The 115,343-nt window shown below is 52.2% G+C and carries 113 protein-coding genes, 1 tRNA gene and 2 pseudogenes (1 of these 116 running past the window's edge); 44 read left to right on the plus strand and 72 right to left on the minus strand.

Going from position 1 to position 115,343, the window contains the following annotated elements; translation table 11 throughout:
- Positions 1-586: 586 nt before the first annotated feature.
- Complete coding sequence (gene rarD, locus HA51_RS15415; RefSeq protein ID WP_084935505.1) at positions 587-1,474, minus strand: EamA family transporter RarD; 888 nt, start codon at positions 1,472-1,474, stop codon at positions 587-589.
- Positions 1,467-2,321 carry a LysR family transcriptional regulator gene (locus HA51_RS15420; protein ID WP_084935506.1) on the minus strand — a complete coding sequence of 285 codons (855 nt, stop codon included), beginning with the start codon at positions 2,319-2,321 and terminating at the stop codon, positions 1,467-1,469. The genes rarD and HA51_RS15420 overlap by 8 nt, the downstream gene beginning before the upstream one ends.
- A 96-nt stretch (positions 2,322-2,417) precedes the next feature.
- On the opposite strand from HA51_RS15420, the gene HA51_RS15425 reads away from it, so the two are divergent.
- The 5 genes from HA51_RS15425 (at position 2,418) to HA51_RS15445 (ending at position 7,808) form a co-directional block, all read left to right on the plus strand.
- The gene (locus HA51_RS15425) at positions 2,418-3,425 is read left to right on the plus strand and encodes a nitrilase family protein (protein ID WP_084935507.1); all 1,008 of its coding nucleotides are present in this window, start codon (positions 2,418-2,420) and stop codon (positions 3,423-3,425) included.
- Between the two features lie 59 nt (positions 3,426-3,484).
- On the plus strand, positions 3,485-4,363 hold the full coding sequence (locus HA51_RS15430; RefSeq protein WP_084935508.1) for a hypothetical protein: 879 nt from the start codon (positions 3,485-3,487) through the stop codon (positions 4,361-4,363).
- Positions 4,364-4,674: 311 nt separating this feature from the next.
- Entirely contained in the window at positions 4,675-5,928 is a 1,254-nt protein-coding gene (locus tag HA51_RS15435) for an MFS transporter (RefSeq protein WP_158087373.1), read from the plus strand.
- Positions 5,915-6,967, plus strand: coding sequence for an ureidoglycolate dehydrogenase (gene allD / locus HA51_RS15440; RefSeq protein ID WP_084935510.1), 1,053 nt, complete (start codon positions 5,915-5,917; stop codon positions 6,965-6,967). Before HA51_RS15435 ends, allD begins: the two co-directional genes overlap by 14 nt.
- Before the next feature lie 10 nt (positions 6,968-6,977).
- Entirely contained in the window at positions 6,978-7,808 is an 831-nt protein-coding gene (locus HA51_RS15445; protein ID WP_084935511.1) for a bifunctional allantoicase/(S)-ureidoglycine aminohydrolase, read from the plus strand.
- A 59-nt stretch (positions 7,809-7,867) separates the two neighbouring features.
- Here the strand turns inward: HA51_RS15445 and phoH are convergent, their stop codons facing one another.
- From phoH to putP, 5 genes are all read right to left on the minus strand, one after another.
- Positions 7,868-8,656 carry a phosphate starvation-inducible protein PhoH gene (phoH, locus tag HA51_RS15450; protein ID WP_084935512.1) on the minus strand — a complete coding sequence of 263 codons (789 nt, stop codon included), beginning with the start codon at positions 8,654-8,656 and terminating at the stop codon, positions 7,868-7,870.
- 575 nt (positions 8,657-9,231) lie between these two features.
- Positions 9,232-10,512: an iron uptake transporter deferrochelatase/peroxidase subunit gene (gene efeB, locus HA51_RS15455; protein ID WP_084935513.1), complete on the minus strand. Its 1,281-nt coding sequence runs from the start codon at positions 10,510-10,512 to the stop codon at positions 9,232-9,234.
- Positions 10,513-10,514: 2 nt separating this feature from the next.
- Positions 10,515-11,633 carry an iron uptake system protein EfeO gene (gene efeO / locus HA51_RS15460; protein ID WP_084935514.1) on the minus strand — a complete coding sequence of 373 codons (1,119 nt, stop codon included), beginning with the start codon at positions 11,631-11,633 and terminating at the stop codon, positions 10,515-10,517.
- Positions 11,634-11,687: 54 nt separating this feature from the next.
- Positions 11,688-12,521 (minus strand): iron uptake transporter permease EfeU, encoded by an 834-nt coding sequence (gene efeU / locus HA51_RS15465; protein ID WP_084935515.1) that lies wholly within the window; start codon positions 12,519-12,521, stop codon positions 11,688-11,690.
- 537 nt (positions 12,522-13,058) lie between these two features.
- Positions 13,059-14,543 carry a sodium/proline symporter PutP gene (gene putP, locus HA51_RS15470; RefSeq protein WP_084935516.1) on the minus strand — a complete coding sequence of 495 codons (1,485 nt, stop codon included), beginning with the start codon at positions 14,541-14,543 and terminating at the stop codon, positions 13,059-13,061.
- 443 nt (positions 14,544-14,986) lie between these two features.
- Between putP and putA the strand changes: the two genes are divergently transcribed.
- On the plus strand, positions 14,987-18,931 hold the full coding sequence (gene putA / locus HA51_RS15475; protein WP_084935517.1) for a trifunctional transcriptional regulator/proline dehydrogenase/L-glutamate gamma-semialdehyde dehydrogenase: 3,945 nt from the start codon (positions 14,987-14,989) through the stop codon (positions 18,929-18,931).
- 118 nt (positions 18,932-19,049) lie between these two features.
- Here putA and HA51_RS15480 read toward each other — a convergent pair whose 3' ends face one another.
- The 9 genes from HA51_RS15480 to HA51_RS15520 all read right to left on the minus strand — a co-directional run bounded on the left by HA51_RS15480 (position 19,050) and on the right by HA51_RS15520 (position 27,728).
- Complete coding sequence (locus HA51_RS15480) at positions 19,050-20,132, minus strand: acyltransferase family protein (protein ID WP_084935518.1); 1,083 nt, start codon at positions 20,130-20,132, stop codon at positions 19,050-19,052.
- Positions 20,133-20,545: 413 nt separating this feature from the next.
- Positions 20,546-21,634, minus strand: a complete 1,089-nt coding sequence (locus HA51_RS15485) for an acyltransferase family protein (RefSeq protein ID WP_084935519.1) — start codon at positions 21,632-21,634, stop codon at positions 20,546-20,548.
- A gap of 236 nt (positions 21,635-21,870) precedes the next feature.
- Positions 21,871-22,623, minus strand: coding sequence for an L-cystine ABC transporter ATP-binding protein TcyN (gene tcyN, locus HA51_RS15490; protein WP_084935520.1), 753 nt, complete (start codon positions 22,621-22,623; stop codon positions 21,871-21,873).
- Positions 22,620-23,288, minus strand: coding sequence for a cystine ABC transporter permease (gene tcyL / locus HA51_RS15495; RefSeq protein ID WP_084935521.1), 669 nt, complete (start codon positions 23,286-23,288; stop codon positions 22,620-22,622). The genes tcyN and tcyL overlap by 4 nt, the downstream gene beginning before the upstream one ends.
- Entirely contained in the window at positions 23,288-24,088 is an 801-nt protein-coding gene (gene tcyJ / locus HA51_RS15500; RefSeq protein WP_084935522.1) for a cystine ABC transporter substrate-binding protein, read from the minus strand. The genes tcyL and tcyJ overlap by 1 nt, the downstream gene beginning before the upstream one ends.
- A gap of 135 nt (positions 24,089-24,223) precedes the next feature.
- The gene (locus HA51_RS15505) at positions 24,224-25,210 is read right to left on the minus strand and encodes a D-cysteine desulfhydrase (protein ID WP_084935608.1); all 987 of its coding nucleotides are present in this window, start codon (positions 25,208-25,210) and stop codon (positions 24,224-24,226) included.
- Positions 25,211-25,341: 131 nt separating this feature from the next.
- Complete coding sequence (gene fliZ / locus HA51_RS15510) at positions 25,342-25,845, minus strand: flagella biosynthesis regulatory protein FliZ (RefSeq protein WP_084935523.1); 504 nt, start codon at positions 25,843-25,845, stop codon at positions 25,342-25,344.
- Between the two features lie 48 nt (positions 25,846-25,893).
- Positions 25,894-26,616 (minus strand): RNA polymerase sigma factor FliA, encoded by a 723-nt coding sequence (locus HA51_RS15515; RefSeq protein ID WP_084935524.1) that lies wholly within the window; start codon positions 26,614-26,616, stop codon positions 25,894-25,896.
- A 143-nt stretch (positions 26,617-26,759) separates the two neighbouring features.
- Positions 26,760-27,728 carry an HNH endonuclease signature motif containing protein gene (locus HA51_RS15520; protein ID WP_084935525.1) on the minus strand — a complete coding sequence of 323 codons (969 nt, stop codon included), beginning with the start codon at positions 27,726-27,728 and terminating at the stop codon, positions 26,760-26,762.
- A 384-nt stretch (positions 27,729-28,112) separates the two neighbouring features.
- On the opposite strand from HA51_RS15520, the gene HA51_RS15525 reads away from it, so the two are divergent.
- Together HA51_RS15525 and HA51_RS15530 are read left to right on the plus strand one after the other, a co-directional pair.
- Positions 28,113-28,532 carry a sugar 3,4-ketoisomerase gene (locus tag HA51_RS15525; RefSeq protein WP_084935526.1) on the plus strand — a complete coding sequence of 140 codons (420 nt, stop codon included), beginning with the start codon at positions 28,113-28,115 and terminating at the stop codon, positions 28,530-28,532.
- Between the two features lie 259 nt (positions 28,533-28,791).
- Entirely contained in the window at positions 28,792-29,898 is a 1,107-nt protein-coding gene (locus HA51_RS15530) for a DegT/DnrJ/EryC1/StrS family aminotransferase (protein ID WP_084935527.1), read from the plus strand.
- Positions 29,899-29,946: 48 nt separating this feature from the next.
- On the opposite strand, the gene HA51_RS15535 is transcribed toward HA51_RS15530, so the two are convergent.
- The 3 genes from HA51_RS15535 to HA51_RS15545 form a co-directional block, all read right to left on the minus strand.
- Positions 29,947-30,729 carry a glycosyltransferase family protein gene (locus HA51_RS15535; protein WP_084935528.1) on the minus strand — a complete coding sequence of 261 codons (783 nt, stop codon included), beginning with the start codon at positions 30,727-30,729 and terminating at the stop codon, positions 29,947-29,949.
- The gene (locus tag HA51_RS15540; protein ID WP_084935529.1) at positions 30,726-33,461 is read right to left on the minus strand and encodes a glycosyltransferase; all 2,736 of its coding nucleotides are present in this window, start codon (positions 33,459-33,461) and stop codon (positions 30,726-30,728) included. Before HA51_RS15540 ends, HA51_RS15535 begins: the two co-directional genes overlap by 4 nt.
- 202 nt (positions 33,462-33,663) lie before the next feature.
- Complete coding sequence (locus HA51_RS15545; protein ID WP_084935530.1) at positions 33,664-35,340, minus strand: FliC/FljB family flagellin; 1,677 nt, start codon at positions 35,338-35,340, stop codon at positions 33,664-33,666.
- Between the two features lie 335 nt (positions 35,341-35,675).
- Between HA51_RS15545 and fliD the strand changes: the two genes are divergently transcribed.
- Genes fliD through fliT form a run of 3 tightly spaced genes read left to right on the plus strand, consistent with a single transcriptional unit; the run spans position 35,676 to position 37,888 of the window.
- Complete coding sequence (gene fliD, locus HA51_RS15550; RefSeq protein ID WP_084935531.1) at positions 35,676-37,115, plus strand: flagellar filament capping protein FliD; 1,440 nt, start codon at positions 35,676-35,678, stop codon at positions 37,113-37,115.
- 9 nt (positions 37,116-37,124) lie between these two features.
- A complete protein-coding gene (gene fliS / locus HA51_RS15555) occupies positions 37,125-37,532 on the plus strand; it encodes a flagellar export chaperone FliS (RefSeq protein ID WP_084935532.1) in 408 nt (135 codons plus the stop codon).
- The gene (fliT, locus tag HA51_RS15560) at positions 37,532-37,888 is read left to right on the plus strand and encodes a flagella biosynthesis regulatory protein FliT (RefSeq protein ID WP_084935533.1); all 357 of its coding nucleotides are present in this window, start codon (positions 37,532-37,534) and stop codon (positions 37,886-37,888) included. The genes fliS and fliT overlap by 1 nt, the downstream gene beginning before the upstream one ends.
- A 55-nt stretch (positions 37,889-37,943) precedes the next feature.
- Here the strand turns inward: fliT and yedD are convergent, their stop codons facing one another.
- Positions 37,944-38,411, minus strand: coding sequence for a lipoprotein YedD (gene yedD / locus HA51_RS15565; RefSeq protein ID WP_084935534.1), 468 nt, complete (start codon positions 38,409-38,411; stop codon positions 37,944-37,946).
- Positions 38,412-38,559: 148 nt separating this feature from the next.
- On the opposite strand from yedD, the gene HA51_RS15570 reads away from it, so the two are divergent.
- Positions 38,560-38,883, plus strand: a complete 324-nt coding sequence (locus HA51_RS15570; protein WP_034824381.1) for a DUF6388 family protein — start codon at positions 38,560-38,562, stop codon at positions 38,881-38,883.
- A 320-nt stretch (positions 38,884-39,203) separates the two neighbouring features.
- Positions 39,204-39,443, plus strand: a complete 240-nt coding sequence (locus tag HA51_RS15575) for a DinI-like family protein (RefSeq protein ID WP_084935535.1) — start codon at positions 39,204-39,206, stop codon at positions 39,441-39,443.
- Between the two features lie 20 nt (positions 39,444-39,463).
- Here the strand turns inward: HA51_RS15575 and HA51_RS15580 are convergent, their stop codons facing one another.
- The 4 genes from HA51_RS15580 to HA51_RS15595 all read right to left on the minus strand — a co-directional run bounded on the left by HA51_RS15580 (position 39,464) and on the right by HA51_RS15595 (position 41,129).
- The gene (locus HA51_RS15580) at positions 39,464-39,730 is read right to left on the minus strand and encodes a hypothetical protein (RefSeq protein WP_084935536.1); all 267 of its coding nucleotides are present in this window, start codon (positions 39,728-39,730) and stop codon (positions 39,464-39,466) included.
- A gap of 131 nt (positions 39,731-39,861) precedes the next feature.
- Entirely contained in the window at positions 39,862-40,347 is a 486-nt protein-coding gene (locus HA51_RS15585; protein WP_084935537.1) for a hypothetical protein, read from the minus strand.
- 82 nt (positions 40,348-40,429) lie between these two features.
- Positions 40,430-40,759, minus strand: a complete 330-nt coding sequence (locus tag HA51_RS15590) for a hypothetical protein (protein WP_084935538.1) — start codon at positions 40,757-40,759, stop codon at positions 40,430-40,432.
- Positions 40,740-41,129, minus strand: a complete 390-nt coding sequence (locus HA51_RS15595) for a hypothetical protein (protein WP_084935539.1) — start codon at positions 41,127-41,129, stop codon at positions 40,740-40,742. The genes HA51_RS15590 and HA51_RS15595 overlap by 20 nt, the downstream gene beginning before the upstream one ends.
- 143 nt (positions 41,130-41,272) lie before the next feature.
- On the opposite strand from HA51_RS15595, the gene HA51_RS15600 reads away from it, so the two are divergent.
- Entirely contained in the window at positions 41,273-41,920 is a 648-nt protein-coding gene (locus tag HA51_RS15600; RefSeq protein WP_084935540.1) for a S24 family peptidase, read from the plus strand.
- A gap of 57 nt (positions 41,921-41,977) precedes the next feature.
- Here the strand turns inward: HA51_RS15600 and HA51_RS15605 are convergent, their stop codons facing one another.
- Positions 41,978-42,226: a hypothetical protein gene (locus tag HA51_RS15605; protein ID WP_084935541.1), complete on the minus strand. Its 249-nt coding sequence runs from the start codon at positions 42,224-42,226 to the stop codon at positions 41,978-41,980.
- A 246-nt stretch (positions 42,227-42,472) separates the two neighbouring features.
- Between HA51_RS15605 and HA51_RS15610 the strand changes: the two genes are divergently transcribed.
- Positions 42,473-43,684: a diguanylate phosphodiesterase gene (locus HA51_RS15610; RefSeq protein ID WP_084935542.1), complete on the plus strand. Its 1,212-nt coding sequence runs from the start codon at positions 42,473-42,475 to the stop codon at positions 43,682-43,684.
- 41 nt (positions 43,685-43,725) lie between these two features.
- Here HA51_RS15610 and HA51_RS15615 read toward each other — a convergent pair whose 3' ends face one another.
- The 3 genes from HA51_RS15615 to fliE form a co-directional block, all read right to left on the minus strand.
- Positions 43,726-43,908 (minus strand): hypothetical protein, encoded by a 183-nt coding sequence (locus tag HA51_RS15615; RefSeq protein ID WP_084935543.1) that lies wholly within the window; start codon positions 43,906-43,908, stop codon positions 43,726-43,728.
- 232 nt (positions 43,909-44,140) lie between these two features.
- Positions 44,141-44,848 carry a YnfC family lipoprotein gene (locus tag HA51_RS15620; RefSeq protein ID WP_084935544.1) on the minus strand — a complete coding sequence of 236 codons (708 nt, stop codon included), beginning with the start codon at positions 44,846-44,848 and terminating at the stop codon, positions 44,141-44,143.
- Between the two features lie 108 nt (positions 44,849-44,956).
- The gene (gene fliE / locus HA51_RS15625) at positions 44,957-45,268 is read right to left on the minus strand and encodes a flagellar hook-basal body complex protein FliE (RefSeq protein ID WP_084935545.1); all 312 of its coding nucleotides are present in this window, start codon (positions 45,266-45,268) and stop codon (positions 44,957-44,959) included.
- A 361-nt stretch (positions 45,269-45,629) separates the two neighbouring features.
- Here fliE and fliF point away from each other — a divergent pair, with 361 nt between their 5' ends.
- The 15 genes from fliF (at position 45,630) to HA51_RS15700 (ending at position 59,572) form a co-directional block, all read left to right on the plus strand.
- Entirely contained in the window at positions 45,630-47,354 is a 1,725-nt protein-coding gene (gene fliF / locus HA51_RS15630; RefSeq protein ID WP_084935546.1) for a flagellar basal-body MS-ring/collar protein FliF, read from the plus strand.
- On the plus strand, positions 47,351-48,343 hold the full coding sequence (fliG, locus tag HA51_RS15635; protein ID WP_084935547.1) for a flagellar motor switch protein FliG: 993 nt from the start codon (positions 47,351-47,353) through the stop codon (positions 48,341-48,343). Before fliF ends, fliG begins: the two co-directional genes overlap by 4 nt.
- Positions 48,336-49,040, plus strand: a complete 705-nt coding sequence (fliH, locus tag HA51_RS15640; protein WP_084935548.1) for a flagellar assembly protein FliH — start codon at positions 48,336-48,338, stop codon at positions 49,038-49,040. Before fliG ends, fliH begins: the two co-directional genes overlap by 8 nt.
- The gene (gene fliI, locus HA51_RS15645; RefSeq protein ID WP_084935549.1) at positions 49,040-50,404 is read left to right on the plus strand and encodes a flagellar protein export ATPase FliI; all 1,365 of its coding nucleotides are present in this window, start codon (positions 49,040-49,042) and stop codon (positions 50,402-50,404) included. Before fliH ends, fliI begins: the two co-directional genes overlap by 1 nt.
- Before the next feature lie 23 nt (positions 50,405-50,427).
- A complete protein-coding gene (gene fliJ / locus HA51_RS15650; protein ID WP_084935550.1) occupies positions 50,428-50,871 on the plus strand; it encodes a flagellar export protein FliJ in 444 nt (147 codons plus the stop codon).
- A complete protein-coding gene (locus tag HA51_RS15655; RefSeq protein ID WP_084935551.1) occupies positions 50,868-52,148 on the plus strand; it encodes a flagellar hook-length control protein FliK in 1,281 nt (426 codons plus the stop codon). The genes fliJ and HA51_RS15655 overlap by 4 nt, the downstream gene beginning before the upstream one ends.
- A gap of 130 nt (positions 52,149-52,278) precedes the next feature.
- A complete protein-coding gene (gene fliL, locus HA51_RS15660) occupies positions 52,279-52,764 on the plus strand; it encodes a flagellar basal body-associated protein FliL (RefSeq protein ID WP_084935552.1) in 486 nt (161 codons plus the stop codon).
- A gap of 4 nt (positions 52,765-52,768) precedes the next feature.
- Complete coding sequence (gene fliM, locus HA51_RS15665) at positions 52,769-53,776, plus strand: flagellar motor switch protein FliM (protein ID WP_084935553.1); 1,008 nt, start codon at positions 52,769-52,771, stop codon at positions 53,774-53,776.
- Entirely contained in the window at positions 53,769-54,176 is a 408-nt protein-coding gene (gene fliN / locus HA51_RS15670) for a flagellar motor switch protein FliN (protein ID WP_084935554.1), read from the plus strand. Before fliM ends, fliN begins: the two co-directional genes overlap by 8 nt.
- Positions 54,177-54,178: 2 nt before the next feature.
- Positions 54,179-54,574 carry a flagellar biosynthetic protein FliO gene (gene fliO / locus HA51_RS15675; protein WP_084935555.1) on the plus strand — a complete coding sequence of 132 codons (396 nt, stop codon included), beginning with the start codon at positions 54,179-54,181 and terminating at the stop codon, positions 54,572-54,574.
- Positions 54,574-55,305, plus strand: a complete 732-nt coding sequence (gene fliP / locus HA51_RS15680; RefSeq protein WP_084935609.1) for a flagellar type III secretion system pore protein FliP — start codon at positions 54,574-54,576, stop codon at positions 55,303-55,305. The genes fliO and fliP overlap by 1 nt, the downstream gene beginning before the upstream one ends.
- Positions 55,306-55,367: 62 nt before the next feature.
- Positions 55,368-55,637, plus strand: coding sequence for a flagellar biosynthesis protein FliQ (gene fliQ, locus HA51_RS15685; RefSeq protein WP_084935556.1), 270 nt, complete (start codon positions 55,368-55,370; stop codon positions 55,635-55,637).
- A complete protein-coding gene (gene fliR / locus HA51_RS15690) occupies positions 55,637-56,425 on the plus strand; it encodes a flagellar biosynthetic protein FliR (RefSeq protein ID WP_084935557.1) in 789 nt (262 codons plus the stop codon). Before fliQ ends, fliR begins: the two co-directional genes overlap by 1 nt.
- Before the next feature lie 628 nt (positions 56,426-57,053).
- Positions 57,054-57,689, plus strand: a complete 636-nt coding sequence (rcsA, locus tag HA51_RS15695; RefSeq protein ID WP_039327754.1) for a transcriptional regulator RcsA — start codon at positions 57,054-57,056, stop codon at positions 57,687-57,689.
- A gap of 176 nt (positions 57,690-57,865) precedes the next feature.
- A complete protein-coding gene (locus tag HA51_RS15700) occupies positions 57,866-59,572 on the plus strand; it encodes a methyl-accepting chemotaxis protein (protein ID WP_084935558.1) in 1,707 nt (568 codons plus the stop codon).
- Between the two features lie 134 nt (positions 59,573-59,706).
- On the opposite strand, the gene dsrB is transcribed toward HA51_RS15700, so the two are convergent.
- Together dsrB and HA51_RS15710 are read right to left on the minus strand one after the other, a co-directional pair.
- The gene (gene dsrB, locus HA51_RS15705) at positions 59,707-59,901 is read right to left on the minus strand and encodes a protein DsrB (protein WP_169718789.1); all 195 of its coding nucleotides are present in this window, start codon (positions 59,899-59,901) and stop codon (positions 59,707-59,709) included.
- A 67-nt stretch (positions 59,902-59,968) separates the two neighbouring features.
- Positions 59,969-60,127 carry a YqaE/Pmp3 family membrane protein gene (locus HA51_RS15710; protein ID WP_034824466.1) on the minus strand — a complete coding sequence of 53 codons (159 nt, stop codon included), beginning with the start codon at positions 60,125-60,127 and terminating at the stop codon, positions 59,969-59,971.
- A 316-nt stretch (positions 60,128-60,443) separates the two neighbouring features.
- Here HA51_RS15710 and yodD point away from each other — a divergent pair, with 316 nt between their 5' ends.
- The 3 genes from yodD to HA51_RS15725 all read left to right on the plus strand — a co-directional run bounded on the left by yodD (position 60,444) and on the right by HA51_RS15725 (position 63,079).
- Entirely contained in the window at positions 60,444-60,677 is a 234-nt protein-coding gene (gene yodD, locus HA51_RS15715; RefSeq protein WP_084935559.1) for a YodD family peroxide/acid resistance protein, read from the plus strand.
- 360 nt (positions 60,678-61,037) lie between these two features.
- Entirely contained in the window at positions 61,038-61,835 is a 798-nt protein-coding gene (locus HA51_RS15720; RefSeq protein WP_084935611.1) for a mannosyl-3-phosphoglycerate phosphatase-related protein, read from the plus strand.
- A 23-nt stretch (positions 61,836-61,858) separates the two neighbouring features.
- The gene (locus HA51_RS15725; RefSeq protein ID WP_084935560.1) at positions 61,859-63,079 is read left to right on the plus strand and encodes a glycosyltransferase family protein; all 1,221 of its coding nucleotides are present in this window, start codon (positions 61,859-61,861) and stop codon (positions 63,077-63,079) included.
- On the opposite strand, the gene dgcQ is transcribed toward HA51_RS15725, so the two are convergent.
- The 6 genes from dgcQ to HA51_RS15750 all read right to left on the minus strand — a co-directional run bounded on the left by dgcQ (position 63,076) and on the right by HA51_RS15750 (position 67,136).
- Complete coding sequence (gene dgcQ / locus HA51_RS15730; RefSeq protein ID WP_084935561.1) at positions 63,076-64,728, minus strand: cellulose biosynthesis regulator diguanylate cyclase DgcQ; 1,653 nt, start codon at positions 64,726-64,728, stop codon at positions 63,076-63,078. The genes HA51_RS15725 and dgcQ overlap by 4 nt on opposite strands.
- A 131-nt stretch (positions 64,729-64,859) precedes the next feature.
- Positions 64,860-65,039: a YodC family protein gene (locus tag HA51_RS15735; protein WP_084935562.1), complete on the minus strand. Its 180-nt coding sequence runs from the start codon at positions 65,037-65,039 to the stop codon at positions 64,860-64,862.
- Positions 65,040-65,219: 180 nt separating this feature from the next.
- A complete protein-coding gene (locus HA51_RS27710; protein WP_281253451.1) occupies positions 65,220-65,354 on the minus strand; it encodes a hypothetical protein in 135 nt (44 codons plus the stop codon).
- A gap of 36 nt (positions 65,355-65,390) precedes the next feature.
- Positions 65,391-66,302 carry a DUF808 domain-containing protein gene (locus HA51_RS15740; protein ID WP_084935563.1) on the minus strand — a complete coding sequence of 304 codons (912 nt, stop codon included), beginning with the start codon at positions 66,300-66,302 and terminating at the stop codon, positions 65,391-65,393.
- Positions 66,303-66,313: 11 nt separating this feature from the next.
- Positions 66,314-66,589 (minus strand): hypothetical protein, encoded by a 276-nt coding sequence (locus HA51_RS15745; RefSeq protein WP_084935564.1) that lies wholly within the window; start codon positions 66,587-66,589, stop codon positions 66,314-66,316.
- A gap of 70 nt (positions 66,590-66,659) precedes the next feature.
- Complete coding sequence (locus tag HA51_RS15750; protein WP_084935565.1) at positions 66,660-67,136, minus strand: very short patch repair endonuclease; 477 nt, start codon at positions 67,134-67,136, stop codon at positions 66,660-66,662.
- Positions 67,137-67,262: 126 nt separating this feature from the next.
- Here HA51_RS15750 and dcm point away from each other — a divergent pair, with 126 nt between their 5' ends.
- A complete protein-coding gene (gene dcm, locus HA51_RS15755; RefSeq protein WP_084935566.1) occupies positions 67,263-68,663 on the plus strand; it encodes a DNA (cytosine-5-)-methyltransferase in 1,401 nt (466 codons plus the stop codon).
- A 123-nt stretch (positions 68,664-68,786) separates the two neighbouring features.
- Positions 68,787-70,388: a methyl-accepting chemotaxis protein gene (locus HA51_RS15760; RefSeq protein WP_084935567.1), complete on the plus strand. Its 1,602-nt coding sequence runs from the start codon at positions 68,787-68,789 to the stop codon at positions 70,386-70,388.
- A 33-nt stretch (positions 70,389-70,421) separates the two neighbouring features.
- Here HA51_RS15760 and HA51_RS15765 read toward each other — a convergent pair whose 3' ends face one another.
- Positions 70,422-70,670: a hypothetical protein gene (locus HA51_RS15765; protein ID WP_084935568.1), complete on the minus strand. Its 249-nt coding sequence runs from the start codon at positions 70,668-70,670 to the stop codon at positions 70,422-70,424.
- 76 nt (positions 70,671-70,746) lie between these two features.
- Entirely contained in the window at positions 70,747-71,445 is a 699-nt protein-coding gene (locus tag HA51_RS15770) for a phosphohydrolase (RefSeq protein WP_084935569.1), read from the minus strand.
- Positions 71,446-72,037: 592 nt separating this feature from the next.
- Between HA51_RS15770 and HA51_RS15775 the strand changes: the two genes are divergently transcribed.
- The 4 genes from HA51_RS15775 (at position 72,038) to HA51_RS15790 (ending at position 74,948) form a co-directional block, all read left to right on the plus strand.
- Complete coding sequence (locus tag HA51_RS15775; RefSeq protein ID WP_084935570.1) at positions 72,038-72,718, plus strand: ASCH domain-containing protein; 681 nt, start codon at positions 72,038-72,040, stop codon at positions 72,716-72,718.
- Positions 72,719-72,890: 172 nt separating this feature from the next.
- On the plus strand, positions 72,891-73,658 hold the full coding sequence (gene mtfA / locus HA51_RS15780; protein WP_084935571.1) for a DgsA anti-repressor MtfA: 768 nt from the start codon (positions 72,891-72,893) through the stop codon (positions 73,656-73,658).
- A 104-nt stretch (positions 73,659-73,762) separates the two neighbouring features.
- Positions 73,763-73,838, plus strand: a tRNA-Asn gene (locus tag HA51_RS15785).
- Positions 73,839-74,126: 288 nt separating this feature from the next.
- Entirely contained in the window at positions 74,127-74,948 is an 822-nt protein-coding gene (locus tag HA51_RS15790) for a sugar phosphate isomerase/epimerase family protein (RefSeq protein ID WP_158087374.1), read from the plus strand.
- A gap of 27 nt (positions 74,949-74,975) precedes the next feature.
- Here the strand turns inward: HA51_RS15790 and HA51_RS15795 are convergent, their stop codons facing one another.
- The 12 genes from HA51_RS15795 to HA51_RS15845 form a co-directional block, all read right to left on the minus strand.
- Positions 74,976-75,893: a 2-hydroxyacid dehydrogenase gene (locus HA51_RS15795; protein WP_084935573.1), complete on the minus strand. Its 918-nt coding sequence runs from the start codon at positions 75,891-75,893 to the stop codon at positions 74,976-74,978.
- Between the two features lie 34 nt (positions 75,894-75,927).
- Positions 75,928-77,250, minus strand: coding sequence for an MFS transporter (locus tag HA51_RS15800; protein WP_084935574.1), 1,323 nt, complete (start codon positions 77,248-77,250; stop codon positions 75,928-75,930).
- Positions 77,251-77,404: 154 nt separating this feature from the next.
- Positions 77,405-78,250 (minus strand): sugar phosphate isomerase/epimerase family protein, encoded by an 846-nt coding sequence (locus tag HA51_RS15805; RefSeq protein ID WP_158087375.1) that lies wholly within the window; start codon positions 78,248-78,250, stop codon positions 77,405-77,407.
- A gap of 229 nt (positions 78,251-78,479) precedes the next feature.
- On the minus strand, positions 78,480-79,157 hold the full coding sequence (gene ybiX / locus HA51_RS15810; RefSeq protein WP_084935576.1) for a PKHD-type hydroxylase YbiX: 678 nt from the start codon (positions 79,155-79,157) through the stop codon (positions 78,480-78,482).
- Between the two features lie 49 nt (positions 79,158-79,206).
- Positions 79,207-81,486: a catecholate siderophore receptor Fiu gene (locus tag HA51_RS15815; protein ID WP_084935577.1), complete on the minus strand. Its 2,280-nt coding sequence runs from the start codon at positions 81,484-81,486 to the stop codon at positions 79,207-79,209.
- Between the two features lie 360 nt (positions 81,487-81,846).
- Positions 81,847-82,014: a hypothetical protein gene (locus tag HA51_RS27225; protein ID WP_169718790.1), complete on the minus strand. Its 168-nt coding sequence runs from the start codon at positions 82,012-82,014 to the stop codon at positions 81,847-81,849.
- 134 nt (positions 82,015-82,148) lie between these two features.
- Positions 82,149-83,561 (minus strand): EmmdR/YeeO family multidrug/toxin efflux MATE transporter, encoded by a 1,413-nt coding sequence (locus tag HA51_RS15820; RefSeq protein WP_084935578.1) that lies wholly within the window; start codon positions 83,559-83,561, stop codon positions 82,149-82,151.
- 120 nt (positions 83,562-83,681) lie between these two features.
- Positions 83,682-84,431, minus strand: coding sequence for an ABC transporter ATP-binding protein (locus HA51_RS15825; RefSeq protein WP_084935579.1), 750 nt, complete (start codon positions 84,429-84,431; stop codon positions 83,682-83,684).
- A complete protein-coding gene (locus tag HA51_RS15830; protein ID WP_084935580.1) occupies positions 84,424-85,299 on the minus strand; it encodes an ABC transporter ATP-binding protein in 876 nt (291 codons plus the stop codon). The genes HA51_RS15825 and HA51_RS15830 overlap by 8 nt, the downstream gene beginning before the upstream one ends.
- Positions 85,292-86,575 (minus strand): high-affinity branched-chain amino acid ABC transporter permease LivM, encoded by a 1,284-nt coding sequence (gene livM / locus HA51_RS15835; protein WP_084935581.1) that lies wholly within the window; start codon positions 86,573-86,575, stop codon positions 85,292-85,294. Before livM ends, HA51_RS15830 begins: the two co-directional genes overlap by 8 nt.
- Positions 86,576-86,585: 10 nt before the next feature.
- The gene (locus HA51_RS15840; RefSeq protein ID WP_084935582.1) at positions 86,586-87,500 is read right to left on the minus strand and encodes an ABC transporter permease subunit; all 915 of its coding nucleotides are present in this window, start codon (positions 87,498-87,500) and stop codon (positions 86,586-86,588) included.
- Between the two features lie 80 nt (positions 87,501-87,580).
- Positions 87,581-88,639, minus strand: coding sequence for a branched-chain amino acid ABC transporter substrate-binding protein (locus HA51_RS15845; RefSeq protein WP_211282956.1), 1,059 nt, complete (start codon positions 88,637-88,639; stop codon positions 87,581-87,583).
- A gap of 405 nt (positions 88,640-89,044) precedes the next feature.
- Between HA51_RS15845 and HA51_RS15850 the strand changes: the two genes are divergently transcribed.
- Positions 89,045-90,493, plus strand: coding sequence for an AMP nucleosidase (locus tag HA51_RS15850; RefSeq protein WP_084935584.1), 1,449 nt, complete (start codon positions 89,045-89,047; stop codon positions 90,491-90,493).
- Between the two features lie 48 nt (positions 90,494-90,541).
- On the opposite strand, the gene HA51_RS15855 is transcribed toward HA51_RS15850, so the two are convergent.
- Positions 90,542-91,177, minus strand: coding sequence for a hypothetical protein (locus HA51_RS15855; protein ID WP_245840228.1), 636 nt, complete (start codon positions 91,175-91,177; stop codon positions 90,542-90,544).
- 257 nt (positions 91,178-91,434) lie between these two features.
- Positions 91,435-92,733 carry an NCS2 family permease gene (locus HA51_RS15860; RefSeq protein WP_245840229.1) on the minus strand — a complete coding sequence of 433 codons (1,299 nt, stop codon included), beginning with the start codon at positions 92,731-92,733 and terminating at the stop codon, positions 91,435-91,437.
- A 227-nt stretch (positions 92,734-92,960) separates the two neighbouring features.
- On the opposite strand from HA51_RS15860, the gene HA51_RS27115 reads away from it, so the two are divergent.
- Both HA51_RS27115 and HA51_RS15865 read left to right on the plus strand, forming a co-directional pair.
- Positions 92,961-93,098 (plus strand): hypothetical protein, encoded by a 138-nt coding sequence (locus HA51_RS27115; protein WP_158087376.1) that lies wholly within the window; start codon positions 92,961-92,963, stop codon positions 93,096-93,098.
- Positions 93,099-93,150: 52 nt separating this feature from the next.
- Positions 93,151-93,897, plus strand: coding sequence for a response regulator (locus HA51_RS15865; RefSeq protein WP_084935586.1), 747 nt, complete (start codon positions 93,151-93,153; stop codon positions 93,895-93,897).
- On the opposite strand, the gene HA51_RS15870 is transcribed toward HA51_RS15865, so the two are convergent.
- From HA51_RS15870 to HA51_RS15895, 6 genes are all read right to left on the minus strand, one after another.
- Positions 93,834-94,886 (minus strand): carbohydrate kinase family protein, encoded by a 1,053-nt coding sequence (locus HA51_RS15870; RefSeq protein WP_084935587.1) that lies wholly within the window; start codon positions 94,884-94,886, stop codon positions 93,834-93,836. The genes HA51_RS15865 and HA51_RS15870 overlap by 64 nt on opposite strands.
- A 1-nt stretch (position 94,887) precedes the next feature.
- Positions 94,888-95,748: a ketose 1,6-bisphosphate aldolase gene (locus HA51_RS15875; protein ID WP_084935588.1), complete on the minus strand. Its 861-nt coding sequence runs from the start codon at positions 95,746-95,748 to the stop codon at positions 94,888-94,890.
- Positions 95,749-95,759: 11 nt separating this feature from the next.
- Positions 95,760-96,443, minus strand: coding sequence for a D-lyxose/D-mannose isomerase (locus HA51_RS15880; protein ID WP_084935589.1), 684 nt, complete (start codon positions 96,441-96,443; stop codon positions 95,760-95,762).
- Positions 96,444-96,493: 50 nt separating this feature from the next.
- Positions 96,494-97,432, minus strand: coding sequence for an ABC transporter substrate-binding protein (locus HA51_RS15885; protein WP_084935590.1), 939 nt, complete (start codon positions 97,430-97,432; stop codon positions 96,494-96,496).
- 195 nt (positions 97,433-97,627) lie between these two features.
- Entirely contained in the window at positions 97,628-98,611 is a 984-nt protein-coding gene (locus HA51_RS15890; RefSeq protein WP_084935591.1) for an ABC transporter permease subunit, read from the minus strand.
- A gap of 10 nt (positions 98,612-98,621) precedes the next feature.
- Positions 98,622-100,127, minus strand: a complete 1,506-nt coding sequence (locus HA51_RS15895) for a sugar ABC transporter ATP-binding protein (RefSeq protein ID WP_084935592.1) — start codon at positions 100,125-100,127, stop codon at positions 98,622-98,624.
- Between the two features lie 146 nt (positions 100,128-100,273).
- Here HA51_RS15895 and HA51_RS15900 point away from each other — a divergent pair, with 146 nt between their 5' ends.
- Positions 100,274-102,862 carry an ATP-binding protein gene (locus HA51_RS15900; RefSeq protein WP_084935593.1) on the plus strand — a complete coding sequence of 863 codons (2,589 nt, stop codon included), beginning with the start codon at positions 100,274-100,276 and terminating at the stop codon, positions 102,860-102,862.
- Here the strand turns inward: HA51_RS15900 and phnE (HA51_RS15905) are convergent.
- The 14 genes and pseudogenes from phnE (HA51_RS15905) to phnF all read right to left on the minus strand — a co-directional run bounded on the left by phnE (HA51_RS15905) (position 102,816) and on the right by phnF (position 114,567).
- Positions 102,816-103,700 carry a phosphonate ABC transporter, permease protein PhnE gene (gene phnE / locus HA51_RS15905; protein ID WP_084935594.1) on the minus strand — a complete coding sequence of 295 codons (885 nt, stop codon included), beginning with the start codon at positions 103,698-103,700 and terminating at the stop codon, positions 102,816-102,818. The two genes, HA51_RS15900 and phnE (HA51_RS15905), sit on opposite strands and share 47 nt — an antisense overlap.
- A complete protein-coding gene (phnE, locus tag HA51_RS15910; protein WP_084935595.1) occupies positions 103,697-104,560 on the minus strand; it encodes a phosphonate ABC transporter, permease protein PhnE in 864 nt (287 codons plus the stop codon). Before phnE (HA51_RS15910) ends, phnE (HA51_RS15905) begins: the two co-directional genes overlap by 4 nt.
- Before the next feature lie 304 nt (positions 104,561-104,864).
- A complete protein-coding gene (phnD, locus tag HA51_RS15915) occupies positions 104,865-105,791 on the minus strand; it encodes a phosphonate ABC transporter substrate-binding protein (protein WP_084935596.1) in 927 nt (308 codons plus the stop codon).
- Positions 105,792-105,816: 25 nt separating this feature from the next.
- Positions 105,817-106,647, minus strand: a complete 831-nt coding sequence (gene phnC, locus HA51_RS15920; protein ID WP_084935597.1) for a phosphonate ABC transporter ATP-binding protein — start codon at positions 106,645-106,647, stop codon at positions 105,817-105,819.
- Positions 106,648-106,726: 79 nt separating this feature from the next.
- The gene (gene phnP / locus HA51_RS15925; RefSeq protein WP_084935598.1) at positions 106,727-107,497 is read right to left on the minus strand and encodes a phosphonate metabolism protein PhnP; all 771 of its coding nucleotides are present in this window, start codon (positions 107,495-107,497) and stop codon (positions 106,727-106,729) included.
- A pseudogene (gene phnN, locus HA51_RS15930) lies at positions 107,494-108,029 on the minus strand (ribose 1,5-bisphosphokinase). The gene phnP and the pseudogene phnN overlap by 4 nt, the downstream one beginning before the upstream one ends.
- Positions 108,029-109,165 (minus strand): alpha-D-ribose 1-methylphosphonate 5-triphosphate diphosphatase, encoded by a 1,137-nt coding sequence (phnM, locus tag HA51_RS15935; RefSeq protein ID WP_084935599.1) that lies wholly within the window; start codon positions 109,163-109,165, stop codon positions 108,029-108,031. The pseudogene phnN and the gene phnM overlap by 1 nt, the downstream one beginning before the upstream one ends.
- Positions 109,162-109,866, minus strand: coding sequence for a phosphonate C-P lyase system protein PhnL (phnL, locus tag HA51_RS15940; protein WP_084935600.1), 705 nt, complete (start codon positions 109,864-109,866; stop codon positions 109,162-109,164). Before phnL ends, phnM begins: the two co-directional genes overlap by 4 nt.
- Positions 109,867-110,165: 299 nt before the next feature.
- Positions 110,166-110,927: a phosphonate C-P lyase system protein PhnK gene (gene phnK / locus HA51_RS15945; protein WP_084935601.1), complete on the minus strand. Its 762-nt coding sequence runs from the start codon at positions 110,925-110,927 to the stop codon at positions 110,166-110,168.
- Positions 110,917-111,765 carry an alpha-D-ribose 1-methylphosphonate 5-phosphate C-P-lyase PhnJ gene (locus HA51_RS15950; RefSeq protein WP_084935602.1) on the minus strand — a complete coding sequence of 283 codons (849 nt, stop codon included), beginning with the start codon at positions 111,763-111,765 and terminating at the stop codon, positions 110,917-110,919. The genes phnK and HA51_RS15950 overlap by 11 nt, the downstream gene beginning before the upstream one ends.
- On the minus strand, positions 111,758-112,834 hold the full coding sequence (locus tag HA51_RS15955) for a carbon-phosphorus lyase complex subunit (RefSeq protein ID WP_084935603.1): 1,077 nt from the start codon (positions 112,832-112,834) through the stop codon (positions 111,758-111,760). Before HA51_RS15955 ends, HA51_RS15950 begins: the two co-directional genes overlap by 8 nt.
- Positions 112,834-113,408: pseudogene (gene phnH, locus HA51_RS15960) on the minus strand (phosphonate C-P lyase system protein PhnH). The gene HA51_RS15955 and the pseudogene phnH overlap by 1 nt, the downstream one beginning before the upstream one ends.
- Positions 113,408-113,854, minus strand: coding sequence for a phosphonate C-P lyase system protein PhnG (gene phnG, locus HA51_RS15965; protein WP_084935604.1), 447 nt, complete (start codon positions 113,852-113,854; stop codon positions 113,408-113,410). The pseudogene phnH and the gene phnG overlap by 1 nt, the downstream one beginning before the upstream one ends.
- Positions 113,851-114,567, minus strand: coding sequence for a phosphonate metabolism transcriptional regulator PhnF (phnF, locus tag HA51_RS15970; protein WP_084935605.1), 717 nt, complete (start codon positions 114,565-114,567; stop codon positions 113,851-113,853). Before phnF ends, phnG begins: the two co-directional genes overlap by 4 nt.
- Before the next feature lie 311 nt (positions 114,568-114,878).
- Here phnF and HA51_RS15975 point away from each other — a divergent pair, with 311 nt between their 5' ends.
- Positions 114,879-115,343: the start of a putative bifunctional diguanylate cyclase/phosphodiesterase gene (locus HA51_RS15975; RefSeq protein ID WP_084935606.1), read on the plus strand. Its footprint extends 1,701 nt past the window's final position; only the first 465 of its 2,166 coding nucleotides appear in the window; it begins with the start codon at positions 114,879-114,881; its stop codon lies beyond the right edge, outside the window.

The following is a 115,343-nucleotide window of genomic DNA, read 5'->3' on the forward strand; positions in this document are numbered from 1 at the left end:
TCCGCCTGACGGACCGGTGCAGACGGGACTTTCCCTGTCCCGGCTGCACCTTTCGCCAGCATCCATGCTGGCTCTCCTGGCTTCCTCATTCCGTTCAGCGCTGCGAAATGCCATCCCCAGAGCGGCACCAGCCTGCTTACTAACATCTGTTTACGCTGTTGGAGAGGGCACGATGGTGAAGACTTTAGCGCTTTTACTGCTACAAAGCGCACTGTGTCTGAGGCCACAGCGCCTCTGATGCTGCAAGGGCTATTCGCAGCGCTGAGGCGGAGACGTTGTGCCAGGAGCCAGTCGCAGGGATGCGACAGGCAGTTCGGGTAGGCCAGGACGGCCGTACCCGAACGGTCCGACCGGCACGACGTTGCAGCCGAGGGCACCGCGAAGCGGCGCGAGGACGGCCCGGCAGCAGCAGAGGCGCTGGGGCCCGCACTCAATCGCGCACCCGGTAGCAGAGGTGATGTGGCACACACCAACATGCCCACCCGCGCATAATAAAAAGGCCGCCATTTTAAGAGAATGACAGCCTCATCTGAAGAGCCCCTTAACTGACAAGCATTAAGCCAGAAGATAGCCTTTTAAGTACCAATCAGGTGTGATATCTGCGACTGCGAATCACCCGTATTACGCCCTCAAGCACCAGCAGCATGACCGCACCCCAAATCGCCAGATAGGTTAATCTCTCATTGGCATGGATCGTTTCGCCCAACACCAACGCAATCAACAATAACAACACAGGCTCAACGTAGCCCAATAGCCCGAAAACGGTGAACGGCAGCAATTTACTGGCGCTGATGTAACTCATGAATGCCGCCGCGCTGTTGACGCCAAAAATGGCAATCACCCAATAAACGCTATCCGACATTTCCGGGCCATGTCCGAACACCGCGCCGCCCCACACACACCACAGTGCAAAGGGCATAGTTATTACCATATCGAACCAAAACCCACCGAGCGTGGCTGTTTGCAACCAACGGCGCAGAACGAAATAGCAAATAAAGCCTATCGCCACCGTCAGTGCTTCCCACGAAAAGCCTCCGACTTCATACACCTGATGAATGACGCCCGCTGCCGCCACCAATGTCGCGATGATCTTTAACGCTGACAGCCGCTCTTTGTAGATCACCCGACCAACCAGCACCATTAAGAGTGGCAAAAGGAAATAGCCCAGTGAAACATTGATTCCACGTCCATTCAGCGAGGCCCAAATAAACAGCCACTGTTGTAGCGCCATCAGACCACTGCTGATGATGATGCCCAGTAACAGCCAGGGTTTGGCGACAATGCGCTGGGCAATCTCACTCACCGCCCGCCACTCGCCGTTAAACAGCATAAAGACGGTCATCAAGGGGAATGCAATCAGTGAGCGCCAACCGAAAAGCTCATAGCCGTCCATCGTGGGCAGCAGAGAGGCCAAATAATATTGCACGGCAAATAAGACCGACGCCGTTAGAGATAATGAAATGCCCTTATACATCACTCACCAAACGTAAAAAGTTATCCCTGAGAGGGTCTTTAATCTGTGCATGCCAGGCAATCCCGGTTTGCCAGTGCGTATGTTCCCCCGCCAAATCCAGCAGCTTCACGCCTGCCGGAAGAATATGCACCACACTGGCGGGCAATAATGCCACCCCATCACCCGCCGCCACCAGCGCAAGCAATGTCTGGATATCATCTGCTGCGCCGACCGTGCGCGGTTTGAGGTGCTGACTACTGAGAAAACGCTGCGCCTGCGAGGTTAATCCCTCTCCACGAGAGGGTGAAAGCTGTAGCAGTTGCTGGCTCTCGATAAGCGCCGTTGCCGTTGCGCCAGTATTCGCCGCGACTGCCAGCACTAACTGTTCCTCACCCAGCACGCGTGTTTGCAGGGGTACGGGTACAGGCAAACGCACAAATCCGACCTGAAGTCGCCCCTCAATCAACTGCTGACACTGCTGCGCAGACGGCATGTCATTCAGAGTGACCTGCACATCAGGATACACACTGCGAAACGCGGCAACCCGCTCAGGTGCAAGACGAAAGGAGGAGATGCCAAAGCCTACGGTGAGTTTACCCGCATCGCCCTGCTGTAACGCCGTGATTGAAGCCAAAAGCTGGCTGTGGCGCGTCACAATATCCAGTGCGGCGGGCAGCAATTGTTCACCGGCGACCGTCAGCAGGGCGCCATGCCTGCCGCGCTGGAACAGCGTCACGCCAGCAAAATGCTCCAGCGTTTGGATCTGCTTGGTTAGCGCGGGTTGTGTCACGCACAAGGTGTCAGCGGCAGCATGATACGACCCGGTATGTGCCAGCGTGACGAAAGCACGCAGTAGCCTGATATCCATTCCATTCGGTTATCAAAATCAGAGAATGTGTGATTATACATCCTGGGTTCCTCTCTGGTGAAATCGCATTCAAGTTCCTCACTGAGACAAATCGAAATGGATAAAAACCTCCGCGTTGCCTGCGTGCAGTTTTGCCATCGCGCCGGCGACAAGCACTACAATCTCGCGATCATGGAGCAATTTATTGCCCAAGCTGCACGGGAACACACTCAGCTTTTGGCCTTTCCTGAAATGTGTATCACCGGCTACTGGCATGTTCCGGATCTGTCACGTGAAGAGATAGAAGCGCTAGCAGAACCCAGTGATAGCAGCCCTTCTCTCACCCGTATTGCGGCGTTAGCCGAAAAGCACCGGATGGCGATCGGTGCCGGATTCATTGAAAAACATCCAAACGGCCAGCTCTACAATGCCTATGCCGTGTGTATGCCGGATGGCCAACGGCATGTGCATCGCAAGATCCACGCGTTTGAGCATCCGGCGATTTCGCAAGGTAACGAATTCACCGTCTTTGATACCCCTTGGGGTGTGCGCGTTGGGATTCTGATTTGCTGGGATAATAATCTGACCGATAACGTGCGCATCACCGCACTACTCGGCGCGGACATTCTCATCGCCCCGCATCAGACCGGCGGTACGCATTCACGCAGTCCGTTTGGCATGAAGCCTATCCCAGTGAGCCTGTGGGAATACAGAGAACGCCATCCTGATGAGCTGGAAGCCGCACTGGCGGGTGACAGTGGCCGCGCCTGGTTGTTGCGTTGGCTACCCTCACGCGCGCACGATAATGGCCTTTTCATTCTGTTCAGTAACGGTGTCGGTCTGGACAACGGTGAGATCCGCACCGGCAACGCCATGGTGATTGACCCTTACGGTCGCATCCTCAATGAAACACTGTCGTTCAGAGATACGTTAGTGAGCGCCGTGTTAGACCTTTCCCTGCTTGCGATGTCTACCGGCCGGCGCTGGATTCATGGACGTCGACCAGAGCTTTATCACCTACTCTGTGAACCGCAGGGCTATGAACGAGATGCGCGCACGGCGCGATTTTCAGAAGAAACACCCTGTTTCGGATCACAGGATTTGAATAAAGACACTTTAGGATAAAAATATTATTCAGCGCGATGTAAACCTCCGTTCCCTTATTAGAGAAGGACGGGCAATACATGAAAGGATTCTTACGCACAGGCACTGTTATTCTCACTTTGAGTTTTCTTCCTTATGCTCAAGCTGTGATAACCATTCCTTTTAAACTGGATGAAAGTGCGCTGCCGATTATCGAGGTCAATATTAATGGTCGCGACGGTGAGTTTATGTTGGATAGTGGTTCTCAATTCGCTTTCCATTTCACTCAGGAATTTATTCGCCAGGTACCAAACTTAAAGTATCGAAAAGAAAAAGCACGTAGCACAGACCTCACCGGGCAGGTTTTTCTGAACGATCAATTCCTGTTCCACCATGTTTATGTCAATGGTATGAGTTTTGAAAATGTAGAAGGCGTCTCGCTCTCACCTTGGGGATTGACGCTGTTACCAGACGGGAAGCGCCCCGAGCAGATGGCCATCGGCTTGGGCCTGTTTCGGCAAAAGGTATTGATGATGGATTATCAACAACACACTTTTACCGTTGCCAATCAATTATCAGAATTAGATATTGACCAAAATGAATGGCTATCACTGCCCCTCACACTGACTGATGAAGGTATCGTGATTGAGATGGTGCAAGATAATAAGAGTTATAAGATGCTTTTAGATACCGGCGCGTCGTTATCCATGCTGTGGAGAAATAACGTTAATGGAACAGGTAATAGTATCAGCTGCAATAAAATCATAGCGGAATGGGATAATAACGACTGTGAAGCCACGCAGATTCATATTAAACACGCCTCACCAGGGAAATTTAATGTGAATGCATTAGTGATTAAGGGAGATTTTGACCATATGGAAGCCGATGGCGTGCTAGGAACCCCTTTCCTGCAACGCCATCAGGTCCTGATTGATTTTCCCCATCATCAGCTGATGGTTCGCTCGTTGGAACCACGCTGAATCGATCGTGATAGTATGACTTAGGAGATCGCTTAGCCGATCTCCTTTTCTTTCCCCCTTACTCTCATTCCCTCTCGTTTCCCCCTAATCCTCACATCTAATTTGTTAACCAGATCTCAATTCATGAAACATTAGTTTCTTTGTTGGTATTCGTCTCAACCCTTGATATATCAGAAAAAATGCATCTTTTTCATTGAAATGACGCTACTCCCCAGCACAGAAAGATCTTTATGTTAATTTTTTGTCAATGCATGATGACCCGACTGCAACTAAAGTTTCAATCACTGCACCAACATGCAACAGAGGGTTCAATGAAAAAGGAAGAGAACACGCAGCGAGCGTCCTCCTATTGGAAGCGACTCACCGCGTTACTGTGTCTGGGATGGGTCGTCATTTGGATTTATCGTTCCATGTTGACCCCGATTTATCCGCAGGTGATGCAAACCCTGGATCTGCATAGCAACCAACAGATCGGTATCATCGCCAGCATTTACTTCTTTGCTTATGTCCTGCTGCAAGTTCCGGCAGGCATGATTTCTGACAAGTTTGATAAGCGACTGATTTTATCGTTCGGCTTCCTGGTCTTCGCATTTGCCACCTTTTTGATGTCGGCTTCGCAAAATCTGGTGGTCATCTATATCGCGAGTGCGCTTGCGGGTTTGAGTGGCGCATTTTTTTACGGTGCTGCGTTCTCGCTTTCAGGTCAGGATATCCCTGCCAACAAGCGCAACGTCGCGACTGCGATCATTAACAGTGGATCGTCGGTTGGGATGGTCATTGGCCTGAGCGGTTCATCGTGGCTGGTGCTCAGCCAGTCGGTTGATTGGCAGCTGATGTTAAAAGGTGTCGCACTGATTATGGTGCTGACCTTTGCCCTGTATTATCTCTTTATTCGCCGTGACAACGCGGCCTCCACGCAGTCTGCGCCGCAAAATAACCTGACCGAAGGCAGTAGCGAAAACAGCTATTTCACCGTCAAAAAGCTGGCGGTTTACTTTGTGCTGTTTTGTAGCTGCTACGCCTATTTTCTGGTGGTCTCTTGGTTGCCCAACTTCCTGCAAACCGAGCGTCATTTCTCAGGCAGCAGTGCGGGTATGGTGGCCTCACTGGTGGGGCTGGCGTCCATTCCAGGTGCGCTGATCTTCAGCATGGTGGCGGATAAATATCGCCACTACAAATACCGGATTATGTTACTGCAACTGGTGCTAGCCGCCGTGATGTTGCTGATCTCCGCCCATGCACAAGATGCCTTTGTGATCATGCTGGGTCTGGTTGGCTACGGACTGCTGGGCAAACTGGCACTCGATCCGCTGCTGATTTCAACCATCTCCGACCTCTCTAACAAGAAGAAGCTGGCGACCTCTCTCAGTATCTACAACTTCTTCGGCATGTCGGCATCCTTCATCGCCCCTTGGCTCACCGGCAATATCGCCGATCGTACCGGTAGCACCTTAGACGCATTCAACTTAGCGGGCATCATCCTCGCCACAGGCGCTGTGGTGCTGGTTGTAGTGTTCATTTTTACCAGTCATAAACAAAACAGGAGCCAGTATGAATATCGATAAGGCCACGCTGCATATGCTTATCGCCAACAAACTCACTCTCGCCGGACTCTCGGCCGACTATGCCGCCGTGATGGCTGATGTCTTGGTGTTTGCTGAAGCGCGCGGCATTCACTCTCATGGCACCGTGCGAGTGGAGTACTACTCCGAACGTATTCAGAAAGGCGGTATCACACTGCACCCTGAGATTCGCGTGGAAACTACCGGCCCCTGCAGCGCCATCTTGCACGGTGATAATGGCCCCGGCATGGTGTTGTCGAAGCAGGCAATGGAAGTCGCCATCGATATGGCAAAAGAGAAAGGCATTGCGGTGGTTGGCATCAAGAACATGAGCCACAGCGGTGCCATATCCTATTACACCCAAATGGCCGCTGAAGCGGGCTTGATTGGCCTGGCGATGTGCCAGTCTGACCCTATGGTCGTACCGTTCGGCGGGGCAGACATCTATTACGGTACTAATCCCCTTTCCTTCTCTGCGCCGGGTCGCGACAACATCATGACGTTTGATATGGCCACGTCGGTGCAGGCTTGGGGAAAAATCCTCGACATGCGGTCACGTGATCAAGCCATGCCAGACAGCTGGGCAGTGGATGCCAGCGGTAAACCCACCACTAACCCACACGACGTGCGTGGCCTGTTGCCGATCGCCGGGCCAAAAGGCTACGGCCTGATGATGATGATCGACATCCTTTCAGGGGTGCTGCTCGGCCTGCCGTTTGGGCGCAGCGTCAGCTCCATGTATGCCGATCTCAGCAAAGGTCGCGAACTCGGGCAGCTACACATTGTTATCAATCCGGCTTTCTTTGGCGATCAACAGGCTTTCCTCGACAACGTGCAACAAGTGATGAGCGAGCTGAATCAGGTTCGTCCTGCAGAGGGCGTGGAAAAGGTGATGTATCCCGGTGAGATCGCAGACATTGAACAGGCGCGTACCGAGAAAGAAGGCATCGATATTGTCGATAGCATTTATGACTACCTGAAGTCCGAGCACGTCTGGATCAACTCTTACGATCACAAAGATCCGTTTGCTGAAAGCCATTAAGGAGAGAATCATGGAACACGGCAGCTATTACGCACCGCACGGCGGTCTTGATGGACAAAAGAGTCTGTTGACCGGACGTTCAGTGTTTACCGAGGCCTACGCCTTTATCCCCCGTGGCGTGATGTCAGATATTGTGACCAGCCAGTTACCCTTCTGGCAGCACACCCGTTTATGGGTATTGTCGCGCCCAATGAGCGGTTTCTCCGAAACCTTCTCGCATTACATTATGGAAGTAGGCCCGCAAGGTGGCAGCGACCGTCCAGAATCCGATCCCGCCGCGCAAAGTGCGTTGTTTGTTTTAGAAGGCCATCTGCGTTTAACGGTGGAAGGCACGCAGCATGATTTGGTGCCTGGCAGCTTCGTCTACATCCCTGCCGGTGCCCAGTGGCAAATCAAAAATACCCATAGTGAAGCCGCCCGCTTCAATTGGATCCGTAAAATCTGGCAATCACTGGAAGGGCTGGAAAAACCGCCGTTTATGATCGCCAATGAGCGCGATATCACGCCAACGGCGATGCCAGATACCGGCGGGCGCTGGGCCACCACCCGTTTTGTGGATGTGAATGATATGCGTCATGATATGCACATCACGATTGTGACTTTCCAACCTGGTGGCATCATTCCGTTTATGGAAACCCATGTGATGGAACATGGCTTGTATGTGTTGCAAGGCAAAGGCGTTTATAAACTTAACGAAGACTGGATAGAGGTAGAACCTGGCGATTATATGTGGCTACGCGCATTTTGCCCGCAAGCCTGCTATGCCGGTGGCGATGAGCCGTTCCGCTATCTGCTTTATAAAGATATGAACCGCCATGCTGATTTGCATCTGTTGAAGTGAAAAAAACCCGGCTGGCGCCGGGTTTTGCTTTGCTACATTCTCAATCTATTTCTCAAGGGTTAACTGTAAGCATGCAGCGTGCGCTGGCAGAGAGCCGAGCGTACGCAGTCTTCTTTGCCAAAACGTACCACACCAATCATCTCATCTTCTTCGAAGCGCGCCAGCGCATCGGCCAGACCAGATTTGGCATGAGACGGTAAGTCACACTGGGTGATATCACCGTTGACAATAACCGTGACGTTTTCGCCTAAGCGTGTCAGGAACATCTTCATCTGTGCCGCAGTGACGTTTTGTGCCTCATCAAGGATCACTACCGCATTCTCGAAGGTACGTCCGCGCATGTATGCGAAGGGCGCGATCTCTACCTTAGCGATTTCGGGTCGCAGGCAGTATTGCATAAAGGAAGCGCCAAGACGTTTAACCAGAACGTCGTATACCGGTCGGAAATACGGGGCGAATTTCTCGGAAATGTCTCCGGGGAGGAAACCGAGATCTTCATCCGCCTGCAGAACCGGGCGCGTCACAATAATCCTTTCGATGTCCTTATTGATCAGGGCCTCAGCCGCTTTGGCTGCGCTAATCCAGGTTTTACCGCAACCGGCTTCTCCGGTGGCGAATATCAGCTGTTTCGTTTCTATGGCATTAAGATAGTGCGCTTGAGCTTCATTTCTGGCTTCAATCGGACCCCGGTCGCGTGAATCACGCGCCATACCAATTGAATCCAACCCACCCATCTGCACCAGCGAAGTGACCGATTCTTCTTCGCGCTGACGATGACTGCGAGAATCACTACGAACGACTCTTCTTGCTTCACGACGCGCTTTGATCACTGCTTTCTGTCTTCCCATAGTGGCACCTTACAGTTGGTTTCATTTATCGCGGCGGATCACCCGCGGCGATGACTTGAACGCTTTAGAGGTTTCTGTGGCTTCCTTGTAAGCCGGGTCTGGCCATCGAGAATAGTGTGCAACAACGACGAAGCGCTGAAGCGCACCGGTAAAGATTTGGCGTTAATTGAGAAATGATAATTGAAAAGTGAAGAGGATACTTTGGAGGGAGGAAATCCCTCGCAGTGTACTGCGCTAGCTGAAGTGTATTTAACTGTCCGTGGAAGGACCGGGTCATGCGCGAACTCCAGTGGACTTAGCCACACAACTGACAACGCTTATGTTTAAAGTGCATCATATTTGCAGTGCATTGCAACAGTATTTTTACTTCGCGTTAAAGAAAAAGTTTTAAGCGAAGCATGAGATTTTGAGTCTTAAATTAAATTTTCGAGTTTCATCAAGGGGATGGATTATTGAGGCCTCGCTGAACTTTTTCGGAACATTCGGAAGGAAGCCCGGCCGCCGGAATGTGGAGGGTCAGTTGAAAACAACCCTTGTGCGCCCGGTTGGACGCGCAAGAGCTGTGCATTTATTAATCAGGCTTGCAGTAACGACTGGCCGAGATAATGATTTTCGTCTGGAATGCCAGGCAAAGCGAAAAAGTATCCGCCACCGATGGGACGAATATATTCTTCCAGCGCTTCGCCATTGAGACGCTTCTGTACGGTGATAAAGCCTTTGGTTAAATCATGTTGATAACAGACAAATAATAGCCCCATATCCAGCTGCCCTGCGCCGGTGATACCCGATGAATAGCTATAACCGCGTCGCAGCATGAGACTGCTGTCGGTTTCTGGGGTTCGCGGATTGGCCAAGCGAATATGCGCATCCAGCGCAATCACATCACCATCCGGGTCTTTGCTGTAATCTGGCACATCGCGTTCAATCTTCATGCCCAAAGGCGCACCGGAGAGTTTTTCACGACCGAAAATGGTTTGCTGCTCACCCAGTGGCGTGCGGTCCCACATTTCTACGTGAAAACGAATAATGCGCACGGCCTGATAGCTGCCCCCTAACGTCCAGGCAGGTTCCTGCTGGTTAGCCGTGACCCACAGCAGTTGATCCATCAATGTCGCATTGTGGGTATCCGGGTTGGCAGTCCCATCCTTGAAGCCCAGTAGATTGATCGGGGTTTCCTGTCCTTTACTGCGCGCAGCGTGGTCGGCAATGAAGCCATCGCGTCGCCAACGCACCGCCAGCAGATCTGGCGTGTGTTTGATGATGTCACGCAGTGCATGGATCACCGTGTCTTGGGTGTTGGCGCAAATCTGGATCAGCACATCACCATGACATTGTTCGGCATCGAGCGAGTCATTAGGGAAGCGCGTCATGCTTTGCAACTGCGCAGGTTTATGCGGGCTTAAACCATAGCGCGCATCAAACAGCGAGGTGCCAACGGATAACGTCATCGTTAAATTATCTGGCGCGATATCGGCTCCCAAAATCCCAGAATCCATCGGCGGCAACTGCGGATTTGGCACTGAGGGCGCCGGGCCACCTTTGGTGAGAAACGTGAAGCGAGCGGTCAGCAAACGGAACAAGCGCTCTAAATCTGTTTTATCGCTGGCTAAGACATCAAACGCCACCAGCATCATTGAAGCTTGCTGAGGGGTGATAATGCCTGCCTGGTGTGGACCGTAGAAAGGTTGCACCTGCTGGCGCGCATCGGGTGCCACTGTGCCGGGAGAAAAGCTGTCAGCCGCGGCTGCCGTATGGAACGGGCAGCCGCCACTCAGGGCGGCCGCGCCGCCCAACATGCCTAATCCCTGCAATAAACGACGACGCGACGGCTCTGCCGCGTCATTTTTATGGCTCATGATTAGTCGAGACCTAAAGTTCCGCGCAACAGAGAGAGATCTTCCGCCAGCGTAGTGATCGGCCCTTTCAATGCATTACGGTCAGCGGTGGTGAGCTTCTCGTAAGATTCGAAACCGTCTTTGGTGCGATATTTGCTGAGGATGTCATCCACTTTTTTGAAGTTGGCATCGACTTTCGCCAGCAGTTGCGGATTGGCTTTTTGCAACTGTGGACGCAACAGATCAACGATTTTCTGCGCACCATCGATGTTGGCCTGGAAGTCAGACAGGTCGGTACGGCTGTAACGATCTTCTTCACCCGAGATTTTGCTGGAGGCGACTTCTTCCACCAGACCTGCAGCACCACCCACCACTTTGGCCGGTGGGAAGGCCAGTTCGCTGATACGGGTTTGCAGATCCAATACATCTTGGTTCAGCTTAGTGGCGAACTCTTCCGCGCCTTTGGTGGTTTTATCCGCCCACAGGATTTTTTCAATGCGGTGGAAACCCGTGAACTTCGGATCATCAGCTTTTTTCTCGAAGTCATCTTCACGGGCGTCGATGCTGCCATCGAGGTCGGAGAAGAGTTCAGCAATAGGTTCGATACGCTCATAGTGTGCACGGGTTGGCGCATACAAGGCTTTGGCTTTCTCAAGGTCACCGGCTTTGACGGCATCAGTGAAGGCTTGAGTGCCGGCCACCAGCTCTTTGACTTCGCTCATGACGTAGGTTTTGTAATCAGTGATCGGGCCAGCCAGCTGCATGATGTCGGTTTTGCCTTTGGCAGCGGTTTTCGACTCACCAGTGACAACCAGTTTACCTTTCGGGTTGGTCAGCAAGCCGCAGGTCATGTCGTATTCGCCCGCTTCAAGGTTAGCGGTGAGTTTCTGGCTGAAGCCTGGCGCAATGTTTTCACGCTCTTCCACCACCATCACCCCTTTCAGGATTTCCCATTCCAGCGCTTTCTGGCTGTTGTTTTTGATGATGAACTGCGTTTTCCCTGCCTGCACGTTGAGTGACATCGGCTCGCACTGTTTGTCGGTGACGGTGACCGTTACCTGCGGGATGGATGCAGCAGAAGCGGCGCCAGAGAGGGCCAGCATTGAAACCAACAGCGCCTTACGGCGGAAGCGAATCGTCATAGTGATATCCCTGTTACATGGAAGAACAGGCGCGCAATCGCGCCTGATTTAATTTCAGCGTGTGGTGCGTGCGGCGTTGGCCGTCGGACGTGCCGGGAAGAAAAATAGCAGCAGTGCGGGGACCAGATAGATCAGCCATACCGCGACTTCACTGACACTTGGGGTTTCCTGATAGCCCAAGATACCTTCCAGCAGTGTGCCCACCACCGAATGTGTGGAGAGCGTGTTGCTGAGGTCAAAGGCCACGTCCTGGAAGTGGTTCCACAGCCCGGCTTCATGGAAGGCACGGATAGCACCTGCCGCCAAGCCAGCGGCGACGAACAGAATGAACAAGCTAGTCCAGCGGAAGAAGCTGGCAAGGTTCAGACGTATGCCGCCGTAGTAAAGCAGCATGCCTAAAACGATCGCGGTCACTAAGCCGAGCACCGCACCAATTGGTGGTGCATAACCCACATCTTGGGTGAAGGCCGCCAGCAGGAAGAACACCGATTCTAATCCCTCACGTGCCACGGCCAGAAAGACCATGATCACCAGCGGGAAGCCGCTGCCGCCCTGCTTTTGCAGCGCTTGATCTACAGAGCGTTCCAGCGTGGCTTTGATGTTGCGCGAGACTTTGCGCATCCAGAACACCATGGAGGTGAGGATGACCACTGCAACCACAGCGACAATGCCCTCAAACAGCTCTTGCTGTTTCTGCGGGAATTCGCCGGTGGTTTCGTTGATGAAAATGCCTAATGCCAAACAGAGTGCAGCCGCAATGAACACGCCAGCCCACATCGCGGGAAACCATTGGGTGCGCTGGGTGCGTTTCAGGTAGCTGGCAATCAGGCTGACGATGAGTGCTGCTTCAAGACCTTCACGCAGCATAATGAGAAACGGAACGAACATCACCAACCTCTTGATTGTTAAGGAGGGTAAACCTTAAGTAAAAATACGTAAAATGTGAACGATATTGATTATCATTACAGAGATAAAAAATACAAGTCACGTCATGAAATAATTTCTCATTTGCGGAGCGGGAGACGGATTCAATGAGATGAGGTGGTGGCGTTTCATGAGGTATGTGGGGTGTTCGGGGTGGCTTCAAGTTCCGTGCTCGGTCCACTAAAGGCCATTCCGATCGCGAAGGAATCTCGCATCCATGCAGATCGGCCGCGCCATCCATGGCGCGGACGCTTCGCTCTTCGGAATGGCCTTTAGTAGACTTTGGGCTATATCGTTGCTTTGAAAATATCGTTGTAGCATTCGCGATTTAATAAAAACTGCTTTTTGAGGTTGGTAACTCTTGGCGCACAGACTTCGCTTTTCGGAATGACCTTTAGTAGACGTTTGGCTACGTCGTTGCTTTGAATGAAGCGTTGGGGCATTGGCGATTTAATAAAAAGCCCGCCGTTTAACGGGCGGGCTTGATCTGTAAAAGACAGATTATTTGGTCTGGTACTCTGCTTCAGCCGCCGCGAAACGAGCTTGGGCTGCTTCTGATGGGCCGTTGCCAATCAGGCTGAACACCACAATCGCGATGCTGGCGAAGATGAAGCCAGGGATGATTTCATACAGCTCGACGTAACCATACTGTTTCCATAGCAGCACGGTCATTGCCCCAATCACCATACCGGCCAGCGCTCCGTTGCGTGTCATACGCTTCCAGCACACACCGAACAGGACAACCGGACCGAAGGCCGCACCAAAGCCCGCCCAGGCATAACTGACTAAGCCCAGCACACGGTTTTCCGGGTTGGCGGCCAGCGCGATAGCGATCAGCGCAATCACCAGCACCATCAAACGCCCAACCCAAACCAGCTCTTTCTGGCTGGCATTTTTACGCAGGAAGCCTTTATACAGGTCTTCGGTCAATGCACTTGAGCACACCAGCAGCTGACAGCTCAGGGTAGACATCACCGCAGCCAAGATGGCAGAGAGCAGAATGCCGGCAATCCAAGGGTTAAACAGGATTCGTGCCAGTTCGATAAACACGCGCTCACCGTTCTGACTTACGCCTGCCGCGAGTTCAGGATGGTTCTGGAAGAATGCAATACCGAAGAAGCCGACCGCTACAGCACCTGCCAGACACAGAATCATCCATGTCATCCCGATGCGACGTGCCGCGCGGATGGAACGGTGTGAATCTGCCGCCATGAAACGCGCCAGAATATGGGGCTGACCGAAATAACCCAAGCCCCAACCGAGCAGCGAAATCACCGCGACAAAGTTCAGCCCTTTCAGCATATCGAGGTTTTCAAGGCTCTTCGCTTCGATGACCGCCAGTGAATCATCCAAACCACCCACCGCGATAATCACAAAGACCGGGGTCAGAATCAGCGCAAAGATCATCAGGCTGGCCTGCACGGTGTCGGTCCAGCTCACAGCCAGGAAACCGCCCACCAAAGTATAAAGGATGGTGGCTGCCGCCCCCGCCCACAAGGCAGTCTGATAATCCATGCCAAAGGTGCTTTCGAACAGACGCGCACCCGCAACCACGCCAGATGCGCAATAGATGGTGAAGAAGATGAGAATAACCACAGCGGAGATGACACGCAGCAGTTTGCTTTTGTCTTCAAAACGGCTGGAGAAGAAATCCGGCAGGGTTAAAGCGTTGTCGTGATGTTCGGTCTGCACGCGCAGACGTCCCGCCACAATTTTCCAGTTCAGCCAGGCACCGATGGTCAGGCCGATGGCGATCCAGCTTTCAGAGATACCGGAAAGGAAAATCGCGCCGGGCAAACCCATCAGCAGCCAGCCACTCATATCCGATGCACCTGCTGAAAGTGCAGTCACTACGCTGCCTAAACTGCGGCCGCCCAGAATATAGTCATCAAAACTTTTGGTCGAACGATAGGCTACGAAACCGATCAACACCATCCCGAGGATGTAAATTACAAAGGTCACCAACATCGGTGTGCTTACACTCATACTCTCTCCACTTATTATGTAATCCATTAAGAGCAATCTTTTTCCTGCGCTATCGGAACGTGATAACTCAGGGCTTTACCGCATCCAGAGAAAGCGATTCCTCTTAAGGCGCGGTATCCTGCCGCAAAGGGGCGGCGCGCACAATGCATTTAACACAGCTGTCACATAGGTTTCACCTGACTTCGATTTTTTAATGCCAATAGGTTGCACTCACTCACACTTTCAGTTGCACCTTATTCAACATGAAAGTGTTCTCTTTGACCGAAGTTGCAACTTTGGCGAGCTTCTTGCAGCAAGTTCCGTGCCGTTTTTTCACAAGCCCGCTTTTAAGCGGTGATAAACGTGCAACTCAGGTCACATTTAACACGGTTGCACAAAGTTGCAACATGAGTGATAGTGCAGCCCACGCTGATGTCGATTCATATTTTTAGGAAGAGGAAATCATGGGAACCACCACCATGGGGGTGAAGCTGGATGAAGCCACCCGCGATCGCATTAAACTGGCGGCAGGAAAAATTGACCGCACGCCACACTGGCTGATCAAACAGGCGATTTTTAACTATCTTTCGCAGCTGGAAGCCGGTGAAGGGCTACCAGAAATTTCTGTGCAACTTGCTGATGCCGCCAGTGAAGAAGGCGCGCCAGACGAGTCATTCCAGCCTTTCCTCGACTTCGCCGAACATATTTTGCCGCAGTCGGTCACACGTTCGGCCATCACCGCCGCGTGGCGCCGCCCGGAAACCGATGCGGTGCCGATGCTACTAGAACAGGCACGTCTCCCTGCCCCATTGGCAGAGAAAACCCATCAGCTTGCTTATAGCCTTGCGGATAAGTTACGGCACCAAAAAGGTGCAACCGGACGCGCCGGGATGGTGCAAAGTCTGTTGCAGGAGTTCTCCCTCTCTTCTCAGGAAGGCGTGGCGCTGATGTGTCTGGCGGAAGCGCTGTTGCGTATACCTGATAAGCCAACCCGTGATGCGCTGATCCGCGATAAAATCAGCAACGGTAACTGGCAGTCACACCTGGGCCGCAGTCCATCAATGTTCGTTAACGCCGCTACCTGGGGCCTGCTGTTTACCGGTCGCTTGGTGTCTACCCATAACGAAGCCAATTTGTCGCGCTCGCTGAACCGCATTATCGGTAAGAGCGGTGAACCGCTGATCCGCAAAGGCGTGGATATGGCGATGCGCCTGATGGGCGAGCAGTTTGTTACCGGTGAAACCATCGCAGAAGCATTGGCTAACGCACGCAAGCTGGAGGAGAAAGGCTTCCGTTACTCTTATGACATGCTGGGTGAAGCCGCACTGACTGCCAGCGATGCTAAAGCCTATCTGCTCTCCTACCAGCAGGCGATTCATGCGATTGGCAAAGCCTCTAATGGTCGTGGCATTTATGAAGGCCCTGGCATCTCCATTAAGCTTTCAGCACTGCATCCGCGTTACAGCCGGGCGCAGTATGAGCGCGTGATGGAAGAGCTTTACCCTATTCTCAAATCACTCACCTTGCTGGCCCGCTCTTACGATATTGGTATCAACATCGATGCCGAAGAAGCGGACCGTCTGGAGCTGTCACTCGATCTGCTGGAGAAGCTGTGCTTCGAGCCGGAATTAGAAGGCTGGAACGGCATCGGCTTCGTGATTCAGGCGTATATGAAGCGCTGCCCATTTGTTATCGACTCACTGGTGGATTTAGCCCAGCGCAGCCGTCGCCGTCTGATGATCCGCTTGGTGAAAGGCGCGTACTGGGATAGCGAAATCAAGCGTGCGCAAGTCGAAGGTCTGGAAGGTTATCCGGTCTACACCCGCAAGGTTTATACCGATATCTCTTATCTGGCCTGTGCACGTAAGTTGCTGGCAGTGCCGAATCTGATTTATCCGCAGTTCGCCACCCACAATGCTCACACACTGGCAGCGATTTATCAGCTGGCGGGCAATAATTACTATCCGGGCCAGTATGAATTCCAGTGTCTGCACGGCATGGGTGAACCGTTATACGAGCAGGTGGTGGGCAAAGTCGCTGACGGCAAACTGAACCGTCCTTGCCGTATTTATGCACCAGTTGGCACACATGAGACCTTGCTGGCTTACCTTGTACGTCGCCTGTTGGAAAACGGCGCGAACACCTCATTCGTTAATCGCATCGCTGATAACACTCTGCCCCTTGATGAGCTGGTGGCCGATCCGGTTACGGCCGTCGAGAAGATGGGCGCGAGTGAAGGTGCCGTTGGGTTACCGCATCCAAAGATTCCGTTACCGCGCGAACTCTATGGCGAAAAGCGTGTGAACTCGGCAGGTCTGGATATGGCCAACGAACACCGTCTGGCTTCACTCTCCAGTGCCCTGCTCAACAGCGCCAGCCAGCCATGGATCGCACAACCTCTGGTGGAAGGTGCGCTGGGTGAAGGCGTCAGCCGTCCAGTGCTGAACCCGTCGGCGCCTGCCGATGTGGTGGGCAGCGTACGCGAAGCCAGTGAAGCAGAAGTCTCGGAGGCTCTGGATGCGGCGGTAAATGCCGGTCCGATCTGGTTCGCCACCCCGCCACAAGAGCGCGCTGCCATTCTGGAACGCGCTGCCGAGGCGATGGAAGGCCAGATGCAGCAGTTGATTGGCCTGCTGGTACGTGAAGCCGGCAAAACCTACAACAACGCCATTGCCGAAGTGCGCGAAGCAGTTGATTTCCTCTATTACTACGCCGGCATGGTGCGTGACGATTTCGATAATGAAACCCACCGTCCGCTGGGTCCCGTGGTGTGCATCAGCCCGTGGAACTTCCCGCTGGCGATTTTCGCGGGGCAGATCGCCGCTGCACTGGCGGCAGGTAACAGCGTGCTGGCGAAACCTGCTGAGCAGACTCCGCTGATTGCCGCACAGGCTGTGCAGATCATGCTGGATGCTGGCGTGCCTGCTGGCGTACTGCAACTGCTGCCAGGCCAGGGTGAAACCGTGGGTGCACAGCTGACCGGCGACGAACGTGTTCGTGGCGTGATGTTTACCGGTTCAACGGCGGTCGCCACGCTGCTGCAGCGCAATCTGGCGGGGCGTCTCGATCCGCAAGGCCGTCCAACCCCGCTGATCGCCGAGACTGGCGGGATGAACGCCATGATCGTTGACTCCTCAGCGTTAACTGAACAGGTGGTGATCGATATCGTCGCCTCGGCGTTTGACAGTGCTGGACAGCGTTGTTCAGCGTTGCGTCTGCTTTGCGTGCAAGACGATGTGGCAGATCACACGCTGAAGATGCTGCGTGGTGCCATGGCCGAATGCCGCATGGGTAATCCAGAGCGCCTGTCGACCGACATTGGTCCAGTCATCGATGCCGAAGCCAAGGACAACATTGACCGCCACATTCAGGCGATGCGTAACAAAGGTTTCACCGTTTATCAGGCGGCACAGGACAATCCACAAGACAGCAAAGAGTGGAACAGCGGCACCTTTATCAAACCTACGCTGATCGAGTTGGATCAGGTGAGCGATCTGGATAAAGAGGTGTTTGGTCCGGTATTGCACGTGGTGCGCTTCGCCCGTAACAGCCTGCCACAGCTGATCGATCAAATTAACGCCTCTGGTTATGGTCTGACGCTCGGTGTGCATACACGTATCGACGAAACCATCGCGCAGGTCACGGCGGGGGCAAAAGTCGGCAACCTGTATGTCAACCGCAACATGGTCGGCGCGGTGGTCGGCGTTCAGCCATTCGGTGGCGAAGGCTTGTCGGGGACAGGTCCAAAAGCGGGCGGTCCGCTCTATCTCTATCGTCTGCTGTCAAACCGCCCGGATGGTGCGTTACGCAAGACCTTTGATCGCCAGGACGCTGAACGACCTGTTGATAGCAGCGTTCGCACCGAGTTAATGAGCGCACATCAGGCGTTACAAACCTGGGCGCAAGATAAGCCAGATCTATTAGCGCTGTGCCAGCGTTACGATGAACTGGCGCAGGCCGGTACCGTACGCGTGTTGCCGGGACCCACCGGTGAGCGCAACACCTTTACCCTGCTACCGCGCGAGCATGTGCTGTGTATTGCAGATAATGAACAGGATGCATTAACGCAGTTAGCGGCGGTGACCAGCGTAGGCAGCTCGGCGCTGTGGCAGGATGATGAGTTGCACCGTGAGCTGCGAACCCGTTTGCCTGCAGCTGTGCAACCACGTGTGGTGCTGGTAAAAGATGTGCTGGCGGCAGACTTTGATGCAGTGATCTATCACGGTGATGCCGATCAGTTGCGTACGCTGTGCGAGCAGGTTGCAGCCCGTGATGGTGCGATTGTTTCGGTGCAGGGCTTTGCCCGTGGCGAGACGAACCTGCTGCTTGAACGCCTGCTAATCGAACGTTCGCTGAGTGTGAATACCGCCGCGGCGGGAGGGAATGCGAGTTTGATGACGATTGGTTGAAATGATTGAGGGCAACGAAGGACGTTGAGATGTCATTCGTTGCAAGATTGCGCAATAAATTGCGCCGCTACGGCCAGTGCAACGGTTTGTAGCGACGCGATTTATCGCGCTTTTTGCTTTACGCCACTGACTTGCTGCGCTTCAGACCGATTAAGGTCGGGAACACAAACAGCGACTGCCCCAATCCACGGTTGGTCAGAGACCATACCGCCACTGAACACAGCGAACAGATACCCACAATCGCGATAGGATAGAAACACGCCCACATCACCGAGAACCACGCATGTTCAAACAGATGATGGCGCTGAGCGAACAGAATCGCTGACATGCCAAAGAACTCAATGAAGATACGATGGATCACGTAAATCTGCAGTGTGTTACGCCCAATCCAGTTAAAGTACGTCATCTTGAAGTGCGCGTTAAGCCAGCGGCAAGCCGCCACGCTCACCAGCACCGCGATGATGCACAGGAACAGACTCTTATCCAAGCCGAAGATAATGTGGATGCCTGAGACGGCAGCCAGTAATGCCCATGGCAGGATGTTCTCGCGACGCCATTCGCTCAACCGCAACATCAATGGGCTCCAGAATGCCCCCAGCAGGAAGAACAGGAAATACTGCGCCACACTCTGCGGTCCCCAGTACGGAATGATCTTCTCAACGGCCAGATAGTTAAGCACCACCGCTACCACCAGTAACGCCACTTTCTGCTTGTGAAAAATCTTGGCGCACAGGAAATAGAGCGCTAAGCCGTACAGATACCACGAGGTACTCATCGCCATAAAGGTCAGCTTAAGGAATTCAAACAGCGAACCGGCATAAGCCGCATTCAGGTTCTGCGAAATACGCTGTCCGGTGATCTCAGTGGAAATGCCCACAATCGACCACCACTGAATAAAGCCCCAAAGAATATAGAGATAGAACAGATTAGTAATACGACTGGTAAACACCTGCTTCCACGGGCGATTCAGAATCCCGTTGGTTGCCAGTAAGCCAGAAACAAAGAAAAAGGCTGGCATACGCAGCGGCGATAAAACGGTATTAAAGTGCACCCATATTTCTGCTGGGATCCAACCCGCCGTCAAATATTTCACCGTTCCTTCAAATCCGGGTAATACGGTGTGATATAACACCACCAGCAATATACAGGCCCCCTTAAGGGTATTGACCCAAGCAATATCTTCTTTTCTGGCGTTGTTCATATGGTTTACTCCCGATGCTGTGTAGGTCTTAAAAGGAGAAGTATGAGGAAAAAAGCAATGAAGCATTTCTGGTTATTCAACGATTATTAAACACGCTTGCACGCACTGACTGTAGCGAAAGTCCTAAAAGTCTTTTCGTGGTCCTGATATAACAATACTTTACAGTCCCAGTCATTCTTCGAATACTAAGCAGACTAAGAATATTTGCCTTAAATTGAGGGGTTAACCTTCACAACGAGGATAATTCGATATGTCTTTTCAGGCGGGTAAATTGAGAACAATCCATCACGATAACAGCCAGATAATAATCAAACCTTTTTCAGATAATGATTAAATGTGGCAAATGGATAAGCGGGAATATTTCAGGTGTGCTAAGTGAAAATAATAAGGGCCAGTGAACTGGCCCTTATCAATTATTGCAATGGTGCGGATTTAGCTTCTAATGCCGGTTTGCGCAGAAGACGTGGATATAAGAATAAAACGCGCCCTGGACCGCGATTCAACAGTGTCCATACCAATAGCGAGACAGACACACACACCGCCACGCCAGTAACAGGCATCAGTAACGCCCACGCCCAACTGAACGCCGCATGACCAAACCAGCCGTAGTGCAGCGCAATCGCAATCGCGCTAAGCCCGAGCAGTTCGATAAAGATGCGGTGCAGCACATAAATTTGCAGCGTGTTACGACCAATCCAGTTAAGCCATGCCATGTTAAGCCGCTCATTAAGGAAACGGCACACCACAATACCAAACACGATGGTCAGCAGGCTGTAGAACGGATTTTTATAGATGCCACCCACATGATGCGCCACACCGATTAACGCGATAACAGCCAGCAGCAACCAGTGCTGACGTTTGAGCTGGCTTATCTCAATCAGAGACTGGCTAAAGAACACACCGAGCAGGAAGTAGAGATAATTCTGCGCCACGCTTGCGGGTCCCCAGCCGGGAATCAGGCTGAACTGCGCTGCATAGTTAGCCAGAATGGCCAGCAATACCAGTGCGATTTTCTGACGATGGAACAGCTTAGTGACCAGGAAGAACCCGGACAGCGCATAGAGGTACCACAGGCTGGTCATGGCGGTCATTAACAGCTTGATGAACTCAAAGGGTGAATCCGCATAAGCGGCATTCTTAGTACTGGAGAGACGTTCTCCCAGATGCGTCGAGATGTAGTGGATGCTCAGCCATTGAATCGCCCCCCACAGTAAATACAGGTAGACGATATTACTGAACTTCTTGGTGAACACCTCTTTCCAGCTCTTCTTGACGATTGAACTTGCCGCCAGCAACCCAGAGACAAAGAAGAATGCAGGCATACGCAGCGGTGAAAGATAGGTATTGAATGTCACCCACCAGTGGGCGGGAACGACACCGGCGGTGAGATGATGTATCGAAGGAGCGAAGGTGGTGATGATTGAGTGGTGCAACACCACCAGCAAGATACATGCACCTTTTAGCGTGTTGATCCAGAGGACCTCATTTCTGGCATTACTCATTGTTTTGTCCTGATTGCGCCATGAATTTGTAAAGAATTATTTATATTTACAAAGTTGTCTCAATCGGGCGGGTCTTAAAAATGATTTCACCAGTTGCCAAATGATTTTTAAATTAAATAAAAACCTTAATTTCAGTGAGTTATTGCACAGGAGTGAAAACATTTTCAGAAGAAACTGAGGAGGCATAAAGCAGGTAAAAAGAAGGAAACGCCGTCAGATCCAGACGGCGCTAGAGACTATTGATTAAGAAACTTGTCAAGAAATTGCCGAGTACGTGCCTGTTGCGGATTGCTGAACAGCGCTTTTGCGTCGCCCTGTTCCACAATACGGCCTTGATCCATAAAGATGGCGCGATCCGCAACGTCCCGTGCAAAGCTCATCTCATGGGTGACAATCACCATGGTGCGTTTCTCCTGCGCCAGTGCGCGGATGGTGTTAAGCACCTCGCCCACCAGCTCGGGGTCGAGCGCCGAAGTCGGCTCGTCAAACAGAATTACCTCGGGACGCATGGCCAGCGCACGGGCAATGGCGACACGCTGCTGCTGCCCCCCCGAAAGACGGCGCGGGAAGCTATCTTCCTTGCCGTGCAAACCCACTTTCTCCAGCAAACTGCGCGCACGCGCAACCGCTTCTGCCTTAGGTTCACCTTTCACGATCACCGGTCCCTCAATGATGTTCTCCAGCACTGAACGGTGCGGGAACAGATTGAAGTTTTGGAACACGAAACCGACCTGCTGGCGCAAACGCCTCACCTGCTCTTTTTGCTTGTGAAGGCCTATGCTGGCGTCAATGGTGATATTGCCCACCGTGACGCGGCCACTGTCGGGCACTTCCAGCAGATTAATGCTGCGTAGCAAAGTGGTCTTGCCTGATCCGCTCGGTCCAATAATCGCCACCACTTCGCCCGGCGCGACATCGAGATCGATACCGTGCAGTACCGTCTGACCATGAAACTGTTTTACCAACTGACGTACTTCAATCGCGCTCATTTCACCTCCCGATCCTGACGATTCACATGCGCCTCCAGGCGGTTTTGTAACGCCGACAGCACGGTAGCCATCACCCAGTAAATCAGCGATGCCGCCAGATACATGGTGAACACTTCCAGAGTACGCGAGGTGATGAGCTGTGCCTGGCGGAACAACTCTGGCACCTGAATGGTCGCGGCCAGTGAGGTGTCTTTGACCAGACTGATAAAGCTGTTACCGAGTGGCGGTAACGCCGTACGCGCAGCCTGCGGCAGAATGACACGGCGCAAGGTCTGCCACGGCGACATACCGATACTGGCTGCCGCTTCCCATTGACCACGCTCTATGGCGGCAATCGCACCACGCAGTGATTCGGAAGCATAAGCTGCCGTATTGAGGGAAAGGCCAATCATGGCGGACGGTATCGGATCCAGTTCAATACCAAACTGCGGCAGACCGTAGTAGATCATAAACAGTTGAGCAATCAGCGGTGTGCCACGAAAAATCGACACATAGATACGCGCCAGCCAGTTAATCGGCCAGAAGTGCGACAGGCGCATCAGTGCCAGCACGAAGCCAAGTACCAGGCCGAAGAACATCCCGCCGATACTGAGCTGCAGTGTGAACAGCGCGCCCTTGAGTAAAAATGGTGCTGAATCCAGCACCAGTTGTAAGCTTTCCTGCATTATTTAGTGACGTCCGCGCCGAACCATTTCTCAGACAGTTTGCTCAGCGAGCCATCTTTCTGCATGTCGGCAATCGCCGCATCAATGGCTTTCAGCAAATCGTCGTTGCCTTTACGCAGCGCAACGCCTGATTCCAGACGGGAGAACGCTGGGCCTGCAACGGCCATGGTATCGCCGGTTTTCTTCACCAGATCCAAAGCCGCTAATCGGTCAACCAGGATGGCATTAAGACGGCCTGAACGCAGATCCTGATATTTCGTTGGGTCATCATCATAAGTACGGATGTCCACGCCCTTGACATTGTCGCGCAGCCACTGCTCGTAGTTAGAACCAAGGCCTACCCCCACCTTCTTGCCAGACAGATCTTCCGGCTTGGTGATGGTGCCAGCATTTTTCTTCAGCGTCAGCGCCTGCACGCCAGAGATGGTGTAAGGCGTGGAGAAGTCATACTTCTTCTTACGCTCAGGTGAAATCGTCACCTGGTTAATCACCACATCAATACGTTTCGAGTCCAGCGCGGCCAGCATGCCATCCCATTTGGTCGGTTTGAGATCGGCTTTTACACCGAGATGCTTAGCCAGTTCCTGCGCAAATTCAACTTCGAAACCGGTGAGTTTGCCGCTTTCGTCCTGGAAACTGAACGGTGGATAAGTGCCTTCAAGACCTACGCGCAGCTCGCCTTTGCTTTTCACCTGCGCCAGCAGATCTTCTGCTGCGAAAGATTTGACGTTAACGCCCGCGACCAGCGCGACCGCCATCATGCCCATCACCAGTTGGCGACGAATTGGAGAGAAAGCCATGTTTACCCCATTTATTGTGATGTGTTGTGTGCTGTGGGGCAGCGAAACCAATGTTTGCCGCCCTTTCGTTATTGGCGTTATTGCGCACTTCAGCCTGCAATAACCGCCGGATTATAAACTTTTTTTGGTGCTGTCTCAGACCGAAGGATGATAAGCAAATAACGCTGGCGATCCACCGGTATGCACAAACAGCAGCGGACCTTCACGTCGGAAACGATTCTGCGCAATGCCATCGATCAGGCCCGCCATCGCTTTGCCGGTGTACACCGGGTCCAGCATGATGCCTTCAAGACGTGCCAGTAACTTGACCGCTTCCATCCCCTCTTCATTCGGTTCACCGTAGCGTGGCGCAAAATAGTCATCCCACAAGGTAATGGGCGCGTGCGCCTGAACTTCTAGCTGTTCAGCCAGTGCAGTACGAATACGCTCCACCACCGGCAGCTGTGCTTCGACCTTACGCGAAACGGTCACGCCAATCAGTTCGCTTTGCGGTAACAGATGTTCCAGCCCGACGGCTAAGCCCGCATGGGTTCCGGCGCTGCCAGAAGCCACCACCACGGCGGCAAAATCCACCACGCCTTCGCTCTGATGGGCAATTTCCTGGGCACATTCGACATAGCCCAACGCACCTAACGCGTTAGAACCCCCGACAGGCACCACATAAGGTCGGAAACCCTGCGCTTCGAGGCGTTCCGCCTGTTCGGCCAATTGCTGAGTCGGATTATGTAACGCCTCCACCATAACGACCTCAGCATCCATCAGGTCGAGCAGCAAACGGTTACCGTTGGAGAGATAGTTTTCAGAGGCGGTGCCAATTGGATTTTCCAGCAAGGCCACGCATTTCAATCCGAGACGTGCTGCAACGGCAGCGGTCTGGCGCACATGGTTTGACTGAATAGCCCCCGCCGTCAGCAGGACATCAGCCCCTTCACGCAGCGCATCGGCAGCGAGAAATTCGAGCTTGCGCAGCTTATTACCGCCTAAGGCGACAGGGGTGAAATCATCGCGCTTGATAAAAATATCGCGGCCAAGGTAGTCAGAAAGCCGTGGTAAATGCTCAAGCGGCGTCGGCGCACCGAGTAATTCGAGACGTGGGAACTGGTGCAAAAGGTGTAAGGACAATGCAGCCTCCATTCGGGCAATATGCAATTATCCATACAGTGTTGCAGAAGATGAGAAAAGTCGCACCCGGAATTCGACGTGTGCGGCCCTTGTTGTCGCTATGCTCAGCGACAACAAGGGTAGGATCACAATTAGCCCTGCTGCCAGCCTAAAAACTGGTCATATTTTCGCAGTGCGATGCGGTAATTATTGTTACCCGCGTCGGGCAAATCATTTTCCAGACACTCATGCCAGCTGTTGCCCCGTAATTTGTCTGCCGGGAAATTTTTCGCTTTCAGCATGTCGTCAAGACGACGCAGGCGAACCACATATTCACGAATCGTGCTGTGACTCATTTCGGTCTGTTCAAACAAATACTGCTTAAACGCCATGATATCGAAGTAATTTGGATGGGTATTACAAAAAATATCGCTACAGAAACGACATAACGCGGTTAATTCCGGCTGGAGTTTCATCCACACCTGATCGTCAATCATTTGGTCCATCCGAGCGATGGCCTCTTTATTAATGATCTGGCCGCGGAATACTAACGCCATGCGGTCTAGAACCTTGCCACAATGTGAACAGTTGCTTTGGCTGTGTTTGTAGTCTTTAAGATAGCGACTTAAAGGTCTGGCTTTGGCTTTGGCTCCCATTGCTGAGTCCCCGGTTTTATTATTTTTCGATCCCAGGAACTGATTCTGTCAGCGCGCCCCCGACAATCGGGCACGCAGGCGTTTTATCGCCTGACTGTGCAACTGGCTGACGCGGGATTCCCCCACTTCAAGCACTGCGCCAATCTCTTTCAGGTTCAGTTCTTCCTGGTAGTACAGTGTGAGCACTAATTTTTCACGATCGGGTAATGCCTCGATCGCTTCAATTACGCGGTCACGAAGGTTTCCTTCCATTAATTGATGAAGCGGGTTGGCTTCCTCATGCCCCTCCGTCACCAATTCCGCACTGTCCCCGTGTTCTTCTCGATATTCATCATAGGAGAAGAGTTGGCTGTTATTCGTATCGAGCAAAATTTGCCGATACTCTTCCAGCGAAACATTCAACTGTTCAGCCACTTCCTGCTCAGTAGCCGAGCGCCCCAACGCTTGTTCTACCTGATGCATGGCACCAGCCACTTCGCGCGCATTACGACGTACGCTACGAGGTGCCCAGTCGCGACTGCGCAGTTCATCCAGCATTGCGCCTCGGATACGCTGCACGGCATAAGTGGTAAAGGCAGTGCCTTGTAGCGCGTCATAACGCTCCACGGCATTCAATAATCCGATACCACCCGCTTGCAGCAGATCGTCAAGCTCAACGCTGGCTGGCAAACGCACCTGCAAGCGCAACGCTTCATGCCGCACCAGAGGAACGTAGCGCTGCCAGAGCGAATGTTTATCCATCACGCCATCGGGCGTATAGAGATCGTTCACGTTGACTACCCTGCGTTAATAAAGTTATCGGCATGATTATCCAATTCTGTAGGGGTTTTGATTGGCAGAATAGACAGGAAAAAGCGAGGTTATTTCAAATTTGTTATGGATGGCGGTGCAATGCACCGCCGTAAGCGCAGCGGCTAGCGAAGATTACGCAGCCGTTGCCGCGTGCCAGGCGGCACGGCATCCCACAGCACACAGGTCTTTCCTGCAAGCGTCTGATAAAAATCGCTTATCGGCGCTTCTGTTTCCAGTGCAGGATTAAATAAAACCTCCCCAGTTTCCGCGTCGATACTTATCATTTTATTGATGAACAGCCGCTGTAAGTCACTGCGCAGGAACAAACCATTATCGACACTGTTATCCGCCAGAAAACCTTCTTCATTTTCTTGCGTGTCGATGTAGCACGCTTCCACCCAAGGCCAGCTATGCCGTTCCGTGAGTTGTGTGCCGGTAATAATGCAAGCACCATAGCGGGCTTTCACCGCCGAACTGAACTCCGCCTGGCTGGCGCGCTGCAGCACTTTGGCTTTCACACGGCGCCCCACTTCCGTACCAGACATCACCGCCGTTGGCACTTTATGCTGCGGCGTACTCAGCACCACCAGGAACTGAATCTTGCGCGACAGCGGGAAGCAAGGATGAGCCTGGGAATCGAACAGCTGCCAATACTCATCCTCTTCCGTCTGGCGCATCAGCACCAGCTTGAAGCCCCGGCTGGTGAGTAGGTTCTGCGCCTCCGCCGAATTCGGGTCGAGCATGGCATAGACCTGAGTTTCCCCCACCACTTTCCAGCGCCCCTCTTTCTTTATTTCATCGTTACGACGGAAATAAAGGAAGGCCTGCTGATTTTTTAAATAGTGCTCAAAGCGACGCAGATAGTTTTTGCGCTCGTTATCTTCCGAAACGAACAGCAGATCCTCCAGCGGGCTGTTGATCTCTTCCTGCGCGAACACCGCGCGGATGACCAGATTGCGAAAGCTGGTCGACGGGCTCAGCAACCCGCGTGCGGTGAGTTCTTTCTCATCAGGATGCTGCTGCGCATAGCGTAACGCGATCTCTTCGAAAGTCAGCTGCTCACCCGGTAACAAGTCATAATTGAAGCGCATAGACACCCCAGAAATAAAAAAAGTCGTGCGAAAAAATTGGAATGATTCTGGGGGAAGTTATCGGCATTTTTGTGCCGGACTGTAACAGGCTGGTTACTTTTTTAGGGTTATAGGGTGCTGGGGGAAATCGGGATGCTGAGATGGTGGTGATTTGTATTAAGGCAGCGGCATTCCCTGTTAAACGTTTTCTACCATTAAGGTGTTCTTAACCAGTCAGCATGGGCACCGTGTAATCCTACAAAATGCGTGCTTGTAAGAGCGTAACGATAAGCCCCATAAAACGCTCGCTATTCAACAAATCGCTCTTAATCCGTATCCCTATAATTACAGAATGACATCGCATAATTAACACTACCATTTACCCATTTCGGGGGATAATCCCACATGGACATAAAATTAATTCGCTTACAAACACATGGTGATGAACGCGGCTCTCTGATTTCGTTGGAACATAACAGCAATATTCACTTTGATATCAAACGGGTGTACTACATGTTCAACACCCGTGACGATGTGCGCCGCGGATGTCATGCTCATCGACACCTAAAGCAGTTAGTTGTTGCTGTGCGCGGTTCATGCCGTTTTACTCTTGATAATGGACAAGAGCGTATTGAATTACTCCTTGATAACCCTGCACAAGGATTGTTGCTTGATTCGATGATCTGGCGTGAGATGCATGAGTTCAGTGAAGATTGCGTTTTAATGGTCCTCGCTGACCAAGTCTATGATGAAACTGACTATGTTCGCAGCTATAACGATTATATTGAAATTATGAAAAGAGAGTTTTGGAATGTAACTGCATGATTTCAATATCGAATATGGGGTTCATTCGAACTTGTTGTTGCATCACTAAAACTCCGCTTTATCATGATTTTGCGTATTACGCCTTACAAGGCATTAATAGAAATATATAATTCACCATACCATGTCTATTGCATAGAAATGGTTCGACTGTGGTGAAGCTTTCAGATTAAGTGGACGAAATAAGCGTTCTGGTGCTTTAAAAACACAAATAATTTCCACACTTAAATAAATTTTTCACTTAAACCAAGAAGAATGAACGATGAAAGTCGAGTTTCTAAATTTAAAGAAAGTAAACCAGCGCTATGAAGATGAGTTGATTCGAGCTTGCTCTGATGTCGTAAAATCTGGCTACTTCATTGATGGTGAGCAAGTCCACGCTTTTGAACAAGAATTCGCACAGTTCTGCGGTGTTCGCTATTGTATTGGAACGGGGAATGGGCTCGATGCACTAAGCTTAGTATTTCGTGCCTGGAAAGAAATGGGGAAGCTTCGTGAAGGTGATGAAGTTATTGTACCTGCAAATACTTTTATTGCTACCGTGCTGGCTATCAATGCAAATGGCCTAGTGCCTGTGATGGTGGAACCCGACGCCGCTACCTTTAACATCACTGCACAAACAGTCGTTCAAGCAATTACAACCCGCACGCGTGTGATACTGCCAGTACATCTCTATGGGCAAATGGCTCCAATGCAAGAACTCATTGAATTGGCTAATGCCCACAATTTACTAATTCTTGAAGATTCAGCTCAAGCTCACGGTGCTGAAATTGATGCGCAACCTGCTGGTAGCTGGGGACACGCAGCTGCTTTTAGTTTTTATCCCGGCAAGAATTTAGGTGCTTTAGGTGATGCCGGTGGAGTCACCACGAATGATGATGAGCTTGCAGCTCTCGTCTCGGCCATGCGTAATTACGGCTCATCAGAAAAATATCATCACCAGTATGCAGGTGTTAACAGTCGCCTCGACGAAATACAAGCTGCAATGCTGCGCGTTAAGCTGCGCTACTTAAAAGAAGAAACCACTCAGCGCCGAGTCATTATTGAACGTTACCTCCACACTATTAATAATCCTCTAATCAAACTACCTACAGCGGTCATTGAGGAAGCACATGTGTGGCATTTATTTGTCATTCAAACCGAACATAGAGACGCATTACAAAGCTGGCTGGCTAACCACAACATTAAAACATTAATTCATTATCCGATTGCGATTCATAAGCAGCCCGCCTTTCAGCACTTAAAACATCTACAACTCCCTGTCACTGAACAATTACATAAGAAAATCCTCTCTCTGCCCTTATCGGCAGCAATGACCTCAGAGGAAGTGGATTATGTAATATCCTGTTTGAATTCATTCCAGCCTTAATAAAACGCATTCAGACTATTCTGAATGCGTTTTACATTACATTGATTTTTAATCAGGCAACCAGGCTTTCGCCCACTCACTCACATTATCACCGGTTAACATCCAGTTTTTCAGCACCGCTAAACGTAGCTCATCACCCATCTTTTCACTGGCCTTTCTATCATCAAGGTGCATACGCAATGCATCACTCCAATCTTTGAAGCGGTTACGAACTAACGTCACGGGCAGGTCACCGCGATAGCAAGCCACATCACTTGCAATCACTGGATAACCACAAGCACCATATTCCAGTAGGCGCAGGTTACTCTTACAGTTGTTGAAAATATTTTCTTCCACTGGAGCCAAGGCAAGATCAAGATTTAATGAGGCCAATTTTTCCGGATAAAGGTTAATATCCGTTCCCATATGAAATTCATGCAAATAGGGTTTCATTTTGGCTGGGCACATACCAAGAAATACCCACTCAACCTCATCAGCGAAAGCTTTCACTACATCAAAAATCATTTCCAGGTCACCAGTATGACTGGATCCTCCGGCCCAACCAACTCGTGGTTTTCTTCCTTGCTTACGCGAGCTTTTCAGGTTGCCCCACCAGCGCTCAGGTAGGCGGTTATTCACTACGACAATATTAGGATGCATACCCTCAAATGCATTTCCTAATTCAGCCGTTGAGACCACGAAACGGTCAACGAAACTAAAACTTTTACGCAGCATTTTAAGAGTATCGCCTTTAAAGTTTTCGCGGTGGACGTTCTTTACCGGAACATTAGGCAAATAATCGTCCAACTCAAATACCTTATAGAGGTTGGTATACTTCTTAACATCACTCACCCACTCATGGAGCTTTCAGAAAACTGTCGCTGCAAAATCAGGCTATCAGCTTGATACTGATTTAGAACTGGCACACCTTGCCAGCCAGGAAGCATTTGCCCCCCAACTAAACCTGCTTCCTGCATCGCAGAGAAGGGTTCAAAAATTCGGTAAAAACCGCACCCGCTTAAGTCTGCTGCTGCTGGTATCACCACAGGTAATGGCTTCCAGTAAAGAGGTTGCCAGCTTCGTTGACTGTCCAGCGCAATGTCAAATGAATCACTGCTTACCGATAAATTGATGTTGTAAGCTGGATCATGGCTAAGTATTGGCATCCAGCGTTCAAATATAATTTTACGATCTTTTTCCAAGATTTTTATTTGTGCTTTCGGTTCTTGGTCTGAATTCTGAGCCACCACCTGTGCAAATGGCGTCCAGACGATCAAATGCCCAGTTTCACGAGCACGAAGACATAGATCAATATCAGCATGGGTCGTGAGTGAACTATCAAAGCCATTAATTTCGAGAAGCAGACTTTTCTTTACCAGCATAAACCTGCCTGAAACAGCGCTATAATTTTGCGTCAGTCGCAAACGAGCCATATGGGTCAAATGACTCTCATGTTTACCCTCAAAGGCGTGCATGGCAATATCCTGACTGCCCAAAACATATCCCGCATGCAGTACAATGCCTTGCTGATCAATCTGTTTTCCGCCAACTATTCCAACTTCAGGCCGCTGTCCATGGTTGAGGAGATCATTTAGCCATTCTGGCTTGGCGATGCTTAAATCATCCGCAATGAAAACGCAAAAGTCACCGTCACTCGATAAAATGCCCTGATTACACAATGACGCATAGTTGGCACTGCCATTTTCCTCACACCACTTAATTTCTTTATTAACCAGAATGCTAATTTGGTGTAGTTGATTCTTTTGCGATGTGGACAGTTGGTAATTAGTCGAAACAATTAATTGATATTGTTCATAACGCGTATTTTCAACAATACTCGCCAGCGTTTTCATCATCGCAACCGGTTCCAGCTCCGAGATGATGACAATCGACACCAATGGTTTTTCAGCATGCTGATAGTGGATATTAAAATACCTATCTTCATACTTCATTGCGACTGCATCATTGTAGCCGCGATTTGTTAGGTGCTGTAACAGTAATGGTTCGACCCGATGCATACGCTGCAAATATTCTTTGCTAATGAACATGGGTTCAGAAATATGCCCAATGGTATGGGCATGGTTACTCTCGATAAGCTTGAGAATTATTCCAAATTCTGCTCCAATACCAGATGTAGCATCAAATCCTCCGACTGCCATTATCAATTCACGGCGGAAGAACCAGTTTCTAGATTGCTCATCTGGATTGCTCAGTAATAAATCCAGATTGAATTCTGGACGGAATGATGCTCCGGTAACGTAATCACCCACATAATTTAATTCGTCTGCATATAATGCTAGTTCTTCACGGTACTTTGGTAAGTTAAATTGTAGACTTTTCTGCCCTGACTCCGTAAATTCAGTCCCCGAATCAACACACACCAGCCATTCGCATTCGCTTCTGTCAACGTGCGCATTCAGAGTATGAATGTATTCTGCCTCATCGGCAAAAATCACTATTTCATGTTCAGTATCGAAATGTTGATCACTGAATATCGTCAATGTGAAGTGAACGCCTTGAAGTAAGGCTGCATCAATAGAGTCAACTGTTTTGTTTATTAAATCAACCGAACCTTCAACGTGACGAACACATATGCTTATGCTTGGATTAATGTTGTTCTCATTATGGTGTGTATCGATCAAGTGTTTTTCAGTCGCAGATATCTTTCGTATCTTAACCCAATTTTTTAAAATGCTTTCCGTCAAACTGTTATGCAGATTACTATGGATATTTACAAACTGATATTCATTGGGTTCAACTAATGATGCAACCTGAACAAAGTCGCCGTTCAAATGACGTTCAGTAAACCAACCCGATTTTTTCAAAAACTCGCAAAGATAGGTCGCATTTTCAGAGGCTGAATGATCATTTTCTCGCGCAATTTGGCTGATCTGCAGGGCTGATAAACGGAATGACGCTGTTTTTTCTGTCAGGTAAGCTAAATCCCCTGATCGAAGCATCTTCAAATAGAGTGTGAGGTCGTCTACGAAATTAATGGTTTTGCCTTCAATTTCAAATAACGAACCTTCACTCGCCATTAATGCTTGCAGCAACTCATTTCGAAATAACACACAACAAGGCTCGCCGATAAAATTTTTAAGATGAATGCTTTGCCAGCGAATGACATCTTCACCCTTCATAACACTGTCATATTTTACAGCCTCACCTGATGCGAAGGCTTGAGGTAATATTTTTCCTAAAGGATCGATAAGATGTCGACGTGAAGTGGTAAGCGAGAGCGAAGGATTTTGTTCCATAACTGTTACCTGGCATGCAATATTGTCAGGTGCAATTAAGTCATCGTCATTGAGAAACTTGACATACTTCCCTTTGGCAGATGGCAAACTGGTTTCATAGTTGTGAATAGACCCATTTGACCGCCCAGTTCGAATATAGCTTACAGGAAAACGACCATCATTCAGATATTCAGCGGCTAGTGACTCAATATGTTCATCGGGACTATCATCGCCAATAATGATTTCACAATGAGGATAGGTTTGCGCAAGCGCGCTTTCAATACACTCCTTGAACCACATGGGTTTATATGCCGGAATAATAATACTGACGAGTGGATACTTTTCCATAACAGAGGCCTCGGGCTGATCTTGCTTTCGTGCTGTTAGCAAGGGAATGCATAGTTTTCGATACTCTTGACTATATGCTGTTGTGTCAAAAACAATTGCCGCATCATCCTCCTGAAATAGCGCTATTCCTTCCGTTTATTTTTATGATTGCAAAAAAAAACCCCGCCTAAGCGGGGTTTGGGAAACAACTTGTTTAAGTTGATTAGCCCTGTAGCAGAGACAGAACCTGCTGTGGAACCTGGTTAGCTTTAGCCAACACTGAGTTACCTGCCTGCTGGATGATCTGTGCTTTAGACATGTTTGAAACTTCAGTTGCGTAATCAGCATCCTGAATACGAGACTGTGCTTCAGACAGGTTAGTGGTGGTGTTGTTAAGGTTCGTCACCGCTGAATCCAGACGGTTCTGAATCGCACCTAAGGAGCTACGGAATTTATCTACAGAAGAGATTGCCGCATCCAGTGCTGCCAATGGATCAGCAGTCTGAGTACCTGTGCTGGTAGAAGAGGTAGTCAATTTACCCGCGCTGCTCACATACACTGATGCGCCTTCGGTCGCTGCGTATTTACCTGATGCACCAGCACCGTTAGAAGCAACAGTCACTGAACCAGTATCTTTGTCTACATTGTAGTTGACGGTGTAACCAGAAGTAGCAGTCATCACGCCATCACCATCAACGAAGGTAGCTGCAGAGGTGCCGCTTGCCAAGGTTGCAGTGTAATTCAGGGCTTCTTTGTTGAACTTGATGGTAGTTGAAGCATCCGCTTTAACGTTAGCCAGCAATGCATCTGAAGTCACGGTGTCTTTATAAGTCAGGCCGCTGTTAGCAGTTGCATCAAAGCTGTAAGTCTTGTCATCAAAGCTGATGCTACCTGCAGTGGTACCAGAAGATGCTGCAGTGAACAGGCTAGACATGGTTGCAGCAGTAGAGCCAGACACGTTGTTGGTAGTCAGTGCGCCGTTGCTGATATAGGCTGCTTTACCACCGATGGTGATGTTGCCAGTAGCATCAGTATCGAAGCTTACAGAACCGGTAGACGAAGTATAAGTACCAGATTTAGTCTGGCCAGCGTCAGCTTTCAGCGTTGCACCATAAGTGCCGGCATCGCCTGAAGCAACAGTCTTATCAATAGAGAAGTTGTTAGATGCTGCGTTATAGGTGTAAGTACCTGAAGCAGCAGAACCAGCACTGATGGTAACCTGATCGCCATCGCTTAATTTGCTGAATGCAGTGTCAGCAGTCAATTTGTCGAAGTTAGTGGTAACAGCATATGGGCCAGTACCAGAAACGTTTGCACCAGCAGCAGACAGGTCACTAATAGTGGCAGTTTTGTTGGTAATAGTACCAGCACCGTTCACGTTAAAACCGTTCAGACCCAGTGTAGATGAATCGATCTGCTTCAGGTCAATAGAGATAGTCTGACCATCGTTTGCGCCAACCTGAATTTTCAGGGAGCCGTCTTTAGACAATACGTTCACGCCGTTGAACTGAGTCTGACCAGATACGCGGTCAATTTCGTCCAGACGTGATTTGATTTCGTCCTGAATTGAGTCCAGGTCAGACTGGCTGTTGGTGCCGTTCTGAGACTGTACAGTCAGTTCACGAACACGCTGTAAGTTGTTGTTGATTTCAGACAGTGCGCCTTCAGTAGTCTGCGCTGCAGAGATACCGTCGTTGGCGTTACGAGCAGCCTGAGTCAAGCCGGTGATGTTAGACTGGAAGCGGTTGGCAATTGCCTGACCTGCTGCATCGTCTTTTGCGCTGTTGATACGCAGACCAGATGACAGACGCTCGATAGAGGTTGAGAGCGCTGACTGGTTTTTGTTGATGTTGTTCTGGGTGATCAGCGAGAGGCTGTTGGTGTTAATTACTTGAGCCATGGTTAAGTTCCTATTAATCAAGTCTTTGGTTAAGGTGTGGGCTTCAACCCGCCGGCTTCAGCGCCGTCAAAGTTGTTATCGTCTGCCTTCAAACAACCTTTAGATTTTTTTTAGTACCAGGCGAAAATTTTTCCCTTCAACCTGTCACGCTTATCTTTATCGCCCTCACCTCGCACATCTTTAGTGCAACTTGATCACTTTTCTAGCGCCAGAAATACCCTTCTCTATATGGCCTATTCGCTTTATTAGCCGCTGATAAATAATTCTAAACTTTATCTCAAATAAGCCGATAACCGCGGTATTCACTCTCTGTGTAGACAGGAAAAGGAAATAACATGGCGACTATTACTAACCTCGGTGTCGGTTCAGGCCTTAACTTAAGTGACATTCTTGACAGCTTATCCACTGCCGAAAAAGCATCCTTAACCCCCATATCCACGCAGCAGAGCGCCTATACCGCGAAGCTGAGTGCCTATGGCACACTCTCCAGTGCGTTGACGACCTTCCAAACCGCCAACACCGCGCTGAACAGTGCAGACCTGTTCTCTGCCACCACCGCAACCAGCAGTAGTAGCGCCTTCAGCGCCACCACATCTGGTACCGTTGTTGCCGGTAAGTACAACGTTGCAGTAACCCAGCTGGCGCAAGCGCAGACGCTGACTTCTGCGGTACAGACCAGTAACACCACTGCATTAGGTGACAGCTCAGCCACCAGCCGTACCCTGACCATCAAGCTCGCAGATGGCACCAGCAAAGATATCGCGCTGACCACTGACCAGACTTCATTGACAGGCATGCGTGATGCCATCAACGGTGCCAGTGCAGGTGTTAGCGCCAGCATCATTAAAGTCGCCGATGGTTCTTACCGCTTGTCTCTGACCTCATCCAAAACCGGTGAGGCCAACGCCGTTTCATCTATTAGCGTGAGTGGCGACGATACACTGAATAACATTGTTGGTTTTGATTCCACTAAAGTCGACGCTGACACCGGCGAAGGCAATCCAATGAGTGTTAGCGTGCAAGCACAAGATGCAGAGCTAACCGTCAACAATGTCAAAATCACCAACAGCAGCAACACCATCAGTGATGCGTTGGAAGGTATTACGCTCAACCTGAATGACACCACTACCGGCAACCAGACGCTGACTGTCGCGCAAGATACCTCTAAAGCGACTACAGCGATCTCTAACTTTGTTACGGCCTATAATTCTCTGCTGGATCAGTTCAGCTCGCTGACCAAATATACCGCGGTTGATGTCGGTTCTGATGCACAAGACACCAGCAATGGTGCATTGATTGGTGACAGCACGCTGCGAACCATCCAGACCCAGATAAAAAGCATGCTGACGAATTCTGCCAGCACCTCTACTTATAAAACCCTGGCGCAGATCGGTATCACTTCCGATCCCACGACCGGTGAATTGACGCTGGACTCTGACAAGCTCTCAACCGAGCTGACGAAAGATCCTGATGGTATCAAGCAGATGATTGTGGGTGACGGTAAAACTACCGGTATCACCACCACCTTAGCGACCAACCTCACCAGTTGGCTCTCTTCCACCGGGAGCATTCAGTCTGCGAAAGACGGCGTCAGTAAAACGCTGAACAATCTGACCGAGCAATACAACGACATGAGCACACGGATTGACAATATGATCGCGCGATACAAAGCGCAGTTTACCCAGCTCGATATCACCATGAGTTCACTGAACAACACCAGTTCTTATCTGACGCAACAGTTCGATACGTCAAGCAGCTCTAGCTCTTCTTCGTAAGGAGTAATCATGTACAGCGCAAACGGCACTCAAGCCTATGCAAAAATTGGGGTGGAAAGCTCGGTGATGAGCGCCAACCAACAGCAGCTGATTACGTTGTTGTTTGACGGCGCCATCAGCGCACTGATCCGCGCCCGCCTGTTTATGCAGGATGGCAATATTCAAGGAAAAGGTAATTCGATTTCCAAGGCCATTAATATCATCGAAGGCGGATTGAAGCAGGGTCTGGATGAGCAGTCAGGCGATGAGCTCACCGATAACCTGTTAGGGCTGTATACCTATATGGTCCGCCGTTTGATTCAGGCCAACCTGCGAAATGACGTAGAAGCCCTTGAAGAAGTAGAAGGTCTTCTGCGTAATATCGCTGATGCCTGGAAAGAAGTCGCACAACCTCAACACCTTCAGGACGCCGTTTAATGAATAACGCACCGCAACTGATCACCGTTTACCAACAGTTACTTGATCTCAGCCATGGAATGCTGCGCCTGGCCGCAGACGGCGAATGGGATGACCTGATTACAAAGGAGATGGATTACGTCAGTGCGGTGCAAACGTTGGCCCGAACAACGGAAGCTGCGCCTCCTTCCAGTCAGATGCAGGAGCAACTGCGCCCAGTCTTGCGCCATATCCTCGACAATGAGAGTGAAGTCAAACGTCTGTTGAAATTGCGTATGGACGAGCTGACGCTGCTGGTAGGTCAGTCTGCAAAACAGAAATCTGTAATGAGCGCCTATGGCAAGCAAGGCAATGTGTATTTGCCGCAGAGTTCATGATGGGTCTGAAGTGTGAATAGCGAAGGGTGAGCTCAATGCTCACCCTTTTTTTATCTTATTTTTGCGCGGGGACCGAAACCGGACGCATGATCTCCGGCTCGATATTCTGGATCACCGCCTCATTCGGGCGCTTTGCCACCTCTTCCAGCGCTTGCTGGCACTCGATGGTTGGGAGATCAATCTTACGCATGCGCAATCCGTCATAACGCAGCTCGCCGTTATTCAGCACAATCGGCATCACGCGCACCTGGCGCGTCACGTTGACCCATTGGTCGCCCAAGCGGGTTAATTTACCTGGCTTGGCAATCACGCGCTGCCACTGGCGGCAATCCAGCGTATCGCCCTCAGCGCCGATAATCAGGCTGCCAATCGCCTGGCTGCTGATCAGTTTGCTCTGTGGGCCAACCGTCTGCCAGTTGCCCTTTAGTTCCTGCGGCGCAGGGGTTTTTACCGCACCGTCATAACTGGTGATTTGCGCACATCCGCTCAGGCCGATCGCAGCCAGCAGCATCCACTTTTTCATTATTCATCCCTACACTCGCGTCAATGCCGGGTACGTTATAATTTTTCGCGTAAGTTACGCAAGGTATCTTGAATAAAACCCTGCGTTTCCTGACAACGCATCGTGCGCACGCTACACTAGCGCGCAAGTTAAAGAGCAGGAATCACCGATGAAAACCCCAGAAGAGTATTACGCACAGGCGCGTACCATGTTTTTTGCCGCCCACGCCGATTTTCAAGCCGCGTTAGATGAGCTGACAGAAAGCGATGCGCGTGCCGCCAACCTCTCATTGCGCCAACTGCGTGAATGGCATGCTGAACGTATTTACGCCGCGTTCCTGCGCCAAAAGAAACTGGATGGCATGCTGTTTTCCATTCAATTGGCTGAGCCTGACAAAGCCGTTGCAGCAGAAGCCATTGAAACCTATCTAAAATCTCATGCGGAAGCATTAGGAATGACGTGGGAAGAGTTCTGCATCAAAAACGAACTCTAAGCGAAGCGGTACTAATAAAGCATCTCAGATACACCTCCAACCGCACAAATTCCCAAGGAAAAAGTTGTACAACTTGGTCTAAGTTGTATAACTTAGTCGGGACGGCTTAGGTCGTAGATTGTCCTTGAACGAAGGTGCTGTTGCGCCGCCTCTGGAGGTGTTGCTGGATTTACCCTCCAGAGGTAGTATTTTTTCCTTCAACGTTGTTCCCTTCTCTTTGTCCCTGAGCAAAAAAACTCCTCCTGATAAGCCCTCGCAGCTTGCTACTGTTTTTATTTACAGTAATATGACGCACCCTGTTTGAACAATGGAATACCCTGATGTTTGTGGAGCTGATTTACGACAAGCGCAACGTGGCCGGTTTACCGGGTGCGCGCGAGATGATTTTGCAGGAGTTAGAGAAGCGCGTGCAGCGCGTGTTTCCTGACGCTGAGGTGCGTGTTAAGCCAATGGAGCGTAATGCGATTGATACCGATCTTAGTAAGAACGATAAAGCGACTGTCGCACGCATTGTTGAAGAGATGTTCGATGAAGCGGATATGTGGCTGGTGGCCGATTAAGCCACCCGCCCAGAAGGAACTTAGCTTTCCTGCTCACTGTGATTGATGGCGATTTCCAAATCCTGAATCGCCTGATCAATATCATCCAACAGCTGTCCCTGCTTGTTGATCAGCGTATCAAAACGCCCGGCATACTCTTTATCTTTATATTCCCCTGCATCAAAGGCTAACCAGTGACTGGACAGCGTCTCAGTATTGGTCTGCGCGTAGTGACGCATCTCTTTTAGCTGTGAGGTGACATCACGCAGGTAGTCAGTTTTGGTTTTGATTGCCTCTGTATCACTCATGCTATCTTCCTTTTCGCTAATTAAACCCGTTTAAATAACGTCTGAATGATTAAAGGTAGTTGAAAATAGCGAGGCCGCATTAAGAATAATCGGAAGTGTCAAAGACAGGCGACCCGCAGGCCGCCCGGTAATTACAGGTACTTCCTTGCCAGCGCAATCAGCTCATCCTTGGCGGCTGCGCCCAGTTGCACCACGCCCTGCTCAACAAAATTAAACGCCTGTGAGAAGTCTTTAACACTGGCACTAATGTCTTGCTGAACAGCAGAAGCGGGTTGCGATGCAGCATCTGTCGCAACAGCCGATGCTGCAGAGAGCTGCGGTGTAGCATTGGTTGCAGCAGCCGTTGCAACTGAGGATGGCAATGCAACATCCGCCTCGACAACCGGTACTGCAGTAGGCTGCGATGTAGCATCGGTTGCAGCAACAGGCTCAGCAGAGAACTGCGCTGCAGCATCCGCTGCTACAGCCGGTGAGGCATCAACCGGTGTGGCCACAGAGGTATCTGAGGTGCTAACAACAGGTGCCGCGACTTCATTAGCAAAACTCTCTGCCGGTGAAAGCGCAGTGGCATCCGGTGCTGAGGTGGTGGTTGATTCAGTGACAGTTTGATCGCTCATAATTTTCTCCTTCTGACTTAATAAAGACCGTAGTTGGCCGAGGCTTTCTACGATCCGCTCGGTAATACTCATCTTGGCCTCCTTAGCGCGTCGGTTCGGATGGCGCATCCTCTCCGACAACCTGCTTTACTTTGTCTGCTGTCTTATTCGCGGTGCGGTCCGGTAAGCCATCCAGTTTTTTTTGCAGCGCCACCAACTGGCTGGTCAGTTCGGCAACGCGCGCTTCTCGTCGATCCGAAATAGTGCGGTACTGCTGGCGAATATCCTCTACTCGACGATTGGCGCTGTTATTGACGAACACAAACATGATGGTCATCGCCACACACAGCAGCGACAGCACCAGCAGTAATCCGCCAAGCAGTAACTGGCGTCGATGGTTTTTGACGGAGAATTCAGTGTTTATCTGCACCATCGCGGCTCTCCTCAAGGGTGGAAATCAGTTGATTGATTTGACTGCGGAATTTGTCGCTGTGGTCAGATTCCGTGGTCGCCAGTAAAATGCCTAACGCGTTTTTAATCAGCCGCAAATCGGTTTCCAACGATGATATTCGCCGCAGGTTTTTATCATGCCGCTGGCGCAGATCGTCGTTCTCCTGGCGCATCAATGCATGGCTCTCCTTAAGAAGCATCACCTGCTCTTTGTAGCTGGTAATGATCTCTCCGCCAGCGCGATTGCTGGTGACGATGGCCGCGACGCCTGCCATTAAAGGCTTCCAAAACACCGCTGCCGCACCGCCGCCGAGAAGCAACGCACCGACACTGGTCACCAAACTACTTTCCATGCATCACCTCTCAACACTGGCAAGGAGTCAGCCCCAAAGCACGTTGACCACCCTTGCCAGTTACCTGGCCAACGCCATGATTTAAGTTTACTTTAATTAATGAATTTAAGTATACTTAAGTAAACCTGGCTGGAGTTGTCAAGATGATGAAAAAAGAATTTGTTGGTGAACGCATTCGCAGCCGTCGTAAAGCGCTGAAACTCACCCAGCAGGCGTTGGCGAGTGGCATTGGCGTTTCACATGTGGCTGTTTCGCAGTGGGAAAAGGAAGAAACGGTGCCTCGCGGTGAAAATCTTTTGCGCTTAGCAGAGTGGCTGCAATGTACTGCTGCATGGATCATTGATGGTGACGGTGAAGTATTTGCAGCGCCATCGAGCGTCAGTCATCTCACTACCCTGCCCCTGATAAGCCTGGCGCAAGCGGCGCTGTGGTTGCAGGAGCAACGCCTGTCCATACAGCAACACGCCACACGCTTTCTCTATAGTGACGTTCCACTCGGTGAACTGGCGCTCGCCGTCACGCTGGAAGATGACTCCATGCAGCCCGAGTATCGACCGAATGACACGATGATATTTGACCCTGCCGTCGCCCCCCAACCGGGTGATGTGGTCCTGGCTCGGGTCAATGGCATTGCGCAGGTGCGAATTTTTCGCCTGCTAGCACAATATCAAGACGAGGAAATTTTCTCGTTAAGGCCATTAAACGAAGATTTTCCTGCGGTGACATCGTCAGAGAACAGTCTGGAATTGATTGGAACTTTGATGGAGATGCGTCGATATCGTTCAAAATGATCACGCAAAAAACCCGCTTTATATAGCGGGTCAAGCAAAGCAAAACTACGTCAAATCTTACAATACGTCGGTCAGATGATCGACGACAACCCTCCCGTGCAGATCCGTTTGCGTAATACGATAACTGACGCAGTAAGAGCGGCGGGTACTGAGTTTATCAAACAGCGCAACGCTGCCTTTATGCTTGCCGTCTGCGCCAACAATTGACCATTCAGTCACATCTTCTTGACCGCGGTTGTTGAGTCTTAACACGCACTGCTCAACTAAACGATCGCTATCATCAATCTTCAAATAATCGCGTAACATCATGCTCACCTCTGGTTAACGAGGGCCACGATACGCCTTTAATTTATCCATTCAATCGAATATTTTTATCGTTAAGCGCATGTTGGTGCGATTCATTAACAATTCGACTTGACGCCGTTTACTAGCCGCTTCGGTTAACTTATTATTTTGAAAATAGTTTACGGCCAAGCACTGTATCTATGGACAGACCCCGGCGTAAGCCTGCTACTGTAGGCCCCACAATAACGATATGTCCGGACAATCTTCATGCTCACCACCATCATCTATCGCAGCCATCTCCACGATAGTGTCCCAATTAAAACGCTGGAAGACATGGTTGCGAAAGCGAATAACAAAAACCAGTCTTCGGATGTCACCGGTATACTGCTGTTCGACGGTCGACACTTTTTCCAGCTTTTGGAAGGCCCCCGTAAAACGGTACAAAGCATCTATGACCGTATTTGTGTAGATGCGCGTCACCATAACCTGGTGGAGTTGATGCACGACTTTGCGCCCACGCGCCGCTTCGGCAACTTGGGGATGGAGCTGTTTGATTTACGTGAGCATGACAAGGCCACAGTGTTGCAGGCCGTATTGGATAAAGGCACCTCGCGTTACCAATTGACTTACGATGATCGTGCGTTGCAGTTTCTGCGTACTTTCGTGATTGCGCGTGATAAAGAAAATTATTTTGAAATTCCCGCTGCCAATACCTGGGAGTTTATTGCTGATGAACCTGCGTCTACCTTGCAGGATGACATTATGGCCTCGTTGCAGGATTGTCATTTCGCTTTCCAACCCATCATCGACCCTTTTGCACGCCGCGTTGCATCCTATGAAGCACTGATTCGTACCCCCAATGGTGGTTCCCCGAGCGAATATTTCTCGGCCTTTGGCGGCGAAGCGATTTATCACGCCGATATCCAATCGAAGAAGCTCGCGTTTCAACTGGCAAGTGCACTGGGCATTGGCGATCACAGCCTGTCGATTAATTTACTTCCTATGTCACTGGTTACCGTACCGAATGCCGTCGAGTTTTTATTGGCAGAAATTGAAGCCAACGGTTTAGTGCCGGAGCAGGTGATTGTGGAAGTGACTGAGAATGAGATCATCTCCAAGGCTGACGAGTTCGCGGCGGAAGTAAGCAAACTTAAGGCAGCAGGAATTAGCCTGGCTCTGGATGATTTTGGTGCCGGTTTTGCTGGCCTGTCGCTGCTGTCCAAGTTTCAACCCGATAAAATCAAAATCGACCGTGAGATCATCAGCAACGTGCACAAAAGTGGCCCGAAGCAAGCCATCTTGCATGCCATCATCAAGTGCTGTTCTTCTTTGGAGATCGCTGTGATTGCTGAGGGGGTAGAACAAGCTGAAGAGTGGATGTGGCTTGAGGCTGCGGGTGTCAGTCAATTCCAGGGGTATTTGTTTGCCCGCCCACAGTTGAATGGCTTACCGGCGATAGCATGGCCAGAGATTAAATAAAATTTCAATAAAAACCGCCTAATCACAGGCGGTTTTTAAATTTAAAGCGGCGTATAGCCTGGTGGTAATAAGCGATCGCTGATGATTTGATAGTTCATCAGTTTGAATGAGCTTAAGGTAATGGGCACGGCAATGCAGGGACGATACCAACCATACTGCCTGATATAACGCCACACTTCCGGCGGATTATCATTATCTCTCACCCAGTAATACCCTTCTTTCATAAATACACGCTTCTAGTGGCCAGGATAACGTTCAGACTTCCATGAGTGTATTGCGAGATCTTTATCCTCGACTGCTTGCTTCATGAAAGCTTAACTCTGGCCAGCACTCTACCACACAGATGCTACACTTGATCAGTAAGTGTTTGTTTTATTTAGCGCTTCGCTTATTTCGCTCAAAGGTAACGAGCATAAAAAAAGCCGCTTACGCGACTTTTCTTCGAGCACACTGACGTCAATAATAGGTCACTTCAATGGTGCCATATTGCTTATCAGTTATCTTACCATCGGCATCCGTTGTCAGGGTGTCACAGTAGTAAGGCACATCTTTTTTATATTTACAGACGGTGCTGACGGTTTTGCTCAGGTTGTTTTTTTGCACCGTCGTAATCACATCGGATATTTTCTTCACGTCCGCATCATGAACCGCGCTGGCACGTGAAAGCGTCTCATCGCCCTTCATAATGCTTAATAGCGTCATATCACCCGCTTTATTGTAAGTCAGATGAAATTTCACATCAGAAGCGGGAGATGAGATTTGATCAACCCATCCCTGAGCGTTGTAGGCGATATCCACTGTCATTGTTGGCGTGACTTTCTTAATAACGGCGCACTGCTTATTGAGTGTCACCACCACATCCTGCCCGTTTTCCATGCCGGTTAGTTGCTCGCCTGAGCGTGACACTTCCGTGATTTCACCGGCCTTGTCGATAGATTTAACATGGGTCACACAGCCTTGCTGATCAAACGCAATATCGACGTCGAACAGCGGTGTGCCATCGGCAGTAAACAGGCGTTGATGGGTACTCTTGACGTTGCCAGGTATGGCTTCGAATTGATAGAGGTAAGCGTAGTTTTTCATTTGCGGGGAGAAATCCGCACTTTTATTATCACAGCCGGACAGCAAAGCCATTGCCATCGCCAGCAGCAGGGGATGCTTCACGTGAGAGTCCTCTTCCCGATATGATCCGCGTGTCAGGCCAGCATCATGCCGCTGTTGAAGAAAAAGATAAATCCTTTCCCACCTGACATCGCAACATCCGTGCAGTCACTACACCTGCATATTCATGATATCGGTATAAGCGGACACCAGTTTGTTACGCACCTGGACACCCATCTGCATTGAGATAGAAGACTTCTGCAGATCGACCATCACATCATTCAGCTGAATACCGGGTTTACCCATTTCAAAATCCTGTGCCTGAGCGCGCGCGGTGTTTTGCGTTTCGCTGATCTTATCCAGTGCTGCTTTCATGGTGGCACCGAAATCCACCTGATTGGATGACTCAGCCTGTTTGCCACTGGCTTGCAAAGACGTTAACTGCAGCTGCTGCAACACACCATCAATTGCCTGAATCGACATTGCCTGTACCTCATGGAAGAAGGGTTTACATTTTCACGCTGCAAAAGTTAACACACTGTCAATAGGACAAAGGCGCTAAATAAACGTAAAAACCCCGGCTTATCCAGCCATCGATGTGACCCAATCCATCAAATAATGCCCCCCATAAGATTGGAATTTTCATTTTTCATTTGGCCCCCAAAATAGTTCGCGCTGTAGCAAGGCGGCAAGTTCGCGAATCCCCAGGAGCTTACTCGAGTAAGTGACTGGGGTGAACGAACGCAGCCAACGCAGCTACAACGCGAAATATGATGGGGGAAGTCAGGGAGTCTGTTTTGTCACCACAACTTACCCGGTCAATTATGTCAGGCAGGAATCGGTCATGAATGCGAGTGCAGCCGCTACACAAGATACCGCAAAGAAAGGCTTCAATGACCTGCTTGGCCGCCTGCGCGCCAATCCGCGAATTCCTTTAATCGTTGCCGCCGCTGCCGCCATTGCGGTGGTTTTTGCGTTGGTGCTGTGGGCTAAAGCGCCGGACTATCGTGTCCTTTATAACAACCTCTCTGATGAGGATGGCGGCGCGATTGTCACGCAGTTAACGCAAATGAACATCCCTTATCAGTTCGCCGAGAACGGTGGTGCATTAATGGTGCCCGCCGATAAAGTGCATGAACTGCGTCTGCGCCTGGCGCAACAGGGGCTGCCGAAAGGCGGCTCCGTTGGCTTTGAGCTGATGGACAAAGAGAAGTTCGGCATCAGCCAGTTCAGCGAGCAGATTAACTACCAGCGTGCGCTGGAAGGTGAACTGGCACGCACCATTGAAACGCTGGGTCCGGTGAAGAGCGCGCGCGTCCATCTGGCGATGCCGAAACCGACGCTGTTCGTTCGTGAGCAAAAAGCCCCTTCAGCTTCCGTTACCCTGATCCTGCAACCGGGCCGTGCATTAGATGAAGGCCAAATTCAGGCCATTCAGCACATGGTGTCGAGCAGTGTGGCAGGACTACCACCCGGCAACGTCACGGTAGTTGACCAGACCGGACGCCTGCTGACGCGCTCTGACAGCGAAGGCCGTGACCTGAATGACGCTCAGCTGAAATACGCCTCTGAAGTCGAAGCGCGCTATCAGCAACGTATCGAAGCGATCCTCAACCCGATTGTTGGCCAAGGCAATGTGCATGCGCAGGTGACAGCGCAGATTAACTTTGACCGTAGCGAACAAACGGATGAGAAGTACCAGCCGAACGCCAATCCTGGTAGCACCGCGATTCGCTCGCGCCAGACCAATACCAGTGAGCAAAACGGTAGCCCGTACCCCGGCGGCGTGCCGGGTGCACTGTCGAATCAGCCTGCACCGGCCAATACGGCACCAGTTAACAATCCGCAGCAGCAGAATAATGCCAACGGTCAAAATGCTAATGGTCAGAACGCGAATGGCCAAAACAATGGCACCTCGACCAGCACCGCACAGAGCAGCGGCCCAAGCAGCTCCAACCGTAATGACACCGTAAACTACGAACTGGATCGCACCATTCGCCATACCAAGGTGAACGTCGGTGATGTACAGCGCCTGTCAGTCGCGGTGGTAGTGAACTATCGCGATGACGGCAAAGGTAAAGCGGTTGCACTGAACGATCAGCAGATCAAACAGATTGAAGACTTAACCCGCGAAGCGATGGGCTACTCCCAGAATCGTGGTGACAGCATCAACGTCGTGAACTCCCAGTTCAACATGACCGAGCCGTCTGGCGGTGACCTGCCGTTCTGGCAATCGCAAGCCTTCTTCGACATGTTGATGAGCGGTGGTCGCTGGCTGCTGGTGGCACTGGTTGCCTTCATCCTTTATCGCAAGCTGGTGCGTCCACAGCTGATGCGTAAGAAAGAGCAGGAGAAAGCCGCAGCAGAAGCGCTGGCAGCACGTGCCGAAGCACAGGAATCTGAAGAGGCCTTCAGCGTCCAGCTCAGCAAAGACGAGTTGGATCAAGAACGTAAATCGAGCAACCGTATGAGCGCCGAAGTCATGAGCCAGCGCATCCGCGATATGTCTGAGAATGATCCACGCGTCGTTGCGCTGGTTATCCGTGAATGGATGGGTGAAGAACTATGAGTCTGACCGGTACAGAAAAAAGCGCCATCCTGATGATGACGATCGGCGAAGAGCGCGCGGCGGAGGTGTTCAAACACCTCAACCAACGTGAAGTGCAACACCTCAGTTCGGCGATGGCCAATATGAAGCAGGTGTCGCACAAACAATTGACCGAAGTGCTGCGGCAGTTCGAGACCGATGCCGAACAATTTGCGGCGCTGAGCCTCAACTCGAACGAGTACCTGCGTTCAGTGCTGATCAAAGCCTTGGGCGAAGAGCGCGCGTCGAGCTTGCTGGAAGACATTCTCGAGAAGAACGAAACCACCAGCGGCATGGAAACGCTCAATTTCATGGAACCACAAGCGGCCGCCGACCTTATTCGCGACGAGCATCCGCAGATTATCGCCACCATTTTGGTCCATCTCAAACGGGGCCAGGCGGCCGATATTCTGGCGCTGTTCGACGAACGTCTGCGCCATGACGTGATGCTGCGTATCGCCACCTTCGGCGGTGTACAGCCAGCGGCGCTGGCAGAGCTGACCGAGGTGCTCAACGGCCTGCTGGATGGTACCAACCTCAAGCGCGCGAAGATGGGCGGCGTGAGAACTGCAGCCGAAATCATCAACCTGATGAAAACGCAGCAGGAAGAAGCGGTTATCGAGGCGGTTCGCGACTTCGATGGCGAGCTGGCACAGAAGATCATCGACGAGATGTTCCTGTTCGAAAACTTGGTGGAAGTGGACGACCGCAGTATCCAGCGCCTGTTGCAGGAAGTGGAGTCCGAGCAGTTGCTGGTCGCACTGAAAGGTGCCGAGCAGCCGCTGCGCGAGAAGTTCCTCAAGAACATGTCAGCACGTGCGGCCGATATCCTGCGCGACGATCTGGCCAACCGTGGTCCAGTGCGTATGTCGTCGGTGGAAAACGAACAGAAAGCCATTCTGCTGGTGGTGCGCCGCCTGGCAGAATCCGGCGAAATGGTAATTGGTGGTGGCGAGGAAACCTATGTCTGATGCCTTTTCCGCCCGTGCGTGGCAGCGCTGGCAGCCTGATGATTTAGGCAGCGCGTTCAAAGTGGCCGACGAACCGCAACCGCTGGATGAAGCGGCGGTAGATGTTGAACTCAGTGCAGAAGATGAACAGCAGCAAATGCTGGAGCGCATGCAGCAGCAGATGCGTAAAGATGCACAGACACAGGGCTACAGCGAGGGTTATCAGAAAGGCTTTGCTGAGTCACAGCAGAACGGCTATGACGCCGGTTTTCAGCAAGGTCTGGCCGATGCGCAACAGCAGCAGGCACCATTACAGGCGCGTATGCAGCAGTTGGTGACGGAGTTTCATCACACGCTGGAAGCCCTGGATAGCGTGATTGCTTCTCGTCTGATGCAACTGGCACTGGAAGCGGCACGTACCGTGATTGGTCAAGCGACTCAGGTCGATGGCACCGCCCTGCTGCGTCAGATACAACAATTGATTCAGCAGGAACCGATGTTCAGTGGCAAACCACAACTGCGCGTACATCCTGATGATTTACAGCGCATTGAACAGACGCTGGGCCCGACGCTGGATCTGCACGGCTGGAAGCTGCTGGCGGACAATTCGCTTCATCCCGGCGGCTGTAAACTCAGTGCAGAAGATGGCGACCTCGATGCGAGCGTGGCAACCCGCTGGCAAGAATTGTGCCGTCTGGCTGCACCGGGGACATTGTAATGACCTCCTCACGCCTTTCACGTTGGCTCGGCGCGCTCGATGCCTTCGAAGATCGTATCTCACAAGTTCAGACGGTGCGCCGCTACGGTCGCCTGACGCGCGCGACCGGCTTAGTGCTGGAAGCCACCGGGCTGCAACTGCCGCTGGGTGCGACCTGCATCATTGAACGCAACGATGGCAACAACATCGCGGAAGTCGAAAGTGAAGTGGTGGGCTTCAACGGCCAAAAACTGCTGATGATGCCACTGGAAGAGGTGGACGGTATTTTGCCGGGCGCGCGCGTCTATGCACGCGTCAACGGCGATAGCGGCCACAGCGGTAAACAAATGCTGCTTGGCCCAGAGTTATTGGGCCGTGTACTGGATGGCAGTGGTAAACCGCTTGATGGCTTACCTGCCCCGGACACCGGTTATCGCGCCCCGCTGATCACGGCCCCTTTCAACCCATTGCAACGTACGCCGATTGAAGATGTATTGGATACCGGTGTGCGCGCAATTAACGCTCTGTTGACCGTTGGTCGAGGCCAGCGTATGGGACTGTTTGCTGGTTCCGGCGTGGGGAAATCCGTGCTGCTCGGCATGATGGCACGCTATACCAAAGCGGATGTCATTGTGGTTGGCCTAATCGGTGAGCGTGGTCGCGAAGTTAAAGAGTTTATCGAGAATATCCTCGGCGCTGAGGGTCGCGCGCGTTCCGTGGTGATCGCCGCGCCAGCCGACGTTTCACCGTTGCTGCGTATGCAGGGTGCAGCCTACGCGACCCGTATCGCTGAAGACTTCCGCGATCGGGGTCAACACGTGTTGCTGATTATGGACTCCCTCACCCGCTACGCCATGGCACAGCGTGAAATCGCCTTGGCTATCGGTGAGCCGCCTGCCACGAAAGGTTATCCACCTTCCGTGTTCGCCAAACTGCCAGCGCTGGTCGAACGCGCCGGTAACGGCACCCACGGCGGCGGTTCAATTACCGCTTTCTACACTGTCCTGACCGAAGGTGACGATCAGCAAGATCCCATTGCTGACTCTGCTCGCGCCATTTTGGACGGTCATATTGTGCTGTCACGTCGTCTGGCTGAAGCCGGGCACTATCCAGCCATCGATATTGAAGCGTCCATCAGCCGTGCTATGACTGCGCTGATTGACGACACCCATTATGCGCGTGTGCGCCAGTTCAAACAGTTGCTCTCCAGTTTCCAGCGCAACCGCGATCTGGTCAGCGTGGGCGCCTATGCCGCCGGAAGTGATCCGATGCTGGATAAAGCCATCAAGCTTTACCCTGAAATGGAAGCTTTCCTGCAACAAGGTATTTTCGAACGCAGCGACTACGACGATGCCTGTCTGCATTTGCAGGCCATGTTCGGCTAGTCCTATCTCAAGTGAGGTAAGCCATGAAAACTGCCAGTGCTATTGATAAGTTGCGCGATCTCGCGGAACAGGATCTGGAACAGGCCGTGATTCATTTAGGCGACATGCGCCGTGGCGTACAGCAGGCGGATGAACAGCTGAATATGTTGTTGAATTACCAAGATGAGTACCGCAACAAACTCAACGCAGATATGTCGGGCGGGATTGCCAGCACGCGCTGGACCAACTACCACCAGTTCATTCAGACGCTGGAAAAAGCTATTGAACAGCACCGACAGCAGCTTCACCAGTGGAATCAGCGTCTGGAGCAGGCGCTGAGCAACTGGCGCGAAAAGCACAAGCGATTGAACGCCTATCAAACGTTGATTACGCGCGCGGCGGAAAACGCATTACGACAAGAAAACCGTCTCGACCAGAAACGGATGGATGAATTTGCCCAACGGGCTGCTATGAGGAGAGGCGAATGATTACGCTGCCAACTTTGGTTACGCAAACCTCTAATGTGGGAGAAGCAGACAGTTCAGTCTCATCGGACAAACTGCTGAGCACAGACACTTTGCCGCAGGCGTTTGTCACTGAGCTGGGCAATCGCTTATTGACGCTAGCAAAGCAACAAAGCGTTAACACGCAATCGCCTGATTCAACAGCAGAAGTCGATGAAAAAGGCGTCACAAAAGCGTCATTAAGCGCGTTATTGCAGGCACTGGACAAACCAGAGGCGTTAAACGCACTTTTACAACCGGAAAACACTAAAGCCACGCTCAAATCAGCCGATGATAAAGACAAGCCTGAGGCAAGTTCGTTAACTGCCAGCGACTTACAGAATGTGCAGGCACTTTTTGCCATGTTGCCGGTGGCCGTTGAAAACCGCAGCAGCGCCAATGTCATCAGCACCGAGACTGATAAGACCGCAGCAGAGTCAAAGTCTTCGCTGAAAAGTGCATTGTTAAGCAGTACGTTACAAAGCGCAGTGGAAGATGAGAAAGCCTCTACTGACAGTGTGCCGCAGAAAAAACCCAGCGATGTGCTGAGTGGATTGAGCCGTGATGCCAACAGTGCGCAAAGCAGTAGTAGTGCCGCCACTGCCAGCAATGCGGTCAGTAACAACAGCACAGCACTGACGCTGGACGAAAGTTTCAAGCAGGTGTTGAGCACGTTGAGTAAGCCGGAAGAACGCCGAGATAGTCAAAGCGGCACTGATTCGGTCACAGCATTAACCAGCGCCCCGGTCAGCAGTACCAGCACACTGACCACCAGCACGGCGACGACCAGCACCACTCCGTCGACGCCGATGCTGAACGCCCAACTCGGCAGCAATGAGTGGCAGCAGGCTTTGAGCCAGCAAATTGTGATGTTTAGTCGCAACGGTCAGCAGAATGCCGAATTGCGCTTACATCCCGAAGATCTGGGCGCAATCCAGATCAGCCTGAGCCTTGATAAGGATCAGGCACAGTTAAGTATGGTTTCCAGCCACAGCCAAGTGAGGGCCGCGCTGGAAGCGGCTCTCCCTCAGCTGCGTAGTGCGCTGGCGGAGAGCGGAATAAACCTGGGACAGAGTAATGTCAGCAGCGACGCCTTCGCACAGAGCCAGAATTATCAGGGCCAGCAGGAAGGTCGTCGTGATGGCCAGCACGGCAGCTTTACCCTCTCCCAGGACAGTGAAAACGAGATAACGCCTATTGCCGTCCCGGCAGCCCTTCAGGCGCGCGCGACAGGCAACGGCGCTGTCGATATCTTTGCCTGACAGCGGCTAAACGCTGAAGGTAAGCGTAAAACCCGCGTCTTTTCTTCCCATTGTTTGACTTAAGACGCGGGATAATCTGTCCAGGCGAGCCGAGAGGCTTGCCCATAATTCACAGGAAGTAACTGCAAACATGTCTGATAACGCGAAAGCTAAAGGCCGCAAACGTTCAATACTAATACCGGTGTTACTGATTGTAACGCTGGCCGCTTGCAGCGTGGCAGGCTATGCAGTCTGGCGAATGATGAATAAACACGGGGATGACAAACCGGAAGCGGCGAAAGTCGAACCACCTGCCGCCCCCGTATTTTTTGCAATGGATACGTTTACGGTTAACCTGGTCAATCCTGACAACGATCCCGACCGTGTGTTGTACGTGGGCTTTACGCTGCGTCTGCCGGACGAGGATTCCCGTCGTCGGTTGAATGATTACCTACCCGAAGTGCGCAGCCGTTTGCTGTTGTTGCTCTCGCGCCAAAATGCAGCGCAGTTGGCAACGGAACAAGGCAAACAGGCCCTGGTTGAGCAAATCAAACAGGTGCTGGCTCCGCCGCTGGTAAAAAATCAACCGCCACAGGTGGTCAGTGACGTGCTGTTTACCGCCTTCATTTTGAGGTGATTTAATGGGCGATAGCATTCTCTCCCAGGCTGAGATTGACGCGCTGCTTAATGGCGACAGTGACAGTGCGGAAGTAGAGAGCAGTTCCAAAGGGACCGATGGCGATATCCGTCCTTATGATCCTAATACCCAGCGTCGCGTGGTGCGCGAGCGTCTGCAGGCGCTGGAGATCATTAACGAGCGTTTTGCCCGTCATTTTCGTATGGCGCTGTTTAACCTGCTGCGCCGTAGCCCGGATATCAGTGTCGGTGCGATCAAGATTCAGCCTTACCACGAGTTCGCACGCAACCTGCCGGTGCCAACCAACCTGAACCTGATCCACCTGAAACCGCTGCGCGGTACTGCGCTGGTGGTGTTTTCACCGAGTCTGGTGTTTATCGCCGTAGATAACCTGTTTGGTGGTGATGGCCGTTTCCCGACGAAAGTGGAAGGCCGTGAATTTACCCACACGGAACAGCGCGTCATCCGCCGCATGCTGAAGCTGGCACTGGATGGTTACAGCGATGCATGGAAAGCGATTTACCCGCTGGATGTTGAGTACGTGCGTTCGGAAATGCAGGTGAAATTCACCAACATCACCACCTCACCGAACGACATCGTGGTTAACACGCCGTTCCAGGTGGAAATTGGTAACCTGGTGGGTGAATTTAATATCTGTATTCCGTTTTCAATGATTGAGCCGCTGCGCGAGCTGCTGGTCAATCCACCACTGGAAAACTCCCGTCAGGAAGATACGCACTGGCGCGACAATCTGGTGAAACAGGTGCAGCACTCGGAGTTGGAGCTGATTGCCCACTTCGCGGAAACATCCATGCGCCTGTCACGTATTTTGCAACTGAAACCTGGTGACGTCCTGCCCATCGAGAAGCCGGACCGCATCATTGCTCACGTCGATGGCGTACCGGTACTCACAAGCCAATATGGCACCTTAAATGGCCAGTATGCGTTGCGTGTAGAACACCTGATTAACCCGATTTTGAATTCGCTGAATGAGGAACAGCCCGATGAGTGACAGCAAAAAACCGTCCGATGATATTTCCGCGGACGACCTGTGGGCTGAGGCAATGAACGAGCAGGCTACCACCAGCACGCCTGATCCGACAGAGAACGTGTTCAAGTCTTTCGATAGCAATGGCGCCAGTGGCTCCCTGCAGGATATCGATTTGATCATGGATATCCCGGTCAAACTGACTGTTGAACTGGGTCGCACCAAGATGACCATCAAAGAACTGCTGCGCCTGACGCAGGGTTCGGTGGTCTCGTTGGATGGCCTGGCCGGTGAGCCGCTGGATATTCTGATCAATGGCTATTTGATTGCCCAAGGTGAAGTGGTGGTCGTGAACGATAAGTATGGCGTGCGCATCACCGATATCATCACCCCGTCAGAACGTATGCGTCGTCTGAGTCGTTAAGCATGTTGAAGAACGCACAAATCGGTCAGCCTGTTAATAGCCAGCCGGTCGTCTCGACGGGCTCGGTGATTGGACAAGTAAGTAGCGTGCTGGCCGTGATTGTTCTGTTGATCCTGGCCTGTGGCTGGCTGGCTAAACGTTTAGGTTTTGCTCCAAAAACCGTCAGTAACCAGGCGTTAAAAGTGAGCGCCAGCGTGCAGGTGGGCCGGCAGGAGCGAGTGGTGATTGTCGATACCGCTGATGCGCGTTTGGTGCTGGGTGTGACCGCCCAGCAAATCACTCACCTGCACTCTCTGCCACCTGTTTCGCCGGAAGAACTGGCGAGCCATCACGTGGCGCAACAGGATTTTCGTCAGCTGTTTCAGAATCTGGTTAAACGTCCCGGAAAAAAACCATGATGCGTCGATTGCTTCCCCTTCTGCCACTGTTGCTGCTGGCACCGGTTGCCCATGCGCAGCTGCCAGGCCTGGTGAGTCATCCTCTGGCTAACGGCGGCCAGAGTTGGTCGTTGCCGGTGCAGACGCTGGTGTTTATCACCTCGCTGACCTTCATTCCGGCAATCCTGCTGATGATGACCAGCTTCACACGCATCATTATTGTTTTTGGTTTACTGCGTAATGCCATGGGCACACCGTCTGCCCCACCAAATCAGGTTTTGTTGGGCCTCGCGCTATTTTTAACCTTCTTTATTATGGCGCCGACCTTCGACAAGATTTATTCCGACGCTTATCTGCCGTTCAGTCAGGATAAAATCAGCATGGACGTGGCGATTGATAAAGGTGCGCAGCCACTGCGTGAATTTATGCTGCGTCAGACCCGTGAAGCCGATTTAGCGCTGTTTGCTCGCCTCGCCAACACCGCGCCGATTGCCGGGCCGGAAGCGGTACCAATGCGCATTTTATTGCCAGCGTATGTCACCAGCGAATTGAAAACGGCATTCCAAATTGGTTTTACTGTCTTCATTCCCTTCCTGATCATCGATTTGGTCGTTGCCAGCGTGTTGATGGCGTTAGGGATGATGATGGTACCGCCCGCCACCATTTCCCTGCCTTTTAAGCTGATGCTGTTTGTGTTGGTCGATGGCTGGCAACTGCTGGTGGGTTCGCTGGCGCAGAGTTTCTACTCGTAGCATCGGCGGCAATGATCAACCCGGCGGCCTGAGGTCGCACCTTATAACTCCAGGAGTGCAGCATGACACCCGAATCGGTAATGGTAATGGGCCAAGAAGCCATGCGCGTTGCGTTGATGATGGCCGCCCCATTACTGTTGGTCGCGTTGATCAGTGGTTTGATCATTAGCATCTTGCAAGCTGCAACCCAGATTAACGAACAAACGCTCTCGTTCATCCCAAAGATTCTGGCTGTTGCCGCTACGGTGGTGGTTGCCGGCCCATGGATGTTGAACCTGATGCTGGATTACATGCGCACATTATTTACTAACCTGCCTTATATCATCGGTTAATGGTTAACCTCGACAGCAGTCAGCTGATCCATTGGGTCGCACAATTTTTCTGGCCGATGGTGCGGTTGCTGGCCCTGTTTGCCAGCGCCCCCGTACTGAGCGAAAAGTCGATCCCTAAACGCGTCAAAATTGGTCTGGCGATTCTCACCACCTGGATTGTCATCCCGGTACTGCCTCCCGTAGAAGTCACACTGTTTACGCCGGCAGGCTTTTGGATCTTATTGCAGCAGCTTCTGATTGGCGTAGGTATCGGCTTAACGATGCAATTAGCGTTTGCCGCTGTTCGCATGGCCGGGGAAGTGGTGGGTTTACAGATGGGTTTGTCCTTCGCCACCTTCTTTGATCCCGGTAGCCGTCTAAATATGCCCGTGTTGGCACGTTTTCTTGATATGTTGGCGATGCTGCTATTTCTGACATTCAACGGACATTTGTGGCTCATTTCGCTGTTGGTGGACAGTTTTCATACCCTGCCGATCAATGATCAACCGCTTAACGCGAATGCTTTTATGGCCTTGGTGAAGTCTGCCGGTTTAATTTTCCTTAATGGCATGATGTTAGCGCTCCCTTTAATAGTTTTATTGCTCACGCTTAACATGGCCCTGGGTTTGTTAAACCGTGTTTCACCACAGCTGTCGGTTTTCGCCATTGGCTTCCCAATTACCTTAACGGTAGGGATCCTTAGCCTGGGTATGATGATGCCGCTGCTAGCCCCTTTCTGTGAACATCTCTTCGGCGAAGTCTTTGATTTACTCGCGCAGTTTGTGTCAGAACTCTCCCGCGCTGGTTAATTAACGATTCTGCAACGAATGCCATTCAATAGTTAAGTATTCAAAATCAATCTGTGCATTTTTCGAACCATATTTCTCAGAAATCAACTGAGGTTATTCTGATAAATACGCATTTTAGGTGAAAATTATTCTTATTAAACCCGGCTTCGCGTATTTTAGTCAGACGATTCCTAAGGTGGTAAACCTTGAGAATTGGTTGAAAAAATGCTCAAAGGGCTGTTTTTAAACAAAAAAAATATTACAGCGATTTTTCTTGTCTAAATCCCTTTTTTCCGGCATTGTCAACACTCGCTGAAGCGTCACACTTTCGCGATTCAAATGTTTTTAAGAATTGTCCTATCAGATTTGTCTGTGACTTGCGCGATAGTGACAGGGCTCTCAAAAACAGAGTGATTTACACACTTATTGCAAACTCCCGGCGATTCCCACTATCGCGGGGACAAGAGTGACGTGGAAGTAGCACAATAAACTTCGCAGAAGGGTTCAGGGAAGAGTCATGATGGCGCACGGATACCATTCGCCAGTCTGCCGAGCAGAATAAAAAAGTGTCTTTGGAAATCTCTCTCGTACCGCAAACGCGTATTCATCGTTGATTTAAACGGATAACAAATTGGTGAGGGTCGCTATAATGCCAACGATTATTATGGATTCATGTAATTACACACGCCTCGGATTATCAGACTATATGTCAGCCAAAGGAGTTAAAAAGAAAAATATTACTCCTGTGTCTGATATCGAACAATTGCAACAAAGATGTGAGCAGTTAAAACCTGGCGTTGTCTTTATTAACGAAGAATGTTTTATTCATGAATCCGATTCTAGCGATCGCATTCGTGCCATTATTATGCAGCATCCTGATACGCTATTCTTTATCTTCATGGCTATCTCGAATATCCATTTTGAGGAATACCTCTACGTTCGTAAGAACCTGATTATTACGTCAAAATCGATAAAAACTTCGACGTTGGATTCATTATTAGGCACTTACCTGCAAAAGAAACTCAGTGTCGCTCCGCGTATTTCCGCTGGGCTCGATATTCATCCGCTGACATTAAGTCAGACTGAATCAAACATGCTTAAAATGTGGATGTCAGGACATGACACCATTCAAATATCCGACAAGATGCAAATTAAAGCCAAAACGGTATCGTCACACAAAGGTAATATTAAACGCAAAATTAAGACCCATAATAAACAAGTTATTTATCATGTGGTGCGTCTTACCGATAACGTTACCTCTGGAATTTATGTCAACGTGAGATAATTCCTCCGGTAAATAGATTGAGTAAATAGCCGTAGCAGACAAAGGGCCAATCAGTGGATTGGCCCTTTGTCGTTTTGCTGCGATTTGCGAGCCAGATCCCATTTCCCTGCCTAATCCTTTGGCCGTAGCTGCCGATGCTAGTTCTCAGAACACTTACCCCAAATGAGAGCAAGGATATGAAAACAGCATCGATTGATGGGCAATATAAGCTCAGCATCTGGCAGAACCTGCGCCTGATGCCTCTTTTCAGCATGATCTTTGGTGGCATTCTGCTACTTTTTGCCCTTTGCATTGCCCTCGCCAGCTATTTTCTCATTCAAAGCAATAACTCCCTGAATGATGCAACGGATGAGATTCAAATCCGCATGGGCATCTCTAACAGTTCAAACCATTTACGCACTGCCCGGTTGAATGTGCTTCAGTCTGGTGCTGCTGCACGAATCGGTGAGATGGATGGTTACCGTGCCGATCTGGCACGTACTGAAACCCGTATCAAACAAGCGCGTGAAGGCTTTAAAGTCTATATGGACCGCAAAGCTAAAACGCCTGAAGACCTTGCGCTGGATGCGCCACTGACCGCGTCATTCAATGAATATATCGATAAGGGGCTGAAGCCGATGATTGAATCGGCCAAGCAAGGCAGTTTTGAAGGCATCGTGGCGCAGGAAACCGACGTCACGCGCAAGCTGGATGATGCTTATAACGCGGTGTTGTTGAAAGCAATAAAGATTCGTACTGACCGCGCTGAAGCCATCAATGCGGAAGCCGCCCATCAATCGCGCGTGGGCTTTATTGCCATGGCGGTGGCATTTGCCGCTGCGCTGGTGCTGGTACTGCTGACCTTTATTTTCCTGCGCCGTGTGGTGATCACTCCCTTGCGTCAGTCAGTGGAACGTATTGGGCGTATTGCTCAGGGCGACCTCACCGCGCCAGAACAAGCCTATGGCCGCAGCGAAATCGGCAGCCTGCTGCACAATCTGCAATTGATGCAGGCAGCTTTGGTTCGTACAGTCGGCACCGTGCGTGAAGGCGCCGTGGCGATTTATCAAGGTTCTAGCGAGATCTCCGCCGGTAATACTGATTTGTCCTCTCGCACTGAAGAGCAGGCCTCAGCACTGGAACAAACGGCAGCCAGCATGGAGCAGTTAACGGCGACAGTGAAACAGAATGCGGAAAATGCCCATCATGCCAGCCAGCTGGCTGCCGATGCTTCAGGTAAAGCACGGAGCGGCGGCGAGTTGGTTAATGGTGTAGTGAAAACCATGAACAACATTTCGGGCAGCTCGAAAAAGATTGCTGAAATCACCAACGTGATCAATAGCATTGCCTTCCAGACCAACATTCTGGCGCTGAACGCCGCGGTGGAAGCAGCCCGCGCCGGTGAACAAGGCCGTGGCTTTGCGGTGGTTGCGAGTGAAGTTCGTAACCTGGCGCAGCGGAGCGCGCAGGCAGCGAAGGAAATTGAATCACTGATCGCTGAGTCAGTGGATCTCATTACCAACGGTTCACATCAGGTTGGTGAAGCCGGTTCCACGATGAGCGAGATTGTCGAAGCGGTGCGCCGCGTGACCGATATTATGTCGGAGATTGCTGCAGCCTCAGATGAGCAGAGTCGCGGTATTCAGCAGGTCAGCCTGGCGGTGACTGAGATGGATAATGTGACACAGCAGAACGCTTCACTGGTCGAAGAGGCATCCTCGGCAGCAGCATCGCTGGAAGATCAGGCGGGACGCCTGACGCAGGCCGTTGCTGCATTCCGCTTGAATGATGGACCCGCATCGCGTCTGGGGACAACTTCTGCGCCGGTGTTGAAAGCCCCAACATTGCCACCGCGTGCCGCACTGGCGGCCCCTAGCAGCAATGATAATTGGGAAACGTTCTAATCTGACAGATGACGATGAACAGCGTACAGCTGGTCAGTTAAGCGCTTTTCAGTTGCGATGAATGGCTACCCTACGATCAACCTGTCCGTTTTTTGTAGGGTGCACTTTCATGTGCACCCTGAATTCAGCGTTGCTCATGCTTCAACATACGGCTCGACAAATACCCCTTCCGCATGGTCGCTCTCATTAAAGAACCAAATCCCTAACGGGTAGTCCTCTAACGCCACCAGATACATAATGCCTTCGTTGAACCCTTCCACTGCCAGCACTGTGCCAACCCGACGTGGTCCGCCATCCGTTTTTACCGTAACCCGGTCATTGACCTTCATTGACTGTTCTCCAGAAAATATCCTGCACACAGTGTAACGGAAGAAAAAGACCGATGCCTGATCGCGATCAGCGTCGAGCGATGACCCACACAGCATGGACAATACCGGGAATGTAGCCACACAGCGTCAGCAGGATATTTAGCCAGAAGGCTCCGCCGAAACCGACTTGCAGGAATACCCCCAGTGGCGGCAGTAAAATTGCTATCACAATTCGAATAAAATCCATACTAACTCCCTGATAAAGAAAATAATCGTTCAGCTTTAAAGATAGACGCTACCAGCAAAAATGGGCGGAATGAGGGGTAAAGATCGGTCAAGAAGGGACTTTTCACTTTCTTAACGTTTAGCAGAGAGACTTCTGACACGGGCAACTCGTACACTTCTTCGTACTGCACCAACCCCAAAGGCGCAGTCAACCTAAAAGTAACAAGGATTTTTGCCCGCGCAGCGCGGGCTTTTTTTGCCTGTCATCTCCCCTCCCCACCCGTCAATTTACGTTGTCTATACTTAAAGCGAATCTTATCGCCTCTGGGAGGCTCACTATGACTACTGCCAAAGAGTACAGCGACAACGTGCAGCGCGAAGTGAATATCGATGTCGATGCGTTGCTGGAAGCGATCCAGAAAAAAACATCAGGTGAGGTAAAGGAGTTCATGGAGTCGGAACATGCCCACCGGGTGAGAGTCAACGGCGAAGCCTATGACTCTTATATCGAACTGGCCGAAGCATTCGAACTCGATATTCGCGACTTTGCCATTACCGAAGTGAATCGATGAAATCGATTTCAAAAAAATACCCGGCAGGGTCGCCGGGTAAAATAAATCAGTGAATTCGTTACACCAGGAAATTCTTAACACCTGGATGAGGTTACGCTTTAGTCAACACAAGACAAGTCCCAATTTTGCGTATAAAACGCACTAAAAAGCATTAACAACCCCACTGGTTACCGAAAACACCCTGTTCTAACGGTACTTCTACCGCGCACAAAACCCGCACTCACTGTGCTGCCGCCGTTTCGATTTAAGAATTATCCTGGATTTTGTAACGGCGGGGCGGCAAAAAAGTGTGATCGCCATAACGCTATTATACTGATTACTCTCTGCTTTACGGATACGCGTCGCGTAAGGAGTGTGATGATGCTGAGACTTAATTCATCTCTGATGATAGTGACTGACCTCGATGGCTCATTGCTGGACCATCACGATTACAATTGGGAGGCGGCCAGTGAATGGCTGATACGCTTAAAACAGCACGCCATTCCTGTTGTGATTTGCTCCAGTAAAACTGCAGCTGAAATCATTCCGCTGCAGAAACGCTTGGGCATCCCTGGCACCCCCTTTATTGCTGAGAATGGTGCCCAAGTGGCTCTTGATGGCGAGCCCACCCTGAAGAACGAACCTGAAGAGAACTACCTTGCATTGTGCAGTACCCTTCGTACCTTACAAGCCACCTATCGTTTTAACGGCTTTCACGATTTCAGTGATGCTGAAGTCGCGCGTTTCACAGGCTTAACATTGACTGAGGCGAGTCAGAGCCGTCAGCGCCTGGGCTCAGAAGTGGTGTTATGGCGCGATGATAGCGACAAACTTGATGACTTCCGTAGCGTCTTAGCTGAACACGAATTGGCCCTGACACAAGGCGGCCGATTCTGGCATGTGATGCCCGCAGGCTGCGGTAAAGGTATTGCGCTGACCCAGCTACTGCAGTCTTTGGCCCAGCAAAAGGGCCAAACCCCAACCACTATCGGACTTGGCGATGGGCCAAACGATGTGCCCATGCTGGAGCAGGTCGATTACGCTGTGGTCATTAAAGGTTTCAGTAAAACGCCGGTCATTTTACAGCGCAACGATCAACAAAATATCTATCACACCGCCCATGTCGGCCCACAAGGCTGGCGGGAAGGACTCGACTACTTTTTGGCGCAACCCGATTAACCGCCTGACCAGAGGATGAGACGATGAGTGATTTTTACCAAAATGGCGTCATTACCAACTTTCATAATCTCACCCACCGCAGCGTCGAATCGCTGGAAAAAGAGATGGTGCGCTTTGCTCGCAAGCGCAAAATGGGACTAATTCTGCCTTCACTGTTTTCTGAACTTGAAGGGCCAGCGTTGGATAACATCGTCAATGAATTGGCTAAAGTCCCCTATCTGGATGAAATTGTCATCGGCCTTGATCGCGCTGACCGCGATCAATTTCTCTTCGCCCGGGAGTTCTTCTCACGATTACCGCAGCGCCACCGTATCTTATGGAACGACGGCCCGCGACTCAAAGCGCTGGATGCAGAGCTGGATAAAGAGGGCCTGTCACCCAGCCAGCCGGGTAAAGGCCGGAATGTGTGGTTCTGCACCGGTTATACCTTGGCCTCAGATCGCAGCCAGTGTGTCGCACTGCACGATTGCGATATCGTCACTTACGAACGCGGCATGCTCGCACGGCTGCTCTATCCGCTCGCCAACCCGGCGTTTCAGTATGAGTTCTGCAAAGGCTTTTATGCGCGTGTAGCGGATGGGAAACTGAATGGGCGCGTTGGTCGTCTACTGGTCGGCCCCCTGCTACGCTCACTGCAGAAGGTTTATGGCCACTCTGAATACCTCGATTACCTGACCAGCTTCCGTTATCCCCTCTCTGGTGAATTTGCTATGCGCACCCATGTGCTGAATGGCATAAAAATCCCCGGCGACTGGGGGCTAGAGATCGGTGTGTTATCCGAGATTTATCGCAACTACACCACGCGGCAAACCTGCCAGGTGGAGATTGCCGATAATTACGACCACAAACATCAGCCATTGGCCGAAGAGGATGGGACTGGTGGTTTAAAACGCATGAGTAATGACATTGTGCAGTCCCTGCTGCGTAAACTGGCCACCATGGGCGTGCCCCTCACCAGCGACTCGTTTCGCGTCCTAAAGGCAACTTACTATCGTAACGCGCTGGATATGATGGAGATCTATAACCATGAAGCCACGATGAATGGCCTCAAGTTTGATCAACACATCGAGGAAGCCGCTGTCGAGATGTTTACCCAAGCGATATTGGACGCGGGTCAATCCTTTATCGAGCGCCCTAATGAAAAGCCTTTTATTCCCAGCTGGAGCCGGGTGCAATCGGCTTTCCCTGACATCCTGCAACGCATTTATCAGGCAGTGGAAGAGGATAACGACGGCAAAGTTTAACCCTCAGCACATACGCGATTGCGGCCACCGGTTTTCGCCAAATAAAGTCGACGATCGGCGGTCGCTTGCAGCGTTTCTGCATGATAATCGCCCAGTTCTTCACTCGCGGTGACGCCCGCCGACAAGGTCACACTGAACGTCGCCTTACAGTTAACCAAGATGGTTTTCGCCGCTAATCGCGTACGGATGCGTTCCGCCACCGCGCTGGCCTCGGACAACGTCGTTTCTGGCAGCACAATACAAAACTCCTCCCCACCAATACGGCCTGCAACATCATATTTACGCAGTGTATGGCTGATGACGCTCGCGACACGAATCAGAGCTTGGTCTCCAGCTGCATGCCCCCAGGTATCATTGACGTTTTTGAAATGATCGACGTCGAGCTGGATGACCGCGATCGGCGTCTGCTGCTGCTTGTTGTGCGCCGCCAAGGCAACAAACTGTTCAAAGAACGCATTACGATTAAGTAAGCGCGTCATTCCATCATAATTTGCCCGCCAAGCGAGCTGAGAGGAGAGCATGTCCATACGCCGAACCATGCGAAAAATCACCTGATGAGTGACCCCCAGCAACAGTACAAACAGCAACCACATACCCAACAGGAAAAGGGCGACACGCCCCAACTCCTGCGATAAACCTTGTCTCAGACTCTGAATGTTGACGAGATAAGCATCGAAATTTTTTAGATGACTCCAGCTGACAAACTGCGTTCCTAGTCGCATTACGCCTGCGGGCTGCTGCCGCATCCGCGCCTCGACCCGGGCCTGCTGTTCCTGCGTTAAGGGTTCATCGTTAGGGGCGTGCAACCGCGTGATCTCATTTAACGAGCGGTCCACTATCAGCAGTTTGCCCTGCAAGAGACTGTGATGCACTTGCATCATCAGGGCGTGAATGCGTTGCTGGGTAAAATCCATCGACAGCACGCCATACCAGTAGCCATTGCTGACAATGGGTGTGCTGACCGTCATCATCAACCCTTCATTAAACTCACCCTGATAAACTTCGGTCCATCGCAGCCGTGAATGCGACGAATTCGCGGGGTTTTGATCGCGAAAGTAAGGACGCTGAATCATGGTGCTGTAGCTTTGCGCCAGCTCCTGCGGGCTTTGCGGCGGTCTGGAACTGATAAAAAATCCCGCACGCGAGATGTACCAAAAACGCGAATGAAAATCCTGCGCTGAATCCCCAAATTGCAATATAAAACTAAACTCCAGCGCGGCTCGCAGCTCTTGGTTGATATGGTCAGCTTCGCGCAGCAGCAGAGGGTCGTGCGCTAGCCAGCTATCACTCACACCGTTGAGCGGCATGCTGCGGGGACTAGAGAGTTGAAGCTGCCAGGTGTTTTGCTGGCGCAGGCGTTGGAAACGGGCAATCGCTTCTCTCGCATGGTCTGAATCCAGCGGATGCGTCAGGGCATAATTAAGCATTTTTTCGTAGTACATCAACTCATCAATGCTCTCCTGAAACTGGCTGTCGAGGCTTTTTTGAATTTCGGCGAGTTGGGCACGTTGACGCTCTTCATAATTGTTCTTTAATTCCAGCGCTTCATGCACGGTGAGGAAAGCTGAAAAAAGAAAGACCGCCAGAAAGCAGAGGTGCACCCGCAGAAACGGATGACCGGCACGCTGCGGCAGAGAAGAGATAGGCATCAGCAGCCATGCTCCGAAAAAGGGCGAATGCGCAAAGTGTAGTCAGAGGGAGAAAAAGCGTACAGGCAGGGATCAAAGGAAAATCAAATAGGTAAAACGCAACGGGACGGCGAATACCGCCCCGCAAGCGCTTAGCTGGCCAGTTGGCGCGCTGCTGACAAATGACTCAATTCGTCACTGCGGAACGCCTCCCGGCGCACGCTAAAGCCATCATACCAACGACACTCTACCATTCCGCTGGCATAGCCGGTCACCACCATAGTGGGTCCGCCCTCTTTATGCTGAACTTCGTCACTGATCGCAAAGGTCATACCGCGCCCTCCCTTTTCCGTTGATTGAACGAGAATAGGTATAGCAGCTGGACAGGTTTTTTGCCTATAGGATATTGCTATTACTGTGACGAAATCGGAATAAGCAGTTAAAAATGTTGTTTATAAAAAAAGCCGATAAAATTTATTATCGGCTTTGAAGCAGTTTCCCGGGTGGGAAAATCAGATTTTGCAACCTTCGCAATCAGCCTCATCGCTGATATCGACTGGGACTTCATTGGCTTTTTCAGCCGCTTTGGCTTCAGCCTGTTCCAGCTGCGCATCGATATCAAATTCAAACATATCGTCGTTCATCATCGTTCTCCTGACCCGTGATTAGAAAATTCCTGCGCTTTATACCGATTTTCCACGCAGCTTAGCAATCAGATTTACCACCAACAGCACGATCGACCCAATGATGAAACCGAGCACCAGATTAGCGCCGTTGCTCAACAATGCCGAGACGACACCGTGGAAACCGCTACTGTATTCAGTGATCGCGTGATGCAGGGGCGTAATGCCATGCACAATAATCCCGCCACCCACTAAGAACATCGCTACCGTGCCCACGACGGTCAAAATCTTCATCAGCAGAGGTGCCAGCGCCAATAATACGCTGCCCATCCCCTGCGCCAGGGTGGACGATTTCTCACGCAGCCAGTAGCCCAGGTCATCGATTTTAACAATCATCGCGACAATGCCGTACACACCGATAGTCACCAGAATCGCGATGCCAGCCAGAATCAAAACCTGGTTGAGCAACGGGGCTTCGGAGACAATCCCCAGCGTGATGGCCACAATTTCCGCTGACAAAATGAAGTCAGTCCTCACCGCACCTTTGACTTTATCTTTCTCGAACTGGCGCGGATCCATCTGGGACAATTTGTCGAGGCGTTGTTGGCGGGCCTCTGGACTGCTGTCCGCTTTATCGTGATTAAGGCTGTGTAAGACCTTTTCCACGCCTTCGTAACACAGGTAAGCCCCGCCCACCATGAGTAAGGGAGTAATGAGCCAAGGAGCAAAAGCGGAGATCAATAATGCCAGCGGCACCAGAATCAGCTTGTTTAAAAATGACCCCTTAGCCACGCTCCAAACAACGGGTAATTCACGATTGGCTTTGACGCCGGTCACCTGCTGCGCATTGAGCGATAAATCGTCACCCAATACGCCAGCAGTCTTCTTTGCCGCGACTTTGCCCATGACGGAGATATCATCAAGCAAAGTGGCAATGTCATCCAGAAGTGTCAGTAAGCTGGTTCCTGCCAAAATATTTATCCTTATTCCTGTTCGTGATCCTGACAACAGGGGCAACGCTCAACAGCCGTCACTGACATATCAGCGATGCCCACACAGTCCCATTCGACGCGAAGTGTCTGCCCGGCAAGATCGCCCGCATGCACATATTTGCTCACCGGACTTTCCGTCATCCCACTGATCTCCTCGGTGGCCACCAACTGCTCGCCAAGATAGATGCGCGCCGTTGCATGGGTGTTCACCATCCGCTCATCACGGAGTTGATACAGGCGTTTGACCGTCAGTTTGATGCTGCTCATGGCTTTATTCCGCGTCCCAGAGAAAGGGCTGATCTAAACCGTTATAGCGTTTAAAAGCAACAATCGCGCATTATTCAATGCGATAGTGATGCAGCCCTTGATGATCGATTTCGCCGCTGTGCGATGCCGCCAACAGCCACTCTTCCAACCTTTCCACTAATGCCACATCTTCTAGTTTCAATTTACCGCGTAACGCGCACTCCCACACGATCAAGACCTTCCAGCCGCTCTCCTGTAATTGCTGGATATAGCGCCGGTCACGCTCGACATTACTGTTGATTTTTCCGGCCCAGAATTCGGTGCGCGTGGCAGGCATGTTAAATAAGTAGCAATGATGACGATGCCAGAAGCAACCGTGGACGAAGATTATCGCTTTCTCCTGTGGCAACACAAAGTCAGGACGGCCAGGCAGCGCCTTATCTTGCACGCGATAACTAAAGCCACGATCTTTTAAAATCAAGGCAATACGCTGCTCAATCGCCGTATCCTGTTGGCGAATAGCACGCATATTTTTGCTGCGGATATCTTGTGAGTGGACATCTGCCATGGCGTCTCCTTGGTTTGGGGCTCCTTCAACTTTAGCGGTTTGGGGCAAAAGCGAAAGGCACGTGCAACAAGTGTGTGAATGCGCGAGGAGTGATAGCATAGCGGCTTCACTGTTAAGGAAAAACGCATGCTTGCTATCGAACCCGCCGCGACTGCTTCGCCCTCCTCGTTCACTGCTGCTTCGGATGACGCGACATCGCTGTTATTGCAGGTCCTCGATATCTACGCCACGCGTGATGTGCTGCAGACCTTAACCGATGCCGGAGGCCTCGACTGGAGCGTCTCTCGGTTGAACCGTATTCGTCAGGAAAAAAGCCGTGTCCCGGCACTCTCCAGTCGCGAAGTCAGCAGCCTGCAGGCGCTGTTGCCGTCACGTCCGCAGCATTACGACACGCCTGAATTTCAGTTTATCGATCTGTTCGCTGGCATTGGTGGGATACGCCGCGGCTTTGAACAGATTGGCGGTCGGTGCGTGTTCACCAGCGAATGGAATAAGGAAGCCGTACGGACTTATAAAGCCAACCATTACAGCGATCCTACCCAGCATCAGTTTAACAGCGATATTCGCCTGGTTACGCAGCCTGCTGGTCTGAAGGACGAACAGGCGATTTACCAGCACATTGACCAAACCATCCCGGATCACCAGGTTTTACTGGCGGGTTTTCCTTGCCAGCCGTTTTCTCTGGCGGGTGTCAGTAAAAAGAATGCGCTAGGCCGTGCCCACGGTTTCGAGTGCGAAGCGCAGGGCACGCTGTTTTTCGACGTGGCGCGTATTCTCGCGGCCAAAAAGCCGCCGTTCTTTGTGCTGGAGAACGTCAAAAATCTTAAAAGCCATGACCAGGGGCGTACTTTTGCCATCATCATGGCGACGCTGGATGAATTGGGTTACGACGTGGCTGATGCCGCGGATAGCGGTACACCGGATGCAAAAATTGTCGATGCGCGCCATTTCCTGCCGCAACATCGCGAACGTATTGTGCTGGTCGGCATTCGCCGTGATAGTGGCCTGAACAGAGGCTTCTCACTGCGTTCGCTCGCGCAGTTTTATCCGCCACAAGTACCCTCGCTGCAGAGCCTGCTGGAACCCGCACCTGAGCAAAAATACATCCTGTCTCCGACGCTTTGGCAGTACTTGTATCAGTACGCGAAAAAGCACAAAGCCAAAGGCAATGGTTTTGGCTTCGGGCTTAACGATCCGCACAATCCCAACGTTTGCGTGCGTACCCTCTCTGCGCGTTATTACAAAGATGGCTCAGAGATTCTGATCGATCGTGGTTGGGATCAGGCGCAAGGTGAGGTCGATTTCCAACAAACCAGCAATATGGCACGCCGTCCCCGTCGCTTAACGCCGCGAGAGTGCGCCCGGTTAATGGGATTTGAGGCGCCAGGAGAAAGCCATTTCCGCATTCCCGTCTCTGATACCCAAGCTTATAAACAGTTCGGTAATTCCGTGGTCGTGCCGGTTTTTGCTGCTGTCGCCCAACTGCTTTTGCCGTTGATTCAGCAACATCAGCGTCGCAACACCTAGCACCCCAGGTCCATAATTTCCTTTAGGGACGCGCTTTGTGCTGTTTTGCACTGAATCGCGTCCGCTGTCACCTAACTGTCACCTGCGCTCCCAATACTCCTTTTTATTTTTTGGGGGCGTTAGATGTCACTCCTTTCCGTTATCTCCTTACCGCTGCGTTTTCGTACACGACTCTCATGGCACATGCCGCTGTGGCTCACCAGCTTACGCAGTCAGTTTCTGCTGTTTATTGTGCTGTTTTGTCTGCTCCAATTTGCAGGCGTGCTCCTGCTCAATAATCACGTTAACCAAACACAAACCTCTTTACAGCAAGCCAATCAACTACGGGAAAGATTGGCACTACTGGATAAGGCACGAATTGAATTACTGACGGCCAGTGATAATAGCCATCGTGCCGGCATCTACCTGATGCAAGACCAGCAAAGTGGGTCGGTCGACAGCTGGAAGAGCCTTGCATCCGCCTCGGATGAGTCGTTGAAAAAAGCGCAGTCATTATTTACGGCTTATCACGCCAAAGCCGACAGCCCGCTGGCGCAAGGGTTTGCCATGCTGGCGGAGGGATTGCAGGAGCAGCTCAAAGGATTAGCGGCCAACGATATTAACGCGTTCTTTATGGTGCCGATGCAGGCATTTCAACAGCAGTTTAACGATGCCTGGTTCAGTGAAATCGAACAGGCCAACCATCAGCTGACCAGCGTCAACCAGAACACCCTCAGCACGTTGAAGCAGAGCCGTAACATGTCGCTGATTGTCAGTGGCATATTGATGGCGATGCTGGTCCTCGCATCCAGTCTGGTCATGCGTGGAGTATTACTCCCGTTGCGTCGTGCCAATGCGCAGTTAGAGCACATTGCGACAGGGGATTTAGTGCCCAGCCATACCACCCCACGACGCCAATCTCTGGAGACACGCCAGCTGTTTCAATCGATTGAGTCCATGCGCGATGGCCTGCAACAAATTGTGAGTGATATCAATACGGTTGCGGTAAGTGTTGCGGCCGGTGCCGAGGATATGCAGCAGCATAATGAGCAGGTGATGCAGCAGCACCAGACGCAGAATGCCAGCTTCCACCATCTGTCGCAGCGCTTGCATCGCGTTTCCGAAGAAGTTGAGATTGGTGCGCAGTTCTCGCAGCAAGCCACACAGGAAGCGCAGTCTGCCGATGAACTGATGCGTAACTGCGCCATTGAAGTCGATAATATGGAGCACAAAATGCAGCAGATCGTCACGGCCTCGGGGGATATAGCCGGGATTGTCGGCATGCTGGATAACCTGTCAATGCAAACTCGGTTACTGTCGCTGAACGCCGCGATCGAATCCGCGCATGCGGGTACTTATGGTCGTAGCTTCTCAGTCGTCGCGAAAGAAATGGGCTTGCTCTCGCAGCAGAGCGGCGAATCTACACGACAGATCGATGGCTTAATTCAGCACACGCAGCAGCATGTCAATGATGGTTTTGATAAAGTGAAATCACTGGAAGTGCTGTTTGCGCAGATAAGCGGAGCTGTGTCTGGTGTGGTGACACAGTTGGACGAGTTGCAGCAAAACTCCACGGCGCAAAGCCACCGCGTGAGCAAAATTGCCCATGAAGTGGTCGAGATGAGTCAGCAGCTACAACAAAACGAAGAACTGAACGCTCATCAGGTGCAGGCCGCTGCACAGTTACGTGAACTTTCAGATCGACTTGCACAACGCGCGCAGCAATTCCGCGTTAACGCCGCTTAAATAAAAAAACCCGTCAATGACGGGTTTTTTCGCTTATTTCTTTTTCTTACCTTTCTTCAGCAGCGCACGTACCTGCTTAAGTTCAGAAGCGGAAAGCTGTTCAGACACCGCTTCTTCGGTATGCAGATTATCAACGTCCTGTTGCTCAACAGCATGCAAACTGGCCTGTAAGCGGTTAACGATCTCCTGGCTCATGGAGATTTGGTTATCTGCGGCTAACTGTTTGATGTGCTCCTTCAGCGCCGGGTCAATTTTAATGGTTAAGTTAACGGTCTCGGTCATCTTCATACTCCCTTTTGATTTACAACAACGTAGCGGAAGAATATGAAAGTTAACAGACTGTCATAAAAATTTAATATTAGGAGTGTATAGGGCTGAAGTCCCTTAATACCGACTCATCAATCGTCGTGAGATTCCCCTGCAACTCCGCGCAGAGCTTGGCCATGTATTGTACCAGGAAGTCCGCATTATGCTCCGCTAACAAGCGCCCTGCCTCAGTTTGCATAGTTTCTGGTAAGCGCAGAAGCTTCTTCTGGAAGTGATCCAACGTCCACTTTACGTCATCCAATTCACGCTCTTTTCCTAATGGATCTTCGCTATCGAACAACGGGCGTCCTAACGCACCCGCCGTGTAGAAAACGCGCGCCAAGCCGATAGCACCCAAAGATTCCAGACGATCGGCATCTTGTACAATTTTCGCTTCCAGCGTTTGTGGTGCAATTCTCGCGCTAAAGCTATGAGCCTGAACCGCATGGGCAACGCTGTCTAACAGCGCCTCTGGGAAATCTGGAAAATCCTGTTGCAGAATGCGGCGCGTCTCTTCAGCGGCGTAGGTGGAGGCCAGATGACGCTCCGGATGGTTCTTCGGCAGGTTAACCACGTCATGGAAATAACAGGCGGTGAGGACCACCATGGGGTCAGCGACGCTGTGCTGCATAATGCGCGTCGCGCTCATCCAGACGCGACGCAGGTGCGCGATATCATGGGCTTTATCATCATGCAGCCAATTCTGCTGCAGCCAGTTCTCGTAACGTTGTTGCCAGCGGGTGAGTGACATCGTGCTTCTCCTTTATTGCTGTTATAAAAGCACCGCTCATTCAGGGTGCTGCTCCTGGAGGACATCATAGCGGTATGGTCGTGACACTTTTTTTACATCCTTCCTGGATGTGCAAAGCGCGAAAATGCGATCCCGATCTTGTTATAGCGCTGTTAATGCGGGTTTCCCAGTGTAGATCACGTTTTAGGTATTTCCTTAGTCTCGTTTAAGTTAATTAACTCTGTTAAACATGGGTAATCTATTTTAACCATCAACAATTTTCACGATGTTGATTTATTCCAGTTAAACAGGCTGATTAACATGGACCATCAGTGATATTCACATCGGGAAAAGTCCGAAAAGATTCCCATGGCGGCCGTTATAACGTACTGTATAAGGGATATTTCTGGCTCTGCGCTGGGTGCAGTGCTGTTTCCAGCACACATTTTGCTTATGAGCCATTTTTAAAACCGGAATATGCAGGAATAGCCTGATACTGAGGCGACAAATTATTAAGCAAATTGATTGAAACCCATTATGCTGATTCTCCCATCTGCAGATGCGGATGTTTCGTCGAAGTTTTCCGGGTTAGTGAGACTACATGAGGTACGTAATGAAAGAACGGCCGATTCTTTTTTCCGAACAGCGGGTACGCGCCCTGCTGATTGGCCAGCAAACGCAAACCCGGCGGATTATGAAAACTCAGGCCTTTGGTCCGGGTCAGGATTACCATGAAGGTGTGCATGCGTTTGACGTAAGCGCTAACCATTTGCACGGTTATAAACTGATGTCGATGGCGGATATTAGCTCGCACTGCCCGTTTGGACAGGTGGGCGACCGTTTGTGGGTTCGTGAAACCTGGCGTGGCCCGATTGTGCCGGAAGAGCAACTGGCCGAATATGAGCGCGATCCTCTTCCCTTCCGCACCCCTGCATTTTGCCAGTATCGCGCTGACAGTAATGAATTGGGTCAGCTGGATGAGGACGTGCAACACGCCGAGCAGTTTGGCTGGCAAACCGCCATCCATATGCCACGTTGGGCCAGCCGCATAGACTTGGCGATCACCTCCGTGCGCGCCGAAAAGATTCAAGATATCAGCGAAGATGACATCATGGCGGAAGGAGTGCAGACCGATACCCACTTCCTGAATAATTTCTTTACCATGAACATGAACGCTGAGTCGCCGAAAGAAGCCTACCGCAAAGCATGGCAGAAGCAGTATGGCGCGACCAGCTGGGAAGTGAATCCATGGGTATGGGTGATCGAATTCCAGCGAGTCGAACGCGAAGGCTAACTTCTCTTAGGTCGCCCCATGTGGCGGCCTCTCTTTTATCTGCTCGCTTTGCCACCTTAATCACAGACAATTCTCGTAGCAACTGATTGAATACTCAGCTTTGATTCTGTGCTGGCATTTTTCACCCGCCGCGCCAGGATAATCCCTTACGCCCAGCAGAGCGAGTCACACGATGTTTAAATGGCCGTGGAATGCGCAAGTTGATACCACAGTCACGGCGCTTCCCTGGCAGCAGGCGCTGGCACAACCTATTTTTTCGCTGCTGACTGCCGATGAGCAAGCTGCCCTCACTGCCTTGGCGCAACGCTTTTTGCAGCAGAAGAAAATATCTCTGTTGCAAGGACTGCATTTCACTGAACTGCAGTTTGCACGCCTTGCTCTGCTGTTTTGCCTTCCCATATTAAAACTCGGACTGGAGTGGTTGGACGGCTTCCACGAAGTGTTAATTTACCCCGAACCCTTTAGTGTTGATGACCATTGGGAAGATGATAGCGGGCTGGTCCACCAGGCTCCCGCCGTACATGCAGGACAGAGTTGGACACAAGGTCCGGTGGTGTTAAATGCGTTGGATATTCAAGACTCTTTTGACCTCTCCGGCTACAATCTCGTGATCCACGAAGTGGCACACAAGCTGGATGCGCGCGGCAGCGGATATACCAGCGGTATTCCAGCGATGGCGTTACGTGATGTCGCTCAGTGGGAAAAGGATTTGTTGTCAGCGATGGAAGAGATCGAAGCTGAGGTCACGCTAGTCGGTGAGCAAGCCGCTACTATCGATCCTTATGCTGCCAGTGATGCCGCAGAATGCTTCGCGGTGCTTTCGGAGTACTTTTTTAGCGCACCAAATCTGCTGGCTGAGCGCTTTCCAGATATGTATGCCCACTTACAACGCTTCTACCGACAGGACCCGATGGCACGTCTCGCCGTGGATTCTGTTTAATTAGCCATCGCTTTGTACTATTGCTAGCCAATTGAATACAAATGTGTTTTTTAGCTGTTGACACATTTGGGGAGGGCCATTAATATTCGCCTCGTTCACACGATTCCTCTGTAGTTCAGTCGGTAGAACGGCGGACTGTTAATCCGTATGTCACTGGTTCGAGTCCAGTCAGAGGAGCCATATTTAGAGAAGCCCGCTCAGGGAAACCTGAGCGGGCTTTTTGCATTCTGAACATTCCGCCATTCAAACTGGGATCCACTTCAAACTGCTGAGTTGTTCATAAGAACATATATTGTTCATTTGTTCATAAGCACCTATTCTTGATTTACCACCCGTCAATTTTCACTTCTTTTCTGAAAGCACTATCTTTCCTAAACAGGGGGCTATGTCTAGATTATGCCGACAACTTTCTATCCTTCCGCGCATCTCGCAGAACTCTTTTTTCCCGTAACCGCTGATGAAAATGCAATGCTGCAAGTTATTGAGAAAATTGCAGTCAGTAACTATTACCAAGGCTTTGAAACGGGGATCTTCCATCAACCCGCAATGGCTAAAAGAATACGTATTTTGGCACAACAACATGCCCTTCATGTCACTCAATGGTTAACCTTTGAATTATTAAAAGATCAGTTAAACCTCAGTAGCCTGGATAGTGCGTTACGCGAAAAATCGATTCGCCGTGCTTGCGAGTTAGTCCACCTCGCCGCGGAATGTGGCACTAGCAAACTGTCACTGGTGAGCGGTAGCGATCCCGGCGATGCATTACGCAACGAGGCGATGAAGGGGTTCAGTGAAGCGATAGTGCGCATCGGTGAGGAGGTAAGCCAATATGAGGGAATGCTGCTGCAGATCGAACCGCTCGATCGTTTTGCACACAAATGCCAACTGATTGGCCCCACCAATGAGACCGTTGAATGGATGACAGCGCTCCGCCCTGATTGCCCAAAACTTTATCTCGCTTGGGACAGTGCGCATGTGGCATTGAATCAAGAAGATTTGGCAGAATCACTGACGCTGGCAGCGCCATTGATTTCTCAGCTACATCTCGCTAATGCCATCCTTGATCCACAGACTGCAGGATTTGGTGATTATCACATGAAGTTTGGTGAACCCGGTTTCCTTACGCACGCTACCGCTGCACATATTATTGAGACTGCCCGTCATCTGCCGTTGCCTACAGAGATTGGACCGATCTCGGTTGCAATTGAGATGCGCACCACAGATCAGGATGACCTGTGGAACAATGAGCAACAATGCCGAGAGTTTTTACAGCGTGCTTGGCACGCCTGACAAACAGGGGGCCAAAGCCCCCTGTCATCAAATGACCGGCGTCAGCAGGGGTTGGCCAGCTTGGAAAGCGGCAATGTTATCCATCACTAATTTCGCCATTGCGGCGCGAGTTGCCTGAGTCGCACTGCCAATATGTGGTGTGATGACCACATTATCCCGATGATAAAATGCTTGGGGGGCATGCGGTTCATCAGCAAAAACATCCAGCCCTGCCCCACCAATTCGGTGCGTGTTGATCGCTTCTAACAATGCACCTTCATCAATCACGCTACCACGGGCAACATTGATGATAATCCCATCGGGCCCCAGCGCATCGAGCACTTCCTTGTTAATCAGATGATGGCTCTCTTTACCTCCGCTGGCACACACCATCAGCACATCGCTATTTTCAGCGAGAGTGACCAGTGAAGGAGAGTACGTGACACCCTCAGCAGCAGATTGTGAGCGACTGTAGTAACTAATCTGCATGGAAAATCCTTGTGCCCTGCGCGCCACTGCACGTCCAATCCGGCCAAAACCTACAATGCCCAAGCGCTTGCCACTGATTTTCACCGCCGGTGGGTAAGATCCGTTTTGCCAGTCTCCTCGCTCGATAAACCGCTGCGCGTCATTAATCCGTCGTGCAACGCTCAGCATTAAGCCTATCGCCAAATCAGCCACATCATCGGTTAAAATATCGGGCGTATTGGTCACGGAGATATCACGTTGCTGTGCAGCACGAATATCTATGCCGTCATAACCTACGCCAAATACCGCAATCAAACGCAAGCTTGTCAATGTATTGATCAAGACGTCATCAACAATCGATTCACCACTGGCTAATATAATTTCAATCTCATGGGCATTTTCTGGCGACAACATCTCCAGACCGATAACTTCATTTTCAGTCGACAAAGCATCAACCAATGTCTGTGGAACCTTATTTGCACGCAATATTACAGACATTCTTCCCCCTGTTAATTTTAAAACTGCTTTATGTCTACTTCTGAAATGAAAGCTGTCCGCTTTTAACAGGCAGTTTATTAAAATTAATACAGAGCGTACCGAGGGTATAGCATCCTGCACAGATGGCGAAATAGACCAGCACACTTTCAAAGCTGCCAGTAAGCTGCAGAATAACCCCGACCAAAATAGGAACAAGAATACCGGCACAGCTGTTTGCCATATTCATTAACCCACCCACCATACCAACGCGGTCTTTGGGTGCTAAAATTGCCGGGAAACTCCAATATAAACTGCCGAACATCATAAAGAATGCAGCGACCGATAACAGTCCCACCGCCAAGTTAGGATTTTTAACCGTAGCTAAAGCATAAAGAACCCCAAGTCCTACCAATCCAGAAACGGACAAGAGGCTTTTCAATGCAACATTATGGCTTACGCCTCGTTTCACCAAGTAATCAGCGAAGAAGCCACTAAACAGGCATCCTGCTGTACCCATAATGAAGATCAAGAAGGTCGAATTGCCAATGGAAGCCAGTTGCAAGCCTTGAGCCTGAGCCAAATAACTCGGCCCCCAAGTTAATAAACCCCAATACACCATGCCCCAAGAGGCTCGGCCTAGCATGATAGCGATCATCGTGAACCAACTAATGCCCAATCCTTTCGTGGGAGCCGATGAGGAATCCGTCGAGGAACCCTCAACATTACCTGCTGCAATGTAATCAATTTCCTGCTGGCTTACCTTTGGATGTTGAGTCGGTCTGTCACGCAGGATTCTCCATGCAAAGAAGCCCAACACCATGGTGAACAACCCGACGACGACAAAAGTTACACGCCAGGAATCAAGCACCACGATCAAGTGCGCGACAATAATACCGCCTATCGCCACCCCCAGCGGACTGCCGGAATCCATGATAACAGCACCACGGCCTCGCTCAGATTGTGTCAGCCAGGTTGAGCTTAATTTCGCTCCACTTGGCGAAACAGGCGCTTCCATCGCCCCTAAGCCAATACGAGCAAGAATTAGGCTAAGGCCGCCGCTCGCCAAACCAATAATCGCTTGAAAGAATCCCCAACCAAATAGCGCCCCGGTGATCACTTTGCGCGGCCCATAGCGATCCAATAACCAACCGCCAGGAACCTGCAATAGTGCATAAGACCAGAAAAAACTGCTTAAAATAAGGCCCTGCATAGTGGGTGAAAGATGAAATTCATCTTTAATATAGGGCATACCAATCGAGAGAGTAATGCGGTCCATTAGATTGACAGCTAACAGAAAGAACATAGTGGCAAATATTGCCCAGCGAAACTGGGTCGGCTTGCCCGATTTAGGTGCTGTATTCAACGTTGAATTAGACATAATTAACCTTCAGCTTAAACTCGTTAAACAACGGATTTAATTAATAAAGCTTATAGTGTGAATTAAGATCATTATCATTGATATACAGAACACCGCCCGCTGATTAATGGTATCAGCAGCAGCGCCCTTTATTTCTGTGATTAGAACCTTCAAACTAAAATGTAGAACCCAACCATTTCTCGAGTGTCTTACGAGACTGAATTAGAACCTCAAGACTACGAGCGGGATCAATAGGTGCATCTCCACGCAATGGATAACTGTCACGCTGGCGATGCATGCGTAGTGGTATTTCCAGGCTGCAAGGAATGTTTTTCGCTTCAAGCATCCCTATCATTGGCACATAATTTAATTGCCCGTGGCCTATCGGGGTAAAATGCACTTCGCCGTCAATAACGTCCAAATCTTTTAAATGACAGTGCTGCGCATAGGGAAGCATTGCAATCGCTTGTTCAATAGGATCGACATCAGGACAAAGTGAGACAATATTTCCTGCATCTACATTGACTGAGACTGCGGGATGATCAATCGCGTCAAGCAGCGCTGCCCCATCCTCAACTAAGCGAAAAACGTCATAATTTGGGTCTCCGCCATTCTCCAGGCAAATGACACATCCCTTATCCTCCGCTATCGGAGCAAGTTGTTTAAGATTGGCAATAATTTGTTGTCGATCCTGCTGACGCCCCACACAAATATTGATCCATTTTGCTCCAATTAAATGAGCGAAATGGATACGGCGCGTAAACTGTGCAACGGCGTCTACCGCACCCATATTCATGGTGGCGCCAAAAGAACGTGTTTTTAAATGATATTTTTCCAGTAACCCGCTGATATTACGCGCGTTATCGGCACTAAAGAGTTCAGGCGGCATATCACCGACGTACCCTTGGTTATAGGCAAGTTCGACATAACGAAACCCGGCTTTTTGGATAGTGCTGAAAGCAATATCATTATCCAAACCGTCAAACATAGCCGTGTTGACACCTATTTCGAACTGACTCATATGCGCTCCTCCTGATGAACTAAAGTTCAGATAACGACCGTATGAACACATTTTTAACAAAAAAATAGCGCAGGAAAAGGCGACCAGATCACGAAAGAGGGCTTTGGGTAGCGAATTTAGGGCATTTCACAATTTCATCACGTGAACATTTGAAAGAGATGCAGGAGGAAGGTGAACAATTGTCTATTGACGTAGTGAGTTAACCGCGCTCAGCGCGGTAAGGGTAAGCTTATACTTCAGTCCATCCGCGCAGCAGGTTGTGATACATATTCAGCAGTGACAACAACTCTTCGCTATCGCCATGGCGTGCTTTAAGGCTTTGAATATTCCGGTCCAGCTCAAACAGCATCGCACGCTGCTTGTCATCTCGTACCATGGATTGAATCCATAGAAACGAAGCAATACGCGCACCATACGTCACCGGTGTAACACAGTGCAGACTGCTGGAAGGATAGAGCACCAGATGACCGGCGGGTAATTTCACTTTGTGTTGACCATAGGTATCCTCGATCACCAACTCCCCGCCTTCATAGCTCTCTGGCTCGCTCAAAAACAGCGTGGCGGAAAGATCAGTACGCATCCAGCCCGCAGCACCGTTGTGACGCACCGCACCATCCACATGAAAACCGTAAGTTTCACCTTGTTCATAACGGTTAAACAGCGGTGTAGAAATTGAGCGAGGCAGTGCGGCGGAAAAGAACAGCGGGTTGGTGTTCAAAGCTTGCATCACCGCCGCTTGCAGCTGATCGTAAAGCGGCGTTCGCGTATCAATCTGCTGATTATTTTTCACCGTCGCGCCTTGGCTACCGACCGTTGCACGTCCGTCAATCCATTCAGCCTGTTGTAGCAATGCACTGAATTTAGCCACCTCTTCCGGCGCCAACACTGCGGGAATGTGATACATCATCGCGTTGTTCTCTCATAAAATGTGGGGCGCACCCGCCCCACGTAAAGACTTAGAAATGCACGTTTGCGGTCAACAGGAAGGTGCGCGGTTCACCCGGATGATAGCGGTAGCCACTCTTGTTGATCGAAGCCACATAGTTGGTATCGAAAAGGTTGTACACGTTAAGCTGCAGATCAAGGTTGTTGTTTACCTTATAACCCAGCTTGGCATCGGCTACCCAGTAGCCTTCGGTATGATCAGGCGTGCCCACCGCACCATCGCTGCCACGACGCAGGCTGCCCACATAGCGCGCGCCCCCGCCAACGGAAATCGCATCGGTAGCTTGATACTGCGTCCATAAGGTAAAGGCGTGTTTCGGTGTATAAGCAATCGAGGATGAGCCATCCTGTGTCACGCTAGCCCCTTCACGAACTGAAGCATGCTGCATGGTGTAACCCGCAATCACCTCCCAGTCTGGCGTGATGTTGCCCGTGGCTGACAGCTCATAGCCCTCTACGCGTTTCTTACCGGTTTGTGAGTAGGTGCCATCATCATTGGCATCCACTTCGTTCTCTATGTCGGTACGGAACAGCGCCGCGTTCAACAGCAGACGATTATCCATGACCTGCCATTTGGTGCCCACTTCGCTAGATTTCGCTTTCTGCGGTTTGAAGTCAGTGCGGTTTGCACTGTTACCGGTTCCGCCTGCTGCCAACGCAAAGCTGCTGCCACCCGGAGGCTGTTGAGAAATCGCGTAGTTGACGTAAACATTGCCCTGCTCGGTCAGACGATAGAGTGCGCCCGCCTTCCAGTTCACCAGGTTACCGGATTTTGCTGTATCGACTGTGGTGACCGGTGTACCAATCGCCGCACCTGCCGGACAGGCCACTGGATTTCGTCCTGTGCCACCACAAGCTGTCGCACTGTCATAATCCGTATGATAGCTATCAAGACGGATACCGCCGTTCAGCTCAAAGTTTTTGGTGATGGCTAATGTGTCAAAGGCATAAATGCCCGTGGTGTCGGTCTGGCCATTCGCATTGGCACCGTTACGATCCAGCCCGCCCACCGAGATGCTGCTGATGGGATGATAGATGTTCACATTAGGCGCGGTAATTGCATTCACACCATAGTTGGTCTGATTTTCACGCGTAAACTCTACACCCGCGCTGATATCGTGCCCCACCGAACCGGTATAGAACTTGGAGGTAATATTCGTTTGGTTGGTCAGGATGCGGTTGCTGACATCTTTTAAATTGGCATTACGCGTCCAGCTCCAGGTGCCAACATCGTTCGGATTGGGTGTGGTAATCGCACTCCCCATCACCGCCGTTAACAGATACTCCTGCTTCACCCGCGACCAGCGCGTCGTGTTGCGAATGGTGGTGTTGTCGTTGAAATCATGCTCGAAGCGAATGGTGCCGCTATCCGTGGTGGATTTATCGAAATCTGAATCCGTGCCGTAATAGTTGCTGGTGGCGACCTTGCCCGAATTGTTCAAAGCCGATGTCGCAGGCGTCGGTGAAGAGTAGCCAGGCAGGCCGATGGTAGGAATGCCACCATCAGGCGTGTTGTTCTGATGTACATGCAAATAGTTCAGGTAGAGACGTGTTGAGGTATCAAGACCAAACGCCAGCGAAGGCGCAACGCCGTAACGTTCGTTCTGGACGTTATCACGCGCGGCATCGTGGGTTTTTTCACCCATCAAATTCAGACGGAATGCGCTGTTGTCGTTAATTGCCTGATTGTAATCCAGTGTGCCGCGACGCATCCATGCACTGCCAACACTGACAGAAGCATCAAGACCTGTATCCAGGCGGGGCTGTTTACTGATCATATTGATGGAACCAGACGGCGCACTGCGGCCGTAATCAGTGCCGGATGGCCCTTTAATCACTTCCACCTGTTGGGTATTGAAGGTATCACGCGTGACGCTACCGATATCGCGAATACCATCAACGTAGATACTATTTGAGGTATCCATACCGCGCATATACACCGCATCACCGGTTGAGGAGCTGCCGTTTTCACCGGCATAAAACGCCCCGACGCCGGGTACGTTTTTCAGTGCATCAGTCAGATTATTGACGCCCTGATCTTTAATCACCTGCTCAGGAATCACTGTCATGGTACGTGTGGTGTCAACCAACGGACGGCTGAATTTAGGATCAGCAGACGCATTTGGGGCATACAGCGAAGGCGTCTGCGCATTGACCACGAGGGTATCTTCAGATTTTTTTGTGGCGTTATCCGCGGCCAGTGCGGCGGCAGGAGAAATACCAATGCAAAGCCCAGTAAACAGGGTCAGCGAGTTGAAGCTGCCAAACGGCAAAGTGCGATTATTATCCATTTTAAAAGGGAAGTTTCTTATCGTTATTGACGTGCTCGTCACATCCTTGCGGCGTTAAGTGCTGATAAACAGCGGCTTGAAGCATCATCAGGATGAAACACCTAAATGATAACGCCAATGGTTATCATTTACTTTTTTATTCTTGCACGAGCAATGCGGATTGGGAATACATTTCTTTACTGAGGGCTTACATAATTCATACAATCAGCGCCATGCTGAATGATTTGTAGGGATTGGCTTAAAATTGAGTAAGAAAGGGGCAAAATTCAGACATAAAAAAACCGCTGGACATGGCAGCGGTTTTTTTGATGAGTGCACAGTTCCTTCCAGTAACTGTAGCGCATGACGAGAAGGAATCGTTCATCTCTCATAGTAGCGGTATACCGATGGATGGAATTCGATGCCATAAAGTTGGCTGATGGGGATCAGTAAATCAATATGGCTGCTAATCTCAAATTCCCGCTCTTCAGCCGGCCGAGATTCCGCATTGATCAGGCGATTAAACCATTGTGAAAGCATCGTTTTCATCGTCAGGCTCTCCAGTAATTGTTGACCCTGACAGTAAAGCCTAATCCGAGTAATAACTAAAACGATTAGATATGCGATGGAATCCCGTTTAATGCATATCAGCACATGGCCGCCTTTTCTAGCGGCCATGGTCACTAGGCCCTACTTTTAGCCAGCATGCGCCGATAGTTGTTGAGCCATTTACCGCTGGTCAGGCGCAACCAGAAGAAAACACCTCGCACGGTCCAGTCGAGGAACATCCCAAGCCACACGCCTACCACGCCCATACCCAGCATGATACCCAGTACATAGCCCGCGACCACACGCGCCCCCCACATACTGAACATCGACACGTACATGGTATAACGCGCATCACGCGCGCCCTTCAGTCCAGCAGGCAACACCCAAGAAGCTGTCCAGATAGGCATAAAGGCGGCATTAAGCCAGATAAGATGTTTTGTGACCTCAATAACTTCTGGGTCACGTGTGTAGAACTTCGCCAGCGTCCCGGCAAGCGGCACGGTAATCAACGCCAGCGAACAAAGACCGATCATGGCCAACCAAAATACATGCTTAATCTGCCGTTCCGCTTGCATGACTTCATTTTTACCCAACCGCTTGCCAGTAATAATGGTTGAAGCCGAGCCCAAGGCGTTGCCGGGGAGGTTAATCAATGTGGCAATCGAGAAAGCAATAAAGTTACCGGCAATTTCGTTGGTTCCCATGCCTGCAACAAAAATCTGCGTCAGCAACTTGCCGCCATTAAACAGAACCGATTCAATACTGGCTGGTACACCAATCCCCAGTACCTCCATCAGGATGTTACGATCCCAACGGCGAAAATAACTGGCGATGGTAATTTTTAAAGCCGGTGTAATACCGCGATAAAGCACATAAATGGCAGCCACTGCACCGATGTAGCGTGAAATCGTTAATCCTAATCCGGCACCGATAAAACCCATCCCCTCCCAGCCCATGGCACCGTAAATCAGCACACTACTGATCACGATGTTCAGGATGTTCATGCCGCCGTTAATCAGCATGGGGATTTTGGTGTTTCCTGCACCGCGCAATGAGCCACTGCCAATTAACGCAATGGCGGCAGCCGGATAACTCCACGCAGAAGTTTGCAGATAGCTGAGCGCCAACTCTTTCACCTTAGGCTCTGCGCTACCCGCAATGCCATCAATGATCAGATGCCCCCACAACTCAATGACAATCACCAGCACAAATGCCAATACCGTCATCAATCCCAGCGACTGGCGTGTGGCGGCGCGGGCACGTTTACCGTTGCGTTTGGCGAGGCTGAAGGCCACCACCACCGTGGTGCCGAGATCAATGGCCGCGAAGAACGAGATGATGACCATGTTGAAGCTGTCAGCGAGACCAACACCCGCCATCGCCTCTTTACCCAACCAGCTAACCAAGAAGGTACTGAGGACGCCCATCAGCATCACACACAGGTTTTCAATAAAGATGGGCACGGCCAGTGGCGTGATTTCACGCCACAACAGCGTGCGATAAGAACGACGTTTTGGATACCACGCCGTTTTTCTGACCGCACGCATCACTGCTACGCCAGGATTTTGCAAGGGAGTACCAAATCACTTTGGAGAGGAAGATGAGTAATAATGATGATAGGCCACTGAGAAATATGCAAAGTGTTTCCTGTCACCATTTAATCATTATTACAAACTTTTTGCCGCCACCACCGCAGGATCCGCTGCACCACCGAGATAGGCACTGCGCACCTCATCATTATTTAAGAGTTCTTCCCCCCTGCCACTCAATTTAATTTCACCATTGACCATCACATAACCGCGGTCGGCCAACTGCAACGCATGTCGGGCATTCTGCTCAACCAAAAAAAGCGTCATGCCCTGCTGCGTCAGTTCGCGCAGGATGTTGAATATCTGCTTGACCACGATAGGCGCCAAGCCAAGGCTCGGTTCATCCAGCAACAACAGCTTTGGGCGGCTCATCAGCGCACGCGCAATGGCCAACATCTGCTGTTCACCGCCGGAGAGCGTCATCGCACGTTGCTTGCGCCGTTCCAGCAAACGCGGAAACAGCTGATACATCCGCTCTTTGTCCTCTTTGACATGCCGTTCCCCTACGGCGATGGTGCCCATCAAGAGATTCTCTTCAACCGTCATATCCGGGAAAATGCGCCGCCCCTCCGGTGCCTGCGCAATTCCGCTGGCGGCGATAAAATGGGTACTGCGATGGCCAATCGATTCCCCACGCAGGCGAATGTCACCGCTGGCGATACGCGGCTGGCCAAAAATCGACATCAACAGCGTCGATTTACCCGCCCCGTTCGCACCAATCAGTGCCACGGTTTCCCCTTGGTTCACCGTCAGCGAGACCTGTTTGAGCGCCTGCACGGGACCGTAAAACACATCAACCTGTTCAAAGCTCAGCATCGATTCAGCCATGGTCGCTCTCCTCATCGGCACCCAGATAGGCGGCAATCACTTTGGGATCGTGGCGGATTTGCTGCGGTGTACCCTGTGCAATCACATCACCGTGATCGAGCACCACGATGTGATCGGAAATGCGCATCACCATCGGCATATCGTGTTCAATTAACAGCACGCTAATACGATGGTCAGCACGTAGGCGATGCAAAATTTGGCTAAGGGTATCCGTCTCAACCGGGTTGAGACCTGCTGCAGGCTCATCGAGACAAATCAGTTCTGGACGCGTGCACATGGCACGTGCAATCTCTAATCGCCGCTGTTGGCCATAAGAAAGCGTGCCCGCCAGCCGATTGGCGCTTGAGACTAAATCAACATTTTCCAGCCAATAAAACGCGCGGTCCAATGCCCGATTTTCCGCTTCACGGTAGCCACGCGTGTTCATCACGCCGGCCAGCAATTGGCGATTGACCAGCATGTGTTGCGCCACCAGCAAATTCTCCACCACCGACATCTCACGGAATAAACGGATATTCTGGAAGGTTCGTGCCAGCCCGGCACGATTGACCAAATGAGCCCCACCGAACATTTTGTACCAAATGCGCGAACCCAAGCGGGCGGGGTTGAGCCAATCCTGCGGATGGATTTTCTGCCCCAGCACCTGAATCACGTCGGTATGACGCTGGTTGGCATTGAGCATAATGCGCCCGCCGGTGGCGCGATAAAAGCCGGTAAGGCAGTTAAATACTGTGGTTTTGCCCGCACCATTAGGCCCAATCAGTGAGGTCACCGAACCTCGTTCCACGGATAAGCTGACATCATTCAGCGCTTTAATGCCGCCAAAGCGCATCATCAGGTTGTTGACTTGTAGAATGGCATCACTCATGGCGTACTCCTTTACGCAAGGGAACACCCACGCGCGCGGTGCGCACCAATCCTCGTGGTCGCCAGATCATCATCAACACCATCAACATGCCAAACAGCAGCACGCGATATTCAGCAAAGCTACGCAACAGTTCAGGTGCAACCGTCAGCACAAAAGCGGCGAGCACTACGCCGAGTGTCGAACCCATACCGCCTAACACCACAATCGCCAGAATGAGCGCAGACTCAAAGAAGGTGAAAGAAGTGGGATTCACAAATCCTTGATAACTGGCGAAAAACACCCCTGCGATGCCCGCTGTTGATGCGCCGAGCATAAAGGCTGAAAGCTTCACCAAGACATGATTCAGCCCCATGGCACGGCAGGCAATTTCGTCTTCCCGTAGCGCTTCCCAAGCGCGACCGATGGGCATGCGTGTGAGTCGGTGTTTAATGAACAGCACTAACAGGACCACCAGCACCAGTACCACGTAGATGAAGATAAACTTCATGTTTGGGTTGTAATCGAGGTGCAAAAACTCGTGATAAGGTACGCCGCCATCTCGTGCGCGTCGGGCAAACTCCAGACCGAAAAAGGTCGGTGATGGCACCGATACCCCATTCGGCCCTCCGGTAAACGACAGCCAGTTGGTCAGAACCAAACGAATGATTTCGCCAAAGCCAAGCGTCACAATCGCCAGATAATCGCCATGCATACGCAGCACGGGAAAACCAAGCAGTGCGCCGGCAAAAGCCGCCATCAGCGCCGCAATCGGTAACATGCTCCAGAACCCTAAGCCAAGGTACTCGTACCCCAGCGCCAGGCCGTAAGCCCCGATGGCGTAAAATGCCACGTAGCCCAAATCGAGTAGCCCAGCCAAGCCCACTACAATGTTCAGTCCAAGGCCAAGCAGCACATAAATCAACCCAAGAATCGCCACGGTCAGCAGGTATTTGCTGGAGAGAAAGGGAAAGGCCAACGCGGCAATCAGTAACAGCGGCAAGATCCAGCGTAACCGCGAACGATAACCCGGTTCACGTACGTAAACACCATCATCACTACCTTCAAATTTGCGTTTGAATTGCTGCCCAAAGGTTGTATAGAGAAACAAGCTGAGCAGCAAACGCCCGACCATGACCAGCCCGACCAACAGCGCCACGCGCTGCGGGGACAGCTTGAAGCTGTAACCGTCCAATACCACGCCCACAATCGGGCCAAACACCACCAGCGCGATCACCCCGGCCAGTAGTGTGTCGAGCAATGCTTCGCGCATGCCCGCACGTTGCGTCATTGCATTCATCGCTGCATCCTCACACTTTGGCAACCAGTGGACGTCCCAGTAGCCCCTGTGGACGGAAGATTAAAATCACCACCAGCAGGGCAAACGAGAATACATCTTTGTAATCCGAGTTCACCAACCCCGCAAACTGGGCTTCCGCCACGCCAAGCAGCAATCCTCCCAGCATCGCGCCGGGCAGCGAACCAATGCCACCGAGCACCGCCGCCGTAAACGCTTTGATGCCGATAATAAAGCCAGCGTAGAAATCGAAGGTGCCGTAGTTCATCGTCACCAATACGCCCGCTAAACCCGCCATCGCAGCGCCCATCACAAACACTAGCGAAATCACGCGATCGGTATTGATGCCGAGAATCGAAGCCATGCGACGGTCCTGCTGCACCGCACGGCAAATACGCCCCAGCTTGGTGTACTGAATAATCCAGGTGAGAAATGCCATGCCACAGAAGGCGGCAATTAGGATGAACACTTTCGTCCACGTGATCTGCACAATACCGCCATCAATTTCCATACGCAGCACGCCCGTCATCAGCGTTGGAATCCCTTGCTGGTTTGGCCCCTGACTAAGCTGTACGTAATTTTGCAGGATCAACGACATGCCAATTGCTGAAATCAGCGGAGCAAGGCGCGTCGAGTTGCGCAGTGGACGATAAGCAATGCGCTCTATCGCCCAGCCATAAGCGGCAGTAACAATGATGGTGAAGAGTAACGTGCCAAAGATCAGCAAAGGGAAGGAGTGAATGCCAAAATAACTCAGTAACGCCAAGCCGATGGCACACAGGTAGGCCGAGATCATATACACCTCGCCGTGCGCGAAGTTGATCATGCCAATAATGCCGTACACCATGGTATAGCCGATAGCGATCAACCCATATACCGCGCCCAAAGTCAGGCCGTTGATCATCTGCTGTATGAAGAAAGCGTCCATAGGTCTGTCTCGCATGTAAAAGTAACGCAGATTTCGCGTTCAATCGCGAAAGGCCCCGCAATGCAGGGCCGCGTGTCGAATTACAGCTGATGATACTTACCTTTATCATCCCACTGATAAACAACATAATCAGAGACTTTAAGGTCGCCTTTACCGTCCCAAGATTTTTTGCCCATCACGGTATCGACGCTATTGGCCTTCAACCAATCACTGGCTTTCGCATTATCTTTCCCTGCGGCTTTATATGCTGCAGCAATTGCCTGCACAGAGGCATAAGCGTAAAGGGTATAGCCTTCCGGTTCGAAACCGCTGGCGCGGAATTTCTCAATCACTGCTTTACCCTCTGGAAGGGTGCGTGGGTCGTTGCCAAAGGTCATGTACACCCCTTTGGTATATTGCGGACCCCCGGCTGCAGTCACCATCTCTGCTGTCACAATACAGTCGCCGGAGAAGAAGGCCGCATTGACACCTTGCTCACGCATTTGACGCACCAATGGCCCGGCTTCTGGATGGCATCCGCCGAAATAGACCACGTCCGGTTTGACTGCACCAATTTTCGTCACCAGCGCGTTGAAGTCTTTCTCACCACGAGAAAGGCCTTCATATAACACCTCCTTCACGCCTCGTTTCTCCAGCGCCGCTTTGGTGGCATCAGCCAGCCCCTGACCGTAGGTGTCTTTGTCGTGGATTACCGCTACTTTTTTCGCTTTCAGTTTATCGATGATGAAATCGGCGGCAATCGCGCCTTGCTGATCGTCACGACCACACATGCGGAACATGGTTTTCATACCGCGTTCGGTGATTTGTGGATTGGTGGATCCGGGGGTGATCGCCAGCACTCCGGCTTCGTCATACACTTCCGAGGCAGGCATGGTGGAGGAGGAGCAGAAGTGGCCAACTACCGCCATGACTTTGTCTTGATCGACTAAGCGGTTTGCCACCGACACCGCCTGCTTGGGTTCACAGGCATCATCACCCTGTACCAGCACGATTTTTTCACCGTTTATCCCACCGGCAGCGTTGATATCATCCGCTGCCTGGCTCGCACCCTTCCAATACTGCGCCCCGTAGGTCGCATTTGGACCCGAGAACGGGCCTGCTACACCAATCTTGATATCTGCCTGAGCGTAAAAAGCCACGCTCAGGCAACCTGCAAGTACCACCTTCACTGGGTGTTTTATGAATTTCAAAGACATGCTTTCAATCCTCAACGGGTCAGGAACGGAGCCATACCACGGCCTGGGAGAAATCAATTTCTGAAACTTTTGCAGCACGTAATGTGGTCGGAGGGTGACCACGGTATAGGATCAAGCAAGAAACTCGCCAAAGAAGACGGTCGGTGGCAGCTTTTTGCAGTGGCATCGCGCCAGGGCAGACGAGGCGCGTGGTGACATCCCTGCTAATCATAAACATAGCCAGAGTTACGCTGCGCACCAGCACCGTGATGGTGCAGAATGCGGTCGATCACAGATTCTTCATCGTTCCGATGTGTTTATCCGCTATGCTCAGGTCAAATCGGTCCATGTTTCCTGAAAGGAGAACCCATGAATACGCAACGGAACGGATTGAGTAGCCAGCAGGCACTGGATGAATTAGAGCGCCTGTATGAAAGTGCGGTAGAAGCTCTGCGCAACGCGATTCGCGATTTCACCACCCAAGGCACGCTGCCTGATGAACAGGCGCGTCAAAACGGTCTATTTGTTTATCCTGAACTGCGCATCACCTGGCTGGGTGAAGGTCCGCAGCAAAATCGCACGCGCGCCTGGGGACGTTTCACGCACACCGGCAGTTACAGCACTACCATCACCCGCCCAGCGCTACTGCGTCACTATTTAAGTGAACAGTTGCAGATGCTGGAAAAAGAGTACGATGTGTTGGTCGAAGTGGGTCCTTCGCAGCAAGAGATCCCTTATCCGTACGTGATTGATGGATTGTCACTGGACCGCTCGATGAGTGCCAGCATCGCGCGCCACTTCCCTACCACTGAACTGTCGCAGATTGGTGATGAAACCGCAGATGGCCTGTTCCATGCCAATGCCCTTTTCCCCCTGTCGCACTTTGATGCGCTGCGTACCGATTTCTCTCTCGCACGTCTGCGTCATTACACCGGCACGGCGGTAGAGCACTTCCAGCCGTTTGTGCTGTTCACTAACTACACTCGATATGTCGATGAGTTTGTGCGTTGGGCGATCGAACAAGTGCAAGACCCCAATACCCCCTATGACAGCCTCGCCTGCGCCGGCGATGTGGTGATCACTGCGGATACGCAAGATCCTACTGCCATGATGTCCGACCTCGCATGGAAGAAACATCAGATGCCGGCCTGGCACCTCACCTCACCCAACCGTCGCGGCATCACGCTGGTGAACATCGGTGTGGGCCCGTCTAATGCTAAAACCATTTGCGACCACCTTGCAGTGATTCGTCCACACGCGTGGTTGATGATTGGCCACTGCGGCGGACTACGTGAAAGCCAAACCATAGGTGACTACGTGCTGGCTCATGCCTATCTGCGCGACGACCATGTGTTAGATAGCGTACTGCCGCCGGACATCCCGATTCCAAGCATTGCTGAAGTGCAGCGTGCGCTGTATGACGCCACCAAAGCCGTCAGCGGCATGCCAGGCGAAGAGGTCAAACAGCGTCTGCGTACCGGCACGGTGGTCACCACCGACGATCGCAACTGGGAACTGCGTTACTCCGCTTCTGCGTTGCGCTTTAACCTAAGCCGTGCTGTGGCGGTGGATATGGAGAGCGCCACTATCGCTGCGCAGGGTTATCGCTTCCGTGTACCTTACGGTACCTTACTGTGCGTCTCGGATAAGCCCCTGCACGGCGAAATTAAACTGCCGGGCCAGGCGAACCGCTTCTATGAAGGCGCGATTTCTGAGCATTTGCAGATCGGCATCTGCGCGGTTGAGCTGCTGCGTGCTGAGGGCGATAAGTTACATTCAAGGAAATTACGCACCTTTAATGAACCACCGTTCAGGTAAAGATTGAATTCCGGTCCCAGTGGGGCCGGAATTAGATTGAACTACAGGTCAAACTTTTACCAGCAGGTCCTTCACAAACCAGGCCAGCACAGCCAGAATGGCGGGCACCATAATGGACCAGGTCAGTCTGTCATTCAGCTTTTCAAATTTCTCATCAATCCGGACAAACTTTTTCTCAAATTTTTCATCCATGCGCTCAAACTTTACATCGAGACGTTGTTCCATTTTGTCCAACTTATCATCGATACGCAGTTCCATTTTCTCCAGCTTATCGTCGATGCGTACTTCCATTCTCTCCAGCTTATCGTCGAAGTGCAGCGCCATCTTTCCCAGTTTTTCGTCGAAATGCAGCGTCATTTTCCCCAGTTTGTCGTCAAAGTGCAGCGCCATATTTCCTAGCTTGTCGTCGAAATGCAGCGCCATCTTTTCGAACTTGCAGTCGGTACGCTTTTCCGATTTCCCCATCTCCCCCAGCAGTTCGGTACGCAGAGTGCCGATATCAGCTTTGGTCGCAAAATTCTCGGATCGCGCGGTGAGGACGGCAACATCCTGTTGAATTTGATGCGTAGTTTTTTCCAGCAACCCGACTCGTTGAGTTAACTCTTCCATTTTTGAATCTCCGATATTCCTGACGACGTAGATAAGTGGTGGAAGAAACGGGGCAGTACGCATGGCGTATTCCATTACACACCTCCAGATAGTCCCGGCTATCTCTTCACCTTGCCGCCTAGTGAAACAGATTCGAGCCGATTAAACATTCCACGAACCCGCCATTCACGGCAAAAAAGATCAGGCAGGCATCCATACGCCGCGCAGGTTAAAACCGGCCGAGTAATAACAAAAGAAGCGTCAGAGAAGGATTGCGAGACATCGCATAGAAAATCATTGCGGGGATGTAACAGAAGACACGGAAGCCCGAGCGGGCTTCCGTAAACCCGAACTTAGGCGCTCAGCCAGCCCAGTTTGATCACAAACAGAATCGAGAGAATCACCAGTGCAGCATTGATCTCTTTAGTACGACCGCTCAGCAGTTTAACCACCGTCCAGGTGATGAAACCGAATGCGATACCGTTCGCAATCGAGTAGGTCAGTGGCATCGTTAATGCCGTTACCGTTACCGGCGCAGCAGTGGTGATATCTTTCCAGTCAATTTCAGCCAGACCAGATGCCATCAGCACTGCGACAAACAGCAATGCGGGTGCCGTTGCATATACCGGAACACTGCCCGCCAACGGTGAGAAGAACAGGCTCAGCAGGAACAGCACCGCCACGACAATCGCCGTCAAGCCGGTACGTCCACCGGCGCTCACGCCCGCCGCCGATTCCACATAGCTGGTGGTGGTTGAAGTGCCCAGTAAAGAGCCAAACAGGGCAGCAGCACTGTCAGCGATCAAAGCACGGCCCATTTTCGGCACGTTGCCCTGCTCGTCGGCCAGACCTGCTCGCTTGGTCACACCCAGCAGTGTGCCGGTGTTATCAAACACATCCACAAACAGGAAGGCAAAGATCACACTGATCAAGCCGACGTTGAAGGCACCGGCGATATCCAGTTGCATAAAGGTTGGCGCGATTGATGGCGGAGCAGAGAACACCCCACCAAATGGCGTCAGGCCAATACCCATCGAAATAAAGGTCACCACCAGAATGCCAATCAGCACCGCGCCAGTCACGCGACGCGCTTCGAGTGCCACAATAATGAAGAAACCTAACAGCGCCAGCAGTGGACCCGGTTTAGTGAGATCGCCCAAGCCCACCAGCGTCGCCGGGTTATCAACAACGATACCCGCGCCTTCCAGTGCAATCAGCGCGAGGAACAAGCCGATACCTGCAGCAATACCTGCACGCAGCGGCAGCGGAATACTGGCAATAATCCACTCACGGATTTTGAATATCGACAGCGCAAAGAAAATCACTGCGGAAAGGAACACCGCACCCAGTGCGATCTGCCAGGTGTAACCCATGTGCAAAACGACGGTGTAGGTGAAGAACGCGTTGAGGCCCATACCCGGCGCTAATGCGATCGGATAGTTTGCGATCAAGCCCATCAGCACACAGCCAATCGCCGCAGCCAAACAGGTTGCGACAAACACCGCACCTTTATCCATACCGGTTGCACCGAGAATACTCGGGTTAACAAACAGAATGTAGGCCATGGCCAGGAAGGTCGTGATACCCGCAATGATTTCCGTGCGCACGGTGGTGTTGTGCGCCTTAAGTTTGAAGAGTTTTTCTAACATCATCATCTCTCATGAGCGGAGACGGCACGGATGCACGTTCTCTCTTGCCAATGTGGTTGAAACACTAGTTATATTTTTGATGAAAGCGATTTAAGCCGGACGTAAGGCAAGAGCACCTTCCGCTTTCCCCTGTCCATATAGCAATAGCTATGCCATCACCGTATGCAATCGTTTACGTTTACGAATAGCGTGTCGGTTAAGATAATTCCGAACCAGAATGAGGCGCGATTATGGTGCATTGCACTATTGCCGCGCAATCGTTTTCCCTGCCGTCAATGGTCGTAGCAGAAAATATTGCGGCAACGCACGCTTTCGCACTCTGCCTGGCGATGGCGCTCACGTTTCTGCAGCATGCCGCAGCAGCTTAAAAACATCGGGTTACACTGCTTTTAACCCTTTCGCAACATAAGAGACTGTGCAATGAAGCCCGCGATTTTGGTCGTTGATGATGATCGTGCCGTGTGTGAATTGCTGCACGATGTATTAAGTGAACACGTGTTTACCGTCTACAGCTGTCACCAGGGCAAAGATGCGCTGGCGCTGCTCAGTCTCCATCCGGAAATCTCGTTGGTGATGCTGGATATGATGCTGCCGGATACCAACGGCTTGCTGGTGCTGCAACATATGCAACGCCAGCGCCCCGATCTGCTGGTGATCATGCTGACAGGAATGGGATCGGAAGCGGATATGGTGGTAGGGCTGGAAATGGGGGCTGATGATTATATCGCTAAGCCATTCAACCCGCGTGTGGTGGTGGCGCGCGCGCGCGCCGCACTGCGCCGCTGTGGACGTCTGGCGCAACCTGAACTACAGCACGATGAGGGGTGGCAATTTAACGGCTGGCGCCTGGATGATAGCCGCTGCCAGCTGTTCAATCCGCAGCGGGAGAGCGTGCCTTTAACCCAAGGTGAATATACGTTACTGCGTGCCATGGTGTGCCACGCACGCAAAGTGCTGACTCGCGATCAACTGCTGGAGCTAACGCACAGTGAAAGCCTTGAAGTGTTTGATCGCACCATTGATGTGCTGATTATGCGCCTGCGTCGGAAGATTGAAGCCAATCCGCATCAACCCAGTTTGATTCGCACCATCCGTGGTCTGGGTTATGTTTTTTCTGCCGATGTGATGCGCCCTGCTTCAGCATCACGAGAAACACAAATCGCCTGATTCATCCAGCGCTGCATCTCGGCCAATGGCCGCGTGCCGTCCAGCGCGTTTGCTGCATGCAGATTAAAACACGCGCAGGTGTGTGCCAGCTGCAGCGTCTCCAACATTGACCAGCCTTCGTGGCTGGCATACAACACGCCAGCACAGAAGGCATCACCCGCACCAACGCTGCCAATAATCTCATCGGGCGTGAGGCACCACGCAGGTTGCCAGAAACCTTCTGCCGCACCTTCCTGACCCCAAGCCCCTTCCGGCGCATGAATCACCACACGTTGCCGTACTCCCTGCTCAATCAGCCATTGCGCCGCTTGCGCAAAAGCGTCTGACGCAGCCAACCCATTTTCGTTGCGCAGGGCTATGCCCGTAAGCGATTGCGCCTCTAGCTCGTTGATCACCAGATAATCAAGCCAGCGCAATGCCGGCAAGACCAACGGACGATACTCTCCCGCGCGTGACACCAGATCCAGCGAGGTGAGATAGCCACGTTGCTGCATCTCTGCTAACAGTCTGGCGCTGCGCGTGCCATAAACGTCGTCGGGTTGATCCAGACTATCAAGCAACAACAAATAACCAAGATGGAAAATACGGTGTGATGTCGCCAGCTCCGAAAAATGGGGCAGATCAAGCTGCGCATTAGCCCCACGCGCATGGAAGAAAGTGCGTTGCCCATCTGGCGTGGTCATCACCTGCGTCATTGCCGTGGTCACACTACCAGTACGTTGCACAAACTGGCGATCAACCCGATGCTCATCCAGCAATTGCAGTATGTACTCACCGTCACTGTCTTCACCAATCATTCCGACACCGGCAAGGGGAAGGTTTACCTGCATGCGCGCCAAGGTGAACAAAACATTCAACGCGGCACCACCGCTGCATTTCTCACTATGGAGGATCTCGGCCAGCCAACCTTGCTCGGGCCAGTGGCTGATACGCTGTACGTGATCCACCAGCATGCTGCCTGCGCCGAGAATGCCGTTGCGTTGCGCCATCTCAGGCCCTCCCAGCGCTGCCAAACACTTGCATCTGCTGCGCCACTACGTTGGCGATATCGCGTTCCACCGCCATCAGCAGCTCGGCAAAGGAGTCGTAGCGAGCATCGCGCTGCGTAATCTGCGATTCAATCGCGCCCAACGCCGCTTGGGACATGCCGGTGTAAAAATTGATTTTGTGAATACCCAGACTGATGGCATGACGGAAATCGGCATCGCTGATCCCCGATCCACCGTGCAGCACCAACGGAATGCCAGCAGCCGCGCGAATCGCTGCTAAGCGATCAAAATCGAGTTTCGGCTCACCTTTGTATTTGCCATGGGCGTTGCCAATCGCCACGGCCAGACAATCGATCCCGGTTGATTGCACAAATTCAGCCGCTAATGTCGGATCGGTAAACTTGTTGCTGTCAGCCTCGCCAAACAGCGCGCCGCCTTCATCGCCGCCAACGGCACCCAGCTCCGCCTCCACCGACACACCGATAGCGTGGCACATTTTTACCACTTCCCGCGTTTGGCGCACATTCTCCTCATAGCTCAGGGTTGAGCCATCAAACATCACCGAAGTAAAGCCGAGACGAATCGCCTGCATCACCGCCTCGAAATGCAAGCCGTGATCGAGATTGAGTACCACAGGGATGTCATGCAGAGCCGCTTCGGTGCGAATCGCCGCAATCAGATGTTCCAGGCTGATATATTTAAAATGCACTTCCGCGATGTTGATAATAAAAGGCGAGCGTTGCTGCTCCGCCGCCTGAAACAAGGCGCGAAGGAAGTGGGTATCCAACACGTTAAATGCGCCAAGCGCGTATTGATGTTGCTGCGCGTGGGCCAAGCCCTGCGCCAGAGAAATCAGTGCCATGGTGCGCTCCTTTATGCCAGCCAGCGGGAATATTCGTTACACAGCAACCAGCGCGGCGCCTCATCCTCTTCAATCGGATTAAAGCGCGCCAGCGGGGTGAGAAAGACGTTGTCATGCTCGTCATCATTGGGCATCGAAACCTCACCGACCAGCACGTCGCCGTAGCCCTCTTCGCCCCAGAAGCTGTGCCAAATGCCTGGCACCAGGGTGACGCTTTCGCCCGGCGACAGGCGCAACTGCGAACCCGCCGCATGCGTTTGCTGAACACCATCCAGCGTGACGTTCACCGGTGACGCACCCAACTGGTCGCCCGCGCGGTTATGCAGCGTGACTATTAAATTGCCACCCCCGCGATTAATGATGTCTTCCATTTTTTGCGGGTGATAATGCATTGGCGTAACCTGCCCTTCCCGCACGTGCATGATCTTTTCGGCATAGGGTTTGCCCCACGGCTGCCCGCCGCGTGACCCATTACGCAGAGTAAACAGGGTTAAGCCCATCTGAGAGAAATCGTCAGCGCCAAAACTGGTGACATCCCAGCCCAGATGCAGCGTCAGCAGCTCTTCCGCACGGCTTTTATCCAGCGCACGCCACTGGCTAAGACCGTAATCTGCCCAGGGTGGCAGATGGACATCCTGGCGCATAAAAAATTCGCGGGTCAGTTGCAGAATGGCGTTCACTTCGGATCGATGCATGACTCCCTCCACATGTTGAGGCGGCCGCTGGCCGCCGCCAGAATGTCGTGTTATTTCACCGTCCAACCTTTGTAGCTGCTCACCGTATTACGATCGATCATGGTCACCGGGATCAGCACTGGCTTGTCGGGTGCCGGTTTGCCTTGCAGGATGTCGTAGCCAATCTCCACCGCTTTTGCCGCCATCACCTGCGGGTCCTGCGCTGGCGTTGCAACAAACAGAGAACCTTTACGTTTCAGCGCCTCTTCACCGTCAGGTGATCCATCCACGCCGACAATAAAGAATTCACTGCGCTGTGCCTGTTTAGCCGCCAGATCTGCACCAATCGCCGTGGGATCATTGATAGCAAACACCGCATCGATCTTCGGATTGGCAGACAGTAGCCCGGTCATCACTTCCAGCCCGCCATCGCGACTGCCTTTGGCGTTCTGGTTGTAGGACAGCAGTTTGATATCCGGATGGGTTTTCAACTCGGTCATGCAGCCTTCGACACGGTTTTGCACCGCAGATACCGGCGGTCCGTTGATGATCACCACATTGCCTTTGTCTTTCAGGCGGTCAGCGATGTATTTACAGGCCATGGCACCCGCTTGGGTGTTATCTGAAGTGATGGTGGCATTTGCGCCATCGGCGGCCACGTCAACCGCCACCACCACGATACCGGCGTCACGCGCACGTTTTACCGCTGGCGCGATGCCTTTAGAGTCAGCGGCATTAAGGATGATCATGTCCACTTTTGCGGCAATAAAGTTATCAATCTGCGCTACCTGCTGGCCGAGGTCGTAGCCACTGGAAACCAGCGTTACATTCACCTTGTCACCCGCCAGCTGTCGCGCCTTCAGCTCCGCACCCTTAGTGATCTGCACGAAGAACGGGTTGGCGAGGTCGCCGACCGTCACACCAATGGATTTCAGCTCTTTGGCCTGTACCAGAGGCGCACTCAACAACGTGGCCGCCAGCAGTCCGGTAATAATCGGATTAAAACGCATAGTCGATGTTCTCCTGCTTTTATGATTATGCTGACGATCGAGGAGATCGCCGTGATGTGACAACCTGTTGTAATGCGTCGAATCGAAGAGCGTGACTGTTGCAGCCCGTTTGCCTACGGCCAGCGCACAGCAAGCGCAGCGTACTTAAGTACTGCGAGTACTGCCCGGCGGCAAAATGGCCAGTCAAAAAGCCCGTTAACTTAGGTGATGCCGCGTACGGTACTTATCGATCAGCACAGCGATAATGATCACCGCGCCCTTAATCACTAACTGCCAGAAGTAAGAGACGCCCATCAGCGTCATGCCGTTGTTGAGGGTGGCGATAATCAGTGCGCCGATCAGGGTGCCGGTGATGGTGCCAATGCCGCCGACAAAACTGGTGCCACCCAAAATCACCGCCGCAATGGCATCCAGCTCATATCCCACACCCAGGTTGCCGTTAGCGCTGTAAAGACGCGAGGCGCTCATCAATCCACCTAAGCCTGACAACATGCCGCTCATGGCATAGACAAACACCAGAACCATGCCGACTTTGATCCCAGTAAGACGTGCTGCCTGCACATTGCCGCCCACCGCATAGATGTGCACTCCCAAGGTGGTACGGCGCAGAATGAACCAGCACAGCGCAATCACTGCGAAGGCAATAATGATCAGCCATGGCACCGACCCGAGATAGCCATTACCTATCCACTCAAAGTTGATGTCAGAGTTGATGACCGTGGTGCCATCCGCCAATAAGTAAGCCGCCCCGCGCAACGCGGTATAGGTACCCAGCGTGACAATGAACGGCGGTAGCCCGGCCCACGCCACCAGCACGCCGTTAAACAGCCCCATGATCAGACCCGCGCCCAAGGCCGCCGGAATGGTTAAACCGGCAAAGGCGGGATCGAGCGACACCACCATTGCCACTACCGCCGTGGTGCCAAGCATCGAACCCACCGACAGATCAATCCCGCCGGTCAGAATCACGAAGGTCATACCCGCTGCCAGCACGATATTGATCGATGCCTGACGCGTGATGTTCAACAGATTGGCTTCGGTAAAAAAGTTCGGCGTCACAAAGCCAAATACCGCCACAATCAGGATTAGAATCGGCAGAATACCTACCGTTTGCAGCAGATCGCTCATTAATGCCCGCTTGAGCGTGGGGCTTTTCATACGTGCCGGTTCACTGGTCATATCGGTCTCCTCAGGCCTGAACCGGCTGCGCGCCGGTGGCCAGTGTCATAATGTTTTCCTGGCTAATCTCTTTACCGCTTAACTCTCCGGCAATGCTGCCTTCGCGCATCACATAAACGCGATCGCTCATGCCAACGACTTCTGGCAGCTCACTGGAAATCATCAAAATCGCCACGCCCTGCTGCGCCATCTGGTTCATCATGCGGTAGATTTCACTCTTGGCGCCGACATCCACACCGCGCGTCGGCTCATCCAACAACAAGATGCGCGGAGCAATCGACACCCAGCGGGATATCAGCAATTTCTGCTGATTGCCGCCCGATAAGCCCCCTGCGCGCACCTGCGCATGCGGCACGCGGATATTCAGCGATTCGATAGCCTCGCTGGCGATCTTCTGTCCTTTCCGCCGATTAAGCAGGCCGTAGCTGGCATCACGCTCAATGGTTGCCATCACAATGTTTTCCTGCGCCGCCAGCTCCAGGAACAAGCCTTGCTCCTTGCGGTTCTCTGTCAGGAAGCCAATGCCGCGCGCAATCGCGTCACGCGGGGAGTGAATTTTCACCTTCTCCCCGTCGATCCAGATCTCGCCGCCTTTTGGCTGATGCACGCCAAAAATCAGCTGCGCCAACTCACTGCGCCCTGCGCCAACCAAACCGGCCAGACCGACAATCTCACCCGCGCGCACGGCCAGACTGCTGGGATGCACTTTGCGGTTATCGGTCAGGTGATTAACGGCCAAACGAATTTCGCCAAACGGGATGTTGCGGTCTTTGTTAAACAAGTCGCTGAGGGGGCGTCCTACCATCATGCGCACCAGCTCACTGGCATTCAGCTGGTCACGCGTGAGGCTGCCGACATATTGGCCATCACGCAGCACGCTGACGCGATCGGAAAGTTCATACACTTCGGCCATGCGATGGCTGATGTAGATGATCGCCATACCTTCACTGCGCAGCCGTTTGATCAGGGCAAACAGCTGTTCTGTTTCACGATTCGACAGAGCCGCGGTGGGTTCATCCATCACCAGAATGCGACTGTTGCGATGCAATGCACGGGCGATCTCCACCTGCTGCTGCTCAGCGATACTCAGTCGGCTCACCAGATCGGTGGCGCTAAACTGTGCGCCAAGGCGGTTAATCACCAACTGTGCCTCTTCCGCCATCTGCCGACGTTTCACCAACCCACCCCGGGTGATCTCGCTGCCGAGAAAAATGTTTTCCGCCACCGTCAAATTGGGTGCCAGATTGATCTCCTGATAGATCAAGGTGATCCCTGCCGCCAGCGCCTCTTTCGGGCCTTTAATGGCATAGGGTTGACCGTCGATAAGAATTTCCCCGCTGCTGGCGGTATAGGCACCGGCCAGAATCTTCATTAGGGTGCTTTTTCCGGCGCCGTTTTCTCCCATCAGCGCATGCACCTCACCAGGCCATACGGTGAGATCCACTCCCTTCAGCGCATAAAAGCTGCCGAAGCGTCGGGTGATTTCGCGCATTTCTAATATCGGTGTCGCCGCCATCGCCAAACTCCCGCTGCCCGTTGATGTAGCCGAGTGTTGCAACGCCAGATAAATGGAAAATGTCAGCGGCCATTCATATTTGTCATATTGCGCCTGGACCGCGCTTCTATACTCGCCGGGAGTTGAGGGGTAAGGAGGTGCCGCAAATGAGTCAGAGTCTGCACTGGCACGCTGGCGCGCGAGGTCGCCTGCTGCTGTTTAATCTGCTGGTGGTGAGCGTGACGTTGGCGGTGAGTCTGGTGGCTATTTTTGGTTTTCGCCACGCCGGTCACATTCAGGAACAGGCACAGGCGCAAACGTTAGCCGATATGAACGGCAGTCTGGCGCTGGCTCGTGATACCGCCAATGTCGCCACTGCCGCCGTGCGGCTGGCACAAGTGGTGGGCGCGCTGGAGTATCAAAGCGAATCGGCGCGCTTGCAGCAAACCCAACTCGCTCTGCAACAATCGTTGACCATGCTCGCTAACGCGCCGTTAGCCGCGCAGCAACCGGCACTGCTAGCAAACATTCGCGAGCGTAGCCAGATGCTGGAGCAGAGCATCAATCAGCTGTTGCGAGAAGGTCATCAGCGCCATTTACAACGCAATGTGATGTTGAGCGGTTTGTGGCAAGCCCAGCTGCTGCTGAATCGTATTAATACGCTCGCGAGTGACGCCTCTTTTCTGCCGCTGCGCCAGCAAACGGACGCCCTGTTGCAGGTGGCGATTCAATCCACCGCGCCACAAGCTGCTGAGCAGCAGCTGCAACAGGTACTGCCGATCTGGTCTGCTTTGCCGTTGCAGGACGCACTGGCGATGCAGCGTGATCGATTGGTCGACACCGCACGCAACTTGCAGCCCGTGGCAGACCAGCTGGAGCAGAGTGATATTGCCATTGCCTACGCCACCTATCGCATCAAAGCGCTGGTAGCGATGCTTAATGGCGACATCAACCATTATGTGCAGCTTGTCGCGCAACAGAGCGAGACACGCAGCGCGGTAACCCATCAAGAACTGGATTCCATCATCGGCTTTATCGGGCTGTTTATGCTGCTGGCGCTGCTGATAACCGGATATGCCGGGTACTACATCTACCGAAATTTGGGGTCAAGTCTGACCGCGATTGCACATGCCATGACCCGGCTGGCGCAGGGCGAAAAAAGCGTTAATGTACCGGGTTTGGCAAGGCGTGATGAGCTGGGCGATTTGGCGCGCGCATTTAACGTGTTCGCACGTAATACTGCCTCACTGGCACATACCTCCCGTTTATTAAAAGAAAAAAGCAACCAGCTAGAATCGACCTTTCTGGCGATGCGCGATGGCTTTGCGCTGTTCGATAACAGTGGGCAACTGGTGGTGTGGAACGCGCAGTATGCCGAACTGCTCGGCATTGCCCCGCGCGACCTGCATCGCGGCTTGCATTATCAGCGTCTGCTGGCACGCATGGATGTTCAATTGAGCAGTCTTCATGACGCACAAGAGGTGCGCCTGCCGGATGGCCGCACGCTGGAGCTGCGTTTCAGCCCGGTGCCACGCCGAGGTATGGTGAATACCGTGCTGGAGCGCACCACGCGTAAAGCGCTGGAAGAGGCGTTGCTACACAGCCAAAAGATGAAAGCCGTTGGTCAACTGACCGGTGGCATCGCGCACGACTTCAATAATCTTCTTGCGGTGATCATCGGCAGCCTGGCGCTCACCGTTGATCAGCTGCCTCCTGGCACTCTCGCCAGCCGAGTTGAACGTGCGCGTCAAGCGGCTGACCGCGCGGCACAGTTGACGCAACGGCTGTTGGCATTTTCGCGGAAACAGGCTCTCTATCCGCGGGCCGTGTCGGTGGTTGAACTGGTCGATAACCTCCATTCGTTATTGCAGCACTCGCTGCTGCCGGGCCAGCAATTGGTCGTCGATGCGCAGCGCCCCGGCTGGCCCGCGTGGATTGATGCCGGGCAACTGGAAAATGCGTTAATGAACCTGGTGGTCAATGCGCGTGATGCGATGGAGAAACAGAGCGGGGAAATCCGCCTGCGCATCTGGAATCAACGCACCCAAGAGAGCAAAGGTAAGCGCGATCGCGTCACCATCGAGGTGATCGATCATGGCTGTGGTATGTCCGCAGAGGTGCGGGAACAGGTATTTGAGCCCTTCTTTACCACCAAAGAGACCGGCAGCGGCAGCGGACTGGGACTGTCGATGGTGTACGGCTTTGTGCGGCAGTCCGGTGGGCAAATTGAAGTTGAAACCGCGCCCGGTCAGGGCACCACCGTGCGTCTGATGTTGCCGCGCGCCCCGGAAGCGGCACAACCGATGCCCGCGGCGCTACCGACGTTTACGCCAGGTGCCAGCAGTGATCGACTGGTGCTGGTACTGCATGACGAACCCGCGGTGAGACAGACGTTATGTGAGCATCTGCATCAACTCGGATATCTGACGCTGGAGTGTGCCGATGGTGAATCTGCGCTCACGCTGCTGCGTCAAACGCCAGATATCGAACTGCTGATCAGTGATTTGATGCTACCCGGCGCGCTTAACGGTGCTGATGTGATACGTCAAGCCCAACAGCAGTGGCCGACGCTGGCCACGCTTTTGATCAGCGGACAGGATTTGCGCCAGAGCCAGGTGACATTACCCATGTGTGAACGGCTGGCAAAACCCTGGCAGCAGGCGCAGTTGGCACAGGCGCTCGACCGCGCCTGGCAACGCAGCGAACGGCTCAGTCGCGCACGGCAGGCTGCCACAACGGCAACGGTTTCCCCGTGATATAGCGCTTACGCAGCTTGCTGGAGATGACATCCATGATCATCACCACGCCAACCAGAATAATGGTCAGGAACATCACCACATCCCAGTTCCACAGGCGCATGTTTTCGGCGTACACCAAGCCGACACCGCCCGCCCCAACAAAACCCAGCACCGCCGCAGAACGGGTGTTGGATTCGATCTGATACAGGCTCAGTGCCAGGAACGTGGGGAACGACTGTGTGAAGATGCCAAACCGATGCTTCTGCAAGCTGTTGGCCCCTACCGCACCGAGTCCACGGCTGGGCGAACGCTCAACGGCTTCATGCCCTTCCGCATACAACTTGCCGAGCAAACCCACATCCTGCACCACAATAGCCAGTACCCCTGCCAGCGGTCCCATACCGACGGCGCGCACAAAGATCAGGCCCCAGATGGCCATATCAACACCGCGCATGATATCCAGCAGGCGACGGACGACCAGAGAGATCGGACGCGTAATGGGATCGTGCATCACATTACGTGCCGCGAGGAATGACACGGGTAATGCGATCAGCGAAGCGGTCAACGTACCGGCAAACACAATCGCCAGCGTGATGCCAATCTGCGAGAAGTAGTAAGCAAACGGCCAGTTCATAAAATCCTGCCAGACGAACATACGCAGGAAGTAGCGGCCAAGCTGCTGGCAGCCAATGATGAAACGGCTCCATTCAATGCCGAAGAATTCAAAGAAGAACAAATAGTACAGCACGATGGCGATAGCCACGATGGCCACGCGGCGCAGATAACGATGTTGTGCAGCGAACAGTGCAGGATGTTCCTGTTTCAGTTTCGCCACATCTGGGGCTAATGCGATCATCTTACTTCTCCTTCCACCACGCGACGGCGCAACCAACCAGAAACCGTATCCAGCAGCGACACCACCACGATAATCAGCAGCAGCGTGATGCTGACCTGATCGTAACGATCCAGTTTGATATTGGTCATCAGCTCTTGGCCAATACCGCCCGCCCCTACCAATCCAAGAATGGTGGAAGAACGGAAATTCACTTCCAGACGCATAAAGCTGTAAGAAAGGAACGTCGGTTTCACCTGCGGCCAGAAGGCGAAGCGCATCCGCTGTAACTTACTGGCTCCGCAGGCGGCGAGGCCACGCACCGGCTTGTCCGACGCGCTCTCAATCGATTCATAAAACAGTTTGGTCAGGCTGCCCACGGTGTGTAGGGCCAGCGCAAGGAAACCGGGAATCGCCCCGATCCCAAAGGCCATGACAAACATCACCGCCCACGCCAGCTCGGGCATGGTACGCAGGAAGGCCACAAAGGCGCGGATCGCCATACGGACGCTACGTGGCGTTTGCGTATTATCGGCGGCAAAAAACGCCAGCACGCCGGCAATCATCACCGCAACGATGGTCGATGACAGCGCCAGCTGGAGGGTTTCCCAGATCAGCGGTAGCTGGAAGTGCAAGCGGTAGCCCCAATACGCCAGGGAGCCTTCGGTTTTCACATCCGCGAACAATACCGACCAATGCAGCACCGGGACGGTTTCGCCGATGTAATCAAAAAAGTGTGGCAGTGATTGCCAGACGGTCAGCAGATTGAATTCCGCCATCTTGCCCGCAGCGAGATAGAGCGCCACCAACAGCAGCGACCAGAGCACAGTATCGCGCTTTTGCTGGCGACGGATGCGTTGGTAGTAGTGTTCGAAATCGGTCAAGGGGGATGTCCTGTGGTAAGAGATGGTGCAGATGTGAAAAGGTCGCCATGAATGCCGTCACCAAACGGGTGCGATATTTGGCCAGGTCGCCATAAATTCCGTCATCAAACGGGTGCGATATTTGACCAGGTCGCCATAAATGGCGTCATCAAACCGCTGCGATATTTGGCCAGGTCGCCATAAATGGCGTCATCAGACGGGTGCAATATTTGGCAAGGTCGCCATAAATGGCGACCCTACAAAGGCGTTATCACGTAGGGTGCGCATTTATGCGCACCGCTTCCGATAACCGCACCCAGCTAAATTAACCGCGCGAACCTTTCATCAGATCACGCTTCATATCGATGATGTTCTGATAATCAGCGACTGTGGCTGGACCGATGTGCTGGGCACCGCCCACCGCTTTAATAAAGCAACTGTGGTCTTCTTTATCCAACTTCTTGATCGCCGCCACCAGCTTCTGTTTGAAGTCAGCGGGTAAGTTATTGCTCACCAGGATTGGACCGTTCGGGATCAATGGCGACTGCCAGATGATGCGGATCTTCTTCATCAGGTCAGGCTGGTCCATACGCATCATGCGTCCAAAGGCACCTGAGGTGTAACCTTTGTCGTAATCACCGATCAATGAGGTCCAGGTCACTGCGCCTTCGAACTGGCCGTTCAACACGCCGAGGATGTCCTGCTCGTGGCCACCAGAGAAGGTCACGCTAGAGAAGGTGTTGTTGTATTTATCATCAACGGTGCCACCGAACTCTTTCTTGAACGCCTGGTTTGGCATCAGGAAGCCAGAAGTCGAATCTGGATCGGCCATGCCGAAAGATTTGCCCTTCAGGTCTTCCAGTTTTTTGTACGGGCTGTCGGCTTTCACGATCACCACCGAGTGATAACCCTGTGAACCGTCTTTGTCATCGACCACGATGCCTACAACGTCTACCGCTTTCGGGTTCTGCAGATAAACTGAAGCGTAAGATGCCGGAGACATGCTCAGCACCATATCAATTTTGTTACCCAGCAGACCCTGAATGACGCCTGAGTAGTCAGACGAGTTGCGCATTTTGGTATCGACATTCAGCTCTTTGTCGAAGAAATCTTTCACGCACTGGTTATCACCAATCTGCTGAGTGGCGTTCTGACCACCCAAAATCCCCAGATTTAATTCTTTAGGCGCATCCGCTGCGTTAACGCCAAAAGTCATTGCAACAGTCAATAAAGCTAAAGAGGTCAGTTTCATTCGTGTTTTTTCTCTTGCCGTGGAGTTAGTGGAGCTGGTTAATTTCGTCGCCGTACAGCTCGTGCAGCAAGCCGTCGGTCAACGCAGAAGGATGTCCGTCAAACAGCACTTTGCCGCGCTGAATGCCGATAACACGGGTGCAATACTGCTTCACCAATTCAATCGAGTGCAGGTTGACCATCACGCTGATGCCCTGCTCACTCACCTGACGCAGCACATCCATGATGCGTTTGGTATTTTTCGGATCGAGCGAGGCCACCGGCTCATCCGCCAGCAGGATGCGTGGGTTCTGCATCAGGGCACGGCAAATCGCCACACGCTGCATCTGTCCGCCCGACAAGTTTTCAGCACGCTGTAACGCCTGCGGCAGCATATTCATCCACTGCAGCAGTTCTATCGCCCGCGCACGGTCAGCTTCGGAGAACACTTTGAAGAAGGATTTCAGCGTCGAGGTCTGGCTCAAACGACCCAGTAGCACATTGGTCAGTACATCAAGGCGCGGCACCAGACAGAAATCCTGGAAGATCATGCCGCATTCGCTGCGCCATTCGCGCATCTGACGGCTGTTCAGCGTCACCACATCGCGATCCACTTCACCCTGACGATTGCTGAGAATCGCGCCCTGTGAAGCACTGATGGTGCCATTGAGCATGTGTAACAGTGTCGATTTGCCTGCGCCAGAGCGACCAATCACGGCCACCAGCTCGCCCGCATGCAGATCGAAGCTGACATTATCCAGTACGCGGTTTTCGCCGTACGCTTTGCACAGTCCCTGCACCGACAGCACCTTGTTGCCTTGGCCGGCGTGTGGAACGTAAGGATTGTCGATAATGGTTTTCAGTAATGCCTGTGCCATGATGCACTCCATCTCTCTGAGGTCTTGATTGCCCGTTATTACGGGCAAATCCGATGAAGACTTGATGACAGTAAAATGATTAAACAGTGACAGCGTGGGCAGAACCAACCGTGATGCTTTGGCCATCAGACGCCGCCAGCACATTGTCTGGTAAGTGATTATTGAGTAACCAACTGTCCATCTCATGACTCAGATGAATCAGCCATGCCTGGCGCGGTGCCAGCTGTTCAATAATCTGCAATGCGCGCGTCACATCGTTATGATTGCGCACGGTTTCTCGCGGCGGGTCATTACAGTCAATCACCAGTTGGTCCAGCGGTTGACCCTCAAGAAATTCTGCAGTTTCCGGCGGCAATCCGCAGGTATCACACATCCAGGCTAACCGCGTGCCGTGCCAGTCAAACAGGTAACCGTGGGTGAGTTTTGAGTGCTGTAACGGCAAGGGGGTCACTTGCAACGCCCCGAAGCTGTGCGGGACAAAAGGCGTTAACGCGGGGCGGAAATCCAACAGGCCGGGATGCTTAAACAGGTCATCACAGCCCCTCTCATCCGGCGGTGCCCACACCGGAATCGGCTCGCCCAATCCCCAACGCAGGCTGAACAATCCCGCCACGTGATCCATATGAAAATGGGTGAGCAATATTCGGCTTAATTCACCAGGGCGGAAACGCTGATGCAGATCGTGGCGACCGGCATCCAGCAGAATTCGCTCGCTGCCGGTGTCGATCAGTGCACTGGTGGCCGCACGGGCAAAGCGGGGTTCGAGGCGGGCACGCTCACAGGCATAACAGCCACAACCGAACAGCGGCGCAGACTGCACGCCGCCAGTACCGAGAAAAGTGAGTTTCATGGTGGATGCTCCAGCAGCTGGCGCAGCTTATCGAGCGTGTCGCTCAGTGCACCATCGTTATTGAGCGGATGGCAATGCGCCGGCAGCGGTTCTGCCGCACGCGCCAGTCGTTGGCTAATCTCCCCTTCACTTTCACGTCCACGCTGTCGCAAGCGCGCTTCCAGTACCGCAGGTGAGACCTGTAGCACCAGCGGCAACAGCTGTGCGCCGTAATGCTGCTCAACAATCGGCAGATGCAGACGTGAACCGTTGACCAGCACATTCAAACCCCGCGCCAGCCAGTGATCGATCTCTTCTCCCAGTCCGTAATACAGCCCGTGTGCCTGCCAGCTAATGGCAAACAACCCCAGCGCTTCTCGCCGCCGAAATTCGGTTTCACTCAGCGCCACATGGTTTTCGCCCCCGGCATCGGCCGGGCGCGTAATGTAGCGATGGGCGATCACCAAGTTATCCGGCGGCACCTCACGCAGCGCATTGAGCAAACTGTCTTTACCCGAGCCCGAGGCCCGGTTAGCCAGATAAGGCGCGCCATTAGAACACCAGCCTGCCCTGCGACCAGACGTGGCGAATGTGTGGATGTCCATGCTCGGTATGCGCCAGCACCAGGTCGGCACGCATGCCTTCAGCAATCACACCGCGATCGTGCAAGCCAATCGCGCGTGCCGGGTTGCGGGTGACCAGCGCGGCAGCTTGCGGCAGCGTCAGACTGTTACGCTCATCCGCTACCAGGCGGAACACCGCATCCAGAAGGCTCGCCGGATAGTAATCGGATGACAGAATATCCAGCAGGCCATGGCTGGCCAGCTCCCATGCCGCCACGTTGCCGGAGTGCGAACCGCCACGCACAATATTCGGTGCGCCCATCAACACCTGCATACCGCACTCGCGTGATGCCCGTGCCGCCTCAAGCGTGGTGGGGAATTCAGCAATGGTGCTGCCCACCTCATGCGATTCGGCAACGTGCTCTGCTGTGGCATCATCATGGCTGGCGATCGGAATACCGCGCGAGCGGCACAGGCCAGAGATGGCGTTGCGGTTAGGCGTGGAGAACTCGGCGGCCAGCGCCAACTGCTCACGCTCGAACTGATCCATCTGCTCATCATTCAGTGAGTATTTGCCTTGATAATAGGTGCGATACATCTCCAGCGAGGCGTACTGACGTTGGCCCGGTGAGTGATCCATCAGCGAGACCAACGACAACTCCGGCGTGCTCATCAGCTTTTCAAACAGCGGCAGCGTGGTGTTGTGTGGTAGCTCACAGCGCAAATGCAGATGGTGATCGACCCGGTTAATCCCTTTGCGGTTGCTGTCTTGAATCGCATTGATCATCTTGCTCAGGTTCTCGAGGCGATGACCGCCATCGCGCACATCGCCCACCCCAATCGCATCCAGCACCGTGGTAATGCCGCTGGCGACCATCAGTGCATCGTGGCTGCTCATCGCCGAGTGGGCTGGCCAATCCACTTTCGGACGCGGCGTAAAAAACTTATCAAGGTTATCAGTATGCAGCTCAACCAAGCCCGGCAGCAGGAAAGCGCTCTCGCCATCCAATGCACCCGGCATTTGGCTTGGGCTGTCGCTGAAACTCGCAATACGGCCATCGCGGATCTCCAGCGAACCGGCTACCACTTCATGTTCAAGCACCAGACGGACATTATTGACGATCATGCTTCTGCTCCTGTTTTCACCGGCTGCATCACGTGCAGGCGATCGGCAACGCGTTCGCGCACCGTTTCATCATGGAAAATACCTACGATAGCGGCGCCACGGGCACGCTCTTGCTCAATCAACTCCACCACCGCGGCACTGTTGGCGCTGTCGAGTGATGCGGTGGGTTCATCCAGCAGCAGCACCGGATAATCAGCGATAAAGCCCCGCGCGATGTTCACGCGTTGCTGTTCACCCCCAGAGAAGGTGGATGGCGCGAGTGACCACAAACGCTCGGGCACATTCAGCCGTGTCAGCAGGTCTTTAGCGCGCTTCTCGCAAAAAGCGCGATCCACTCCGCGCTCTAGCAGCGGCTGCATGACGATTTCCAGCGTTGGCACACGCGGGATAACACGTAAGAACTGGCTGACCCAGCCAACGGTTTCTCGGCGAATCGCCAGAATCTGGCGAGCCGGTGCCTGCGCCATGTCGATCCATTCACCCTGATGTTGCAGCCAAATGTGGCCGCTGTTGGCTTGATAGTTGCCGTACAGTGCACGCAGCAGCGTCGATTTTCCGCTACCTGATCGACCGTGCAGCACCACGCATTCGCCCGCGCACACTTCAAGGTTGGCATCTTCTAATACCGGCAGCGCCGCACTGCTTTGGTTGTGCAGCACGAAGGTTTTGCTGAGTTTCTCTACGCGCAATAAAGGTTGCATGTTGATGTCCTGATATTTAATTAGCGGTCGCCATAAATGGCGCCCCTACATTGCTCGGTGCGTTTAATCACGCCCCCTCAATTGTTCGGTGCTTGTAATGACGCCCAGACATTGTTCGATGCGCTTTTCGTAGGGTGCGCATTCATGCGTACCGGGTTAAATACGCGCTCATTGGCTTAAGTGAGCGGCATTACGCCATAAATGACATCCCTACTAGATTCGGAGCACAGTTACGTTCACCATCAATGCCGAACAACGGATGCCCAATATTGTAGGGTGCGCATTTATGCGTACCTGGCTTACGCCAGCACCGATGAAACCAGCAGTTGCGTATACGGATGATGTGGATCGTCCAGCACCCGGTCGGTCAATCCGCTTTCCACCACCTTGCCCTGCTTCATCACCAGCAGACGGTGTGCCAGCAAACGCGCGACGCCGAGATCGTGGGTGACAATCACCACCGCCAGATTGAGTTCGCGCACCAAAGTACGCAGCAGATCCAGCAAACGCGCCTGTACTGACACATCCAACCCGCCGGTGGGCTCATCCATAAACACCAGCGTGGGCTGGGTCACCAGGTTGCGGGCAATCTGCAAACGCTGCTGCATGCCGCCGGAGAAGGTGGTCGGCAAATCGTCGATACGGCTGGCGGGGATCTCAACGTCCTGCAACCAGCGCATCGCCTCTTTACGGATGTCGCCATAATGACGCTGTCCTACGGCCATCAAGCGCTCGCCGATGTTGCCACCCGCGGTCACCTGCGGACGCAATCCATCCAGCGGATGCTGATGCACCACGCCCCACTCGGTGCGTAATAAACGACGGCGATCGCTTTCACTCAATTGATAGAGATCCTGCGCGCGATAAAGAATGTTGCCCTGCTGCGGCGCTAAACGTGCCGACAGGCTCTTCAGCAAGGTGGTTTTACCGGAACCTGATTCACCCACAATGCCCAGCACTTCACCCGGATAGAGTTCAAAGCTGACATCTTCAAAACCCTTACCTGCCGCATAAAGGTGCGTCAGATTGTTGACCGCAAGCAGCGGCTGTTCACTGTGCATGCTGTTGTTCCTGCTGCTGGTGGCAAAAATCGGTATCGGAGCAGACAAACATGCGCGTACCGGCATCATCCATCACCACCTCATCGAGGTAGCTGTGGTGCGAACCGCACAGCGCGCAGGGTTCGTCCCAGCTCTGTACGGTGAACGGGTGATCGTCGAAGTCGAGGCTTTCCACTTTGGTATACGGCGGCAGCGCGTAGATACGTTTCTCACGACCCGCGCCAAACAGTTGCAGTGCCGGCATCATGTGCATCTTCGGGTTGTCGAATTTAGGAATCGGCGATGGATCCATCACGTAGCGATCGTTAACCTTCACTGGATAGGCATAGGTGGTGGCGATATGGCCGTAGCGAGCGATATCTTCATACAGCTTCACCTGCATAATGCCGTACTCTTCCAGCGCGTGCATGGTGCGCGTCTCCGTCTCGCGTGGCTCGATAAAGCGCAGCGGCTCAGGGATTGGCACCTGGAAAATCAGCACCTGATCTTCCTGCAACGGGGTTTCCGGAATGCGGTGACGCGTCTGGATCAGCGTGGCATCTTTGGTGGCTTCGGTGGTGGCCGCGCCGCTGACACGCTGGAAGAAGCGACGAATCGACACCGCATTGGTGGTGTCATCCGCGCCTTGGTCAATCACCTTCAGCACGTCGCTGTCGCCAATGATGCTGGCGGTGATCTGAATCCCGCCTGTGCCCCAGCCATAAGGCATCGGCATTTCACGTCCGGCAAACGGCACCTGATAACCTGGAATCGCCACCGCTTTGAGGATCGCGCGACGAATAGTGCGCTTGGTCTGCTCATCCAGATAGCCGTTGTTATAGCCGGTTAACTCACTCATCGTTTTGCTCCTGAACCTGTTCGCGCAGCCGTTTCAGCAACTCAAGCTCCGCCTGGAAATCGACGTAGTGCGGCAGTTTCAGATGTGAAACAAAGCCCGCCGCTTCCACGTTGTCAGCATGCGACAACACAAACTCTTCGTCCTGTGCTGGACCGGCAATACGCTCGTGGTACTCGGGTGCCTGTAGGGCACGATCCACCAGCGCCATCGCCATCGCTTTGCGCTCTGAACGGCCAAACACCAAGCCGTAACCACGGGTGAAGTGCGGGGCGCTGCTGGTTTGCGTGGTGAAGCCATTAACCATCTCGCACTCGGTCAGTAGGATTTCACCGATATCGATATCGAAACCCAGCTCTTCCGGGCAGATCGACACGCTGAGGTAACCGGTGCGGATTTCACCGGCAAACGGGTGGTTGCGCCCATAACCGCGCTGCGTGGAGTAGCCGAGCGCCAGCAGGAAACCTTCATCACCACGAACCAGCTGTTGCAAGCGGGCAGCGCGACTGGCCGGATAACCCGGTGGCTCACGCGTGATATCGCATGGCTCACTGCCATCATCCTCTTCACGCTCTGCCAGACCTTCTTTGGTCATCATGCTGAACACATGCGAGCAGCGCTCTGGCAAGGCCTGATCGTCACGCGGTGCCGCAGGGGTTTCACCATTGGCCAGTAACGTAAAGTCGAGCAGCCGATGGCTGTAATCGTAGGTGGGGCCGAGTACCTGGCCACCCGGCAAATCTTTATAAACCGCTGAAATACGGCGTTCGAGGCGCATCTCATCGGTTTCCAGCGCCAGGCTATCAGCCAGACGTGGCAAGGTGGTGCGATAAGCGCGCAGCAGGAAGATGGCTTCCACCATATCGCCGCTGGCTTGCTTGATGGCGAGCGCGGCCAACTGGGGATCGTAAATGCCGCCTTCGGTCATTACGCGATCAACCGCCAGACCCAATTGTTGAGCAACCTGATCACAGCCAAGTTCGGCGACATCGCGGTCGCCACGGCGCAAATCGGCCTGTAGCTCATGGGCGCTGGCTATCGCCTTTTCACCCCCTTTAACCGCAACGTACATCAGCACACCTCCACGTCGGTGGTGCGCGGTAAGGCCATCATCGCTTCACCGCAGGTGAAAATCAGATCCACGCCCAGCGGGAAAGGATGTGGGCGCTCACGCAGATAGGTCAGAATGGCTTCAGGCAGCTGCGGGGCAATAGCGCGAGATTCACGCAGGCCAGGACCGGAAAGACGCAGGGTTAACCCACCATTTACGCCGGCACTTCAATAATCAGCGTGGTGCTTTTTTCCGGTGACATATTGTCACCCGGCGCGAACTGCGCAGGATCTGGGTTCGAAGCCGCATGGGTTAAAGCAAACGGCGCATGACGGTCTTCAACAAGGGGAACACCGGTGTGAAAACGCAGGTTGCTGCGCACCACTTCGCTGTCTACGCGGCTATCCAGCCACAGTGCACTCTCCTGATCCACCAGCGTCAGTAATACCGCTGTCGCTGCCGGTGACAGATCGCCCCAGCCCTGTTGCAACGGCAGTGAGACCATGACGCCCGGCTCGCTCATGGCTTTGAGAATACGGCGGAAGGCGCGTTGTGAATCGGCAACCGGATGGTTAAAACTGGCCAGTAATGTCATTAGTTATCTCCGCGAACCAGCGTAAAGAAATCCACTTTAGAGCTGGCGATTTCACGCGCGCGCAGCTGACGCTGTTCTTCACGCAGTGCCGCCAGCGGGGCAATTAATTTTTCTTGTAACAGTGCATGGGTTTCCGGCTGTTGCAGCAGCGCATCAATCAGTGCACAGCGTTCGGCATGGGCTTTATCGCGCCCCAATACGTAGCTGAAACCGAGGGTGCCATCATGCAATTTCACCACCGCACGTGTGACAGTGGCATCACCCATCACGAAGCGTTTACCCGTACCGCCCATGCGTGCCTGCAGGCGGGTTAGTCCGGTTTCTGCCGGGCGCACCGATTCGAAATCAGTATTGAGGTGCAGCGGCTGCCAGTGGGCATTCAGCGTGTTGGCGTCACTGTGCGCCAGCACCGAAAGCCAATGCTGGCGGGCTGTTTGCTGTTTCATTCATGCTCCAGGGTGAGTTCAATCATGTCGCCACGCGTCAGACTGACGGAGTATTCCGCGACCAGACCGTCGCTGTGTTTGTTCAATGTGCGGACGCACAACAGCGGCGACTGCAGGGCAATCTCCAGCTGCTTACACTCTTTCGCCTGTGCGCGACGGGTGCTGATACGGGTTTGCGAGCGGGTCAAGTCCAGTCCCAAATGCTGCTGCATAAAGTCGTGCAGCGAGCCGTTCTGGAACTGCTGCAACTTGGGCCACCAGCTCAGTTCCGGCAGGAAGTGGTTGATCACACACACCGGCACGCCATTGACGCGGCGTAAGGTGCGCAGATGAATCACGTTGTCGCCTTCATTAATGGCTAACGCACTGGCAACATCGCTGCTGGCCGGGCGCAACACCGCTAACAAACGCTCGCTGGTGGGATGGCTGCCCTGCTCCAGCAGGTTCTGGCTGAAACGTGCCTGCGCATGCAGTGGGTAATCGTAAGGACGCATCAACACCAAGATGCCCACGCCATGGCGACGTTGCAGTAACCCCTTATTCACCAGTTCATCCACCGCACGACGCAGCGTGTGGCGGTTAACTTCGTAGTGATCGGCCAGCTGTTGTTCGGAAGGCAGATAGTCACCGCAGCGATAGCGCTCTTGCAGTGCCTGCTCCAGTTGTGCGGCAACCGCTTGGTAAACAGTGGTCGGATGTCTGGATATCTCCATCACGTTCAATACCTCATTCGCTACAGGTTGAGGAGCGCAGCGACAAGTGCTGCGAGATGGCGACTACAGTGCGCGAGCCAGATGACAGCCCCGTGACGGCTCAATGACGCAAGGATGAATTTGCTTTAGGGCAGCAGAATCGAAGCGAAACGGCTGTGGTTTTAATAAAATATTTTTAACTGTAACCTTTGTGACAATGTTCAAAAAATTATCGCTTACTTTCACCGCTTTATCGCTTCCCTTACTGGGTGCAGCTTGCGTAAAGTCTGCTAACGTTATTGTTGAGCCCTCCTTGTCACGCGAACTCTAAAATGATTAATACAATCAAACTGTCAGATGGATTCAGACGCAATTTCGTTCGGGAAGTGATTTTGCCATTGGTGGCGATTTTGGTTTTAACCTTTGCCGGAGCGGGCGTTGGCCTGTTCTGGGGCACCTCTTTGAGCAATGAACAGGCACGCGATCAACAGCAACGGATGATAGAGGCCTCTTTTGCTCAAAGTCTGAGTGAGCATCTACGCCAGCTGCGCAGCCTGACGCGTTGGTCTCCCCTTGCTGATCAACTCGCTTCACCTACCCCAGATTTCAACTGGCTGGATCAAAATGTCGGTAATTGGCTATATGACATGTTTGATCACCAGTTGATCATGCTGTTAGATCGTGACAATCAACCGCTGGCGGTGTGGCGTAACGGTCAGCGAGTATCCAGCGAGAATATTGGCCACTATTTGCAAGACATGACCAATAGCCCACTCGTGAGAAACAGCGATGAAGTG

Origin of the sequence: Pantoea rwandensis (assembly GCF_002095475.1) — a bacterium.
Classification (GTDB): Bacteria; Pseudomonadota; Gammaproteobacteria; order Enterobacterales; family Enterobacteriaceae; genus Pantoea; species Pantoea rwandensis.

Excerpts from the sequence above, each read along its gene's own strand:
- HA51_RS15825 (WP_084935579.1), bottom strand. The coding sequence starts at position 84,431 with ATGGCTGAATCGATGCTGAGCTTTGAACAGGTTGATGTGTTTTACGGT.
- HA51_RS15420 (WP_084935506.1), bottom strand. The coding sequence starts at position 2,321 with ATGGATATCAGGCTACTGCGTGCTTTCGTCACGCTGGCACATACCGGG.
- fliD (WP_084935531.1), top strand. The coding sequence starts at position 35,676 with ATGGCGACTATTACTAACCTCGGTGTCGGTTCAGGCCTTAACTTAAGT.
- HA51_RS15875 (WP_084935588.1), bottom strand. The coding sequence starts at position 95,748 with ATGGCACTGATTTCTCTGGCGCAGGGCTTGGCCCACGCGCAGCAACAT.
- fliO (WP_084935555.1), top strand. The coding sequence starts at position 54,179 with ATGTTGAAGAACGCACAAATCGGTCAGCCTGTTAATAGCCAGCCGGTC.
- HA51_RS15605 (WP_084935541.1), bottom strand. The coding sequence starts at position 42,226 with ATGTTACGCGATTATTTGAAGATTGATGATAGCGATCGTTTAGTTGAG.
- HA51_RS15530 (WP_084935527.1), top strand. The coding sequence starts at position 28,792 with ATGAAAGTCGAGTTTCTAAATTTAAAGAAAGTAAACCAGCGCTATGAA.
- HA51_RS15425 (WP_084935507.1), top strand. The coding sequence starts at position 2,418 with ATGGATAAAAACCTCCGCGTTGCCTGCGTGCAGTTTTGCCATCGCGCC.
- HA51_RS15855 (WP_245840228.1), bottom strand. The coding sequence starts at position 91,177 with ATGGAATACGCCATGCGTACTGCCCCGTTTCTTCCACCACTTATCTAC.
- HA51_RS15735 (WP_084935562.1), bottom strand. The coding sequence starts at position 65,039 with ATGACCTTTGCGATCAGTGACGAAGTTCAGCATAAAGAGGGCGGACCC.
- HA51_RS15760 (WP_084935567.1), top strand. The coding sequence starts at position 68,787 with ATGTCACTCCTTTCCGTTATCTCCTTACCGCTGCGTTTTCGTACACGA.
- fliT (WP_084935533.1), top strand. The coding sequence starts at position 37,532 with ATGAATAACGCACCGCAACTGATCACCGTTTACCAACAGTTACTTGAT.
- efeO (WP_084935514.1), bottom strand. The coding sequence starts at position 11,633 with ATGACGATTCGCTTCCGCCGTAAGGCGCTGTTGGTTTCAATGCTGGCC.
- HA51_RS15615 (WP_084935543.1), bottom strand. The coding sequence starts at position 43,908 with ATGAAAGAAGGGTATTACTGGGTGAGAGATAATGATAATCCGCCGGAA.
- tcyJ (WP_084935522.1), bottom strand. The coding sequence starts at position 24,088 with ATGGCTTTCTCTCCAATTCGTCGCCAACTGGTGATGGGCATGATGGCG.
- phnE (WP_084935594.1), bottom strand. The coding sequence starts at position 103,700 with ATGATCGCATTAGCCCCAGATGTGGCGAAACTGAAACAGGAACATCCT.
- HA51_RS15890 (WP_084935591.1), bottom strand. The coding sequence starts at position 98,611 with ATGACCAGTGAACCGGCACGTATGAAAAGCCCCACGCTCAAGCGGGCA.
- fliG (WP_084935547.1), top strand. The coding sequence starts at position 47,351 with ATGAGTCTGACCGGTACAGAAAAAAGCGCCATCCTGATGATGACGATC.
- dcm (WP_084935566.1), top strand. The coding sequence starts at position 67,263 with ATGCTTGCTATCGAACCCGCCGCGACTGCTTCGCCCTCCTCGTTCACT.
- livM (WP_084935581.1), bottom strand. The coding sequence starts at position 86,575 with ATGAATGCAATGACGCAACGTGCGGGCATGCGCGAAGCATTGCTCGAC.
- tcyL (WP_084935521.1), bottom strand. The coding sequence starts at position 23,288 with ATGCAGGAAAGCTTACAACTGGTGCTGGATTCAGCACCATTTTTACTC.
- phnK (WP_084935601.1), bottom strand. The coding sequence starts at position 110,927 with ATGCACAGTGAACAGCCGCTGCTTGCGGTCAACAATCTGACGCACCTT.
- phnD (WP_084935596.1), bottom strand. The coding sequence starts at position 105,791 with ATGAAACTGACCTCTTTAGCTTTATTGACTGTTGCAATGACTTTTGGC.
- HA51_RS15540 (WP_084935529.1), bottom strand. The coding sequence starts at position 33,461 with ATGGAAAAGTATCCACTCGTCAGTATTATTATTCCGGCATATAAACCC.
- phoH (WP_084935512.1), bottom strand. The coding sequence starts at position 8,656 with ATGGGAAGACAGAAAGCAGTGATCAAAGCGCGTCGTGAAGCAAGAAGA.
- HA51_RS15485 (WP_084935519.1), bottom strand. The coding sequence starts at position 21,634 with ATGAGTAATGCCAGAAATGAGGTCCTCTGGATCAACACGCTAAAAGGT.
- phnL (WP_084935600.1), bottom strand. The coding sequence starts at position 109,866 with ATGCAACCTTTATTGCGCGTAGAGAAACTCAGCAAAACCTTCGTGCTG.
- HA51_RS15600 (WP_084935540.1), top strand. The coding sequence starts at position 41,273 with ATGATGAAAAAAGAATTTGTTGGTGAACGCATTCGCAGCCGTCGTAAA.
- HA51_RS15710 (WP_034824466.1), bottom strand. The coding sequence starts at position 60,127 with ATGGATTTTATTCGAATTGTGATAGCAATTTTACTGCCGCCACTGGGG.
- fliE (WP_084935545.1), bottom strand. The coding sequence starts at position 45,268 with ATGTCGATTCAGGCAATTGATGGTGTGTTGCAGCAGCTGCAGTTAACG.
- HA51_RS15830 (WP_084935580.1), bottom strand. The coding sequence starts at position 85,299 with ATGAGTGATGCCATTCTACAAGTCAACAACCTGATGATGCGCTTTGGC.
- phnG (WP_084935604.1), bottom strand. The coding sequence starts at position 113,854 with ATGAAACAGCAAACAGCCCGCCAGCATTGGCTTTCGGTGCTGGCGCAC.
- HA51_RS15895 (WP_084935592.1), bottom strand. The coding sequence starts at position 100,127 with ATGGCGGCGACACCGATATTAGAAATGCGCGAAATCACCCGACGCTTC.
- fliI (WP_084935549.1), top strand. The coding sequence starts at position 49,040 with ATGACCTCCTCACGCCTTTCACGTTGGCTCGGCGCGCTCGATGCCTTC.
- HA51_RS15585 (WP_084935537.1), bottom strand. The coding sequence starts at position 40,347 with ATGAGCGATCAAACTGTCACTGAATCAACCACCACCTCAGCACCGGAT.
- fliF (WP_084935546.1), top strand. The coding sequence starts at position 45,630 with ATGAATGCGAGTGCAGCCGCTACACAAGATACCGCAAAGAAAGGCTTC.
- fliM (WP_084935553.1), top strand. The coding sequence starts at position 52,769 with ATGGGCGATAGCATTCTCTCCCAGGCTGAGATTGACGCGCTGCTTAAT.
- efeU (WP_084935515.1), bottom strand. The coding sequence starts at position 12,521 with ATGTTCGTTCCGTTTCTCATTATGCTGCGTGAAGGTCTTGAAGCAGCA.
- mtfA (WP_084935571.1), top strand. The coding sequence starts at position 72,891 with ATGTTTAAATGGCCGTGGAATGCGCAAGTTGATACCACAGTCACGGCG.
- fliH (WP_084935548.1), top strand. The coding sequence starts at position 48,336 with ATGTCTGATGCCTTTTCCGCCCGTGCGTGGCAGCGCTGGCAGCCTGAT.
- HA51_RS15860 (WP_245840229.1), bottom strand. The coding sequence starts at position 92,733 with ATGATGTTAGAAAAACTCTTCAAACTTAAGGCGCACAACACCACCGTG.
- HA51_RS15750 (WP_084935565.1), bottom strand. The coding sequence starts at position 67,136 with ATGGCAGATGTCCACTCACAAGATATCCGCAGCAAAAATATGCGTGCT.
- fliN (WP_084935554.1), top strand. The coding sequence starts at position 53,769 with ATGAGTGACAGCAAAAAACCGTCCGATGATATTTCCGCGGACGACCTG.
- HA51_RS15840 (WP_084935582.1), bottom strand. The coding sequence starts at position 87,500 with ATGGACGCTTTCTTCATACAGCAGATGATCAACGGCCTGACTTTGGGC.
- fliP (WP_084935609.1), top strand. The coding sequence starts at position 54,574 with ATGCGTCGATTGCTTCCCCTTCTGCCACTGTTGCTGCTGGCACCGGTT.
- HA51_RS15520 (WP_084935525.1), bottom strand. The coding sequence starts at position 27,728 with ATGCGCTTCAATTATGACTTGTTACCGGGTGAGCAGCTGACTTTCGAA.
- HA51_RS15950 (WP_084935602.1), bottom strand. The coding sequence starts at position 111,765 with ATGAGTGAGTTAACCGGCTATAACAACGGCTATCTGGATGAGCAGACC.
- HA51_RS15850 (WP_084935584.1), top strand. The coding sequence starts at position 89,045 with ATGAATACGCAACGGAACGGATTGAGTAGCCAGCAGGCACTGGATGAA.
- HA51_RS15430 (WP_084935508.1), top strand. The coding sequence starts at position 3,485 with ATGAAAGGATTCTTACGCACAGGCACTGTTATTCTCACTTTGAGTTTT.
- phnF (WP_084935605.1), bottom strand. The coding sequence starts at position 114,567 with ATGGAGATATCCAGACATCCGACCACTGTTTACCAAGCGGTTGCCGCA.
- HA51_RS15575 (WP_084935535.1), top strand. The coding sequence starts at position 39,204 with ATGTTTGTGGAGCTGATTTACGACAAGCGCAACGTGGCCGGTTTACCG.
- HA51_RS15900 (WP_084935593.1), top strand. The coding sequence starts at position 100,274 with ATGAGTCAGAGTCTGCACTGGCACGCTGGCGCGCGAGGTCGCCTGCTG.
- putP (WP_084935516.1), bottom strand. The coding sequence starts at position 14,543 with ATGAGTGTAAGCACACCGATGTTGGTGACCTTTGTAATTTACATCCTC.
- HA51_RS15655 (WP_084935551.1), top strand. The coding sequence starts at position 50,868 with ATGATTACGCTGCCAACTTTGGTTACGCAAACCTCTAATGTGGGAGAA.
- HA51_RS15820 (WP_084935578.1), bottom strand. The coding sequence starts at position 83,561 with ATGCGTGCGGTCAGAAAAACGGCGTGGTATCCAAAACGTCGTTCTTAT.
- yodD (WP_084935559.1), top strand. The coding sequence starts at position 60,444 with ATGACTACTGCCAAAGAGTACAGCGACAACGTGCAGCGCGAAGTGAAT.
- HA51_RS15590 (WP_084935538.1), bottom strand. The coding sequence starts at position 40,759 with ATGGTGCAGATAAACACTGAATTCTCCGTCAAAAACCATCGACGCCAG.
- yedD (WP_084935534.1), bottom strand. The coding sequence starts at position 38,411 with ATGAAAAAGTGGATGCTGCTGGCTGCGATCGGCCTGAGCGGATGTGCG.
- HA51_RS15805 (WP_158087375.1), bottom strand. The coding sequence starts at position 78,250 with ATGAGTCAGTTCGAAATAGGTGTCAACACGGCTATGTTTGACGGTTTG.
- HA51_RS15880 (WP_084935589.1), bottom strand. The coding sequence starts at position 96,443 with ATGCATCGATCCGAAGTGAACGCCATTCTGCAACTGACCCGCGAATTT.
- fliZ (WP_084935523.1), bottom strand. The coding sequence starts at position 25,845 with ATGGGAGCCAAAGCCAAAGCCAGACCTTTAAGTCGCTATCTTAAAGAC.
- HA51_RS27710 (WP_281253451.1), bottom strand. The coding sequence starts at position 65,354 with ATGATGAACGACGATATGTTTGAATTTGATATCGATGCGCAGCTGGAA.
- HA51_RS15725 (WP_084935560.1), top strand. The coding sequence starts at position 61,859 with ATGAGTGATTTTTACCAAAATGGCGTCATTACCAACTTTCATAATCTC.
- allD (WP_084935510.1), top strand. The coding sequence starts at position 5,915 with ATGAATATCGATAAGGCCACGCTGCATATGCTTATCGCCAACAAACTC.
- dgcQ (WP_084935561.1), bottom strand. The coding sequence starts at position 64,728 with ATGCCTATCTCTTCTCTGCCGCAGCGTGCCGGTCATCCGTTTCTGCGG.
- HA51_RS27225 (WP_169718790.1), bottom strand. The coding sequence starts at position 82,014 with ATGAAAACGATGCTTTCACAATGGTTTAATCGCCTGATCAATGCGGAA.
- dsrB (WP_169718789.1), bottom strand. The coding sequence starts at position 59,901 with ATGAAGGTCAATGACCGGGTTACGGTAAAAACGGATGGCGGACCACGT.
- HA51_RS15610 (WP_084935542.1), top strand. The coding sequence starts at position 42,473 with ATGCTCACCACCATCATCTATCGCAGCCATCTCCACGATAGTGTCCCA.
- HA51_RS15795 (WP_084935573.1), bottom strand. The coding sequence starts at position 75,893 with ATGTCTGTAATATTGCGTGCAAATAAGGTTCCACAGACATTGGTTGAT.
- HA51_RS15775 (WP_084935570.1), top strand. The coding sequence starts at position 72,038 with ATGAAAGAACGGCCGATTCTTTTTTCCGAACAGCGGGTACGCGCCCTG.
- fliQ (WP_084935556.1), top strand. The coding sequence starts at position 55,368 with ATGACACCCGAATCGGTAATGGTAATGGGCCAAGAAGCCATGCGCGTT.
- phnM (WP_084935599.1), bottom strand. The coding sequence starts at position 109,165 with ATGATCGTCAATAATGTCCGTCTGGTGCTTGAACATGAAGTGGTAGCC.
- HA51_RS15700 (WP_084935558.1), top strand. The coding sequence starts at position 57,866 with ATGAAAACAGCATCGATTGATGGGCAATATAAGCTCAGCATCTGGCAG.
- rarD (WP_084935505.1), bottom strand. The coding sequence starts at position 1,474 with ATGTATAAGGGCATTTCATTATCTCTAACGGCGTCGGTCTTATTTGCC.
- HA51_RS15580 (WP_084935536.1), bottom strand. The coding sequence starts at position 39,730 with ATGAGTGATACAGAGGCAATCAAAACCAAAACTGACTACCTGCGTGAT.
- fliJ (WP_084935550.1), top strand. The coding sequence starts at position 50,428 with ATGAAAACTGCCAGTGCTATTGATAAGTTGCGCGATCTCGCGGAACAG.
- HA51_RS27115 (WP_158087376.1), top strand. The coding sequence starts at position 92,961 with ATGGTGCATTGCACTATTGCCGCGCAATCGTTTTCCCTGCCGTCAATG.
- rcsA (WP_039327754.1), top strand. The coding sequence starts at position 57,054 with ATGCCAACGATTATTATGGATTCATGTAATTACACACGCCTCGGATTA.
- phnP (WP_084935598.1), bottom strand. The coding sequence starts at position 107,497 with ATGAAACTCACTTTTCTCGGTACTGGCGGCGTGCAGTCTGCGCCGCTG.
- HA51_RS15870 (WP_084935587.1), bottom strand. The coding sequence starts at position 94,886 with ATGGCGCAACGCAACGGCATTCTCGGCGCAGGCAGCATGCTGGTGGAT.
- HA51_RS15770 (WP_084935569.1), bottom strand. The coding sequence starts at position 71,445 with ATGTCACTCACCCGCTGGCAACAACGTTACGAGAACTGGCTGCAGCAG.
- HA51_RS15800 (WP_084935574.1), bottom strand. The coding sequence starts at position 77,250 with ATGTCTAATTCAACGTTGAATACAGCACCTAAATCGGGCAAGCCGACC.
- ybiX (WP_084935576.1), bottom strand. The coding sequence starts at position 79,157 with ATGATGTATCACATTCCCGCAGTGTTGGCGCCGGAAGAGGTGGCTAAA.
- HA51_RS15745 (WP_084935564.1), bottom strand. The coding sequence starts at position 66,589 with ATGAGCAGCATCAAACTGACGGTCAAACGCCTGTATCAACTCCGTGAT.
- fliR (WP_084935557.1), top strand. The coding sequence starts at position 55,637 with ATGGTTAACCTCGACAGCAGTCAGCTGATCCATTGGGTCGCACAATTT.
- HA51_RS15595 (WP_084935539.1), bottom strand. The coding sequence starts at position 41,129 with ATGGAAAGTAGTTTGGTGACCAGTGTCGGTGCGTTGCTTCTCGGCGGC.
- HA51_RS15955 (WP_084935603.1), bottom strand. The coding sequence starts at position 112,834 with ATGTACGTTGCGGTTAAAGGGGGTGAAAAGGCGATAGCCAGCGCCCAT.
- HA51_RS15765 (WP_084935568.1), bottom strand. The coding sequence starts at position 70,670 with ATGACCGAGACCGTTAACTTAACCATTAAAATTGACCCGGCGCTGAAG.
- phnC (WP_084935597.1), bottom strand. The coding sequence starts at position 106,647 with ATGGCACAGGCATTACTGAAAACCATTATCGACAATCCTTACGTTCCA.
- HA51_RS15720 (WP_084935611.1), top strand. The coding sequence starts at position 61,038 with ATGCTGAGACTTAATTCATCTCTGATGATAGTGACTGACCTCGATGGC.
- HA51_RS15525 (WP_084935526.1), top strand. The coding sequence starts at position 28,113 with ATGGACATAAAATTAATTCGCTTACAAACACATGGTGATGAACGCGGC.
- HA51_RS15570 (WP_034824381.1), top strand. The coding sequence starts at position 38,560 with ATGAAAACCCCAGAAGAGTATTACGCACAGGCGCGTACCATGTTTTTT.
- putA (WP_084935517.1), top strand. The coding sequence starts at position 14,987 with ATGGGAACCACCACCATGGGGGTGAAGCTGGATGAAGCCACCCGCGAT.
- HA51_RS15885 (WP_084935590.1), bottom strand. The coding sequence starts at position 97,432 with ATGCGTTTTAATCCGATTATTACCGGACTGCTGGCGGCCACGTTGTTG.
- tcyN (WP_084935520.1), bottom strand. The coding sequence starts at position 22,623 with ATGAGCGCGATTGAAGTACGTCAGTTGGTAAAACAGTTTCATGGTCAG.
- HA51_RS15815 (WP_084935577.1), bottom strand. The coding sequence starts at position 81,486 with ATGGATAATAATCGCACTTTGCCGTTTGGCAGCTTCAACTCGCTGACC.
- HA51_RS15545 (WP_084935530.1), bottom strand. The coding sequence starts at position 35,340 with ATGGCTCAAGTAATTAACACCAACAGCCTCTCGCTGATCACCCAGAAC.
- fliS (WP_084935532.1), top strand. The coding sequence starts at position 37,125 with ATGTACAGCGCAAACGGCACTCAAGCCTATGCAAAAATTGGGGTGGAA.
- HA51_RS15865 (WP_084935586.1), top strand. The coding sequence starts at position 93,151 with ATGAAGCCCGCGATTTTGGTCGTTGATGATGATCGTGCCGTGTGTGAA.
- fliL (WP_084935552.1), top strand. The coding sequence starts at position 52,279 with ATGTCTGATAACGCGAAAGCTAAAGGCCGCAAACGTTCAATACTAATA.
- HA51_RS15445 (WP_084935511.1), top strand. The coding sequence starts at position 6,978 with ATGGAACACGGCAGCTATTACGCACCGCACGGCGGTCTTGATGGACAA.
- HA51_RS15480 (WP_084935518.1), bottom strand. The coding sequence starts at position 20,132 with ATGAACAACGCCAGAAAAGAAGATATTGCTTGGGTCAATACCCTTAAG.
- HA51_RS15435 (WP_158087373.1), top strand. The coding sequence starts at position 4,675 with ATGAAAAAGGAAGAGAACACGCAGCGAGCGTCCTCCTATTGGAAGCGA.
- HA51_RS15790 (WP_158087374.1), top strand. The coding sequence starts at position 74,127 with ATGCTGCAAGTTATTGAGAAAATTGCAGTCAGTAACTATTACCAAGGC.
- efeB (WP_084935513.1), bottom strand. The coding sequence starts at position 10,512 with ATGAGCCATAAAAATGACGCGGCAGAGCCGTCGCGTCGTCGTTTATTG.